The 115,343-nt window shown below is 44.6% G+C and carries 95 protein-coding genes, 2 pseudogenes, 2 riboswitches and 1 other annotated feature (1 of these 100 cut by a window edge); of the genes and pseudogenes, 31 read left to right on the plus strand and 66 right to left on the minus strand.

The annotated features are described in order from the left end of the window. The first annotated feature begins 240 nt into the window (after positions 1–240). Both mqnE and MHH89_RS17270 read left to right on the plus strand, forming a co-directional pair. Positions 241–1,347 (plus strand): aminofutalosine synthase MqnE, encoded by a 1,107-nt coding sequence (mqnE, locus tag MHH89_RS17265; protein ID WP_036685236.1) that lies wholly within the window; start codon positions 241–243, stop codon positions 1,345–1,347. 51 nt (positions 1,348–1,398) lie between these two features. Beyond that, positions 1,399–2,460, plus strand: a complete 1,062-nt coding sequence (locus MHH89_RS17270) for an NAD(P)/FAD-dependent oxidoreductase (RefSeq protein ID WP_076306975.1) — start codon at positions 1,399–1,401, stop codon at positions 2,458–2,460. A gap of 413 nt (positions 2,461–2,873) precedes the next feature. Here the strand turns inward: MHH89_RS17270 and MHH89_RS17275 are convergent, their stop codons facing one another. Continuing rightward, positions 2,874–3,128 (minus strand): YuzB family protein, encoded by a 255-nt coding sequence (locus tag MHH89_RS17275; RefSeq protein ID WP_036685247.1) that lies wholly within the window; start codon positions 3,126–3,128, stop codon positions 2,874–2,876. Between the two features lie 81 nt (positions 3,129–3,209). On the opposite strand from MHH89_RS17275, the gene MHH89_RS17280 reads away from it, so the two are divergent. Beyond that, on the plus strand, positions 3,210–3,458 hold the full coding sequence (locus tag MHH89_RS17280; protein ID WP_036685249.1) for a NifU family protein: 249 nt from the start codon (positions 3,210–3,212) through the stop codon (positions 3,456–3,458). Between the two features lie 158 nt (positions 3,459–3,616). Here MHH89_RS17280 and MHH89_RS17285 read toward each other — a convergent pair whose 3' ends face one another. The 13 genes from MHH89_RS17285 to MHH89_RS17345 form a co-directional block, all read right to left on the minus strand. After that, positions 3,617–4,483, minus strand: a complete 867-nt coding sequence (locus tag MHH89_RS17285; protein ID WP_036685252.1) for a MetQ/NlpA family ABC transporter substrate-binding protein — start codon at positions 4,481–4,483, stop codon at positions 3,617–3,619. A 57-nt stretch (positions 4,484–4,540) separates the two neighbouring features. Then, positions 4,541–5,170 carry a methionine ABC transporter permease gene (locus MHH89_RS17290; RefSeq protein ID WP_370510542.1) on the minus strand — a complete coding sequence of 210 codons (630 nt, stop codon included), beginning with the start codon at positions 5,168–5,170 and terminating at the stop codon, positions 4,541–4,543. Positions 5,171–5,199: 29 nt separating this feature from the next. After that, positions 5,200–6,216 (minus strand): methionine ABC transporter ATP-binding protein, encoded by a 1,017-nt coding sequence (locus MHH89_RS17295; RefSeq protein ID WP_341087691.1) that lies wholly within the window; start codon positions 6,214–6,216, stop codon positions 5,200–5,202. A gap of 102 nt (positions 6,217–6,318) precedes the next feature. After that, positions 6,319–6,454: riboswitch (SAM riboswitch) on the minus strand. Positions 6,455–6,556: 102 nt separating this feature from the next. Continuing rightward, complete coding sequence (locus MHH89_RS17300) at positions 6,557–7,291, minus strand: Cthe_2314 family HEPN domain-containing protein (RefSeq protein WP_076178960.1); 735 nt, start codon at positions 7,289–7,291, stop codon at positions 6,557–6,559. 155 nt (positions 7,292–7,446) lie between these two features. After that, on the minus strand, positions 7,447–8,439 hold the full coding sequence (locus MHH89_RS17305; protein WP_370511228.1) for a COX15/CtaA family protein: 993 nt from the start codon (positions 8,437–8,439) through the stop codon (positions 7,447–7,449). Between the two features lie 93 nt (positions 8,440–8,532). After that, positions 8,533–8,877, minus strand: a complete 345-nt coding sequence (locus MHH89_RS17310; RefSeq protein WP_036685265.1) for a thioredoxin family protein — start codon at positions 8,875–8,877, stop codon at positions 8,533–8,535. 78 nt (positions 8,878–8,955) lie between these two features. Then, positions 8,956–10,581 carry a putative polysaccharide biosynthesis protein gene (locus tag MHH89_RS17315; protein ID WP_076277561.1) on the minus strand — a complete coding sequence of 542 codons (1,626 nt, stop codon included), beginning with the start codon at positions 10,579–10,581 and terminating at the stop codon, positions 8,956–8,958. A gap of 26 nt (positions 10,582–10,607) precedes the next feature. After that, positions 10,608–11,093, minus strand: coding sequence for a DUF456 domain-containing protein (locus tag MHH89_RS17320; RefSeq protein ID WP_038573189.1), 486 nt, complete (start codon positions 11,091–11,093; stop codon positions 10,608–10,610). Positions 11,094–11,151: 58 nt separating this feature from the next. Continuing rightward, positions 11,152–11,919, minus strand: a complete 768-nt coding sequence (locus MHH89_RS17325; RefSeq protein ID WP_036685270.1) for a Cof-type HAD-IIB family hydrolase — start codon at positions 11,917–11,919, stop codon at positions 11,152–11,154. Between the two features lie 75 nt (positions 11,920–11,994). Then, entirely contained in the window at positions 11,995–14,100 is a 2,106-nt protein-coding gene (locus MHH89_RS17330; RefSeq protein ID WP_076279678.1) for a peptidoglycan D,D-transpeptidase FtsI family protein, read from the minus strand. A gap of 31 nt (positions 14,101–14,131) precedes the next feature. Next, positions 14,132–16,207, minus strand: a complete 2,076-nt coding sequence (locus MHH89_RS17335; protein WP_341087694.1) for a peptidoglycan D,D-transpeptidase FtsI family protein — start codon at positions 16,205–16,207, stop codon at positions 14,132–14,134. A 171-nt stretch (positions 16,208–16,378) separates the two neighbouring features. Continuing rightward, the gene (locus MHH89_RS17340; protein ID WP_341087695.1) at positions 16,379–17,524 is read right to left on the minus strand and encodes a transglutaminase domain-containing protein; all 1,146 of its coding nucleotides are present in this window, start codon (positions 17,522–17,524) and stop codon (positions 16,379–16,381) included. A 62-nt stretch (positions 17,525–17,586) separates the two neighbouring features. Further along, entirely contained in the window at positions 17,587–18,024 is a 438-nt protein-coding gene (locus MHH89_RS17345) for a hypothetical protein (RefSeq protein WP_340034642.1), read from the minus strand. Between the two features lie 270 nt (positions 18,025–18,294). Here MHH89_RS17345 and MHH89_RS17350 point away from each other — a divergent pair, with 270 nt between their 5' ends. After that, positions 18,295–19,482, plus strand: coding sequence for an MFS transporter (locus MHH89_RS17350; protein WP_076127992.1), 1,188 nt, complete (start codon positions 18,295–18,297; stop codon positions 19,480–19,482). A 133-nt stretch (positions 19,483–19,615) separates the two neighbouring features. After that, positions 19,616–19,963 carry a DNA primase gene (locus MHH89_RS17355; protein WP_036685586.1) on the plus strand — a complete coding sequence of 116 codons (348 nt, stop codon included), beginning with the start codon at positions 19,616–19,618 and terminating at the stop codon, positions 19,961–19,963. A 95-nt stretch (positions 19,964–20,058) separates the two neighbouring features. Here the strand turns inward: MHH89_RS17355 and MHH89_RS17360 are convergent, their stop codons facing one another. Beyond that, positions 20,059–20,676 (minus strand): SCO family protein, encoded by a 618-nt coding sequence (locus MHH89_RS17360; RefSeq protein WP_036685589.1) that lies wholly within the window; start codon positions 20,674–20,676, stop codon positions 20,059–20,061. Between the two features lie 23 nt (positions 20,677–20,699). Next, positions 20,700–21,632 carry a heme o synthase gene (gene cyoE / locus MHH89_RS17365; RefSeq protein WP_036685285.1) on the minus strand — a complete coding sequence of 311 codons (933 nt, stop codon included), beginning with the start codon at positions 21,630–21,632 and terminating at the stop codon, positions 20,700–20,702. A 232-nt stretch (positions 21,633–21,864) separates the two neighbouring features. Between cyoE and MHH89_RS17370 the strand changes: the two genes are divergently transcribed. Both MHH89_RS17370 and MHH89_RS17375 read left to right on the plus strand, forming a co-directional pair. Beyond that, positions 21,865–22,866: a metal-dependent hydrolase gene (locus MHH89_RS17370; protein ID WP_076218717.1), complete on the plus strand. Its 1,002-nt coding sequence runs from the start codon at positions 21,865–21,867 to the stop codon at positions 22,864–22,866. Between the two features lie 105 nt (positions 22,867–22,971). Next, the gene (locus tag MHH89_RS17375) at positions 22,972–23,160 is read left to right on the plus strand and encodes a hypothetical protein (protein WP_036685291.1); all 189 of its coding nucleotides are present in this window, start codon (positions 22,972–22,974) and stop codon (positions 23,158–23,160) included. 2 nt (positions 23,161–23,162) lie between these two features. Here MHH89_RS17375 and trpS read toward each other — a convergent pair whose 3' ends face one another. Then, positions 23,163–24,149, minus strand: a complete 987-nt coding sequence (trpS, locus tag MHH89_RS17380) for a tryptophan--tRNA ligase (protein WP_036685592.1) — start codon at positions 24,147–24,149, stop codon at positions 23,163–23,165. A gap of 63 nt (positions 24,150–24,212) precedes the next feature. Further along, positions 24,213–24,452, minus strand: a binding site (T-box leader). 134 nt (positions 24,453–24,586) lie between these two features. On the opposite strand from trpS, the gene MHH89_RS17385 reads away from it, so the two are divergent. Beyond that, positions 24,587–25,561: an aldose 1-epimerase gene (locus tag MHH89_RS17385; protein ID WP_036685293.1), complete on the plus strand. Its 975-nt coding sequence runs from the start codon at positions 24,587–24,589 to the stop codon at positions 25,559–25,561. Between the two features lie 200 nt (positions 25,562–25,761). Beyond that, on the plus strand, positions 25,762–25,992 hold the full coding sequence (locus tag MHH89_RS17390) for an alpha/beta-type small acid-soluble spore protein (protein ID WP_036685295.1): 231 nt from the start codon (positions 25,762–25,764) through the stop codon (positions 25,990–25,992). A gap of 153 nt (positions 25,993–26,145) precedes the next feature. Here the strand turns inward: MHH89_RS17390 and MHH89_RS17395 are convergent, their stop codons facing one another. Then, positions 26,146–26,556, minus strand: a complete 411-nt coding sequence (locus tag MHH89_RS17395; RefSeq protein WP_076281939.1) for an O-methyltransferase — start codon at positions 26,554–26,556, stop codon at positions 26,146–26,148. Between the two features lie 612 nt (positions 26,557–27,168). Beyond that, positions 27,169–28,968: a M3 family oligoendopeptidase gene (locus MHH89_RS17400; RefSeq protein ID WP_076281941.1), complete on the minus strand. Its 1,800-nt coding sequence runs from the start codon at positions 28,966–28,968 to the stop codon at positions 27,169–27,171. Positions 28,969–29,086: 118 nt separating this feature from the next. Here MHH89_RS17400 and MHH89_RS17405 point away from each other — a divergent pair, with 118 nt between their 5' ends. Further along, on the plus strand, positions 29,087–29,278 hold the full coding sequence (locus MHH89_RS17405) for a YycC family protein (RefSeq protein ID WP_036685305.1): 192 nt from the start codon (positions 29,087–29,089) through the stop codon (positions 29,276–29,278). Beyond that, entirely contained in the window at positions 29,275–29,505 is a 231-nt protein-coding gene (locus MHH89_RS17410; protein ID WP_036685307.1) for a hypothetical protein, read from the plus strand. The genes MHH89_RS17405 and MHH89_RS17410 overlap by 4 nt, the downstream gene beginning before the upstream one ends. 78 nt (positions 29,506–29,583) lie before the next feature. Here the strand turns inward: MHH89_RS17410 and MHH89_RS17415 are convergent, their stop codons facing one another. Together MHH89_RS17415 and MHH89_RS17420 are read right to left on the minus strand one after the other, a co-directional pair. Beyond that, positions 29,584–30,300: a DUF2225 domain-containing protein gene (locus tag MHH89_RS17415; RefSeq protein ID WP_036685310.1), complete on the minus strand. Its 717-nt coding sequence runs from the start codon at positions 30,298–30,300 to the stop codon at positions 29,584–29,586. A gap of 36 nt (positions 30,301–30,336) precedes the next feature. Continuing rightward, complete coding sequence (locus MHH89_RS17420) at positions 30,337–30,720, minus strand: globin domain-containing protein (RefSeq protein ID WP_076134176.1); 384 nt, start codon at positions 30,718–30,720, stop codon at positions 30,337–30,339. 412 nt (positions 30,721–31,132) lie between these two features. On the opposite strand from MHH89_RS17420, the gene ylbJ reads away from it, so the two are divergent. The 4 genes from ylbJ to MHH89_RS17440 all read left to right on the plus strand — a co-directional run bounded on the left by ylbJ (position 31,133) and on the right by MHH89_RS17440 (position 36,125). Further along, a complete protein-coding gene (gene ylbJ / locus MHH89_RS17425) occupies positions 31,133–32,395 on the plus strand; it encodes a sporulation integral membrane protein YlbJ (RefSeq protein ID WP_076281942.1) in 1,263 nt (420 codons plus the stop codon). Between the two features lie 74 nt (positions 32,396–32,469). Next, a complete protein-coding gene (locus MHH89_RS17430) occupies positions 32,470–33,273 on the plus strand; it encodes an NAD kinase (RefSeq protein ID WP_076184770.1) in 804 nt (267 codons plus the stop codon). Between the two features lie 146 nt (positions 33,274–33,419). Further along, positions 33,420–34,604 carry a copper amine oxidase N-terminal domain-containing protein gene (locus tag MHH89_RS17435; RefSeq protein ID WP_076279682.1) on the plus strand — a complete coding sequence of 395 codons (1,185 nt, stop codon included), beginning with the start codon at positions 33,420–33,422 and terminating at the stop codon, positions 34,602–34,604. 81 nt (positions 34,605–34,685) lie between these two features. Then, positions 34,686–36,125 carry a S41 family peptidase gene (locus MHH89_RS17440; protein WP_341087696.1) on the plus strand — a complete coding sequence of 480 codons (1,440 nt, stop codon included), beginning with the start codon at positions 34,686–34,688 and terminating at the stop codon, positions 36,123–36,125. Between the two features lie 330 nt (positions 36,126–36,455). Here MHH89_RS17440 and MHH89_RS17445 read toward each other — a convergent pair whose 3' ends face one another. The 3 genes from MHH89_RS17445 to lipA form a co-directional block, all read right to left on the minus strand. After that, entirely contained in the window at positions 36,456–36,650 is a 195-nt protein-coding gene (locus tag MHH89_RS17445; protein ID WP_341087697.1) for a hypothetical protein, read from the minus strand. A 112-nt stretch (positions 36,651–36,762) separates the two neighbouring features. Then, positions 36,763–37,464, minus strand: coding sequence for a YutD family protein (locus MHH89_RS17450; RefSeq protein ID WP_076220522.1), 702 nt, complete (start codon positions 37,462–37,464; stop codon positions 36,763–36,765). Between the two features lie 236 nt (positions 37,465–37,700). Continuing rightward, positions 37,701–38,606: a lipoyl synthase gene (lipA, locus tag MHH89_RS17455; protein WP_036685320.1), complete on the minus strand. Its 906-nt coding sequence runs from the start codon at positions 38,604–38,606 to the stop codon at positions 37,701–37,703. A gap of 254 nt (positions 38,607–38,860) precedes the next feature. Between lipA and MHH89_RS17460 the strand changes: the two genes are divergently transcribed. Next, positions 38,861–39,961, plus strand: a complete 1,101-nt coding sequence (locus MHH89_RS17460) for a M23 family metallopeptidase (RefSeq protein WP_076220521.1) — start codon at positions 38,861–38,863, stop codon at positions 39,959–39,961. 38 nt (positions 39,962–39,999) lie between these two features. Here MHH89_RS17460 and MHH89_RS17465 read toward each other — a convergent pair whose 3' ends face one another. Continuing rightward, a complete protein-coding gene (locus MHH89_RS17465) occupies positions 40,000–41,700 on the minus strand; it encodes a glycoside hydrolase family 13 protein (protein WP_076128007.1) in 1,701 nt (566 codons plus the stop codon). A gap of 122 nt (positions 41,701–41,822) precedes the next feature. Between MHH89_RS17465 and MHH89_RS17470 the strand changes: the two genes are divergently transcribed. Continuing rightward, positions 41,823–42,851: a LacI family DNA-binding transcriptional regulator gene (locus tag MHH89_RS17470; protein WP_341087698.1), complete on the plus strand. Its 1,029-nt coding sequence runs from the start codon at positions 41,823–41,825 to the stop codon at positions 42,849–42,851. 484 nt (positions 42,852–43,335) lie between these two features. Here MHH89_RS17470 and MHH89_RS17475 read toward each other — a convergent pair whose 3' ends face one another. From MHH89_RS17475 to MHH89_RS17490, 4 genes are all read right to left on the minus strand, one after another. After that, the gene (locus MHH89_RS17475; RefSeq protein WP_341087699.1) at positions 43,336–46,365 is read right to left on the minus strand and encodes a carbohydrate binding domain-containing protein; all 3,030 of its coding nucleotides are present in this window, start codon (positions 46,363–46,365) and stop codon (positions 43,336–43,338) included. 243 nt (positions 46,366–46,608) lie between these two features. Beyond that, entirely contained in the window at positions 46,609–47,277 is a 669-nt protein-coding gene (locus MHH89_RS17480) for an alpha/beta hydrolase (protein WP_036685332.1), read from the minus strand. 155 nt (positions 47,278–47,432) lie between these two features. Further along, positions 47,433–48,014, minus strand: a complete 582-nt coding sequence (locus tag MHH89_RS17485; protein ID WP_036685335.1) for a hypothetical protein — start codon at positions 48,012–48,014, stop codon at positions 47,433–47,435. 18 nt (positions 48,015–48,032) lie between these two features. Further along, positions 48,033–48,569 (minus strand): hypothetical protein, encoded by a 537-nt coding sequence (locus tag MHH89_RS17490; protein WP_076128012.1) that lies wholly within the window; start codon positions 48,567–48,569, stop codon positions 48,033–48,035. Between the two features lie 368 nt (positions 48,570–48,937). On the opposite strand from MHH89_RS17490, the gene MHH89_RS17495 reads away from it, so the two are divergent. The 5 genes from MHH89_RS17495 (at position 48,938) to MHH89_RS17515 (ending at position 56,829) form a co-directional block, all read left to right on the plus strand. Continuing rightward, complete coding sequence (locus tag MHH89_RS17495) at positions 48,938–49,276, plus strand: DUF6385 domain-containing protein (protein WP_076128014.1); 339 nt, start codon at positions 48,938–48,940, stop codon at positions 49,274–49,276. A 28-nt stretch (positions 49,277–49,304) separates the two neighbouring features. Continuing rightward, the gene (locus MHH89_RS17500) at positions 49,305–51,287 is read left to right on the plus strand and encodes a beta strand repeat-containing protein (RefSeq protein WP_341087700.1); all 1,983 of its coding nucleotides are present in this window, start codon (positions 49,305–49,307) and stop codon (positions 51,285–51,287) included. A 113-nt stretch (positions 51,288–51,400) separates the two neighbouring features. After that, positions 51,401–53,446: a glycosyltransferase gene (locus MHH89_RS17505; protein ID WP_341087702.1), complete on the plus strand. Its 2,046-nt coding sequence runs from the start codon at positions 51,401–51,403 to the stop codon at positions 53,444–53,446. Beyond that, a complete protein-coding gene (locus MHH89_RS17510; protein WP_341087706.1) occupies positions 53,443–54,864 on the plus strand; it encodes a tetratricopeptide repeat-containing glycosyltransferase family 2 protein in 1,422 nt (473 codons plus the stop codon). The genes MHH89_RS17505 and MHH89_RS17510 overlap by 4 nt, the downstream gene beginning before the upstream one ends. A 15-nt stretch (positions 54,865–54,879) precedes the next feature. Further along, positions 54,880–56,829 carry a tetratricopeptide repeat-containing glycosyltransferase family 2 protein gene (locus MHH89_RS17515; protein WP_341087709.1) on the plus strand — a complete coding sequence of 650 codons (1,950 nt, stop codon included), beginning with the start codon at positions 54,880–54,882 and terminating at the stop codon, positions 56,827–56,829. Between the two features lie 25 nt (positions 56,830–56,854). Here MHH89_RS17515 and MHH89_RS17520 read toward each other — a convergent pair whose 3' ends face one another. From MHH89_RS17520 to MHH89_RS17555, 8 genes are all read right to left on the minus strand, one after another. Next, on the minus strand, positions 56,855–57,592 hold the full coding sequence (locus MHH89_RS17520; RefSeq protein ID WP_076128019.1) for a glycosyltransferase: 738 nt from the start codon (positions 57,590–57,592) through the stop codon (positions 56,855–56,857). Beyond that, positions 57,585–58,790 (minus strand): hypothetical protein, encoded by a 1,206-nt coding sequence (locus MHH89_RS17525; protein WP_341087711.1) that lies wholly within the window; start codon positions 58,788–58,790, stop codon positions 57,585–57,587. The genes MHH89_RS17520 and MHH89_RS17525 overlap by 8 nt, the downstream gene beginning before the upstream one ends. Then, the gene (locus MHH89_RS17530; protein ID WP_076281950.1) at positions 58,787–60,271 is read right to left on the minus strand and encodes a hypothetical protein; all 1,485 of its coding nucleotides are present in this window, start codon (positions 60,269–60,271) and stop codon (positions 58,787–58,789) included. The genes MHH89_RS17525 and MHH89_RS17530 overlap by 4 nt, the downstream gene beginning before the upstream one ends. A gap of 69 nt (positions 60,272–60,340) precedes the next feature. Then, on the minus strand, positions 60,341–61,420 hold the full coding sequence (yunB, locus tag MHH89_RS17535) for a sporulation protein YunB (RefSeq protein WP_076099391.1): 1,080 nt from the start codon (positions 61,418–61,420) through the stop codon (positions 60,341–60,343). Between the two features lie 154 nt (positions 61,421–61,574). After that, positions 61,575–62,186, minus strand: coding sequence for a TVP38/TMEM64 family protein (locus tag MHH89_RS17540; RefSeq protein ID WP_076099392.1), 612 nt, complete (start codon positions 62,184–62,186; stop codon positions 61,575–61,577). A 287-nt stretch (positions 62,187–62,473) separates the two neighbouring features. Continuing rightward, on the minus strand, positions 62,474–63,343 hold the full coding sequence (locus MHH89_RS17545) for a glycine betaine ABC transporter substrate-binding protein (protein WP_038573223.1): 870 nt from the start codon (positions 63,341–63,343) through the stop codon (positions 62,474–62,476). A 13-nt stretch (positions 63,344–63,356) separates the two neighbouring features. Further along, on the minus strand, positions 63,357–64,190 hold the full coding sequence (locus MHH89_RS17550; RefSeq protein ID WP_076099393.1) for an ABC transporter permease: 834 nt from the start codon (positions 64,188–64,190) through the stop codon (positions 63,357–63,359). Further along, positions 64,190–65,383 (minus strand): quaternary amine ABC transporter ATP-binding protein, encoded by a 1,194-nt coding sequence (locus MHH89_RS17555; protein WP_036685362.1) that lies wholly within the window; start codon positions 65,381–65,383, stop codon positions 64,190–64,192. The genes MHH89_RS17550 and MHH89_RS17555 overlap by 1 nt, the downstream gene beginning before the upstream one ends. Positions 65,384–65,639: 256 nt before the next feature. Here MHH89_RS17555 and MHH89_RS17560 point away from each other — a divergent pair, with 256 nt between their 5' ends. After that, positions 65,640–66,197 (plus strand): GbsR/MarR family transcriptional regulator, encoded by a 558-nt coding sequence (locus tag MHH89_RS17560; RefSeq protein ID WP_036685364.1) that lies wholly within the window; start codon positions 65,640–65,642, stop codon positions 66,195–66,197. Between the two features lie 72 nt (positions 66,198–66,269). On the opposite strand, the gene MHH89_RS17565 is transcribed toward MHH89_RS17560, so the two are convergent. Together MHH89_RS17565 and MHH89_RS17570 are read right to left on the minus strand one after the other, a co-directional pair. Further along, positions 66,270–70,019, minus strand: a complete 3,750-nt coding sequence (locus tag MHH89_RS17565; protein ID WP_341087714.1) for a carbohydrate binding domain-containing protein — start codon at positions 70,017–70,019, stop codon at positions 66,270–66,272. Beyond that, a complete protein-coding gene (locus MHH89_RS17570) occupies positions 70,010–71,296 on the minus strand; it encodes an S-layer homology domain-containing protein (protein WP_341087716.1) in 1,287 nt (428 codons plus the stop codon). The genes MHH89_RS17565 and MHH89_RS17570 overlap by 10 nt, the downstream gene beginning before the upstream one ends. Before the next feature lie 379 nt (positions 71,297–71,675). Here MHH89_RS17570 and MHH89_RS17575 point away from each other — a divergent pair. Beyond that, a pseudogene (locus tag MHH89_RS17575) lies at positions 71,676–72,694 on the plus strand (LacI family DNA-binding transcriptional regulator). A 120-nt stretch (positions 72,695–72,814) separates the two neighbouring features. Here MHH89_RS17575 and MHH89_RS17580 read toward each other — a convergent pair. The 4 genes from MHH89_RS17580 to MHH89_RS17595 all read right to left on the minus strand — a co-directional run bounded on the left by MHH89_RS17580 (position 72,815) and on the right by MHH89_RS17595 (position 77,817). After that, positions 72,815–73,825, minus strand: a complete 1,011-nt coding sequence (locus tag MHH89_RS17580; protein WP_076128027.1) for a ketoacyl-ACP synthase III — start codon at positions 73,823–73,825, stop codon at positions 72,815–72,817. A gap of 129 nt (positions 73,826–73,954) precedes the next feature. After that, positions 73,955–74,410, minus strand: a complete 456-nt coding sequence (locus MHH89_RS17585) for a hypothetical protein (RefSeq protein ID WP_341087718.1) — start codon at positions 74,408–74,410, stop codon at positions 73,955–73,957. 4 nt (positions 74,411–74,414) lie between these two features. Then, positions 74,415–74,672 carry a hypothetical protein gene (locus tag MHH89_RS17590; RefSeq protein ID WP_341087720.1) on the minus strand — a complete coding sequence of 86 codons (258 nt, stop codon included), beginning with the start codon at positions 74,670–74,672 and terminating at the stop codon, positions 74,415–74,417. A gap of 1,744 nt (positions 74,673–76,416) precedes the next feature. Continuing rightward, a complete protein-coding gene (locus MHH89_RS17595) occupies positions 76,417–77,817 on the minus strand; it encodes an MATE family efflux transporter (RefSeq protein WP_445254999.1) in 1,401 nt (466 codons plus the stop codon). 159 nt (positions 77,818–77,976) lie between these two features. Here MHH89_RS17595 and MHH89_RS17600 point away from each other — a divergent pair, with 159 nt between their 5' ends. Continuing rightward, positions 77,977–78,858 (plus strand): AraC family transcriptional regulator, encoded by an 882-nt coding sequence (locus tag MHH89_RS17600; protein ID WP_076194140.1) that lies wholly within the window; start codon positions 77,977–77,979, stop codon positions 78,856–78,858. Positions 78,859–78,935: 77 nt separating this feature from the next. On the opposite strand, the gene MHH89_RS17605 is transcribed toward MHH89_RS17600, so the two are convergent. From MHH89_RS17605 to MHH89_RS17615, 3 genes are all read right to left on the minus strand, one after another. Beyond that, positions 78,936–80,546, minus strand: coding sequence for an extracellular solute-binding protein (locus MHH89_RS17605; protein WP_341088817.1), 1,611 nt, complete (start codon positions 80,544–80,546; stop codon positions 78,936–78,938). Positions 80,547–80,614: 68 nt separating this feature from the next. After that, positions 80,615–81,508: a carbohydrate ABC transporter permease gene (locus MHH89_RS17610; protein ID WP_036685379.1), complete on the minus strand. Its 894-nt coding sequence runs from the start codon at positions 81,506–81,508 to the stop codon at positions 80,615–80,617. An 11-nt stretch (positions 81,509–81,519) separates the two neighbouring features. Beyond that, positions 81,520–82,395: an ABC transporter permease gene (locus tag MHH89_RS17615; protein ID WP_094903677.1), complete on the minus strand. Its 876-nt coding sequence runs from the start codon at positions 82,393–82,395 to the stop codon at positions 81,520–81,522. A gap of 504 nt (positions 82,396–82,899) precedes the next feature. Between MHH89_RS17615 and MHH89_RS17620 the strand changes: the two genes are divergently transcribed. After that, on the plus strand, positions 82,900–85,134 hold the full coding sequence (locus tag MHH89_RS17620; protein WP_341087723.1) for an AraC family transcriptional regulator: 2,235 nt from the start codon (positions 82,900–82,902) through the stop codon (positions 85,132–85,134). Between the two features lie 86 nt (positions 85,135–85,220). Here the strand turns inward: MHH89_RS17620 and gtfA are convergent, their stop codons facing one another. Next, the gene (gtfA, locus tag MHH89_RS17625; RefSeq protein WP_340033647.1) at positions 85,221–86,663 is read right to left on the minus strand and encodes a sucrose phosphorylase; all 1,443 of its coding nucleotides are present in this window, start codon (positions 86,661–86,663) and stop codon (positions 85,221–85,223) included. 372 nt (positions 86,664–87,035) lie between these two features. On the opposite strand from gtfA, the gene MHH89_RS17630 reads away from it, so the two are divergent. Then, positions 87,036–88,028 (plus strand): LacI family DNA-binding transcriptional regulator, encoded by a 993-nt coding sequence (locus MHH89_RS17630; protein WP_076128039.1) that lies wholly within the window; start codon positions 87,036–87,038, stop codon positions 88,026–88,028. A gap of 200 nt (positions 88,029–88,228) precedes the next feature. Beyond that, positions 88,229–90,034, plus strand: a complete 1,806-nt coding sequence (locus MHH89_RS17635; RefSeq protein WP_341087725.1) for an exosporium glycoprotein BclB-related protein — start codon at positions 88,229–88,231, stop codon at positions 90,032–90,034. A gap of 453 nt (positions 90,035–90,487) precedes the next feature. Here MHH89_RS17635 and MHH89_RS17640 read toward each other — a convergent pair whose 3' ends face one another. The 5 genes from MHH89_RS17640 to MHH89_RS17660 all read right to left on the minus strand — a co-directional run bounded on the left by MHH89_RS17640 (position 90,488) and on the right by MHH89_RS17660 (position 95,195). Then, positions 90,488–91,600, minus strand: coding sequence for a cysteine desulfurase family protein (locus MHH89_RS17640; protein ID WP_341087728.1), 1,113 nt, complete (start codon positions 91,598–91,600; stop codon positions 90,488–90,490). Positions 91,601–91,635: 35 nt separating this feature from the next. Continuing rightward, positions 91,636–92,673 (minus strand): tRNA 2-selenouridine(34) synthase MnmH, encoded by a 1,038-nt coding sequence (gene mnmH, locus MHH89_RS17645; protein ID WP_076304958.1) that lies wholly within the window; start codon positions 92,671–92,673, stop codon positions 91,636–91,638. 58 nt (positions 92,674–92,731) lie between these two features. Further along, positions 92,732–93,793 carry a selenide, water dikinase SelD gene (selD, locus tag MHH89_RS17650; protein ID WP_341088818.1) on the minus strand — a complete coding sequence of 354 codons (1,062 nt, stop codon included), beginning with the start codon at positions 93,791–93,793 and terminating at the stop codon, positions 92,732–92,734. 146 nt (positions 93,794–93,939) lie between these two features. Then, positions 93,940–94,095 carry a hypothetical protein gene (locus MHH89_RS17655; protein WP_179086843.1) on the minus strand — a complete coding sequence of 52 codons (156 nt, stop codon included), beginning with the start codon at positions 94,093–94,095 and terminating at the stop codon, positions 93,940–93,942. Between the two features lie 290 nt (positions 94,096–94,385). Next, positions 94,386–95,195 (minus strand): alpha/beta fold hydrolase, encoded by an 810-nt coding sequence (locus MHH89_RS17660; RefSeq protein WP_076130474.1) that lies wholly within the window; start codon positions 95,193–95,195, stop codon positions 94,386–94,388. A 105-nt stretch (positions 95,196–95,300) separates the two neighbouring features. Then, positions 95,301–95,487: riboswitch (cyclic di-AMP (ydaO/yuaA leader) on the minus strand. Between the two features lie 246 nt (positions 95,488–95,733). Between MHH89_RS17660 and MHH89_RS17665 the strand changes: the two are divergent. Next, positions 95,734–95,844, plus strand: a pseudogene (locus tag MHH89_RS17665) (glyoxalase); the annotation flags it as partial. 77 nt (positions 95,845–95,921) lie between these two features. On the opposite strand, the gene MHH89_RS17670 reads toward MHH89_RS17665, so the two are convergent. The 11 genes from MHH89_RS17670 to MHH89_RS17720 form a co-directional block, all read right to left on the minus strand. Beyond that, positions 95,922–96,095, minus strand: coding sequence for a hypothetical protein (locus MHH89_RS17670; RefSeq protein WP_169744809.1), 174 nt, complete (start codon positions 96,093–96,095; stop codon positions 95,922–95,924). Positions 96,096–96,179: 84 nt separating this feature from the next. Beyond that, a complete protein-coding gene (locus MHH89_RS17675) occupies positions 96,180–96,974 on the minus strand; it encodes a Nif3-like dinuclear metal center hexameric protein (protein WP_445739131.1) in 795 nt (264 codons plus the stop codon). 24 nt (positions 96,975–96,998) lie between these two features. Then, on the minus strand, positions 96,999–99,053 hold the full coding sequence (locus tag MHH89_RS17680; RefSeq protein WP_341087729.1) for an alpha-glucuronidase family glycosyl hydrolase: 2,055 nt from the start codon (positions 99,051–99,053) through the stop codon (positions 96,999–97,001). 82 nt (positions 99,054–99,135) lie between these two features. Further along, the gene (locus MHH89_RS17685; RefSeq protein WP_340394602.1) at positions 99,136–100,155 is read right to left on the minus strand and encodes an endo-1,4-beta-xylanase; all 1,020 of its coding nucleotides are present in this window, start codon (positions 100,153–100,155) and stop codon (positions 99,136–99,138) included. A 44-nt stretch (positions 100,156–100,199) separates the two neighbouring features. Next, positions 100,200–101,732: a glycoside hydrolase family 43 protein gene (locus MHH89_RS17690; RefSeq protein ID WP_341087731.1), complete on the minus strand. Its 1,533-nt coding sequence runs from the start codon at positions 101,730–101,732 to the stop codon at positions 100,200–100,202. A gap of 47 nt (positions 101,733–101,779) precedes the next feature. Then, positions 101,780–102,682 carry a carbohydrate ABC transporter permease gene (locus MHH89_RS17695; protein ID WP_139329891.1) on the minus strand — a complete coding sequence of 301 codons (903 nt, stop codon included), beginning with the start codon at positions 102,680–102,682 and terminating at the stop codon, positions 101,780–101,782. 59 nt (positions 102,683–102,741) lie between these two features. After that, a complete protein-coding gene (locus MHH89_RS17700) occupies positions 102,742–103,710 on the minus strand; it encodes an ABC transporter permease (protein WP_076130468.1) in 969 nt (322 codons plus the stop codon). An 87-nt stretch (positions 103,711–103,797) separates the two neighbouring features. Beyond that, positions 103,798–105,504 (minus strand): sugar ABC transporter substrate-binding protein, encoded by a 1,707-nt coding sequence (locus MHH89_RS17705; RefSeq protein ID WP_340033654.1) that lies wholly within the window; start codon positions 105,502–105,504, stop codon positions 103,798–103,800. Between the two features lie 115 nt (positions 105,505–105,619). Next, positions 105,620–107,155, minus strand: a complete 1,536-nt coding sequence (locus MHH89_RS17710) for a response regulator transcription factor (RefSeq protein WP_340033655.1) — start codon at positions 107,153–107,155, stop codon at positions 105,620–105,622. 17 nt (positions 107,156–107,172) lie between these two features. After that, positions 107,173–108,975 carry a sensor histidine kinase gene (locus MHH89_RS17715; protein WP_076130481.1) on the minus strand — a complete coding sequence of 601 codons (1,803 nt, stop codon included), beginning with the start codon at positions 108,973–108,975 and terminating at the stop codon, positions 107,173–107,175. Between the two features lie 19 nt (positions 108,976–108,994). Then, complete coding sequence (locus MHH89_RS17720) at positions 108,995–110,533, minus strand: response regulator (RefSeq protein WP_341087734.1); 1,539 nt, start codon at positions 110,531–110,533, stop codon at positions 108,995–108,997. A 261-nt stretch (positions 110,534–110,794) separates the two neighbouring features. On the opposite strand from MHH89_RS17720, the gene MHH89_RS17725 reads away from it, so the two are divergent. Further along, a complete protein-coding gene (locus MHH89_RS17725) occupies positions 110,795–111,997 on the plus strand; it encodes an MFS transporter (protein WP_312148441.1) in 1,203 nt (400 codons plus the stop codon). Further along, the gene (locus MHH89_RS17730) at positions 111,990–112,655 is read left to right on the plus strand and encodes a TetR/AcrR family transcriptional regulator (protein ID WP_076194117.1); all 666 of its coding nucleotides are present in this window, start codon (positions 111,990–111,992) and stop codon (positions 112,653–112,655) included. Before MHH89_RS17725 ends, MHH89_RS17730 begins: the two co-directional genes overlap by 8 nt. 37 nt (positions 112,656–112,692) lie before the next feature. Here MHH89_RS17730 and MHH89_RS17735 read toward each other — a convergent pair whose 3' ends face one another. The 3 genes from MHH89_RS17735 to MHH89_RS17745 all read right to left on the minus strand — a co-directional run. Continuing rightward, a complete protein-coding gene (locus tag MHH89_RS17735; RefSeq protein ID WP_076280132.1) occupies positions 112,693–113,763 on the minus strand; it encodes a bifunctional transcriptional activator/DNA repair enzyme AdaA in 1,071 nt (356 codons plus the stop codon). 7 nt (positions 113,764–113,770) lie between these two features. After that, entirely contained in the window at positions 113,771–114,559 is a 789-nt protein-coding gene (locus MHH89_RS17740) for an isocitrate lyase/PEP mutase family protein (protein ID WP_340033657.1), read from the minus strand. 162 nt (positions 114,560–114,721) lie between these two features. Continuing rightward, positions 114,722–115,343, minus strand: the 3' portion of a protein-coding gene (locus MHH89_RS17745; protein WP_076130480.1) for an EamA family transporter. Its footprint extends 305 nt past the window's final position; the window shows 622 of its 927 coding nt (coding positions 306–927); its start codon lies off the right edge, out of view; the stop codon is at positions 114,722–114,724.

Raw genomic sequence — 115,343 nt, forward strand, 5'->3', positions numbered from 1 at the left:
TCAAGTCACAACTGCCTTAGGCATGACCCTTCACAGCAAAAAACACCATCAATATCAAGCTGTTGATACCCTTAGGAGAGTAGGTTTATAATAGGGAAGGCACTCTAAGTAAAAATTCGGAAATTTGTCACGGAGGCAAGCTCGCCTCTTTCTTTTTTAGAATGAACAGCTACCACTTGGGTACGTCTGGAATTTATCTTCGAGCAATCTGCTCGTAAACTTTCAGGAGGAAATCATAATATGTCTACTCTTTTTACCCCCCACACGGATGCCCGAATGGCGAACATTATTGATAAGGTTCGCAGCGGCGAAAGATTGAATTTGGAAGATGGCGTTTATTTATATCAAAGCAACGATTTACTTACCATTGGCCAGCTAGCGAATGAAGTCAATATCGCCAAGAATCACAACCGGGTATATTTTATCGAAAACATGAGTCTATATTTCACCAATGTTTGCGAATCGCACTGTGCATTCTGCAATTTCCGCAAAGATGATGGAGAAGAGGGAGCCTATACCCTTTCCGGTCAGGAAATGGTGCAATATGTCGAACAGCATATCCACCCAGGCGTACGCGAATTCCATATTGTTGGTGGCCATAACGACAAGGTTCCCTTCCAATATTATGTGGATTCTTTAAAAGCTTTGAACGAACGTTTCCCTGAGGTTACCTTAAAAGCCTACACTGCCGCTGAAATTGATTTTTTCACCCGTATTAGCGGTTTGAGTATTCGTGAGGTACTGGAACAATTGCGTGCTGCTGGACTTAAAACACTCACCGGTGGTGGCGCAGAGATATTATCCGACCAATATCGTAAAAAAATGCGTGTAGACAAAGCTAATGTGGAAGAATATCTGGAAGTCCATCGGACAGCACATCAGCTTGGGATGAAGACCCATACCACTATGCTGTACGGCTCCATTGAATCTCATGAAGACCGTATCCGCCATATGATGCAAATCCGTGATTTGCAGGACGAAACCAATGGCTTTATGGTATTCATTCCATTGTCCATGCAGCCTAAGAATAAAAACGCTGGCATCATGCGCCGCAACTCTGCTTATGAGGATCTGAAGACCATTGCGATCAGCAGATTGATGTTGGACAATTTCGATCACATCAAAGCGTACTTCATTAACATTGGCCCCCAGCTTACTCAAGTTGCGCTGAACTTCGGTGCATCAGATGTGCATGGCACAATTCTAAAAGAACGTATCAGCCACGCGGCTGGCGCCTTAACACCGGAAGGTCTGACTCGCGACGAATTGATCTGGCTAGTGAAAGGTGCTGGACGAATTCCTGTCGAACGTGACACTTTCTATAATGAAGTTAAGGTATACGAATAAGAAGACTACCTGAGATTTGTTATCCCATATTGGAAAGGAAGTTCGGTCAGCATGAGAACAATACTCGTTCTTGGCGGTGGCTACGGCGGCCTAGCCTTAATTCAAGAATTACTCAATAATCATCTTCCTCATGATGTTGAAATTATCTTAATTGACCGAATGCCTTATCAAGGAATCAAAACGGAATATTATGCGCTCGCCGCAGGTACCGTAACTGATTATCACCTGCGCATTCATTTTCCGGTTCACCCCCGGCTTACTGTCCGGTACGGTGAAGTGAGTTCCATTGATTTGGAGAGCAAAATAGTCAGTATGGAGTCCGGTGAGATTGTATCTTATGATCTCCTAGCCATTGCTCTTGGCTGTACCGACAATTACCACAACATCCCTGGTGCTGATCAATATACCTGCAGCATCCAGACCTTTGCTGGTACTCGGGAAACCTACCGCCGTTTAAATGATGTGAAGCCTTACGGAACGATAAACATCGTAGGTGGAGGATTAAGCGGTGTTGAATTAGCTGCAGAGCTTCGGGAGAGCCGTCCAGACCTTAACATTGCTATTCTGGATCGCGGTGAACGTGTTTTGTCTGCCTTTCCGGCAAAGCTGTCACAGTACGTAGAGGAATGGTTTCATCACCATCAGGTGCAAACGCTGGGACGAATCTCTGTATCTCATGTAGAGAAGGATTCGATTTTTAACGGTACCGAGGAAATCCTTTCAGATGTGACAGTATGGACCGCAGGGATTCAACCTGTAAAAGTAGTTCAAGATTTGAATGTGTCGAAGGACCGCGGTGGACGGATTATGCTGGATGAGTATTATCGTATACCGGATTATCCGGAGGTATATGTGATTGGTGACTGTGCCAGTCTGCCATTCGCACCAAGCGCACAAGCCGCTGGAGCACAGGGTGAGCAGGTAGCTCAGGTTATTCAATCCACTTGGCGCGGTGAGACTCCTAAGCTTCATCCTATTCGCCTGAAGGGTACTTTAGGGTCACTAGGCAAAAAAGCAGGATTCGGACTTATGGGACAACGCTCCGTCAAAGGACGGGTTCCCCGCATCCTCAAGAGCGGAGTGCTCTGGATGTCGAAACGCACTTTAGGATAAGCCTATGATTGGTTCATAAGTATTAAAGGAAGCTACTCTCAGATAAACACGAGAGTAGCTTCCTTACGTTATTGGTGCGTATACCCTTCGGACTCAGATGACCTTATTCGCAAATTTTCAGCCTTTGAAGGAGAGTTTCGGACTCCAGTGAAGTTATTGCTTATAATGAGGTTCATTTATGCTGTTTTTCAGGTGAATAGTGACTATGGGGTCCGATAGCAATCCAAATGTAGGAAAACACTCAATATAAGGTCGCCTGAGTCCGGTGGCACCTTCACGGTAGCCCCTGCACTCTCCAATATGTTGCCTAATCGATCATCAAATTGGTGGATTTTGTTCAAGTAAGGTTCCAAAAAGAGGGAGCACTCCATAATTTAGATTATCGAGTGCTCCCTCTTTTTTTCTCGAGAAATTTAGTCAAGATCTATATTAAACCAAGCCTCAAGCTCTTTGATCTTGGCCTCAATTTTCTCTTCTAGCTCTGCAACAGTGTCTGCTGCAATAATGTCACCTTCAACCATGGCGAAAGGCATTAAATAACACTCTCCACAATTGTTCAGACATCCGTATTCAATAACATCATAATCTGGATTTTCCTCCAGCTTATGCATTAGCTTGTCTGTTCCGTGACCCATGTTGCTGGAACAAAATTCAATAATTGGTCTCATGATGATCTCCCTATTCCGCCTAACCATTTTATTTTTTAACTTTTTGTACTATAATGAACTTACGAAAGGAGTGATTGAGAAATGAGTGAGAATGCACAAAGCACCGAAATGTATGATGAAGTACTAGAAGTGCTGGATAAGCTTCGTCCGTTCCTGCAGCGCGATGGCGGTGACGTAGAACTGGTCGATGTGGAAGACGGCATCGTTAAGTTGAAACTTATGGGTGCCTGCGGCAGCTGCCCAAGCTCCACGATCACCTTGAAAGCCGGGATTGAACGCGCCCTCCTTGAAGAAGTAGAAGGCGTTGAAGAAGTAGTTCAAGTATTCTAAATCCCGTTCAATAACCCTCCCGATTCTCCTGTAAAGGAGATCGGGATTTTCTTATTATAGAGGATTTAACATTCTCTCACAACCTTAGAACATAAAACCCGCAAGCCAACTTGGCTGCGGGTTCTTGTTATGACTATAGATGAATTTAACTTCATTCCTTAAAACGCTGGAATGATCGCACCTTCGTACTTTTCTTCAATGAAAGCTTTAGCTTCTGGAGAATTCAGGGCAGCAACCAGCTTTTTGATGGCTTCGGAATCTTTATTGTCTTGACGGGTTACCAAAATGTTAGCATAAGGGGAATCTACACCCTCGATGAACAATGCATCTTTAGTTGGCACAAGACCAGCGTCTAGTGCAAAGTTCGTGTTGATCAAAGCAAGGTCTACCTCATCCAGTTGACGTGGGAGCATAGCAGCTTCCAACTCAATGATGTCGAGATTTTTCTTGTTTTCAGTGATATCTGCTTTTGTTGCAGCAATGTTTGTATCATCTTTCAAGGTAATCAGACCATTTTTTGCAAGTAGGATTAGTGCACGGCCACCGTTAGTAGCATCGTTCGGGATGGCAACTTTTGCACCATCAGCCAACTCATCGATCGATTTGATTTTTTTGGAATAAGCTCCAAAAGGTTCAACGTGAACGGATGCAACAGAGACCAGGTCGGTTTTATTATTTTTGTTTTGGTCATCCAGATACGGTTGGTGTTGGAAAAAGTTAGCGTCTAACTCCTTCTCATCAAGCTGTACGTTAGGTTGAATATAGTCAGTGAATTCTTTGATTTCAAGTGTAATTCCATCTTTTTCAAGCAATGGAGCAATAGCCTTCAAAATTTCAGCATGAGGAACAGGTGAGGCACCAATCACCAATTTCACTGGATCTTTAGTAGGTTCACTTGTTGCTTCAGCGTTTGGTGCTGTTGTAGCAGCCGAGCTCCCAGCATTATTAGATGCATTGTTGTTACCGCAAGCCGCAAGCACCGCAACCAGTGTCAGGCTAAAAAATGTAAGTAGTACTTTTTTCATTGTAAATCCCCCTCTAATCTATATTTTGTATTGAATAAGGATATATATGGATGTACCTTATTTCCGTGTGTAATGTTTTACGAGTCGGTCACCGGCCATTTGTAGCAATTGCACCAGTACGACAATAAATATTATAGAAACAATCATAATCTCCGTCTCATAGCGGTGGTAGCCGTAACGAATCGCCAAGTCACCTAATCCGCCGCCCCCAACCATACCAGCCATTGCTGTATAGGAGACCAGTGTAACCAGTGTGATCGTAACTCCAGCGAGCAGACCTGGACGAGCTTCTGGCAAAAGAACACGCATAACGATTTGGTTCGTCGATGCTCCCATACCTTGTGCGGCTTCGATGACTCCGCGGTCTACCTCTCTTAACGACGTCTCTACCAAGCGGGCAAAAAACGGAGCTGCACCAATCACCAGAGGTGGAATCGTACCGAGTACACCAATGGAGGTTCCAACAACGGCTTTGCTGAAAGGAATTAGAGCCACCATCAAAATGATAAAGGGTACGGAACGTAGAATATTTACAAGTAATGATAAGACCGAGTAAGTTACTCTGATTACTATACTATTCGATTTCCCCCATAAATACAATAGAATTCCGAGTGGCAAACCAAGAATAATTGTGAACAATCCGGAAAAAAATATCATTTTTATAGTAGCAACCGTAGCATCCATCATTTCTTGCCAATTTAGATCTGCAAAATTCATTACGAAATCACCTCCACATCAAGGCCTTGCGCAATTAGCCTGGAGATCGTTACAGCAATCGCCTCAGCTGGCCCTTCGAACCGCACAATCATCTGTCCATAAGGCACATCTTTAATCGTTGAAATGGTACCATGTAAGATTGCAAAGCTTACACCCGTATCACGCACGACATCGGATAGTGCCGAGCCGTAAGTTTTTTCTCCGAAAAAAGTAATTTTGACAGCTTGAGAGTTATCCCCGGCAGCAGCATCAAGCGCCACTCGAAGAGGTCCTTCATTCTGTGTCTCACTGCGGATGAAATCGCGTGTAACCTCATGCTGCGGCTTGAGAAATACCTCTGTAACTTTGCCTTGCTCAACAATCCCACCACCATGAATGACCGCGACACGGTCGCAGATGCTCTGGATTACATGCATTTCATGTGTGATCAGCACAATGGTCAAATGGAATCTTTTATTAATATCGAGCAGCAGCTTAAGAATGGAGTCCGTTGTCTGGGGATCAAGCGCAGAAGTGGCCTCGTCACACAGCAGTACATCAGGGTCACTGGCTAGTGCCCGGGCGATGCCGACCCGCTGCTTTTGTCCTCCAGATAACTGAGAAGGATACTTACCTTTATGTTCTTCGAGCCCAACTAAAGCGAGCAAGTCTTTCACTTTTGTATCAATAGCTGTTCTAGATGTACCTGCAAGGCGCAGTGGAAAGGCAATATTATCGTATACGGTCGCCGAAGACAGCAAATTGAAATGTTGAAAAATCATCCCAATCTTGCGCCGCTGTTCCTGCAGCTGACCTTGGTTAAGACTGGTTAGCTCAACACCGTCTACCCAGACCTCTCCTTCTGTCGGACGTTCCAACAGATTAATGCAACGGATCAATGTACTTTTCCCGGCTCCAGAGTGGCCGATGACTCCGAATATTTCACCTTTCTCGATGTACAGATTCAATCCAGAAAGTGCTGTTGCCGCATTACTCCCTTTTCCATAAACCTTTGTTATCCCTTTTAGATTAATCAACTCTCGTCGCCCCCCCTTTATACTTCACTTATTCTATACAAAAAAACCTCCAACGATCGATGCAGATCGCAAGAGGCTCTGTGGGTTTATTAAGACAATGCCTTCTCATCTGCCAACGACCGCAACCTGCGCCATTGTAGGAATTAGCACCATGACATTTGTACAACGCTTCCCGCGCTGGATACAAATCGGTTGCCGGGCTTCATCGGGCCTATCCCTCCGCCGCTCTCGATAAGATAAAGTTATGAAATTATATTTTTTCTGAAATCGTACATACTTTAATGCAAGCATAAGTATAGTGAGTTTATCTATTTTTGTCAAAAGGAAATATATTGAACGTTTACGATTTTATGCTCTTTGCCTTGCTTATTTCCTTACGCAGCTGTTCATTGCTGTAGCTGAATGCCGCGATTAATGTCTTACAGTTCATTTCGAGCGATTGTTTTAAATCCTCAAGATGGCTATCCAGATCCTCGAGCTGAATTTTGTCATGCAGACCTTGGTGCCGCTGCCACAAATCATCCTGCATTTCGGAATTCATATAATGAATTTCAGCATTTCTGCGCTTGCGTAAATTCTCCAATGGATCGCGGTAGGAGTTCTTAATCTCTTCCAGTTGATCCGCTAATGCAGGATGCACATTCAATAATTGAAGCTGACGCAGCACTGTAAAGTAAGAAAAGTGCGTTTTTAATTTGGATGTTTTGAGATCATAAAAATGATTCAGTACCGTCCCAAGCTTGTCCAGAAGAGAGAAAACCCGGATAAAGCCATCTTTATAAAAATAAACATAACGTGCATAATCGCCCTGTTCCACCGGTGTCATATCATCCATATAACCCGCAATCACTAATTTCCGGTAAAAAGCGGCCGCGAACCAACTTTGCTCCAGTTCATCCAGAGAGGAAATCAGCCCACGTGTCCAAATCTCCAGCTTGCGGTATTCATGGTCATTATCCTCATGGGCACTCATTTCCTTGCGCAGCAATGCTGCAAAAGTGGCCATATTCTCCATCGCATCAGCCAACACACCGCTGTTCTTTCGAGGCGGCTCTCCAAGTAATACCCGCAGCATATCCCAGTCCTCCTAAAGTTTTGTTCAGCGTCTGCTTCCATGGACTGCTTCGTACAAAACTCGCGACGTAAGCATCGGCCAATCAGCTCCACGATATACCGATTTCCACTTTATTATTCCGCGGGTGAAGCACCTCTATCCACGGAGGGAATGTTCTACCAAGGCGGTGGAATCATTGGGTTCGTTACATTTTTTCCAGATACGACACTACTCGAGCGATTTAGCTGCCAGACTCTTACACTCATATAACATAAGACACCAAACAAACTGGCAATCAGCAAAATATGAGCCAAAGCGGCAAATATGTACAATCTTTCATTATCTAAGGTGTAAACCACAGCCGCCCCACTAAATACCTGCATCAAGCATAACAGCACTGCAGCTATACCTAGCGCTCTAAGCTCTGGATAATCCTTATGTTTCCAAAATGCTAAATGCCCGAGCAGCGCAGTAAGCATGAATAAGATTAAAGCCGCAATCCGATGCGTAAAAACAACACCTACTCCTCCGGAAAGCTCCGGAACCCATTCTCCATTACAAAGCGGCCAACCCGAACACCCGCCTTGTGAATCCGTATGACTTACAAAGGCTCCAATATACACGACAATATAAGAATAGATGGCAGTAAAACAGGTTAAATTGCGAAAAGCCTTACTTACGGGCTTCTTTTGAGCCTCCAGCTTATGATCATATTCACGTGCTTCATGCCATCTCTTGGTTCCAAGAGCCAACATCATAGCGCTCGAAAAGGCGATCAAAGAAAAACCCATATGCAACGCCATTACAGCAGCGGATTGGGATTTAATTACTGCAAGCGCTCCCATACCACCTTGAACGATGACGAATACTAAGGTCATAAATGCATATCCCAGCAAATCGCGCCGAGTACGGGCATAACGCCAAAAAGCAAACATCGAGGCAAGTGAGAATAACCCTGCCAAACCGCTAAACAAGCGATGGGTGTATTCAATCATCGAGCCTATAGTATAAGCCGGAATTAATTTTCCATGACAGAGCGGCCATTCATTTCCGCATTCCAAGCCCGATCCAGTCTTCGTCACTACCGCTCCTCCGAGTACAGCGAGGAACATGATAAGGCAAGTAAGATAACTAAGCCATTTCAACTGATTTGTCGTCAAAAATATCACCCGCAGTTTTTAGTAATGGAGAAGCAGCCAGACTTATATTTCAAAAAACCACCGCTTTTGCACAAACAGGCGAAAGCGGTGGTTCCTTAGGAATTACTTTTGAAGGCTTTGATGCACTTGGACCGCTTTATCAAGGAAATTCTCAATCTCTTCACGGGATTTGCGCAATTTATTAACGAATCTAACCAATTCCCGTCCATCCGAATATGCGACGAAGCTTGGAATACCCATAATATTTTGTTCTTGGCTAACATCGCCCACGGCATCAACATCTACCTCAACCAGTGTAAGGCGGTCTGCATAAGCCTGCTCTACCTCTGGGATAAAAGGATCGATAAATTTACAATCCGAGCACCAGTCAGCCTTGAAGATGGCCACTGTTAATCGAGGTGATTGAATGGCTACCTGAAATTCAGCAGGAGAACTAATTTTGTCCATGATTTACTCAGTCCCTTCTTCAATATCTGTCTATTTTCTACTCTTTAAGTGAAGCAAAATGCAGTGTAGAAGTCAAACCTATTCTCTCATACGAACACGTGCAGGCTGTAACTTCATCAGCGGATTCAATAATTTTTGCAACGCCCGCGGATAACTGGAGATTTCCTGTTTAGTCAGCACACCCAGCACAATAAGCAGTACTAGATAAATAACAACAACGGCTGCTCCTACAACAAGACAAGTGATCAGAAACGCCAAACGTGCAGGCATCAGATCCGTTAACAGAATCCCAGCTTCATTCAAGCCATAACCAATCCCGCCGGACACAAGTACCGCAATCGCGAAACCGCCCCAACGTTTGCCCATAATTTCAAATGGCACAATCGATTTCAGCATCCGTAAGTTAAGCAAAGTAATGACCACGAAACAAAGTGCTGTTGCACCGATAATTCCGTAGATGCCAAATACCTTACTAAGTAATAAGCTTGCCACTAATTTTACAATAATACCCGCTAACACATAATACATGGAAATTCGCGATTTGCCCATACCTAACAAAATAGAGTTCGTTGTCATCATCGTAATCTGAAAGATCGTTCCTAAAGTAAGCATGGCTACGATACCACTGCCATCTAAACTACTGAATAAGAGACCATTAACTGAATATGCAGCAACTACGAGTGATAGAACAATCGGTGCTCCTGTTAAAATAGAGATACGAAGCGCTAACGTCACTTGCCCTTTTAGATGTTTTTCATCCCGACGGGCATATGCAGCTGAAATAATTGGTATTAGTGAAGTGCTCAGTGCTATAGAAAGAACCGGCGGAATCCCGGCGACACTCTGTGCCCGACTCCCGAAAATACCCAAAGCACGTGTGGCATCAGCTACACCAACTTGTCCACTCAGTAACGGTACAATTAAAGATGTATCAATAAAGTTCACTACTGGAACCGTAACTGAAGATAGAACGATAGGAATGGATAATTTAAATATATCCTTATAAATTCCAAATAGAGGAAGCTTCGCTTCATTCGTTTCGTATAACGCAGTTTGCCCCTCACTACGCCGTAATTTCATAGCGTAATAGAGCATTACACCAAAAGCACCAACACTACCAAATACACTACCGAATGATGCTCCAGCAGCCATCCAAGTGTTGTCGTACCCTTTTTGTAACAATACAAATGCCAGAAGAACAGCTGTAGATACCCTCGCGATCTGCTCCACAATTTGAGAGATGCCACCAGCCATCATATTATTCCGCCCTTGAAAGTAACCACGCATCATTGCAATAGAAGGGAAGAGTAGGAGTGCCGGAGCTATGGCCCGGATCGCCAAAGTACTTTCAGGAACTTTTGCATATTCTGCATAATAAGGAGCACCTATGTATAACAATGCGCTCATAATTACGCCAACTACAACACCAAAGATTAATGCCGCCCGATACACCTGCTGAGCTTCATTTGGTCTATTCAGTGCATAACGCTCAGATACCATTTTACTTAATGTACTTGGAATCCCTGCTGTAGCCAGCGGTAATAACATTAAATAAACTGTGTTTGCCTGTGTAAATGAAGCATTACCAACATCATTAAATAAATGCTCCAGCGGCACCCGCTGGACAAGCCCGAGTACCCTTGCCACCAAAGCTGCAGCAGCAAGGATAAGCGTGCCTTTAACAAAAGACTCTTTCTTGGACAAACTCTTTCCCCTTCTTCACTGTTAAATTAAAACCGGGCGACCCATATAAAAAAGAGGACGACCATAATTACCTGCAACACGATTTTGACCAAGGTGCTGCTAAATAAGCCGAGTATGGAGCCAACACTTACCTTAGCAGCTTTAGACGGGGAAGATCCCACGATCAGTTCTCCAATAAAAGCCCCTAGAAATGGTCCAATAATAAGACCAAAAGCTGGAATAACGAAAGGTCCCAAGATCAGCCCGATCGTGCTCCCGATAATCGATGAACGTGAACCGCCAAATTTTTTGACACCCCACGCTCCTACAACATAATCAGCAACAAAAAGAACTACAACGATCAGTGTTTGAATAATCCAGAACCAAACCCCAAAGGGCTCAAAAGAAAAGAACCAGCCGTATACAAAAAAGGCAAGATAGATCGCTAACGCACCCGGCAGTATGGGATACACAGCCCCTGCCAATCCTACAGCAAACAAAACAATGATAAGAATCCAACCCAGGATCGTCAATTCCTTAACCTCCTACTAGCATAATGCTCCATGGATTCACTTCGCAGTACTGCTTTTATTATTTGCTGCCTACAGAGGCTGCAGCTTCGGTAAAGATATACTTTTGGATGACCTCGGCAATCCCGTCTTGATTATTGGTCGCCACCACAACATCAGCCTCTTGTTTAACCGTCTTTTGCGCGTTGCCCATGGCAACCCCAAGCCCAGCCTGCTGGATCGCCGCCAGATCGTTAAGGCTGTCGCCCACAGCTACAACTTGCGACATTTCTATTCCCAGCAGCTTGCAGACTTCCTTTATTCCTGCTGCCTTATTCACGCCTAGAGGATTAATCTCCAGATTGTGCGGAGAAGAGTTCGTAATCTCCAGTCCACCCATATCCTGAAGACGAAGCAACAGCTTATGACGAAGCTCATCATCTTCAGTGTGATAACCGAATTTAAGCCATTCTCTACCCGTTACATCCCCATCCCAGTTATCCTGTTTAAGAACTTCGTCCAGAGAATAAGCCCAGAACCAGATGTCATCTGCTTTTGCAAGATCATACATTTCTTGTACCAGCTTGGGATCCATTAGCGATCTCCGGTATATTTCATGTGGCGCTCTCCACACCTCACTGCCGTTCACAGTGATCATCGGTGTCTCTAAACCTAGCTGCTCTGCATAGGGTAATGCACTTACAAATGCCCGGCCTGTCGACAGACAGACATGAACGCCTGCGTTGACCGCCTTTTGAATCCATTCCACCGTTGTGGGTGTAATTATCTGTTCATCATTCAGTAGGGTTCCATCCATATCCAATGCAAGCAGGCGGTATTTGGCAATCATTTGCCACCCCTCCATTCTTGTATGCTCTCTATTGAGAAGCTGTTTATTTTTTAAATCTTAGCCATAGGGTCAGAGTTACTCGGTACCTGTAGTCTCTCCCTCCTTCGCATTATCATTAGTATTATTGCCAGACTGGAGACTTTTCTTTGGAACTCCATCAAGGCCATATTCCCAATCATAGGCATCAAATATTTTACGTGCGACTGGTGCCGCACTTTGTGAACCAAAACCACCTTCAGGGATTACAACCGCCACAGCCAACTTAGGATTATTACGTGGAGCATATGCAATAAATACCCCATTATCGCGAATTTCACCCTTAGCTACTTGCTGAGAGGTTCCCGTCTTACGGGCAAAGTCATAAGGGAAATCAGAAAAAGCACTAACTTCACTTCGCATCCCCTGCTTAATTTCATTCCAGTAGGACTTATCGAAGTTTGTTACTTCATCGAGCACCTCACGTTTAAACTCTTTGACTATATTTCCATCTGCATCAGTAATCTTGCTAACCAATTGAGGTTTAATCCGCTGTCCTTCATTAGCAAGTGTTGTAACATACTGCGCAAGCTGCATTACTGTATAACTTCCTTGTTGTCCGAAAGAGGCATAGACCAGTGCGGACTGCGCACTACCAGCAGCTTCTATATTGGTATAGTTTCTTTGACCCAAGAATTCATTTGGCAGGTCAATTCCCGTAGATACACCAAGGCCGAACTCTTTCATATAGACATCCCAGATGTCTATCCCCTTGCTTTTATATTTGTCATACAATCTTTTACCGACCATATCGACCATAAATGCATTCGAGGATTTCTCAATGGCTCTAGCAGGATCCAAAGAACCATATACGTGGTTAGAAGAGTTTCTTACCTTCGTTTCATGCCCAGACTTACCAAAAGTCGCAAAACCTTTATCCTGATAATACGATGAAGTTGAAAACAACCCTTCATTCAGGCCCACGAGTACACTCAAAGGTTTAATCGTTGAACCTAGAAGCAATACAGATCTTAGTCCATTCCCTGAGGTTCCTGAAGAAATAGGAGTTATCGTGCCGTTCTGATAGTTATCCATAATACTGTTCCAGACATCTGCAGATAAAGAACCCGTTGTCCAAACATTCGTATCATAGTCAGGCATACTCGCCATAGCAACAATATTGCCAGTATCTACTTCCATCGCTACTGCATATCCCGTTAAAGCATTCGGATGCGTTCTGCCTTGTACGGTATTAGAGTGCAACCATTTGAGCTGATCTGTTATCGCCTGTTCTGTCTTCATCTGAACGTTCTTATTAATCGTTGTCCAGATGTCATTTCCTTTGACAGGCGGAACGACACGCTCAATTTTCTCCGCCATATTCTGTGGATTGACGGAAATTTCCTGATAGCCGTTTTGCCCGCGAAGCTCACGCTGATATTTCAGCTCCAGCCCATCGAATCCAACAAATTCATCATCCTTATACGTTAGCCCTGGCTCCGGATTGTTTTTCATAGCACTTAGAATGTTTTTATAAATATTAAGACTGTTCGCCGATTTGAAGGGTTTGATATAACCAATCGTCTGTACAGCAACCGTATCTTTATCGTAATGACGAATGCTCTCCTCGACAATCTCAAGCCCCGGATATTCTCCTTTATGTTCCATGAAATAAGCAACTTCTTCAGTAGTCAGATCAGCCTTAATTCGCCGTGCCATAAAGCCAAGTGATTTACGAAAATATAAATCCAACACATCAATTACATCTTTCTCCGTCATCTTCTCTGCATTTGGATCCCCATATTTATTGAAATCAGCTACCAGCTTGGCTGCCAATGCATCAGACTTGGCCTTAGCCTCTGGGGTCAGCGTTGTTTTACCGGTGACTTTATCTGTTTCCTTAGCCGTATACTCTTTATTGAGTGTGATATACAGCGATTGAACAGGTGTGGAATAAGCTAGCTTCTCACCACCTGCAGCGTATATAACCCCTCTCATGGAAGCTAACGGTACATTTTTAGTATCTCTACTCGTCTCTACCTCAGTTAAAGTTGGACCTTCCACAAACTGCAGAACAGCTAGTCGGATGATGATTACGCAAAATATAACGAACGTGCTAAAGAAAAACACGTTGAGTCGCAGGCCAATGGAACTTTTGCTGCTGGTCTCGTCAGGAGGTGAGGCCTGCTTACGGAAAAAACTCACAGTTTTTCTCTCCTTTTTCTCTAATTTAAGCTTATTGTTCTTGAACGGGATCTGCCACAGGTGGAATATTCTTCTTCGGAACCCCATCCAGCCCATATTCCCAATCATAAGCATCAAAAATCTTACGGGCAACCGGAGCTGCACTATTGGAGCCAAAGCCGCCTTCCGGAATCACAACCGCTACAGCCAGCTTCGGATTCTCACGTGGAGCAAAGGCAATAAAGACCCCGTTATCACGGTTTATATTTTTTCTATCCGTTTTTTCAGAGGTTCCTGTCTTACGGGCAAAATCATAAGGAAAATCGTCAAAAGCACTAACTTTACTGCTCATTCCCTGTTTGATTTCTCTCCAGAACGATTTATCAAAGGTTACGCTATTAAGCACTTCTTTTTTAAATTCCTTAACCACCTTACCTTGCGCATCAGTAATCTTACTTACAAGCTGCGGTTTAATTCGCACACCTTCATTTGCAAGTGTAGTAGCATACTGGGCAAGCTGTAATGTAGTATAACTGCCTTGCTGGCCAAAAGATGCGTAGATGAGCGCGGCCTGTGAGCTCCCTGCAGCCTTGAAATCTGTATAGTTAATCTGACCTGGTGATTCACCGGGAAGACCACTTTGTGTTGACACACCCAGTCCGAACTTTTTCATATATTCGTCCCAGACCTCTACACCTTTATCCCCCAGGTATTTCTTGTATAGTTGCTTTCCGACCATATCTACCATAAATACGTTAGAGGATTGCTTGATAGCATCAGCCGGATACAGTTTTCCATAGACGTGACCTGATGAATTTCTAACCGATGATTTATCATCCTTACCGAAATAGGTAATCCCCACATCGGGATAGGTGCTCGAGGTGTTAAAAAATCCTTCATTTAAACCAATTAATACACTTAACGGTTTAATGGTCGATCCCAAGAATACAAGTGAGCTAAAATCATGACCCGATCTCCCGGAAGAATTCGAGGTAATTGTACCATTCAGATGATTATTCATAATTTTATTCCAGACAGATGTAGGCAGTGAGTCCTTTGTCCATACATTCGAATCGTAATCAGGCATACTCGCCATAGCGACAATATTCCCAGTCTCTACTTCCATTGCTACTGCATAACCTGTTAAAGCATCAGGATGAGTTTCGCCTTGAACAGCATTGGTGTGCAGCCATTTAATCTGATCCAATATGGCCTGTTCAGTCTTCATCTGAACATTCTTATTAATGGTCATCCAAATGTTATTGCCTTTTACAGGGGGAACGGTCTGTTCTACCTTCTCCGCCATATTTTGAGGAGTGACCGAAATGACCTGATAACCATTTTCTCCGCGCAGTTCGCGTTGATACTGCATTTCCAGACCGTCAAATCCTACATATTCTTCCGTTTTATACATAAGTCCCGGTGAAGAATTGTCTTTCATTGCACTACGAATATTTTTGTACATCGCTATGTCTTCGGTTGATTTAAAAGGTTTACCAAAACCCACCGTCTGCACAGCTACCGTATCTTTATCGTAGTGGCGTACACTTTCTTCCACAATGGTAATGCCTGGATATTCATCCTTATGTTCCATGAAATAAGCTATTTCTTCTGAAGTTAGCCCTGCTTTTATACGACGCGGTACATAACCCAGATACTTTTTAAAGTCCAGATCAAGTAAATCCAGCACGTCCTGCTGCGTTAACTTAGGGGCATCTGCACTTCCATATTTCTCAAACTCCGCTACTAATCTTGCTGCAAGGTCATTAGACTTATTTTTCGCTTTTTCCGTTAGTGAGGTTTCACCCGTTACTTTATCGGTAGTTTTAGCTGTATATTCCTTATTTAGGGTAAGATAGAGCGACTCAACAGGTGTAGAATAGGCTATCTGCTCACCCCCCGCAGCAAAAATAATCCCTCGCATAGCTGCCAGCGGAACAAACTTCGTATCCCGTTTGATCTCTTCTTCTGTCAGCAAAGCTCCCTCAGTAAACTGCAAACCTGCAAGACGCACAATAATGATACAAAAAATAAAAAAAGTGCCAAAGAAAAACAGATTCAATCTCAGACCTACAGAATGTTTCGAAGATTTCCCGTCCGCAGGCGGGAGCTGCTTCCCAAAGCTCACCAGCTTTCTTCCCTTCTATATAAAAATAATGTCTGAATTGCCTTAGCCAGCGACATTGCTCTTATAATGAAGGTGATTTCTAAGAAGCTGATTGTGAGCATTGCACTCGCATTTGTGTTAGAGGTTGGTATGAGTTTATTGTACCACACGGAAGGAGTGCGGCGCCCTCACTCAGAGTGCGTTCTCCCTAATATGCGTATTGTCAAAATCCTTCGGATTAAACCAATCCCCACTGCTCGCCCAAGTGGGATCCAATGGAATCCAAGCTTGCCGGTCACTTATATAAACTTCATTCCAGGCATGTGCGCCATACCCGCCTCGACCATCATAGCCTTGACCCGTTACAACGCGCACCTGCAATCCTTGGGAGCGGGCCATTACAGCGTAAAGACGTGCATAATCAATACATACCCCTATGCGTGTGTCGAAGGTATCCTGCGGGGTCTGTTCATGCCAAATTCTATTTTTTTCATAATTTTCCGCTTTGGTGTAATCATAAGTTACTCGTGTTCCTACCCAATCATACAGTAGTCTGGCTTTCTTCTCGTCTCCTTGCGCTTGTCCAATAATATCTTCAGCCGCACCCACAATATCTTGTGGAATGTCATGATCAATAACTTCATATTTTCTGCGCAGGATATCATTCATCTCAGCTGCAACGGTCTTCGTCAGAATAGGCAGCTTTTTCTGCACTGTCTCCCCAACAAAGGGCTCAAATACAGCGGCAGCGCTTTGACTGTAGATCGGAGAAGATTCAACATAACGGCTAAATTGACTTTCTGGATTTAGGCCAACACAAATGAAGAGAGCAAACACAATAATTAAACCACGAGTCAAACCTATAATTAATCCTATGATAGCTCCGCCCATACGGCTTACTTGCGTAATCTTTCTGTCCTTAAATGTCTTGGTGCGCCGTAGCTGATGGAATGGGAGCAGCATAGACAACAATCCCAGAAGCATGCGAATTAAGATATAAGAGAGCAATAACAACAATAGAAACCGCACCAGCGGCGATTCCGCCAGCACAGACACAGCCGTATAATAAATTTGCTGCCACTGGGTCAGCTGTTTATCAGGCAGACTTATTCCTGCTGCCCAAGTCTGTACATGAGGATTGAGATAAGCCGCAGCAGGAATGGCCAGCACCAAAGAAGCTATTGTATACAGTCCTGTTCCCAGCAGACCGAATAATCTTCCGGTAGCACTTGAGAACCCTCTGCTCCAGCCTTGCAATAGTGAAAAGACTACTACCAGCAGGAGGGCGATGGAGATGATATTTGCATCACTCAGACTAGTCAACCAACCGTTTATCATATCCAATCTCCCCTTTCAGTCGCCCGCTTGCTTGTTTTGATAATGATTTAAACTGAAGCCGTTTATTGATGTTTCCTAGCTTCCTCGATAAATGTTTGTGTGGTATCAGTAATACTCCACTTCCCAAGACTAACTCCGCGGAAAGTAACCTCTACCTTATCTTCGCCAGTAGTACCTTTCACTTCAATATTCGGAGTTATAATCGTAAATGTTCCGTCACCATTTGAAGTGTACTTCGCATCCTGCGCCTCTTTAAGCATAACCTCTTGTGCTTCCTTCTTCACCGTACTTACCGTTCCATCTGCCACCTTATTCACAGCGTTACCAATTTGGTCCATTGTCACACCACTATAGATGAATAGACCTACAACGATAATAATGACAATCGCCCATTTCAACATCGTTTTGACCAAATTAACAACCGCGAACAACAGAATGAGCGCAATAACAATAACTAACCAATTCTCTCTAATAAACTGCGACCACACCTCTGGATCCATCAACCTCACAACACCCCTATCACCTAGTTTCGTCCTAAGGATTATCTCCTCTATAGACATGACGCCAATATTAATTATTATACATGAATGCCCATCATAATTCATGGTTCCACAGCCAGAGAAAGGTATACCTGCTTATAGGAATTAAAAAAGCGGTATAAGCCCTCTCTGTCCCACGTAAAGTACAAGTAGTTGCTTAAATTTGATCTTCTTAAAATCCGCCTTCCTGCATTAATCTTTATTGTAGGTGGCTCTCGGAGGTGTTTCCCTGTGAAAACTGCGCTGTGGCTGTACCTGTTTCTTTTTCTGGCGTTTTTTGATTTACATGCACAGTATCCTATTCTAACGCCCTTTGCCATCTCTCTTGGTGCGGGACCCGCCTTTATTGGCTGGATGATGGGTATGTATTCGTTAACCCATCTTCCTGGCAATTTGCTCGCAGGCGTACTCGTCGATCGTAATGGCAGCCGCCGCTACATCGTCTTTAGCCTTGTTACTGCGGGAGCCATTCTACTGCTGCAGGCTCATGCTCAGCTTCCGTGGCATTTGCTGATGCTACGAGCAGCAAGCGGGTTCGCGCTCGCCTTCCTCTCTCCAGCGTGCATGACCTTGCTGGCTTCATTATCATCTGATGCTACTGAGCAGGGGAAATATATGTCCGGACATGGTATCGTTCATACCTTAGCTTCAGTGGTATCCCCGGCAGCGGGGGCCTTTATCGTAGCTAAAGCTGGCTATTCCGGCACCTTCACCACATTGGGATGGCTGCTTATCGCTACAGGCATCATGGCTTTTTTCAGTGTACCGGCGCCTGCCCGGCGTTTAGTACGCCCTGTAAACTCTGCAGCACCTCCTTTAAAAAAACAGGATCTTCCTTCGGTCCCTATATCCGATGCCAATCCAGTTTCCAAACGTTATTATCTGCTGCCTTTTTTCGTTTCTTGTTCACAAGGGGTTCTGTTCTTTGAACTTCCTCTATCTCAGACCGGAAGTAATAGCATTGTTTCCACAGGAATTCTTTTATCGCTCCTTAGCTTAGGGGCTTTGGTAACACTCAGTTTGTTCTTCCTGAACCGCTTTTCCCCAGGAGGAAGAATAGCCGTGGCCTTGCTAGGTATGGCCCTTTGTTTTTTTGCGCTCGCCTCACTTCACAGCATTCCCGCTTCCGTTATTCTCTTTATGCTGGGTGCAGCCAAAGGAATATTATTTCCTGCAATGGCATCGCTCTTTATTAGTCTAGGTGGACCAGGACGTATGGGACGCACCTTCTCCATGCAGTCGATAGCCATGTCACTAGGCGCATTCGCAGGCCCTGTGGCCGCAGGACAATTAAGAGCCGTTGTTTCGCCTTATTTCATTGCCTTTCTATTGCTGATGGTTGCACTATTACTGCTTCCGCCAAAAAATTCAACCAAGCTGTCTACCTACTCTTCCAAATGGAATGGGCGGGCCGCATGATTTATTGTTTTTACGACATTTCCCGGGGAATGAAGATTTTCCTGTAGAAACAGTTGTTAAAACTGCTCCTCCTTCGGTAAACTATAATGAGTCTGTAAGTTCAGACTTCATTTCCGGAGGTGATTGTCAGCAAATGTCCATTACGATTATTGTCGAAGGCAAAAACGATCGCAGCAGATTACGACGCGTGCTGGTACCGGAAGTCGAAATCCTCTGTACCTTTGGTACATTAAATACGCTCAAACTCGAGTCCCTGCGACAAAAAGTAGGAGATGGAGAAGTATATCTTTATATGGATAACGACAGTTCAGGCAAAAAAATACGCGGGATTCTCCGCGATGCCTTTCCCGATGCTGGTCACATCTATACACGCCGGGGTTATGCCGGAGTGGAAGGCACTCCAGATGAATACAATATTAATCAGCTTGAAAAAGCGGGTCTGGAAGAGTTCATCATTTACCCTGAACCCATTCCTTTTTGATTCGCGATATATTGCCTAAGAAATTAAAAACGCCTTTTTCGTTATCCTTCAATAAATGGGATTCGAAAAAGGCGTTTCTGTTATGCGGTTAGGTTCTATTCACGAGCCAATTCATTCAGCCTATCGGCAAGAAATTCAGGCGTTATGTTATCCGTATCCCCTGCGTCATACAATGCACGGAGACGATTGTCCCGATCAACCAATGCTATGCGATTGGCATGTACGAAATTTTCTTTACTATTCCCTGCAATTAGTACTTTAAAAGAATCAGTTGCCAGCTTACGAATGACTTCCTGATCCCCCCGTAAGAAGTACCAACCCTTATAATCTGCCTGGAAACGGTCCGCAAAGCTTTTAATGGCTTCACGCGTATCATTCTCTGGATCAAAAGAAATGGAGACGAACGCCGTATCTTTTCCAAAGCTGCCATCGTCGACCAGAATTTTCTGCGTCTGAGATAACAGAAACGTAGTTATAGGACATACATCCGGACATTGTGTGAAAAAAAAGTATACCAGCCGCGCTTTACCTTGTGTATCAGCCAGAGTAATCTGGTCTCCATCCACATTTTCAAGTGAAAAGTCCTGCACTTCTCCGATTACCGGCAGTTTTTCTTTTCCTAAATTCAAAGAATTAACTGCCAGATAACCAGCCATTACCAAAGCAAGCAATAGTAGAATCCAGGTCCATTTATAACGCTTAAAGGTCTGCACGGACAATAATACCCTCCCTCTTCTTAACCGTGAATCGTATTCAATACAAGTACGATCAAACTTACCGTTAGGTAGTTAATGGAGAAGAGGAAGTTCTTCTTCGCCCAGACTTCGTCATCTTTTGCTGCAAAGCCCATCAAGGTTATGATTAACCAAGCCAGGGACAGCGCTGTTGAAATCACCAGATAAAAAATGCCTGCATAATCGTAGGCGTACATTAACACTGGAATAGGCAGCAACAGTGCTACATAAGGAATCATTTGAAACTTCGTACGACGTGTTCCTTTGACTACAGGCAGCAGCGGAAATCCAGCGGCTCTATATTCTTCTTTACGTCTAATCCCGAGTGCCCAGAAATGGGGAGGTTGCCACAGAAACAACATCGCAAACATCAGCCAAGCCCCTAGATCAACTGTTCCCGTAACTGCAACGTAGCCAATTACAGGTGGCATAGCTCCAGAGATCGCACCTACTGAAGTGCTCCATGTTGATGTCCGTTTCAACCAAAGGGTGTATACTACAACGTAAACGAACATCCCTACAATCCCGAACAGACCGGCTAAAACTCCGGAAAAAGCAAATAGTACAATCAAGCCCGCAATCCCTAGCCCAATAGCATACAGCAATACGGTTTTGGGTTTCAGTCGTCCTGTAGGAAGCCCCCGATCGCGCGTTCTTTCCATCTTCATGTCCAGGTCACGGTCGAAATAGTTATTAAAAACACAGGCCGAAGCCATAACCAGCATTGTACCGAGCAGAGTCAGAACTAATCTGCCGTATTGAACATCCCAACCTGAAGCCAGCCAATATCCTGCAAAGGCAGCGATGAGGTTAGATCGGATAATACCGGGTTTTGTTACGGTAATGAAATCACGCCAACTTGCACCTTCCGGTGGAGATTTTGCAGACATAGCTGCAGAATCGGAAGAAGCTTGAAATGTTATATGATTATCCACACCAAATGATCCTCCTTCTAAACGAACTTCTAACGTTCTAGCCGAAGCACTAAATAGACTTCGCTGTTAACTTTATCATATCAAACCCGAGGAGACTTTGACAGTCATGGCACAGTATGTTCATGAATTTGACAATTACGTGACAATATTTATTTCCAGCCCGTTAATAACCTAAGCTGTATTTGGGTAATTATTAATAATGTACTTCCGAACAACAAAGGAGAACTGACCAATGGACACCGCTACACATTTAGTTATGGGCATAGGGTTAGCCGGACTTTCATTCGTAGATCCTGTCGTTGCTTCTGACCCTAAACTGGCCGGAGCCGTTATGCTGGCTACGATTTTAGGCTCACAAGCTCCTGATGCCGATACCGCATTAAGACTAAAGGACAATGCAATATATATTCGTAATCACCGGGGAATCACACACTCCTTGCCTTTTCTAATTTTGTGGCCCGCTCTGATTGCCCTAGTCTTAGGGCCTCTGTTTGGATTTACTGATTTGGCAGCTTTAAGCCATGTTGCACTCTGGGGTTTCATAGGCGTAGGCGTGCACGTCTTCTCTGATCTGTTTAACACCTATGGAACCCAGGCCGCCCGTCCATTTACTGAGAAATGGATTGCCTGGAATATCATCCACATTTTCGATCCATTTATTTTTGGCAGCCATATCGCAGCTATTCTACTCTGGATCACTGGGATTGTGCCGCCCAAACCTTTATTTATTACGCTTTATGCCTGTACCATTCTTTATTATATTTGGAGAACGGTTGTTCATGCCCGCCTTACACGAAACATCAAGCTTAAAGATATACACCATAATGCTGGTGAACGTTATATTGTAATCCCTACAATTTCACTTAAACGCTGGAACGTAGTTAAAGTGAAAAAAGACGGCAGCTATGACGTTGGACAGCTACTGAACAACCGCCTGGAATGGTTCAAACATGCGGTCTGCTCGAATCATCCCGCTGTGGAAATATCCAAGTCGCATCCAGATATTCAGTCCTTTCTATATTTCACCTCTTATGCGGTTGCCGAAGTGGAGGAGCTTCCTTCAGGATATATGGTGCGTTGGGGAGACGTTCGTTATTTACACCGCAAACAATACCCTTTTGTGGCTGTATTAGTTATGGATAACCAATATAAACCTTTAAATACTTATGTAGGCTGGCTTAGCAGTGATAAGCTCGACAAACGATTCTCCATCGACCCTGGTTCTTTACGATGAAACTGTAGACTTACTGAGAGATCTATTCTATAATCACAAAAAATCCCGGAGTATTTTATAATACTCCGGGATTCATTTTAGCAGACACGGAAAGGAAGGCTCTTAATGGGTAAAGGACTCTCACTTTGGTTCGCTTGTTCTTCTATTCTTATTCTCACTGCCGCTTCAATCGCGATCAGCTATAGCTTCTGGCTGGCACTTCTGCTTGGTTTTCTTTGCGTAATGAATATTGGCTGGGGATTTATCCTCAAAGCCAGAATTAGACGCAAACAGGAAAGCTTAAGCTCTGACTAAGATTAACGAGCTGGCAGAAAGCCCATCCGCTCTTTTACGCCATTCAACGTCTCAGCTGCAACAATACGTGCGCGTTCAGCACCTTCGGCAAGAATATCAGTGATCGCACCTGAACTGCGAATTTCATGATATCTTTGTTGCAAAGGCTCAAGTGTGGATACAACCACTTCCCCAAGATCCTTCTTAAAGCCACCATACATTTGTCCCTCATAACGATCGGCAATTTGCTGAAGGGACATTCCAGAACATTCCGAGTAAATACTCATCAAGTTACTGATCTCTGGCTTGTTAGCCGGATCAAAGATCACTTCACGTCCAGAATCAGTCGTTGCGCGGCTGATTTTTTTACGGATCACATCCGGCGAATCCAACAGGGCAATATAGCTGCCTGCATTCGGGCTGCTCTTGCTCATTTTTTTAGTGCCATCATCCAGAGACATAATGCGTGCGCCCACTTCAGGGATATACGGTTCAGGAATCGTAAAGAATTCGCCAAAACGGTTATTGAATCGGCCAGCTAAATCACGGGTCAACTCCAAGTGCTGCTTCTGATCTTCACCTACTGGCACAAGATCCGCATTATAAACAAGAATATCTGCTGCCATTAAAGAAGGATATACGAATAGGCCCGCGCCAACCGAATCCTTACCTGATGATTTATCTTTGAACTGTGTCATACGCTCAAGCTCGCCCATTGCCGTCAGCGTAGTCATGATCCAGCCCAATTCCGCATGCTGAGGCACATGAGACTGCATATATACATTCGAACGCACAGGATCAATTCCTGCCGCGATAAAGAGTGCAGCTACAGCTTCAGACTGCTCACGCAGTGCCGCAGGATCTTGAGCAACGGTGATCGCATGCATATCGACAACCATAAAGAAACATTGATGATCGTCTTGCAGCTTCACAAAATTTTTCAGCGCTCCGATATAGTTACCCAAAGTTAGAGAACCGCTCGGTTGTATGCCTGACATTACTTTTTTCAACATAATATAGACCTCCGTTAGATGTAATTTCCGATTTCCGAGAACGCAAAAAAAGCCTCATCCGCAAGGGACGTGAGACCGTGGTGCCACCCTTATTCGCTGCTTAACCTTTGTATAGTCAAAGGGAAACAGCCTTAGTCTTCCGTTAACGGGGAAGATCCGGCCGGTCTACTAGGGCATCTTGCTCCCGTTCAAGCGCGGCGCTCAGGGGTCCATTCATCAGGAGTGTCCTACCGGTTCGCATCAACCACCGGCTTTCTGAAGGTGCATTTCCTGTCTACTTGTCCCCGTCATCACATTCTCATCATAATTTAATGCCTTCATCATAGAACCATAAAGAGAAGTTGTCAAATCACTTAACCACTTCCGCATAAATCTGTTATGATAAGGTTATCCATGTTCTATTCGATTACAGTTACGATAAAGGAGCATATCTCATGAAACAGGTGACCAAAGGGCAGTGGGGCGGTTATGATACTTATATTTTGCACAGCCGCGAACTGGAAGTCACGCTTTTGCCGCGACTAGGAAACAACGTGATTTCATTGTTTGATGTAAAAGAACAACGGGAAATTCTGCGGCGGCCTGATGAAAGCGATCAAGCTTTCTTTATGCAAAAACCTTACCATTTTGGCATCCCGCTCTTAATTCCACCCGGAAGAATTCGTAAAGGAAAATTTCAATTCGAGGGTACAAGTTATCAATTTGACCAGAATACCGCTGGTGACAATCATATCCATGGTCTACACCGGACTCAATCCTGGTGTGTCAGCGATATTGAAGAAGACGAGGACGGTTGTGCAGTCACTACTGAATTCCTTACTGAAGATGATCCGCACTGGATGGAGCAATTTCCCATTCCACTCAAATTCGAAATGACATTCAGGCTTCAGGATTCCCGGCTCAGCCAGACTTTAAAGGTTACAAATCTCGGCGATCATCGTATTCCCTTTGGGATCGGTTATCACACCTGGTTTATGATCGATGGAGAACCTGAACGCTGGAATCTCAAGCTGCCCGTAAACAGCATTTATGAACTAAACGATGAATTGCTCCCTAGCGGCAATCTAATTCCACTTGGTGATCTAGATTCACTAAACTCTGGAATCAACCTCCAGGGAACTAATTTTGATACTGCTCTACGTATTGGTGACAAGCAGCCCGTAGAAGCCTTGCTATTACGCGATGATGGTTATGGTCTTCGTTATACAGCTGACGAGAATCATTTCCGCCACTGGGTCCTGTATACCAAAGGGCCGGCCGATCAATTTCTGTGCATCGAACCTTACACCTGGCTCCCGGATGCTCCTAACGTTTCCGATGACCCTTCCTTCACGGGCTTGCTGAAGGTAGAACCAGGTCAAAGTCTTGAGCTGTCCACTATGCTGGAAATGATCTATCCCGAGAATTAAAGCAGATATACATTATATCGGTCTTCCCTTGCGTTTACGTAAGAGAAGGCCGATTTTTTGTGCGAGCTTAGTTATTTGGGCTTTCTACCCTTACTTTTAATCGACTAATAATTACCATCCTTAAAACCTTTCGATAGCATGCATGAATTAGCCTCTTAGCGCTCATACTATCTTCACAACGGGCGAAGGAGGTGACACACATGGGTCAAGCAGGTCAAGGTCGTAGCAGCCGTTCCAATAACCTTGTAGTTCCTCAAGCAAATGCAGCGTTGCAACAATTGAAATATGAAGCAGCACAAGAGCTTGGAGTAACGATCCCAGCTGACGGTTATTACGGGAACTACACTTCCCGCGAAACTGGTTCTTTGGGAGGTTACATCACTAAACGTCTAGTACAACTGGCAGAACAACAACTGTCCGGTCGTCAGTAACATCGTTATCTTAAGTGTTTTATCCGGCAGAGGTCTTAAAAAGCCTATTGCCGACTAGCTTTCAAACCTCTCACACTTCTTCTAGAAGCTGTGGGGGGTTTTTCTAATTTATAGCCTATAGTCCCAGCTGCAAACAATTTTTATGTAAAACGTTTAACTTAAAAATTGATCAGCACTCTCGGCGTAAGCATTACGGGGAGATCGAATCATCAGATTCGCCATATTATAATTAGACTCCAGCGTAGCATCTACGATTAGCTTGCCCTGTCTTATAGCGAATTCATAGCTGATCTCACCATGAGTCCAACGGCGTTTGTATTTCAGACTCTCCAGTGCCATTAGACGAAAAGAAGACAGCTGGCTCTCCGTTATTCCTTCCTTCACTTCTGTGAATCCACCCCCCCGACCGGCTAAAGGATGATGACGTATGCCGAATTTGCCAATGGTATTATTTCGTATTTGCACAAATACCGTACCGGAAGATAGTCCTGACAATTCCTCTTGCAGTTCCCTAAACACCAAATCCATCTGTCTTGCTAATGATAGCTGTTCTGTCTTAAGCATATCTTTCCTCCTAAAAGTTTTGTGAGCTTAGCTACTTCGAGTTTACTTCGTCTTATAAATCGAACCCTAAATATTTGGGCTAAGGGTCCGTCGCTACTGCGGGGAATGTTTGGACTTCCAGCCGCTGTTGTCTCCAAATTTCTTGAATTCTTACGCGTATAGCGGGTGAAATTCGGAGACAAAGGCAGTCGCTCCCGCTCTTACAGTTCCAAAATTCCCCTCCGCCACTCCTTCCCCTTTTCCCAAGTTTCTGGTTCGATTTATATCGTTTTGTGAGCTTAGCTACTTCGAGTTTACTTCGTACAAATCGGCTTAGTAAGCGCTTACTTAAGCTTTTTGAGCTGAGCTCATTTGTCTTCCATGCAAGCCTTTTATAAGGCTCAAGGCTCATTATAGACCCCTTAAATACGTCAAACAACATTATTCTACAAAATTGGGTTATTATCCCTAGTAATGCGCAAAATTCATGGATCATTCGTATATTAATTTTTATAAACCGGGGGTTTTCGACATTTAAGCATTAAAAAAAGACCCCTTAACCGGGGTCTTTGCGTGTTCACACTGAAATTCCGTTATTTTTTGTGTCCTGAAATTTGTCTTATTTTAGACATTTCACGCTAAATGCTCTGTCATCTCCAAGAACTCGTTAATATCAGCCACGATCAGATCTGTAGCTCCTTGCCAGAAATCCGGTTTTGTCAGATCCACACCCAAATGTTTGAGCACCAAATCCTCCAATGTCATCACGCCGGTATCCTGCAACAAGCTATCGTATTTGTCTGCAAAGGAAGCTCCCTCTTGTAATGCCAGACGATATAAGCCTGTACTGAACATATAACCAACGGTGTACGGGAAATTATAGAAAGGTACATCTGTGATATAGAAATGCAGCTTCGACGCCCAGAAGTGAGGATGGTATTCAGAAAGCACACCACAGAAAGCTTCTTTCTGTGCTTCCACCATCAGAGCGGACAGTTCCTCAGCATTTACAAGACCTTCCTTACGTTTCTCATAAAAGCGAGTCTCGAACAAGAATCGAGCGTGAATGTTCATAAAGAATGCCACACTGTTCTGTATCTTCGTTTCAAGCAGAGCCAGCTTCTCCTCTGCATTGCCCGCAGCTTTAACCTGAGCATCAGATACAATCACTTCTGCAAAGGTTGAAGCGGTCTCTGCAACGTTCATTGCATAATTCTGATTAAATACAGGTTGATCATCAAGCAGGTAGGAATGATAAGCATGTCCCAGCTCATGGGCCAATGTTGAAACATTGGAAGGTGTGCCGCTGTAAGTCATGAATATCCGTGATTCTTTACTCTCAGGGAAGGAAGTACAGAATCCACCAGGGCGTTTGCCATTACGATCCTCAACCTCGATCCAGTTATTATCAAAGGCACGCTCTGCAAACTCAGCCATCTTAGGACTAAATTTACGGAACTGTGTGACGATATCCTTCGCAGCTTGATCATAAGGGATCTTGCCGGAGGATTTGCCTACAGGAGCTTCGACATCGACCCATGAGAGAGAATCCAGCCCCAGCAGCTTGGCTTTACGCTGAAGGTAGGACACAAGTACAGGTTTGCTATTCGTAATCACGTCCCACATCGTATTTAAGGTGTCCTGTGTCATACGATTGATGCTGAGCGGATCTTTCAGAACATCGTCCCAGCCTCTGCCCTTATAGAGCTTCAGGCGGAAGCCTGCTAAGTGATTTAAGGTATCCGCGCAATTATCTGCCGCTTCAGTCCAAGCCTCTTCCCATTTATGGAACATCGTTTGACGCACTTTTGGATCTGGATCATCCAGCTTATTAAAAGCTTGGCCAGCAGATAGCAGCTTTGTTCCTTCTTCATCCTCAAATGGGATCTTGATCGAGCTCACAATCGTATCATAGTGCCCGCTCCATCCATGATATCCGTCAACAGCTAATTCCAACGCTAAGCTTTCCAGCTCAGGGCTCATCTTCTCACGGGCCAAATCACGGCTCTCGCTCAGTACGAACGTTAAAGGAGCAATCTCTGGACGAGCCATCCACTCAGCCCATACCTTGTCCGTAGTCTGACGAAGTACATTGCTAAATTGCGAGCTGATCCCTTCGAATCCGGCGCGCATGCTTGTCACTTTGGCCGCCAGCCTTACCGCACCCTTGTCCATCTGATTCTGAGCGCCTAGACAGTCTGCGAAGGAAGTGACCTCCACAAGTCTTCCTGAACAGCTCTGAAGCAATGCTATAACCTCATCCAATGCTTTTGTAGACGCAACATCCGTTGGTGTCACAGCATCCTTCACAAAGCCTTGCAAGGATAAAATATCTTTTTCAAGCTTGCTCAAGAACCCTTCTAACTCTGCAGACGAAGAACCCCCCGGAAAAATAGTATCAAGTTCCCAAGTCAGTGATAACGGTTGTTTCATGTGTACTCACCATTCCTTTGCTTTCATTTGACTTTCTTTGTAATTGTCTTAACACCATGGTAAAGTGAATAACGATATCTGAACATTTATAGCCGATAAACTTTAGGAGGGCATCCATATGAAGCCACTACAAATTTCACCGGAAACAGCCATTACGTTATCCAAGCAACTAGGCGTTCCTTTGGAACACTTGATGCATATGCCCCAACATATTTTACTACAAAAAATAGCGGAGCTATCCAAAAAAGAAAATCCCCCACAAACTGAGGGCGAAAATGAAGAGACTCCTTCTGGGAAGGACTCACAATGATTCCATTTAGTCATACCTGGCCTTATGACATCATTCTAGGCGATATGTATGTGCAATACTGTCCATTCTGCAACTCAGAGAATGTGCTTCTGCCTATGAAGCCAAAAGAATTACAAATCGTTCGTGACGGCAAGAAAAAACTGCTCGTCTTCCCCTGCTGCAGCGCCAGTCCTACAGTTATAGATAATGACGGCGATTACCTTTTGTTCGATCGAGCTGTCAGATAAGCAAATCCTAACATTTTCTTTCTACAAAGCGCAGAGGAGAATTTAATTCTCTTCTGCGCTTTTTGTTGTTCGCAAACATTATGAACTTGAAGACAAGCCTTCGATATCAACTTCAACATCTAGAGCCTCAGCACGCATTTGCTCCCGTAAAATAACCCACTGCTCACGTGCCGCTCGAATCATCGCCGCATCCATGATCTTCTGATCATTGATCAGACGGGAGAACCACATTACAGCCACTGAGTATTCTCCGATCCGCCGATTAAGTTCGCCGATCAGGTACATGAGCCGGGCATCATTGCCGGCAATGCCATCTATTTCATAGACCTTAACATACTCGTCCAAAGAATAGCGTAAAAAACGCTTCTCCTGCTCAGTCTCCCCTTGATAGCGATAGAGCCAAGCAATATGATGCAGCAGACTTGCGATAATCCGATCTTTATCGTTAATACTCTGAGCACATAAAAGCGCCAGCTTATAGGTCTCGAGCGCAGTTTCCCAGTCTCGTTTCTCTCCAAAGTCACGGCTCTTCCAGCGTTTTCCTACCTGTTCATTAAATGCCTTACGCTGGCGTTCCGTCAGCTTGTCAGCCGAATTTTCTGTGGAGGCAAACCCGCAATTGGGGCAGACCCGTACAACATAATAATCCGGATTCTCATTTTTATAATACGCGCAGAAATCAGCATCACGTCGAATAGCCTTTTTTAGACTAGGACGTACCCGCGAGGTTGAAAATTCATTTTCACAGTTGCAACACTTGACCTTAATAGAATATAGGGGTATTAACTCTGTCAAGTACTCTCATTCCTTTCAGGATCAACCTGTCCCTTATTATTCCTGGGGCATGTTAACAAAATGATGTGCAGGACCTGCAAGGCGGCTAAGCACGAATGAACGCAGTGGTTCTTCGACTCCAGTCTCCACCAGTGCCTCTTTCATACATTGTAGCCACTCCTCAGCACGTTCTGGAGTAATAGGAATATGCATATGCCTTGCTCTCATCATGGGATGTCCATGTAATTCCGAATAAAGTGGACCCCCGCCAAAAAACTGTGTCAGGAATTGATATTGCTTCTCCAGAACTGGAGTAATATCTTCAGGGAACAAGGGTCCCAGCTGCGGATGAAGCTGTACCTTGGCATAGAACACTTCCACCAACCGATGTAGTGCTTCAGCCCCCCCTAGATTGTCATATATACTCTCATTTGGATTCATTGAGGTTACCAGCCTTCTTCCATATTAATGAAACGTTACTTATTTTATTATACCAAAGATAAGCATAACACGGATATCCGTCGAAAGTGCTCTCTAAACTACAGAAAAAAGGCGCTAAACTATAGTTCAGCGCCTGAAGAGTAAGGTTAGTAGGTCCTAAATTCCTCATCACCAGGAGGGACGAGAGAGACCCGGATTACATATACAAAAGCACAAACGAGAACTCCGGCTATAACGCTCATCGCCATCACTCCATCCCATTTAATCGTGTAACAGAGGGTGCATTTATTTATTACATAATATCATAATTCCTGCGAAAAAGCACAGATAATTGTAACCGCTTTCTCCATTTTTTTGTGCTGTTTGTCCCTCTTTTTGCATACATCTAACCATAGACCAGGAGGCGTTAATTATGACTTTTAAAAAGATTGGCGGCCCGCTGCTGGGATTCATATTGGCAGGTTGTATGCTGCTTATGTTACTTCATCCTGAAGCATCTCTTGCCGCAGCCTTACGTGGCCTGGCCATCTGGTGGGACGTGCTCTTCCCTTCACTGTTTCCCTTCTTCGTCATTTCTGAAATCATGCTAGGCTTAGGCATTGTCCATCTCTTCGGCGCTTTACTTGATCCACTGATGCGTCCCCTCTTCGGTATACCAGGCAGCGGTGGTTTTGTCGCGGCCATGGGATATGTATCAGGATATCCCGTTGGAGCCAAATTAACCGCTAAGCTGCGGGAGCAGAAGCTGATCAGCAGAATTGAAGGTGAACGCCTTGTAGCATTTACAACCTCCTCCGATCCTATTTTTCTATTAGGGGCGGTATCCGTTGGGTTCTTTCGCGATGCTTCTTTGGGGCTAATATTGGCACTAGCCCACTACGGAAGTGGCTTAATGGTTGGTCTTCTAATGTCATTTCATGGACGTAAGGAACAAAAGACCCCCACCCAAGACCCAACAAAAAGTAGTTCTGACGTCCCCTCTGCTCCAGCAAAACAAGGATTCGGCAGAATACATGCCGCACTCCTTGCGATGTCCGAAGCCCGGCGCAAGGATGGACGTAGCTTCGGGGAACTGTTAAAAGGAGCGATCCAATCCTCGGTACAGCTTATTATTGTCGTAGGGGGTCTGGTTGTATTCTTCAACGTGCTAATGGAGCTGCTTGCCCGTGCCGGAATCCTGCCCTCACTATTTAGCCTGGCCGGATCTCTCGTCTCCCTTGTTGGAGGGCCTCCCGAATTAGCTCAGGCCTTGATCAGCGGATTATTCGAGGTCACCATAGGTGCCCGTTCTGCTGGTGAAGCCGCTTCTTCCATCCCGCTTCAATTCAAGGTCGCAGCAGCTGCCTTTATTCTCTCTTGGGGCGGATTATCTGTACATGCCCAAGTCGCCAGTATTTTGAACGGTACCGGGCTGCGTTATCTGCCGTTCTTAACTGCGAGACTAATACATGCCGTACTCGCAGCAGGTCTCGTGGTGCTGCTATGGAAGCCTGTGATGGGATCAGGATTGTCTTCTGCCTGGGTCTCTCTGCCAGCCTCCACCGCCTTCACACCTTCAGCCTCTGGTGTCACTGCCAGCCTAGCTCTACTGAGTCTTATACTTGCCGCTGCTCTTCTAGTGTCACTGCTTATTCCTGTCTTTATGGCAATGCTCCGATTGATGCGCCGAAGTTGATTACATATTGTGTTCCGGGGCAAGATTGATTATGATCGGTGTATGACGGAATTATATAAAGGAGCTTGTACATCTTGAGATATTATGTTCTGGACCGCGGTGATGAGCTGTCAATCAAACTTGCCGAGCAATTTCACAAGCTGGCGGCGGAGCGGGATTTGCAACTGGATGCCGAGTCTCCGGAAATCGTCATCTCGATAGGTGGAGACGGCACAATGCTGCACGCTTTTCATACCTTTATCGATCAGATTCCCAACTTAGCCTTTGTAGGTGTGCACACAGGACACCTCGGCTTCTATGCGGACTGGCAAGCAGAAGAGCTGCCCACCTTAATCGATTATATGTGCGGAACCGGTGATACTGAGCCGCAGAAACCGCGCATTGTGAAATATCCATTAATAGAGCTGGAGATTCACAAAAAATCGGGATCTTCGTCTCACATTGCCCTCAACGAATTTACCCTTAAAGGGGTGGATGGAACTATAATGATCCAAATCGACATCAATGATGTCACCTTCGAAATGTTCCGGGGCGATGGACTTTGTATTTCAACTCCCTCTGGCAGCACCGCTTATAACAAAAGCCTTGGGGGCGCTATGGTTCACCCTTCAATAGAAGCGCTGCAGATTGCCGAAATCGCGTCTATTAACAACCGTGTATTCCGGACAATGGGCTCGCCGCTACTACTGCCGAAGCATCATCATTGTGACATTTTTTCATGTAAAGACCAGCGTTTGCTGCTCACCGTAGATCATAACAACATTCCTGTTGATGACCTGATTTCAGTACGCTGTCAAGTTTCAGACAAAAAAGTCAGCTTCGCAAGGTATCGTCCGTTTCCGTTCTGGAACCGTGTCCGTGAAGCTTTCTTAGTCTGAGATCAGGGGATCAAAAAGCTGGAGATTTCAATATCTCCGGCTATTTTTGGTGTGACAAAACTAACACCAATTGATAGACATAGAGAGAAATCAAATGGTATAATGAGGCTATTTTACAAAGAGTTACATAAAAGGAGAGAGTACTGTTGAAAAAATTATTATCCCTCTTGAGCATAAGTCTTCTGGCCCTGATACTGGCGGTCCCGGCTTTTGCTGCTTCAAAACCGATTGATGTTTATATCAACGGCAGTAAGGTTTCCTTTACCGCAGGAACCCCATACTTAGCGAACAATTCTGTACTTGTCCCTTTCCGGGTCATCTTCGAAAAGCTTGGACTGCAGGTGCTTTGGGATGCCAAGACTGGAACAGTAACAGGTAAAAGTTCAAATCTGGCGATCAGCCTAAAAATTGGCAGCAACCGCGCAACCGTTAACGGAACCGTGAAAAAACTGACCACCGCACCAGTCTCCTCAGCTGGCACTACATACATTCCTTTACGTTTTATCGCAGAGGCAACCGGAGGCACAGCCGTCTGGAATTCAACCAGCAGAAGCGTGCAAATTACCACCCCAGTATCCAAAGATAAGGACGAAGCAGCGATTACAGCATTAATCCGTTTGTCTAATAAGTATTTCAATGAAGAAAAAGCGATTAGCTTCTATTCCCTTATGGATTCAGAATCCTCAAATGCGGAGTCAGTAGCGGATCTTAATGCATCCTTTGAGATTTTCGACATAAAAAATACTATTGAGAGTTTGGAAATCATTGATATTTCAGGCAATGACGCTACTGTCTATACACTGGAAAGCTCTCGCCGGACAGGTGGGGCCTATACGCCAGATACAGAGGACGAATACATGTATACACTTGTCCGCAAGAATGGAAGCTGGAAAATATCATCTGTGGAATCCCAAAGCTCCGTGATACTGCTGACTCGTGAACAAGCTCTAAAAACAGCAGCTAACATTCCTCAAAATGATGCGGATGCCATCAAAGGTAATATCACCAAATATTATCAAGCTATGAATGAACAAAATTCGGCCGCTGTTCTTTCCACCATGACTTCATACGGAGAAGAATATGATACTTCCCTTAAGGAAGATCTGGAAGATTTCTTTACTTCATATGACGTCATTTATACTCCAAGCGTTTCGAGTATCTACTATTTTAGCGCCAAAGAAGCAGCTATTTATGTAGAAAGCAAAGAGAAGGATGCCAGTGAAGAGGAAACTTTTGAGCAAGGCACGATCTTCATTTTATCCAAGTCGGATAACGGGGTATGGACTACTGATAACACCTACAGCGTTTACTATAAACTTGTGAAATCCTAACAACCATACGTCACAGAAAGTTAATTCGTGCAGTGTATACTTTCTTATCTTATAAATTATATAAAAAGGGCGTATGATTCCATGAAATCCAATAAAGTAATAAGTGCACTTCTAGGCAGCTGTCTGGCTTTATCCCTAACTTTTGCTCCAGTGGTGTCTGCTGCCGATGCCGCTCAGGCATCTACAGATAACCGTGATCTTATCAATGAAGTCATGAATATTCTGGAGAACTATAACCTCTCCGGTGTAGATAAGGATACCTTGATTCGTGGAGCCATTGACGGCATGGTGAACACCCTGGATGATCCCTATAGCCAATACTTCAATACCGAGGAAGCGGCACAATTTGAACATGATGTTGATCTGAAATACGTTGGTATTGGTGTTAGATTGCAATATACCGCAACAGAACTCTACATCGAAGACATAACACCCGGTTCGCCTGCAGAACAAGCAGGTCTGAAACGCGGCGATACGATAGTCAAAATTAACGGAATCCCCGTTGAAGAGACTGAAGGTGACGAGTTAAGCGGAGCCGCAGGCACCAAGGTCACTCTGCAGGTGCTCCGGAATGGAGTGTCTAAATCATTTCGTGTAACCCGGAATGAAATCAGCTCAACTTCCGTTACCGGAACCATTGTTGGACAGAAGATAGCCTACATCACACTAAGCGGTTTCACACAGAATTCCGATGAAGAATTCGCCGCCATGCTGAAAAAGATGCGCGCAGCAGGTATGAAATCGATGGTGCTTGATTTGCGTGACAACTTAGGCGGCTATATGGATTCGGCATACAACATTACCTCCAATTTTATGGATAAAGGCATTATGATGTATACCTCTGATCAAACCGGAGCACTTACTCCAGTAACGATTACCAGCGGCAGCAAAATAGGCGTACCCGTCGTTATTCTAACGAATGAGTACACTGCCAGCGCTTCTGAGGCGCTTACTGGCGCATTACGTGACAATAAGCTCGCTACCGTCGTAGGCACTCGTTCTTTCGGCAAAGCACGTATTCAGAGCCTGCTTCCAATGTCTAATGGAGACATGCTGAAGCTGACTACGCAGAAATACCTAACTCCAAATAAAGAAGACTTTAATCACATCGGCCTTGCACCGGATATTGAGGTTAAAGGCAAAACTGCACAGCTGATTACCGCTCTTCAGATTGCAGGAATGAAAAGCATTGAGGTTTCCGGTGATCATCATATCTTGAACGTCAACGGGGTTGCCTTTGCTGGTAATGTGGGTCTAATAAAGCAAGGAGATAAGACTTATGCTTCTTCGCTCGTATTAGGTGCACTGATCGAAGGCGACATCACATGGGATGCCAAGAACAAAAAAGTCATCGTAACGAACGGGGCAGGTAAAGCGACCGGCTTTACATTGTCCTCCAAAGAGGCGCTTTCTCAGAACGGCGAGACCTTCATTGAATTAAATGCCTTTAAGAAGAAGTTCCCTGCGCTTGTATGGAGTTACAATGCAACACAGAAACAATTGAAATTATCTGTAAAATAGATCCTTAATCTCACTAATCATTAAGCTGCTGAATCAAGCACCAATGAGTAAAAACAGGAGTTGTCACATAAGCCATGAAATGGCCATTGAGACAACTCCTGTTCTTTGTTTAGTTTGATAATATTTGCACCTACGAAACATCTGTAGCACCTATCGGACATGGATGACCCTAAACGCAATATTAATCCATATTTGTTATGCTATCGGACTCCATAGTCGCTATTGGTATGAAAAACACCATAATTACGCCTCTTTCTAACGAATAGCTTCATTGGAGTCCGAAACCCTGCTCAAAAAGCTGAAAATTCGCAAATAACGGCATCTGGGTCCTTAAGCCTTAGGGGATGATGAAACTGCTGGGTCAAGCAGCCAACGACTAACAGCAAAGAGCAGCAGAGCAACACACAGTAGCAGAGCAACACCGAGCGGCACAGCAACACCGAGCAACACAGCAACACTGAACAGCACAGCAACACCCAGCCCACAGCACAGAGCAGCACTGAGCAACACCGAGCGGCACAGCAACAGCAGAGCAGCGATCTCCAAGTAACGGGAGAAACGCTGCTCTGCTATTTTTTATAAGAAAAAAAGCTGGCTCATTCGTAGAAGGACTCTACTTATGGTTCAGCTTTCATCATTAAGGTTGTGAATTTTCTATGTTTTGGTTGTTCTGGTTATTCTGGTTGTTTTGATTGTTCTGGTTGTTTTGGTTGTTTTGAGCGCTTTGAGGTTTTGGTGTGTTTTGGGGCTTCTGAGACTGACCTTGTGGCGGTCTGCCTTGGAAATCCTTTTTGGATTTCTTGCCCTGTGAATCCTTGCCCCGGTGATTTCGGCTCTGATGTTCTCTCACAGGTCTATCCTTCGCCATATTGTCCTTAGAAGAAGTCATCTCTTTAAATGCCAATGAGTGATTCGAGCCTTGCTTAGAGGATGTTTCTTTAACAGAGAACTCTTTATCTGCAGCCGCTTCATCACTAGCTTCCCCTTCTTGCTCCAAGGCCTCTTCATCACTCGGCTCTGGTATTTCTTTGATTAAAATATCCTTGAACATGCCTTCCTGTGGTACCTCTTTCAATTTATGCAGCACAAAATAAGCGCAGCCAAAATTGCAATATTCATTAATATAATCAACCATACCCGAAATCGCTGTATCCCGATTCACCTTAGGATGGTTGTCCCGGTAAAAACCTTTCAAACGCAACTGACTGTAACCCCAGTCACCGATAATATAGTCGTATCTTTCCAGCACCTCGCTATATCTCCCGCGAAACGCCTCCGGATTCCAACCATCCTTATGATCCAACATAAGTTCATAGCCTTTTCCGCCTATTACGATCAAACCTTTTGTCGCCTGCCTTTCTTTGGGTATCGTGGCGTTGATTATGCCGCCATCTATGTGGAATATTGGGCTTTCGGTCGCTGTTCTAGAACCGCTCCTACAGCACCAATATTCCCCTCCGATGACGCAAATCAACGATTTTTATGGGTAACCTAAGAGCAGAGATATCAGAACGCTGTCGCTTCTTCCTCCTCTTACTAACATTCTCCGTGAATTAAACCACAGAAAAGCAATAATTAGCTAGAAGAAACCGCACGCTCCTCGCGAGCTTGAGCTGCAGACTTCACCTGCTCATGCGCATGATAAGAGCTGCGAACTAGCGGGCCTGATTCCACGTGGCTGAAGCCACGCTTCATTCCCTCTTCCTTCAACAGTGCAAATTCCTCCGGTGGATAATATTTCTCCACATTTAAGTGTTTTGGAGTGGGTTGCAAATATTGTCCTAAAGTCAATATATCACAATTTACGGCTCGCAAATCATCCATTGCTTGTAAAATCTCATTCCACTCTTCACCGACACCAAGCATGATGCTCGATTTGGTTGGAATATTGGGTTTCATTTCCTTGGCTCTGCGCAGCAATTCCAAGGAACGAGGGTACTTCGCTTTAGCCCGTACACGATCTGACATCCGTTCCACGGTCTCAATATTATGATTAAGAATGTCTGGATTACTGTTCATGACAATCTCAAGACTATTCCGGTCTCCTAAAAAGTCTGGAATAAGCACTTCAACACTACATAACGGAAGGCGTTTACGAATCGCCGCTACCGTCTCAGCAAAAATCTGAGCGCCACCATCCGCAAGATCATCGCGGGCCACACTAGTCACCACACAGTGACGAAGATTCATTTTCTCTGCAGCTTCAGCTACACGTTCAGGCTCCTGCAGGTCCAGTTCTGTAGGCATCCCTGTATTCACTGCACAAAAACGGCATGCGCGTGTACAAATATCACCTAAAATCATGAAGGTAGCCGTACGGTTTGCCCAGCATTCATAAATATTCGGACACCTAGCTTCTTCACATACGGTATGTAAAGTTTTGGAACGCATCATGCTTTTGATTTCCTGATAGTTGTCACCGGTAGTTAGCTTAATCTTAATCCAATCCGGTTTAGGTTGCTTTGCTGTTTTATTAGACAAAATGATAAACCCCGCTTCCTCCTGAATGTGATGCTGCAGATGAAAGTTGCTGCCTCATATTATAACATGTGCGATTTACAATTGCCTGTTTTTGTGAAATATGCAGGGTGTATCATCTGGAGTTTCCAGCGAGATTTTTCTGGTACCTTTAGACAAGAACGGATAAAAAGTAGCATTTTGCACCAATCTATAAAAAAGCTTCATCCGAAGTGACTACACTCAATTTAATGCCCGGACAAAAGGAGGCTGTTATCTTGCTGGCCCTATTTAAGAATATTAAAGACCGGAGAACCCTGTTATGCCTGTCCGCGGCCGCTATCCTCTGGGGTGGTTTAAACCTTCCCGTTTCAGCAGCTGTAGCGCGGCCTACAATCCAACCGGTGATGAGCAGCGGGGATCCCGCTAGTGCTAGCAAAGAAGCGCAATGGTCTGGCCGAAGACAGCTTTATGAGCAAATGAGCGCAGCTACTGGTATCCCGTGGTTTAGGTTCGCAGCCATTGATCAATATGAACGCACGCTCGCCAAAAAGGGAGCCTCAGGGCAGCCTGTCTCCACGCGCCTTACAGCCATAAAGATCCCGGCACCGGTATGGGCTGGTCCACTCAATCCGGATCAAGGGGATACTTCCCCGAACTCCATTAGCTTCTTTGATGGTTTTGGCAGTGATGGCTCAGGAGACGGCATTGCTGATCCAGAGAATGATGCGGACGTTCTGTATAGTATGGCTAGACACTTATTGAAGTATGGACAATCCGCTAGTGATTTCAGTATCGGGGTCTGGGAGTATTATCACAATGGCCGCGCCTCGCAGCGCATTACCCAGTTCGCGAAGTTATATGAACATTTTGGACGGCTGGACCTATCCGGCAATGCCTTCCCGCTTCCCTTAAGTAACCTTTATTCTTATCGTAGCACTTGGGGCACTGGAAGAAGCTGGGGTGGAGCACGTATCCATGAAGGAACAGATTTATTTGCACCTCAAGGAGTGCCAGTCCGAAGCACCTGCTTTGGCTTAGTGGAGACAAAAGGCTGGAACCGGTACGGCGGCTGGAGAATCGGGATTCGCGATATTGAGAACCGTTACCATTATTACGCTCATCTATCTGGATATAACAAAACCATTTCTCGCGGAGATATAGTCACCCCCGGTGAAATTATTGGCTGGGTAGGCAGCTCGGGTTACGGCAATCCCGGAACTCAAGGGAAATTTCCTCCGCATCTACATTTTGGCATTTACCGCGATCGCGGAATTACCGAATGGGCTTTTGATCCGTTTCCGTTGCTGAAACAATGGGAGAATCAGGAATATAGAGACTTAAAGAACAAAAGAAGCAAAAAAAGTGCCGTAAATTAGAATAAGGTCCCTTTCCTTAGAGAGGGGCCTTTTCTTTTTTAATACAACATCAAACAGCCGAATGGTTCAATGCTGACCGTAAGCTTATTATTATTTTTAAAAATTACTCCAGACAATAAATCAGTTAATTCGTTCTTATCAGCTCGATATGGGCTAAGCTCTAGTTGGTAAGGGTTTGGAGAATTATTGATAATCAGCCCTATCTTTTCGTGCTCCACACCTCGTATGTAACCAAGCACATTACGAACTTCATCAGTAAACCAAGGACGGAAGGAGCCTTTGCGCAGAACCTCATGACTTTTTCTCAGAGAAATCAACTGTTGATACCACTTATGCAGCACTGCATTCTGAGCTTGTTCTTGCCATATCATAGCTTTTCTACAGTGGGGGTCCGTCGCCCCTTCCATCCCAACCTCATCCCCGTAATAGATCATTGGAATGCCGATATAGGTCATCTGGAAAAAAACAGCCAGCATCATACGTTCAACAGCGGTACCCAAGCGGTCCCAACCACGCCCACCTTCTTTACACGCTGTAAGAAACCGCAGGGTATCATGGCTGCCAAGCAACTGAAACATAGCTGAATTCGCCTGGTCATTATACAACGCCTCCTGATGGAGCAATTGCTCCATAAAGCGAACTGGCCCCGTCGATTGTTCCGCAAAAAATTCTAACACTGCATCACGAAGCACATAATTCATTCCTCCATCGAACTGATCCCCTCTAAGCCATGGCCCAGAAGCATGCATAATCTCACCGATCAGCAGGATTTCAGGATATTCAGATTTGAGTTCTTGCCGAAACCGGGACCAAAAACGCGGATTAACTTCATTGGCCACATCCAGACGCCAGCCGTCAATCCCTGTCTCGCGCACCCAATACTTCGCAACCTCAATCATGTAATTCGCCGTATCCGGATTGTCCATGTTCAGCTTTGGCATATGCGCTTCAGCTTTGGCAAACGTTTCATAATTGGGTACAGGGGTCTGCGTAACCGGAAAGGAATGAATGAAGAACCAATCTTTATACGGAGATTGCTCTCCTTTTGCCAACACATCCTTAAACGCGAAAAAGCGATCTCCCGAATGATTAAACACAGCATCTAAAATCACTTTGATTCCATGTCTGTGCGCCTGGCTGACCAGTGCCTTCAATCCTTCCGTATCCCCAAATACTGGATCAACCTTATAGTAATCGGAGGTATTATATTTATGTTCTGAAGGAGACTCAAATACAGGCGTCATATAAACAACGTTTACTCCTAACTGTTGCAGGTAGGGCATTTTGTCAGAGATGCCTTGTAAGGTTCCTTCGTTATAACTGCTGGGATAGATTTGATAGGTTACTGCATCCATGCTCCATGAAGGTAACTTCAACGCCTCAGAATGATGGAGATATGCATATTGAAAAGAACCCGCACGTTCCCGGTTCTCCGACGCCCCTCTCTCTCCATACCAGACATATTCACCAGCAGGATTAGTTACATGGAATAGATATCTGCATTTTTTAGTAGGGGTCTCAATGACCGCTTCATGTATCTCATAAACACCTGCCGACCCAATCCGCTCCATCTGCAAAGGAACTTCATGCCCCGGAGAATCATAACGGTCTGAGTAGATGACGGTACAGGATAATTGCTGTCCAGCTTGCGTGAACAGTCTGAGCTTCAAGATGCCCGTACCCATAGGATAGGCAAACGGATCTTCACTTGTATGATATAAAAACCATGTATGAGGCATAACTTCTAAACTCCTTTTTATGCTTTTATCGTTAAATCTATAAGACTCTTTGTAATTAGAGAGACTGCTAAATTTGTGTTATTATGGTTACAAATACCGTTCCGGATTATGAGGGGAAGACAATGAAAGTAACCATTTCTGATATTGCCAAAGCAGCCAATGTGGCTAAATCTACCGTATCCAAAGTATTAAACGATTCCCCCAAAATATCACAGGAAACGAAACACAAAGTTCGCGAAATTATGAAGCAGATGAACTATACACCAAGTAGTATCGCTACCGGATTAGCCAGACAAAGCAGCTGTAATATTGGTCTCCTGGTCGATATGTCCAAGGAAAGTGAATTTCTAAACCAGTTTTTCTACAACATCATCGGTGGAATAGAAAGTGTAATTGCGCCTTTAAAATACGAGCTGACTATTTCCAATGTACAGCATAGTAGTCCGGAAGGACATTTTCTAAATAGACTTGTATTCAGCAAACGTGTCGACGGAATCATAGCGAATAACTCCGTACTCACGGAAGAGCTTTGCGAAGAACTGAACCGCTTGGAGTTTCCCTACATCTCCATCGGCGAAATTATGACTCCCGGAAGCTGGGTTGATTTCGATAATGAAGCAGGCGGCAGCATGCTGACCTCACATTTAATAAAGCAGGGGTACTCCAAAATAGCCTTCATAGGCGGGCAGCAGCAGGAAAAGATTTATACCCATCGTCTGAGTGGATATTTGCAAGCATTGCAGCAAGCAGATCTTACCGATCAGCAGCAATGGATTATCAATTGTAAGGCTGATGAACATTTGAGCTATCATGCTGCACTTGAGCTTCTACAGAGCGAAGATCGACCAGACTCCGTAGTATGCATGAACAGCTATGTTGCCTTCGGGGTGCTTCAAGCTGCAAAATCACTGGATATTCATGTTCCCTCACAGCTCGGCATTGCCGCATTTGATGAATATCCTCTGTCCCGTTACACTACGCCTCCTCTAACCTCGCTAAATATCGACACCTTCCAGCTGGGGGTATCTTCAGGCGAGCTGCTGATGCAACGCATTCGTAATAACAACATACCCTCTAGGCATTTGCTTCTCGAGCCAGAACTCATTCCTCGTGAGTCAACTATGAGATCCCAGTTCCCGGCGGGAACGTAGTGAAGAGGCAGGAAGCTTGGTTGCGCTTGTATAGCTGACTGAACTTTATTGCGCTGCATGCTGTTTCGGCTTGATTGTCTGGAGTAACTAACTGAGCTTGATTGAGCTTGTGTAGCTGACTGAACTTTATTGCGCTGCGTGCTGTTTTGGCTTGATTGTCTGGAGTAACTGCTTTAGCTTGATAGAATTTGAGTAGCTAACATGGCTACATCGGATTTAATTGCATTTTGTGCAATAGAAATCCTTATAGGATGGGTAACATTCGATTTAATTGCACTTTGTGCAGTCAAAACTCGTGAAATCGGCAAGAAACAGCCTTTTTCCTGAATTCTACTGCACAAAATACAGTTAAATCTTTCTACCAGCTTCAAACAGAAAGTCTAATTGTACTTTCTGCAATTAAAAAGCTTCATACTGCTTACCAAGGAGCGGCCCCATACGGGAGCCGCTCCTTGGTGTGTTTAAGCTGTAGATATTATGAAGCTTATAGATCCTTCCAGCGCTGAACCGTCAGATTTACGGTTTGTGCACCGCCTGATGGCGTAAGGGTTCGATTGGAAAGATCCGATCCATTCGAATTCACCTCCACATTAGTCCAAGCGCCTCGTGTAACTTTGTATTGAATTGCTGTTCCCGCCGGTAGACTTAGTGTGATGGAGTAAATACCATCACTGCCCTTCGTCAGTTGGTAGTTCGGATCTGCCGCATTCCAGCTATTGAAGGAACCGGAGAGATAAACGGGTCCACTCACAGGAGTAGACGCAGGAACAGTTACTCGGAATGTAACACTATCTGCTTGTGGTTCTCCTGCGGTGATGTTGCCATTCACCATACTCCAGGTGCCCGCAGCAAAATGATAGTTATTGCCTCCATTGTTATCCCATGTGCCACTGCCATTATTAAAGGCTGCGGTCAGCCCAGCTGCCGTGTCCAACTGAATCGTAACCGCCTTATATCCTGTAAAAGCAGAAGCTTGAAGCTGCTCGCCTGGAGACGTCGTCCAGACCGTTGAACCATCGAGCTTATAATGGATATAAGAGCTGCTATAAGCCGCATTCTTATAATAGATCGTTGCCGTGCTGCCGACAGGTGTTGCCGTTGGTGTTGCCGTTGGTGTTGGTGTTGGCGTTACGGTTGGTGTCGGTGTCGGCGTTACCGTCGGAGTTGGTGTCGGCGTTACCGTTGGCGTCGGTGTTGGTGTTGCTGTTGGTGTTACGGTTGGTGTCGGTGTCGGCGTTACCGTTGGTGTCGGCGTTACCGTTGGTGTCGGCGTTACCGTTGGTGTCGGCGTCACGGGTCCACCCGATTGAATATTGCCAGTTGGTGTATAGGTCCAGGTGCCGGCACTAAATAAATAGTTGCTGCCCCCGTTACTGTCCCAAGTGCCGCTGCCATTGTTAAAGCAAGCTTCAAGCTGGCTGGCTGAGCCAATATTAATCGTTATTTTGTTGTAGCCTGCTACATCAGAGACAGGTATCGCCACACCCGGTGATATCGTCCAAGTTCCTCCTGCAGGACGATAATGAATATAAGGCGAGGTATAGCCCTGCTTATAGTAAATAGTGACACTGTTCCCCGCTGGTGTTGTCACTGAAGCAATCGCGCTAAGGAGGGATAGATTGCCTGCTGCATCCATTGCTTTTACCGTATAGTCATACGTAGTACTGGCAGATAATCCGTTATCCGTATATGAAGTAGTTGCGGATGTACCCACTTTTACGCCGTTGCGATAAATTTCATATCCGGTCACACCTACATTGTCGGTGGAAGCGGTCCAGCTTACTAAAGCACTGGATGCATTTTGAACGGTTGCGGTCACGTTAGTGGGTACAGTTGGAGCAACTGTATCTGTAGGAAGCTGTTGTTTGGCATAGATTTTGGCTGCATTTGCACCCACGGTTACAGTGATCTGCTTGCCAGTTGCTCCACCCGATTGTACGGTTACCGTATCCGAAGTGTTCAACTGGTTATAAAGAACCGTCCCGACTGCCAAGCTGCTCTCTGCACGCAGTGGAATGGTAACGGTCTGCGAGCCGCTGGATTTATTACTGAATACGGAGATAACTTCCTGCCCCAGATTAGTTCCAGTGTCAATACGACGTGAAAAAGCATATAAGTTCTGTGCAGACCACATTTCACGTTGAGTGCCTGTACGGAGTGCCGGATTATTTTTCCGAATCTCATTAAGTTTGGCTACGTGCTTGTAGGTGCTGGCATTCTCATTAAAATAATTCTCTATTACATTGCCGTTTGCATCCCGTTTCACCATTGACCAGCGGTTCCAGGTATCGGCGATGCCTCCCGTCATAATCTGCCCATTACCATTGCCTTTGTTCTGTTCCGTACCTTGGAAGACAACGGGTGTTCCACGCACTGTAAAAATAAAACTCAAAGCGTTCTGCAGCTTATCTACGCTTCCTCCAGCTTCTGTGAGAAAACGATTGCGGTCATGATTGTCGATAAAGGTAACCATGTGATTTGCATTTCCGTTATAGTAGGAATCCTGTGCCAAGGTGCTTTTAATATTGGAGTCAAAAGACTGCCCATATGCGAAGCTATTTAGAACGGAGAAGAACATTGGGAAATCAAGCATGCCCCACTCCTTGTTGTTGCCGACCCAGCGCGAGACAAATTCAGCATTACCGTCAAAATTCTCGCCAAAGGTATTAACCCCCAGATAATTTTGCAATTCACCAATATCAGTCGGCTTCATCAGCTTGGCTGCGTCTACACGCGCACCATCTGCCCCTGTATAGTCAAACCAGCCTTTAATCGAATCAAATATGGCCTTTTTAGCAGCAGGGACATCGAAGTCAATGTCATCCAGTCCGCCTAGATCATGATTTTCTAAGTAATCCTGTGCCCATTGATCATATCTTCCGTCTGCCAAAGACCAGTTGATATCTCCGTTATGGTGATACCAAGCCGGGTTATTGAAAGGAGCTGCTGGCTGCAGACTAGGGATATCATAGTAGGCTTGGGTACCCAGCATATAATCCCCGATATGGTTTGGCACAACGTCTATAACCACCTTGATGCCAACCGCATGTGCGGAATCCACTAACTCCTTCAGCTTCTCCTTTGTACCGAAGTAGGGATTGGCTGCGTTAGGGTCCTTAACGTTGTACCCGTGATACGCCGTGTTTTTACCACTGCCGTTGTTCTCCCGATTCGTCATTTGCGGCTCCGCCACTGGGGAAATCCAGATCGCGGTGTAGCCCATATTTTTAATATAAGACAGCTTGTCGATCACCCCTTGCCAATCTCCGCCTTTCATATAACGGAAATCTTCTTCAGAGTTCTCGCCATAGCGAATTGCCGCTCCCGTAGCATTGTTGGAAGAGTCCCCGTCATTAAACCGGTCAACCATAATCTGATAAATGGTATCATTCTCGTTAATCGTACCGATGCTGGCTGCATCTGCCTGTTGTGGCGCTAAGACGAATAAATTAATCACAGTAGAAAGAAGAATAGATGTAATCAGAACGGGCACGTACCATAACTTACGTTTCATCGCGCGCATCTCCCTCTCTTATTAAAGCGTATTCATAACACACTAAAACCTACTTCTTGGATTAAAAACGACCTTTCCAGCGATGTTTTTGGCATAGAAACAAACGAATTTTAGGGAAACCGGTTTTCCTACTAAAAATTACCATGACACAAGACGCATTGTCAAGCCTTAAAATTGAAATGCACAACAAAAAAAGAGCTCCTATTTAGGAAGCTCTTGGGGTTGAATATTTACTGTTTGAGTTCAGCGTCCCGCCGTCTGAATAAACTGCAAGACCTCATTCATAATTCGGTCCTTCTCTTCACAATGGCACACCATATGACCACTGTTGTCGACCATCAGCACCTGTTTTTGGGTCGCCTTGATCATATGATGTCGTAGGTAATCGGCGCTTCTAGTCTTCACTAGATGATCTCTTTTTCCTTGCACGATCAGGGTTGGAGTCTCAATATGCGGATAGACAGAAAAGCTCTCACGAACCAATCGCTGGAACTCTCGAGTTGCTTTTGGAGGCGTTGAACTGAATTTACTAATATAAGTTTTTAGCATGGAAAAGCTCCCAAGGGTCTTAATAATTTCTACAGGATTCAGCGGAAACACAGGGGTAGACAACAAAGTGAGAGATTTAATCCAAGGTTTATAGCGCACGGAAAGATGTGAAGCAATAAGAGCACCGGTTGAAAAACCGATCAGATGAACGCCGTCATTTGTCTTTAACAGCTCTGTTAATTCATCCTCAGCACTTTGCTGCCAATCATGTCGATCCGAATGCAGTAGATCATTCCTGCTGCCCCCGTGCCCCTTCAGGGTAAATGTTCTGGAACGATAATTATGCTGCTCCATAAACTGGGACAAGGGAGAGATTTCATGCTCACCTCCGGTAAAGCCATGAATAAATAAACAACTTTCCATAATTGTCCCTCTTTTCACATTCCATACTGAATTCCAACTTTATTGTATAATGCCAATCCCCTTTATTTTCTATTCATTCCAACCTTCTATGTAAAACCTTAACCAAATGATGTCAAGGTTTACCACCGTTATAGGTTCAAAAAAAAATATAAACTCTATTGCTCCCACCAAAGAAGACCAAGTGCAGAAGTAATCGTTAAGCCTACAGCCGAGCTAGATGAAGTTACGTTAGCACAAATAGCAGTCCCCGGCGGAACGATGATGCTGCCCGTAAAGTTCTGTGAGAAAGCGCCTGGAGCTAATTGATAATTGTAAAGCGTCGTCCCCCCGCTAATTGCCGCTGTTGAAGATTGAACGGTCATCGCACTTGTAGCCGCGCTTCCGAGATTATTATTGGTTGGTGTCAAGGTTGCAGGAGAGGTTAACGTCCCTCCTTTTACAATTGTAAAGCTTCCAGACATAGCCGATAGCAGAGAAGATCCGCCGATACTGCCGCTAATACGAGAGATATATACGGTTTTCCCGCTACCAGCAGCATTACTAATCCGAATAGAAGTAATTGCAGAAATAAGACTAAGTACGACCAAACTAGACGCGGATGTGTTGGTAGAATACAAGACCGCAGCCTTCGAAGCACTTATTTCAGGTGGCGCGCTGATATCCGGAGATTGGAAGGTATTGACCATATCCACAAAAAGAGGTTGATCATTGTCGTTAAACACATATTGATTAGGCATGATTATCCCCTCCCATTTCTAATATTCCCACCAACTAATAGATGTTGTCGCTGCTGAAGTTCCCGATGCAATCGTGATGGACGTGGTTATAGAATTTCCGGGAGGAACAACGATTTGTCCAGTAAAATCAACAATGACGGGCCCCGCTGCCAGTAATAAAGATACTAGAGTGGCCGGACCTCCCGTAGGGGCAGCAGTCGAGGTTCTGGCCGTCATCACACTGGTTAACGCACTTCCAAAATTAAAATTTATCGGTGTAACGGTAGTCCCGGTGACCGTAGCGTTCCGAAGCAGAGATAAAGTAACAGCAGCTGTTGCCGAGCTAGCTGCAACCCGGGATACATACAATGTACGTCCGCTGCCTGCCGGATTACTAATCTGAACAACTAACGGTGCAGCAGTCGTTACCGTAGAAGTAAAAGGGATTCCAAACAATAGCCCCGCCTTAGCCGCTCCTCCCTCCGGAGCTGAATCTATACCAGGTGCAACATACGTGTTGACTTGTTCTGTAAAGAGTGGCTGGCTACTCTGATTAAAGACTGAATCGTTTGGCATGCGCTATCCTCCCCGTACTTGAGCTTATCTTATTTTATGCCGCTCTAAGTAACAGGTTGTTTGGGAATGTGCGTATTTTTGCTTTTCCAGCCCAATCACCTCTTATTTTTCACCATATATTATTATCACCATTCGAATGGCTAAGGATTGTCCCTAACGGTTCGCGGTTTATTGATGCTCAGGGCTCAAACGACGGTTAGGGTCCTTTTATGGACAGGGTTCCAGAAAACCCGTAGGAGGTGAATGAAATCCATAACGGTCTGGAACTAAAAAAGCGCAGCAAAATAAAACACTCAAAAAAACAGGGGAATTGTTCTAGAAATCCGCAATCATTTCCACCTCCAAAGGGTCGAAGAAACCGCCGTAAGGTGACGATCAGTCCTTTATTTTCCGAGCATCAATTTATCGGATTCCCCGTGTCCAGCTCCATTTCACCTCTGCCTTGGCAAAAAAGCGGAACTAAAACGATGATCTCTTACGCAGTTATGAACCAAGGAGACCACCCTGTTAGCGTCCGCTTGGAGATTAGTCCGAACAGTTTTGATTCTTTTATAGATTCAGAAGAGATCGTGGCTGCAAAAGAAATGAAGGTGCTAGTGCCAAGCAGATTTTTAAAGTGGACTCGGATATCCGCCTCCACGCAACAGTCAACGGGTTTAGGCAAAATTGATGTATACGTCCAAGCCCAGTCTATAGGTATGAGTTAACAATTTTATAAGAGAGGGACGAGGAACTTTGCCTAACTACAGCTCTTTTCAAGCTAATCCCGATAATCTACGAACGCTTATTTTTGGCCGGGATGCCTCGCTGATTGATCATCCGCTCACTACAGATCCAGGCGGAAATCTAACGACAATTATCCTAGATGGTACGATTTCCAATATACTCGGAGCTACCATCACTGCGGGTACTTTGTCCTCCGCAGGTACGGTTACCAACATTCTTAACGGGACCATTACTAGCGTACTCGGAGCTACCATCACTGCGGGTACTTTGTCCTCCGCAGGTACGGTTACCAACATTCTTAACGGGACGATCACTAGCGTACTCGGAGCTACCATCACAGCTGGTACTTTGTCTTCCGCAGGTACCATTACTAACATTCTCGAAGGTACCATTACTAACGTGCTCGGGGCTACCATCACTGCGGGTACTTTGTCCTCCGCAGGTACCATTACTAACATTCTCGAAGGTACCATTACTAACGTGCTCGGAGCTACCATCACTGCGGGTACTTTGTCCTCAGCAGGAACAGTTACCAACATTCTTAACGGGACCATCACTAGCGTACTCGGAGCTACCATCACTGCGGGTACTTTGTCCTCAGCAGGAACAGTTACCAACATTCTTAACGGGACGATCACTAGCGTACTCGGAGCTACCATCACTGCGGGTACTTTGTCCTCCGCAGGTACGGTTACCAACATTCTTAACGGGACTATTACTAGCGTACTTGGAGCTACCATCACAGCTGGTACTTTGTCTTCCGCAGGTACCATTACTAACATTCTCGAAGGCACGATTACTAGCGTGCTCGGAGCTACGATTACGGCTGGTACCATTACAAGTGTACTAGGCGCAACTATTACCGCGGGTACTTTGTCCTCAGCAGGTACGGTCACCAATATCCTTAACGGGACCATTACTAGTGTGCTAGGAGCTACGATCACTGCGGGTACCCTATCCTCAGCAGGCACCATTACTAACATTCTCGAAGGCACGATTACTAACGTACTTGGAGCTACTATCACAGCCGGTACTCTGTCCTCAGCAGGTACGGTCACCAATATCCTTAACGGGACTATTACTAGCGTACTTGGAGCTACCATCACAGCTGGTACTTTGTCTTCCGCAGGTACCATTACTAACATTCTCGAAGGCACGATTACTAGCGTGCTCGGAGCTACGATTACGGCTGGTACCATTACAAGTGTACTAGGCGCAACTATTACCGCGGGTACTTTGTCCTCAGCAGGTACGGTCACCAATATCCTTAACGGGACCATTACTAGTGTGCTAGGAGCTACGATCACTGCGGGTACCCTATCCTCAGCAGGCACCATTACTAACATTCTCGAAGGCACGATTACTAACGTACTTGGAGCTACTATCACAGCCGGTACTCTGTCCTCAGCAGGTACGGTCACCAACCTCTTAAACGGGACCATTACCAGCGTACTTGGAGCTACGATCACTGCGGGTACTCTGTCTTCGGCTGGTACAGTAACCAATCTCTTAAACGGGACCATTACCAGCGTGCTCGGAGCCACGATCACTGCGGGTACTCTGTCCTCCGCAGGTACGGTCACCAATCTCTTAAACGGGACCATTACCAGCGTGCTCGGAGCCACCATTACGGCTGGTACGCTCAGTAGTGTGACCTCTATTTCACAACGCAGCTTTATCGAACAGACAACGACGGGTATAGCAACTGCTAATGCCTATACTCCACTGCCAGCAGTGACTACGAGCGTATTGGGGACCTATTCCTTTTTCATCAATAACACTGGAGCTAACCCGGTCAACACACGAGTAGAAATCAGTGCTGACGGAACGAACTATTTCGTCGATACCACAGGAGATAATCCTTTAGCAGCAGGTTCTATCGATGTCATAGTTCCAGCCAGATTCCTGAAATATACACGCTTATCCTATCAATCAACGAATGCAGGGGCCGCCTCAACAATCAATGTAAGTTTCAACGCACAGGGAACGTAATGCAGATGCCCATCATATGTTGTAACGAAAGAGTGCATGGATATCCATGTGCTTTTTCTTTTGATAGCAAAAGCTGATTTCTACTTCTACATATGTAACAAGGAGGAAACAACGTGAACAATATTACGCTTGGCGTCCACCTCATCGTTAACAATGAAGCTGATCTTCTGCCCCACTGTCTCACAAGCGTAGCAGGTGTTGACGAGATTGTGATCATAGATACAGGCTCTACTGACGAATCCATAGCTATTTCCCAAGCGCACGGGGCTAGAGTATTCCAACGGGAATGGACAGAAAACTTTGCTGCAGCACGTAACGAAGGTCTCGATCAGGCGGATACCGATTGGATTCTAGTCCTTGATGCCGATGAACGCCTGCAAACTCCACTTCCGGAACTCCGCAGCCTCCTGCAAAACACGCAAGCTCAGGCTTTTACAGTACACATTGATAATTGGCTTGGCGTTCGGCCTGAGGATAAGGTAAAGCACAGTGCGGTTCGTATATTCCGAAATGGACAGGGTTATCGATATAGCGGAAGAATTCATGAAGGAATTGACGCTGCAATTCTTAAATCACATAACATCTCGGCGATTGTGCATAGTGATATTGAGATTGAACACTTCGGATATTTGCCGGAAATCATGGCACGAAAAAATAAAATCAAACGCAATGAGCATCTGCTGCGACTCGCTTTAGCCGAACAACCGGAAGATCCTTTTCACTCGTATAATTTAGCAGTCACCTGCTGTCAGGACGGTCGTCTTCAGGAAGCAGAGACATTACTTCGCCAGACCCTTCACCATGTGCCACTTGAAGCTTCTTACCGTCCTACGATGATTAGAGATCTCTGTAAAATTTATCTGACTCAAGGAAAAACCAATATCATAGATCCCTTGCTGTTGCCTGAATTGGAGCGTTATGAGGATTACCCTGACCTGCATTTTTTATTAGGCCAATCTTTGGAGAGTCAAGGCTTGTTAGAACGTGCTTTTCAAGCTTATCAGCGTGCAGCATCCATTTCTGGAGATCAGGTTAGTCAAAAATATGTATCTGAGCAAGGGATGAACACCTTCCGCCCACTTTATCGACTAGGCTTAATCTCAGAGCGGCTTGAGCTTCAGGAGGACGCTGCGAGATTCTACCACCGTGCGCTTCAACACCACTCTTTATATAGGCCTGCCTTGCAGGGAATAGCTTCTGCTTTTCAACGCTTAGCTGTACCCGACGAGGAGATTGCCAGCTTGCTGATACAACTCGTCCCCCCAACTAATGCTGCCCAACGAGCTGCAATCATTGACAGCTTATTTGCGATAAATGCTAATGAGACCATCACTAACTTATCCCGAGACACTTTTCCCTTGGAATTAGATACGGCAAATTGGATGATCTCTTCACTCCTGATCACCGGCAAGCTAGAGGACGCCTATGCAACCATAAGACAAATGACCTCCTTAGCTACGCAAGATAACCATGATTTAGAATATCTGAAAAAGTGGGCTACCCTCTGGGCTATTTGCTCTTGGGCGCTTTTTGGAGAATTCCACAATGACCTGCTAACCTATGCACCAGACGAACTCCGTTTCGGACTGCAATACATTCAGAAGTGCCACCAGCAACAAAAGGTAGATCCCGCTGAAGCAGAGGTAGATTCATTAACATTACATTCCTCATTCATTTCAGATTTGATCGAACAATCAGTAAAACTACACCAGCCCGCGTTAAGCGAAGCTTTGATAAAGCTGTTCCCTACCTTTCGGTCTGAATTAGCCGCAGCATTATATAAAGAAGGGAATAGGAATGCAGCCGGTGAGCATTTTATCAGGTTAGTTAGCGATCAAGCGGCTGATGCGAAGGTTCTTTTTTATATAGGTGAGATGGTCTTTGACAAGGGGCATTACACGGAAGCCAGTGAATGGTTTCAACAAGCGCTGGAGCAGATGCCTGAGCATGAGGCTGCCCGAGTGGGTTTAGCACTCTGTTACCTTCAGCAAGCGAAGCTTAGCATGGAGGAGGCACTGAACAGCTTGGATGCAGCTAACGTTCATGGTCCACTGCAAACGGATATTGGTGCCATCCATAAATCCATCTTTTTACTAAATCGTACACCGTGGCACACACAATGGAGCTTCCGCCAGAGTGAGGGGAGGACAGCCAAATGAGCATGCCAAGCCAAAAACCTCTGATTTCTCTATGCATGATCGTTAAGAACGAAGCAGATAACCTAAACCAATGTTTAAAAAGTGTACGTGGTGTCGCCGATGAGATTATTGTAGTCGATACTGGCTCTACTGACTCCACGCTACAAATTGCTCTAAGCTTTGGAGCTAAAGTTGTTCACCATCCTTGGAATGGCGATTTTGCCGCTGCCCGCAACGCGGGTCTTCAGCAAGCCCACGGACAATGGATTCTCATTCTGGATGGAGACGAGGAACTGGATGCGAAAAGTAAGGGGGAGCTGTTGCTGTGTGCGGAGCATTTGGAGTATGAAGCTTTTTTTCTGCGCATTCATAATCATAAAGGTTTAACCGCAGCTTCCCAGACCATTACTGTTAATCCGATTATCCGGCTATTCCGTAACCGCCCGCAGTACCGTTTCAGCGGCATCATCCACGAACAGATTGCAGAAACGATCGTAAGAGCTACACCCAAAGCAGCTATGCATTTAAGCAACGTAGTCATCCATCATTACGGTTATGCAGACGGCGTAGTAGCAAAGAAAGATAAGATCAAACGAAATGTAGAGCTGCTCAAGGAACAGCTAAAGTTAAATCCCAATGACCCCTTTCACCATTTCAATATGGCTGTTGAATATATGCGGCTTAGTGAATATCAACCGGCTCTAGAGCATATCAAAAGATCACTTAACGAAGCTCCACCCGACACAAGTTACGTTCATCTGCTGCACAAATATCAAATCCGCTGCCTGGCAGAATTAAAAGATTTCAACGCGGCGCTGGAAGCTTGCGACTCAGGGATAACCTTACATCCGGATTATCCTGACTTGGCTCATATCAAAGGTGTGCTGCTGTTTCAAATGGGGGCCCTAGCTGAGGCCAAAACAGCATTGCTGCAAGCCTTAGTCATTGGAGAAGCTCCTTCCGGTTACCATACCGAGTCCGGATTCGGATCTTATTTGACATTTTATTTGCTGGGACAGTTATGCGAAGAAATAGGCGATGAGACCGAAGCCTGTGCCTGTTATACCAAAGCTGCTCAGCTTCATCCCGAGCCAACGCCCATCATAACCCGACTGATCCGAGCCTTAAAATGTGCTGAGCCCGAAAATGAAATTTTGGGCTGGCTTCACGCTCATCTACCCGAATACACAGCTGCTAAAAGCGGACTTCTCTTAGATTTATTGCGGATTGAGGGATGTGAAGACGCAGCAAAACAGCTGATGAAGACCACAGGGCAGTCCTCATCTAATGACTCGTTATTCAACCCAGCCTATCACCCAGGGCGTTCGGAGCTTTTGTTGGCGGATCGTCTGCTTGCCTCCCTCACTTCTTCAACCCCCTATTCTCCAGCGGCTAAAAGAGTGCGACTCGCACTTCCACTGCCCAGAGTTTCAGATTAGGAAGGACGTATTCCTATGACCACACCGGATATCACACTTTGCATGATTATTAAGAACGAGGCAAACCATCTGGAGAAATGCTTATCCTCTGTGTGCGGGCTAGTGTCTGAGATTATCATTGCGGATACAGGCTCAGAGGATAACAGTAAAGAAATCGCTCAGAGGTTCGGTGCAAAGATTATCGACATTCCTTGGGAAAATGATTTTTCCAAAGCGCGGAATATAAGCCTAGAGTATGCAACTTCCGCTTGGGTTCTGGTACTGGATGCTGATGAGGCTGTGGATCATTGGAGTGAGGAGCTGCTCCAGCCCTTGCTTGGTGCCGAGTATATTCATGGGTATTGGCTGCCCATTATCCACTATGTCGGTGAAATACCTGAAGCGGATTTTGTTACAGATCATGTCTGTCGATTATTCAAAAATGATAAAAGAATTATTTTTCGTGGAAGTATTCATGAGGAGATTGCCAGCAGCATTTGGGAGCTTCCAGCTGGGGAGATCGCTTATGCAGATTTGCGTATTTTCCACTACGGATATTTAGAAGATGAACTGATGCGTAAAAATAAATATAACCGCAATTTAGCACTTATCAACAGGGGTCTGCGGCTTCAACCGAACCATCTTTTTCTTCGTTACGCGTTAGGGGCAGAGTATTATCAGCATGGACAATATAAAGAAGCGGCAGAGATCCTCCTTCCGCTGCTCACCGATGCTCCAGCCCCTTCCGGTTATGTCTCAGATATTTACCTTAAGACGGCGTACGCCTTACAACTATGTGGCCGAAAGCAGGAATCCGAGGAAGTTTTTCGTACGGGGAGCGGTCTTTTTCCTGATTTCACGGATTTATTAGAAAGCTATGCCCTCCTGTTACTGGAACAAGGGAAGCTCAGCTCAGCCAAGCACTTCTTGGAGAACGCACTTCAGAGCGGGAATACAGCACATAAATACCCTTCTTCCTCAGGCAGTGGAACGTATCGGACAGAACTACTAGCCGGAAGAGTCTGTGAGAAGTTATACCAATATCCGGATGCGTGGAGACATTACGAGGCTGCTATACAACATAAGCCTGATTATAGCGAAGCGTGGAAAGAACTCGTCCCACTAAGCCTTCTATCTGGAGAGAAGGCACAACTACGAGCATTGACCCACAACTATCTTCACTCTTTATCTCCTGATACTTTGAGTTATCTTCTGCCCGCAGCGCTCAATGCCCGCGATCCGGAATGGCAAGCTGAGCTTTCTACAGCCAGCCAGTTACCCTCATCTGTTCAGGCTGCATTGCAGGCGATTCTGGAAATAAACAATCAACCGGAACATTTTCAGACACTCGCACCGCTTGAACAGCTGCTTCATGATCCTTCCCATCTTTCCAACCGATCCTTTGTACTTGGCTACCTGTGGGCTTTCTCTTGCCGTATTGGAGATACTGAGTCTGCCATGCGCTGGCTTGTCTGTCTATTGCCTTACAGACCGGGGATTTTATCGATCCATCATATTTTAGCGGGGAATTATAGACTTAAAGCTGATCTTTCGGATCTCAACTATGCAGCACAATTGCTGCTTCAGACTGGTGCTTGGAATAGTTTATTGACACTTTATCGCCATTCGGAAGGATCTTCCTTACAATGGTCCAGTCTGCCGCAGCCCTTACTCTACGGATTACTCGAAGCCCCTACCTCCATAAAAAAACAATGGTGCTCTATTTATGTCAGCAAGCACCCTCAATATCATACGCCTGCGGACTGTACCGAGTGGCATTTATACGCTGCGATATCCTACTCCTGCGGAGAGATGCCCATCCTTCATGTAGAGGATGAAGCCGCTTTGCGTAGAGTCGGGGGGGCTACCGCAGCCGTGAGCCTCGCTTATTACAAGCTGCAGCTCGCAGCAGAAGTATATCCGCAAGGGATACCATCAGCTCATATCCCATCTGCGCTGCTTCTGAGATCTGCCAGCCGGACTTAGCCGGTTGGCAGATCAGATGCGGATTTCAAAGCTCCTCTTGCCATTCCACCAGATGGGGCTGCTCATCAAGGATAGATTCGTACTGCTCCAGACTACCCCAGCGCCCCTCTGGATCAAGCTCCAGGTAACGCGAGTATTTTCGCCGAAGCTCCTCAGGGGATATCGCCCAACCATAATGTTTCACACGCAGCTCGGTAAGAAACCCCGGCAATACCGAATAAGAGAGCGGAAGTCTTGGCACATGATGATCCATTTTCGGAAAAAAATAATGAAAGTTCGGCAAATACCGGACTAGTGTACGGGTATGCTTCGTGTGGATATTCCAATGCTCATCTTCACGGTAATGTGTGGTGCCACCCCAAAAATCAAATAATCGGAAGGATACCCAGTCATACACATCCTGATTGATGAGTCGCCTCATCTCCCGTTTAGCAGACTCTTCATAGAATTCATCGGCATCCACAGACAGCAGCCAATCCGGATTCGTAGATACCGCCAGCTCCCACAATGTTTGCCGTAGCTCCCATTCACGGTTAAACAAAGAGCTTTGCAGGGTTACGAGCTTCTTAACTTTGGCAAAAGAGAGACATAACTGAGCCGTATGATCTGTACTTCCATCATCCACGATCACAATATCATCCACGAACTCACTTAATTCCTCCAGCACCTGCTCTAAATACCTTCCGGCTTCGTTCCTAACCTGCATAATAGCGGTCAGACGGTTGCCTGATGTTTTGCGGAGTGGCCCTCTATGACTACTCATCCTCCACTCTCCTTCTCAATCGTCTTACAGCCTCTTCGAGATCTGCCATCTCTGACAAAAGTGGCCATGCCTGATTGTCTTGCCCTCCTGCATTTAAAAAGCTGCGAATGGCCTCGTGCCGCCTGCCATACAGCAAGTGTATGGTGCCTTCCATGGCTTCATCCACATTTTCTTCCTGCTCATGTTGCAGCACTATTGCCTTTTCCCATTGAAAAGTCCGAACATAATTTTGCACCAGCAACGCTTTTGCCTCGGGAGAAGTTAGCGGACTTAAAATTCTTACCGCCGCTGCCTCATCCTCATTCCGGTGGAACAACTCCGCACGAACCAGTTCATCCTGCCCGGAATGGAGCCAGCCCTCCATCCTTTCTACTGCTTGCTTCTCCTCTGCGGTAAATGCTGTAATCGCAAATTGGCGGACCGCCGTTTCCAGATTCCCTGTCTTGGCTTCTATTGCAGAAAAAAACCGGAAGTGTGAAATAAGGCAATCCAAATATTCATACAGAACCATTAACTCAAAGGATTGCGCCAGATATCGATTCGCTGTGGAGTCCCCAAGCAAATACAAATAAGATGCTGCCAAATAATGTACAACAGGCTGGCTGGGCAGCTTGGCGCACATCGAAGTATAATAATCCGCCCTAAGCTGGAGTTGAATCCTAAACCAGTCCTTAGCAAGGAGGGGCTCCTCCTGCCATAAGCTCCCAATCGCCTTACTCCATAACACTTCATAATCTGTCAGAAAATAAATCCGCTCGCGCTGACATACAACTCCATAGGATTCCTGCTGATCCCCGTCGAGATAAATAATATTCTCCCTGCACAAGCTCTGCTCCAAATAGATCCGTTCTGATCGGGTTCCTACTAGATCGGCCTTTGCTCCAAGCAAGCCGCTGTATTTATCCCATAAGACCTTATTTTCTTCTTCCGGACAGCGCTCTAACAAAGCCACTATATATCCCGCTTGCAAAGAAAGAACCTCGGGCAGCCAATAGGGAGAAGAGACCAGAAGTGTGTACTCCCTCGCCTTGAGAGTATGAATATCCGCGATCATTACTGGCTTGATCTGGCTGTTAGTCTGCTGCTCAAGAGTCATTCTTCCGGCAAAACAGACCTCTTCCCGCTCGGGCAGAAGATCCAACAGTCTTTTATATTCGTATTCCTCCCAGGAGCCTCTGCTCAGAATTAAATATTTCATGATTGCGCCTCCTTGCCCCTGCTCCTATCTGCCTTTTTCCCCTGCGGTTCGGACAAATCCCCCACATAACCTATAGTTAGTGAAGCTTCAGGGTGAAGCTGCAATTGGTGCGAAGTAGACGCCTTACAGGTAATCACTCCAGGCACATTCCCGCCTTTATGAGCAACTCGCTCTAATGGAAAAACAATTCCCGAAGGGTCCCCCCTAAGCAACCGCCCCACCTCTTCGTCCATATCCGTAGATAAACTAACGATCAGATCTGCGGAACCTTGGGTGATCGCCTTCACTACCCGTTCAACGTAATATTTCTCATATCTGATAGAGTCTGATAAATACACAGTTATCTCACTCTCAAATAATGCAGATGCATTCCTCAAAGCCCGCAGCCAAGCCTCTTGACCACGAACTGTAATCACTACATCCTGTTCATTTACTGGCAAGCCGGGAGCTGTGTTCATCCAGCTGTCCTTGATCCAGATCCAGCGAATATTCTTGTAGCTCTGCTGCTCCTGTGTAGCTGCCCATTCCTGCGGAAGAGGGTCCCCATTCCCATCCTCTTCACAATAAACAATCGCCGTCACTAATGGCGTTGTCAAGGATGCCTTACCGAGTGGAATAACAGGTTGTGTTGATTGTAAGAATCCATTCTTCGGTACAAGATGTTCTTCGGCTTCTAAGACATCTTCCAGCGCCCATTTTGTACTGTACGCCTGCCAGCCATCCGCAAGTGTTGGTCCGTTCAGCCTTCTCTGGCCCCTATCAAGTGAATGTATAGCATGAACATACACAGCATCACTTAGCGCCAGCTTGGCTCCAGACTGCCGGGCTCGAAGACACCAATCGGCAATCATAAGAGGCCGCGCTTGAAGCGAGGTGTCCAACCCTCCAATACGCTGAAGCAGCTCTTTAGAGAACAGGAGGCAAGAACCCGTTAGTACATCCATCTCTCGCCATTCTCCTTGATGCCGGCCAAGACTGTAGCTTACATGAGCAGCAAACTCATCATAGGTGCCGAAGTGAAGACGTTTCTTCCCTTCCCCTCTTTCGGTTGAAGAGCGAGGGGCCACCACCTTAACTGCAGCGTCATCAAAAGGAACCCACAATAGCTCACTTAGCCAGCCAGGCGATACCATGATCGAATCTTCAAGCAAAACCGCGAAACTGGTTTCGATCTGTGCCAAAGCCTGGTTAGGCATGTACTCCTCCTTTTCATAAGGAAGAAAGAGAATCGACTGCTCCGGTGAGAACTGTCCCGCTAAAGTTTCCATAGGAAAATCAGGAGTCATCGCCACAGCAATAATGCGCACAGACTCTCCAGAATGGAGCAGCAGCAAGGGTAAGCAAGCTGCGGCACATTCCAGGCGGCTTAGCTCAACTACAAGGGTAAGCCCATCTTTACTCGGCAGTGGAAGTAGTCCCGTGCGCTCCAAGAACCCATACCTTCCCGCCAAGCGTTCCACATTCAGAGATTCTTGCGACATTAGGATTCACGCTCCATTTATTAAAGCTGTTCTACCTATAGTCTATGAGCACTGAAGCATGATATCCCCTTAATTTCCTCCGCCCGCGCCTTTGTCTTCTTCCGTATGCTCTGCACCCGTACTCGCGGGATCGGTTGCCGCTGGAGACGAGCTGTTATCTTTCTGACTGTTACTGGAGGTATCCTTGCCCTGATCCACTACTCCACTCTTATCCCCGCCTACAGCTGGAGCAGGAATGGCAATTCCCGGAGCACTGCTGCCGTTAGCCCCCACAGGTTGACCTTGATTATCGTAATAATACATAGGTACATCTCCAACAACCATCAGATAAGACACAGGAATTTCTGTATCCACTACCTGCGGCTCCATATCAAAAGGAATGACGACTGCAACCTCTGTCACAATATGAATGTATACCTCGACCAGAATCATATTGATCCCAGCGTTTTGCTGGCGGGTGCTGAGTTCAACCTTAACCGCACCTTGTGGTTCAATCTTGATCGGAATATCGGGTCCATAAGAAGCAATAAGGGGACTGCCCAGCGCTTGCCCCAGCGGAATATATTCTGTTCGATTATGCAATTCCTGCAGCGTAGACTGAATGACCTGTGCCGCTTGCGAAGTAATACGCATATGCTCCGCGTAGTTGAGCATGAACCCTGATATTTTCCCGTTCTTATCCGTCTTCCAATCAATTAACTCTTCCGCATTCCCTCCATTCGCAACCTGAGAGGTAATCGCCTTGTTAATCGATTCCGTAGCGATTTGCTTCACACGTATTTGTGCTAAATGCAGGATGGGCGGCTTCATATGCAGCTCCACATAGCGCAAGGATTGCAGCACCAGCACAAGTATTACTAAGGAGGCTATCAGCCAAAATTTGCGTCGGCTTCTTGGCTTATGTGTTCTTCCGCCTGCAACCGTTACCTTACTCTCTGGCCGGCTGGATAACCTAAAGCGGCCTTTGCTACGTTTGGCTTCAAAGCGCGTACGCTGCGGCCTAACCGCTGCCCGGCTGGGTTTTGACTTGAATGCAGAGCTTCTCGCTGAGAATCTCCGATTCGTGTCCCCATTTATTTTTGGCAGCCGAAAATGGCCTAGATCAGGTATTCTCAGCCTTCGGTTCCCCCATTTTTTCAATCTGCCCATTGCAATAGTCCCTCCCGCCTTACGCAGAGGTCAAGCCACCTCCACTTAATTTAAGGTATTCGCTAAGAGGACAAAAAAGAAGAACGTTCCCTCCGGCAAACTGCGCCTGAAGTAACGTTCTTCATCCTTTAGATCATGAACTGGGAATATGATATTAGTGCATTCTGCTCCGCTTATCCTCCTGCAAATGGTCCCAATGACGCCGAATAAAGATGCCAATGAGAATAGCTATAAACACCGCATACCAAGTAAGATAACCATTCCATTCTTCACGCGGAACAATTAAGGTGGATCCGATCGTACCGAATAACCATATATAAGACAAATTACCAAGTACGGTTCCCCATATAAAAGATGAGGCTTTAATCGGTGAAACAGCAGACATGAAATTGATTACATTATTCGGAATAATCGGGATCGTACGCAATAGCACCAGTGTCCAAATCCCATATCGATCCAAGTAACGTTGCCATTTATCATAGCGCTTCAGTTTGCTTCTCCATTTTCGGTCAAACCAGTTATACAGATATCGCCGAATGAGAAAATACATCAGTATTCCGCCCAGATTGCAGGCCAGCCAACTGATCAGCATACCTCCAATTACGTTAAAAACAGAGACATGCAGCACGATCAAAATTACGAATGGAAAAAATCCTAATATACTCTGCAAAAGTGCGAGCGGGATGGTCACGAATAAAATAGATGGCCCGCTAAGGCCCAGCGTTTGCAGCAGCCAATCAATCCAGGTATTTATGGTCTCTGTCATGAAGCAGTCTCCTCTCTTGACTCCTTGCAGCAGCTGCCTCCTGATTTACTTTGACAAAGCATAAGTCTAAGTGTGTAAACTAGGTATCCATTCTTATTGAAATATAAGCAGGGTACACTAAGAGCTTGTAATACTTTGCTTATATTCCCAAGAAAAACACCCCTTACGGGGTGTTTTATTGAATGAGCTTGCTTATGAAGTGTAATGTGTAAAGAACAGTAGTTAGCGTACAAGTTACATTTTTGTTTCCATTTATTCTTCACATCATAACACAGTTTTTAATCTACTTACAATTCTATACCTGCAACCCAAGCATTCACTTTATCCGGATTGCTCTCCACCCAAGTTTTAGCGGCTTCTTCTGGTGACTTCCCACCCTGAACCTCGATCATTACTTTGGCCATATCTTCTGCTGTCCATTCGAATTGATCCAGGAATTTGTAGACATTCGGCATGTCATCTTTCAGACCTTGGCGAACCATCGTGTGGATCTGTTCATCCGCACCGTAAACCCCTTTTGGATCTTCCAGATATTTCAGATCCATATTGGCGAACATCCAGTGTGGTGTCCAGCCTGTAACAACGATTGGCTCGTTGTTGTCATAAGCCTTTTGCAGTTCCTGAGCCATCGCTGCGGATGAGCTTTCAAGAAGTGTGTAATCGCTAAGATCATATTCAGCGATAGCTTTTTCTGTGGTTGTCATAATGCCGGCACCTGGCTCAATGCCGATAATGCGATTGTTCAGCTTTGCTGCCATATCACTGTTCTTCAAGTCTTCAATAGAGTTAATATCCATATAGGCCGGAACAGCCAAGCCAACCTTAGTCCCGTTTAGATTTGCACCCAAATCTTCAATTTTTGCACCGTACTTCTCTAAATAAGCCGCATGGGTGCTTGGCAGCCAAGCTGCAACCATTCCATCCGCACTACCGTCTGCAACCCCAGCCCACATTGGACCAGCATCTACCTGCAGCATTTCAACGGTAGCTCCAAGCTTAGTTTCAAGTACTTCCTTTACTACATAAGTACTCGCAATTTCCGAATCCCATGCTACATATGCTAATTTTACCTTCTCTTTACTTGATGAGGAACATCCAGCAATAACAGCAATCATCATAATAACTAACAGGAATACCCCTATATTTTTCTTCTTCATTTATTTAAAACTCCTATCTTTGTTTTGGTTTTAGTGCGTTCTGTGTCAAACGGTCCAGCAGAATGGCGATAATAACGATCGCAATCCCTGCTTCGAATCCGTCTCCTGTCTTAGCCTGTGATACCGCACGGTATACATAGGCACCCACGCCCTGTGCACCAATCATCGATGAGATAACAACCATTGACAGTGACAACATAATGGTCTGGTTCACACCTGCCATAATTGTTGGTAAAGCGATTGGAAGCTGCAATTTAACCAATTTCTGAGTAGGTGTCGATCCGAAAGCATCTGCTGCCTCCACCAGTTCCTCCGAAACCTGACGAATTCCGAGATTGGTCAAGCGAATCGTTGGCGGAATCGCAAAAATAATCGAAGCAATAACCCCTGGAACTACGCCCAGTGAGAAAAAGGATACCGCTGGCAATAAATATACAAAAGCCGGCATCGTCTGCATAAAGTCCAAAATAGGCGTAACTATATTTCTAACGGTATTTCTCTGCGCACATAAAATACCAATCGGTACACCAATTACTACAGCCAATATCGAGGCGGTTAGAACAAGGGCCAAGGACTGCATAGAAGGTCCCCATAATCCAAGATTATCGATCAGAAGCAGCCCAATGACTGCAAATAGTGCCATGCGCCATTTACCGATCCAATAAGACAAAGCTGCAATAAGCACGATAAGTACTAGTGCTGGCAGGAAGGTAAGTGCATTTTCAATGCCAGCCACCATACCACCGATAATCGAATGGATGAAGTCAAACAGGGGCCCACAATAAGTCGTCAGCCAATTTTCCAACCACTCGAGTGCCTTTCCCAAAGGCAGTTTAGGAATGTCCATTATAATCCTCCTTCCGGTACCGCGTTGCCGGCGAGTGCGGAAAGAACGGCTCCTTTAATCACAATACCCTTCAATTTATCCGCTTCATCTACGACGGCTACAGGCAAATGTGTCTCAGATATTAATTCAAAGAAATCATTGAGTAGCGTTTCCGGTTGTACACGTGGGATTTCTCTCCGCGTTACTTCCAGAATAGATTTATTATCATTCAGTGCCTTAAGGGCATCCTCAGCTGTAATAACACCCAGAAGCTTATTTTCCTTGTCCACTACATACAGACTGAATATACCACTGTCACGCATTAATTGAAGCGCTACCCGAGGCCCGCGTTCAGGTCTGACTGTTTCCGGCTGACGCATTACATGAGCTGCAGTCAACACCTTGGACAAGTCCACATCCTCCACGAATCGCTCTACATATTTATTGGCAGGTTGGATGAGGATTTCTTCCGGTGTACCAATTTGCACAATGACTCCGTCCTTCATCAGTGCGATCCGATCTCCAATCCGCAAAGCTTCGTCTAGATCATGAGTGATAAACACGATGGTCTTCTTCACTCTGGCCTGTAATTCCAGCAGCTCTTGCTGCATGTCTTTACGAATAAGCGGATCCAGTGCACTAAATGCCTCATCCATAAGCAGGATATCCGGGTCGTTAGCAAGGCCCCGTGCCAGTCCAACACGCTGCTGCATCCCTCCACTGAGTTGATCAGGACGATGATTCTCCCAACCTTTCAGACCTACCAGATGCAAGGCTTCCGTTGCCAGTTCAGTTCTTTTCTTTTTATCTACGCCCTGAACTTCAAGCCCGTATGCTGCATTCTCCAGTACGCTTCGATGTGGAAATAATGCGAACTTCTGAAACACCATGCCGATGTTCTTCCGTCTGAATTGGCGCAGCTGCTCCGGATTCATTTTCACAACATCTTTCCCTTTAAAAAGAACTTGCCCCCCTGTAGGCTCAATCAAGCGGTTCAACAAACGAACCAGCGTCGACTTACCGCTGCCGGACAAACCCATAATGACGAATATTTCTCCTTCTTCAATGCTGAATTCGGCTTTGTTGACTCCGACTGTCAACTTCAATTCCTGAGCAATTTTTTCCTTCGACATCCCTTGCTCTAATAAAGGAATCGCGCGTCCCGCATCATGACCGAATACTTTGGTTAGTTGTTTCACCTCTATAATAGCCATGCCGTCCTCCTTCTCCCGAAATGTTATCCGGGTTTAGTTCACTTATAGTAGTTTACCGGACTATTGAAAATTCATGCAAACACCATATACGGATAAAAATTAGTGTACAGTTTTAACTTTACGAACTTTATGTATGGAATACTCTGTTTTACGCCAAATTCCTTTATTCATGAATTCTTTACTTATGGAGGGGGATTTGATTACAATACATTGTATAAGGTTGCAGTCTATCGACCTATTCCTCAGGAGGGACATCATGAACGATTTAGAAGGGCTTACGCCCGAACAAATAGAGAAGATTAGTAAAGCCCGTGAACGTGTGATCGATTCTATCGGCAAAAACATGGATCTGTATGGCATTACCTTGTCTATTGGACATTTATACGGTTATATGTACTTCAATCAAGGTCCAGTGACACTGGATGAGCTCAGCAAAACAATGGGAATGAGTAAAACGTCCATGAGTACGGGAGTCCGTACCCTTCTAGATCTGAAAATGATCGACAAAGTATGGGGGAGAGGGACGCGCAAAGACTTGTTCACCACTGTGCCTGACTGGCATCAGAACTTCAGTGATTACTTCTCTATTAAATGGAGAAAAGCCGTCGAAGGTAATATGATCTCACTAGCGAAATCACTTGCAGAAATTAACGATATGAAAAAAGAGTATAGTGACGATAGTAAACTTATGCAGCTCTTAAATACAGATGAAGAAAAAATAACTGAATCCATTAACTACTACCGCTGGTTGCTGAAACTAATAGAATCTTTTGAGAGTGGCAAAATTTTTGAATTTATCCCTAAAGAAACTTAAATCAAACCCACAAAAAACACACAAAAAAACGACAGTGCTCCTGTAAAAGGAAAACACTGCCGTTTTTTTCGTTTACCCTTCGATCAAGCTTACATCATCCAAATAAATTGTACTGCCCGCGCTAATTTCACTATTCGTCTCCGTACTATTCCCATCTATAAGCCCTAGCAAAAACACCAGATGAACACCAGCGTCTGTTGCCCCATTCATTGTAAAAGTGTAGCTGTATTCGTCCATATTCTGGGTCAAGGCTACAAGCTCAGCTTCCATATATTTGGTGTAGTCCCCGCCTTTATGCTCCACAGCTACCTGAATATTGCGGTTTACTGTAGAACGAGCTTTAAACTTCAAGGTGTACGTTTTTCCCTGAACGAGCTTGAGATTTTCGTAATCCACCTGTGCGCTATAAGGGGCTTGCCCGGTACCTGTTAAGTTGATAGCAAATTCCCCCTCTTGAACAGAAGCAGATCCGATTCCGTCAAAATACTGGCTCCAGCCCGTTGCATCTACATCGAAGGTTCCATTATCCAGCGTACCGCTTGGCGGTATTACTGGTGGACCCCCTTGTACCTCCCTGACCACAATATCGTCAAAAGAAATCGTATGCGGCGTACTATTAGCCGCAAGATCAGCGCCCAGCGTTTTGCCGATCAGATAATTAAGCTTCAGCGGGTTGCTGTTCGACACCGTAAATTGTGCTGTATAAGTAGCCCAATCCGCATGAATATCAAACTTAGCTTGCGCGGAAGCAGCTGAAGTATTGGAGTATTCTAACACAATTTGGCGCGGAACCGTTGATTTCGCTTTGAAGCTCACCTCATACGTTTTTCCGCCCTCCAGTGGAATACCCTCTTGGAAAAATTGTGTATGCCACACCTCCCATCCGGCCGACGTAATCAGAATTTCAGCTACGCCATCCTTCACATTAAACGCGGAGACGCCACCTTCTCCGGACCATGTAGTCCAGCCCGTCTTATCGCTGCCAAACGAACCATTGATAACTAGATTGTTATCATTAGCTAGAATAGTCTGCGCGACAGTTGCAGTAACATAATGTTCAGCCTCAACAGTAATGGTATAACTTCCTTCTGCCGGAAATACTGCTGCTTCAATTGTGATTTTCCCCGGTTCAATAGTGTACTGCTCTGCATTAAGTGTTGTACCGTTAACCTTTACCGCCATGATTTGATTCCGCCAATTTTCATTATCGATAAAAGTAAGCTCAATCGGCTGCGAAACTCTGTTATTGCTGCTGTCGCTTAGCAGCTCCTGCGGTTTGGCCGGTGCATTTTTGATCTCAAATTTCACATTGTCAATGATAATATCATGGTTTTGAGGAATACTAATCCCCTCAACCTTCCCAAGCAGGAATTTAAGAGACAATGTATCCTTGCTGCCTTGCCGGAATTCGAATCTGTAATGATTCGTCTCCGGCGTTACCTCCACAATATTGCTGAATGAGGCCTGATACGTACCATTTTCTACGTTCACCCCGATTTTGCGGATTACGGTTGAACTGGCATCAAATTCAACCACATAATCCATTCCAGCAGCAGCTTTCAAGTTGTTCTGAAACAACATTACAGAATACGCCTGACTGCCGGTATTCGTAATGCTAAATTTTGCTGCTCCATCTGCAACCGTAGCGCTGCTCTGACCACCCTGCTCTGTCAACAGGCGATCCCAGGCGCTAAACCCAAAGTTAAATTCACCATTCAGGAGCGGGTAATATATTAGCGATGGATCAAAATAGAAGCTAGTACGTATCATCTGGAAGTTATCCAGAACGACTGTATCCACAGCTCCGTTTAACAGTAATACGAATTGTCCTTCATGATCGGTTGCACCTCTAAGATTAATAAAGGTGGCTTTAATTTTTTGCTCACCTTCGCTTAAGCTAACCGGTTGTTCTGCCTGTACACTGCCGTCTTTTCCTAGTAGTTGGACCGTTCCTGTGCGTGCAGAGGAGACTGAAGCATTGAAGGTAACCTCGTAGTCCTGCCCTTGAATGAGCTGAATTCCCTTCTGAAGTAACCGAACCTCACCATTTTCACTGCCGCCAATCTGTAGCTTTAACTGGCCATTGTCATTAACGCTTGATTCTACCGTTGCACCACCAGCTGCTTCCGTATGCCAATAACTCATCCGATTGGGTTCCCCAATATCGAAAGTACCATTGTACAGATGATTACCGTTGGCCAGCGGTTCCTTCACACTATCATGAGGGAATTGAATATTCTCAATCTCTTCTAATCTGACATTACCAAACCATACCGGTGAAGTATTGGTACCCACGTTGAACTCGACGCGTGCAGCAATATCTGAGTTTTCCTTCATTTGAAACATCGTCTCGTAATGCGTCATCGCTGAAGTTAGATCTACCTTAAGCGATGGAGAATACGCTGCAAATCCACGAGATTCTCCACCTGTTAACCGGACGCTCATACTGCGGGACATATCGGTTTTGGCATCGAAGCTGAGTTTATAGAACCTGCCTTTAGCTATAGATACGATAGCTTGGGGTTGAATCGAATAAAAATTGCCGCCGCCACTGCTGATATCTACCTTCACATAATTGCGCTCCCCAATAGGAACGGTAGAAACCGTAGCTTCAGCCCCTGCTTCTTTATAAAGTGCCCAATGTGCGGTATTCGGGATTCCCATACCGTCATCCCCCGGCGCCTGCTCCGAATAATTGTTGTTATAGACCATGTTGCCGTCTGCCAATGCAAGCTTGGAGCCTTCCGGATAGGCTTCCTTCTCCAGTGTAACTGGAATAGGCTCGCGGTACTCACGACCTGTCAGCTCGTAGACTCTAACGTAATCAATCTCCATCGATTTTGGAAATACGGTTTCGCTAGTCGGATCACCATCAAAGTTACCGCCTACGGCCAGATTCATCAGCAAATGGAACTTCTGATTAAACGGCGCTGGATACACATTATTGGCAGGCTGCCCATTGCTGATGCTGTACCAGTCATTTTTGGTCGAATATAATTCACCATCCACATACCAGCGAATTTCGCCCGGCTCCCACTCAATAGAGTACGTATGGAACTGCTCAATCGTAGCGTTGTCCGGAAATACATACTCTTTGCCGGAGTATACATTGTTCGGCGCCATACCGCCGTAATGAATCGTCCCCGCTACCGTGTCTGGACGACTGCCCCAGCCTTCCATAATATCAAGCTCACCGGAAGCAGCCCAAGTCCCGTACACATCGTTCTCCGGCAGCATCCAGATCGCCGGCCAGTACCCTTTTCCAGTAGGTGCTTTGGCCCGAATTTCAAATTTCCCATATTTCTTACTAAACAACCCTTTAGTCTTAATCCGTGTAGAAGTATATTGTTTGCCAGCTTTTTCTTCTTTGTGGGCCGTAATGATCAGGTTACCGTCCTGTTCCTTTACATTCTTCTCATCGTTGGTATACCACTGCTTCTCATTGTTTCCCCAACCTGGATTGTTGTATTGCGAACCATCTCCAAGGTCATAGGTCCACTTTGTAGCATCAATCTCTCCATCATCAAACTCATCCCCCCACACCAGTGTCCACGGATCAGTGGTCGGTGTTTCGGTTGGTGTTGGTGTTGGTGTGGCTGTTGGTGTCGGTGTGGCTGTTGGTGTCGGTGTTTCGGTTGGTGTTGGTGTTGGTGTGGCTGTTGGTGTCGGTGTGGCTGTTGGTGTTGGTGTTTCGGTTGGTGTTGGTGTTTCGATTGGCGTAGCAGTTGCCGTAGGTGTCGCCGTTGCTTCAGGTGTGGAGTTTGGTGTCGATATTGGACCTACATTCCCCGAACTGCTTGGCGCTGAGCTTGCTATTGGCAATGTTGTTTTGCCAGTGTTTCCTTTTTTAATGCTACACCGCCAATCGTTACTCCATCGGCTTTGTTATCTATTGTGGTTACGCTTCCGCTGCCTTGAATTGCTGTACCTCCAGCGCTCGCAGATAGGATTAGTGCCGCCACTTGTGAATTGTTCTCCAATGTTAATTGGGTCGGACTTCCCAGAGTAAGGCTGCCGACAGTTCCAAGGATTCTTAACAAAGAACCGCTGACTGCTGAGTCTGCCGAACGAACCGCTCCAAATTTTCCGCGAAGCGAAATATTGTGAGGAACGACATCCATCTCAACATCCCCAAACCCTGCCCCGGTAAGATCGCTGGTTTCTTCCAAGATTGCCCCAGATAGCAGCCGCACTGTACCCACAGCTGTTGACCCGCTGGCATAAATCCGAACCTTACCATTAGGCTTGGCTACTTGAAGCAGTCCAAGAGAAGTATGGTGTAAGCCGATACTTTGCTCGCCGCCTCCCCGTACAAAAGTAGTCCCAGTTACCTTTACACCTTCAAGCTTTGCATTCCCGTCAGCTATCCCCTCGGTTAGATAAAGATTACCTTGGATGACCGTGTCTTTAAGAATCACATCAGCCCGATTAATGACTACATTGCCCTTTACTGTTCCTAGTGAAGTCTCTCCTGATTTCAGGAGGAGTCCCGAAACCATTCGATCAGCCAACTGAGCTAACTCTGCACGGGTGATCCCACCATCTGGCTTAAACAAACCTCCAGGATATCCTTTTACATAACCTGCACTCGATAGAACAGCTATTGCTTTTGCGGTTTCATCGCTGACTCCGTTCAGATCGGTGAATGCTGCTGTACTGCTTTTGTCTGCATTGAAACGAAACACTTTCTCCAATGCTAACGCCGCCTCAGCGCGCGAAAGTGCTTTTGAAGGATAAATATTGTTCTTCTGATCACTGCTTAAATATCCAGCTGCAATCCCTTTGGCTATATCATTTTTATACCAGTCTGTAGCCTGGACATCAGCGGGAACCTTATCCGATTGCTCCTGATAATTAAATATACGATTCATAATAGCTGCGAATTCTGCCTTCGTGACTTCCTTACCCGGACGAAACGACCCGTCGTCATATCCGCTTATGATCCCATTTGCGCTCCAACGCTGTAATGGGCCTGCGGCCCAATGACTTGGAGATACATCGGTAAACGCTTTCAATCCATTGATTGGTTCATTTTCCACTTTCGTTGCCGCTGAATCAGGTGAGTTTTCCTTTAACGCCTCTGCCGCTGAAGCATTCATGCTCCCAATAGAGTGATAGCAGCCCGGTGACAAGGAGCATAGCAGCAAGCGCTGCTGTGAAATTCCTTTTCATCCTAAACATCACTCCTCGAATTTCGTAATATTCGTAATTCAAGCGAAAAATCGAAATCGGTTTCGACAATGCTATTGTTGCTTAGTTTTCTATTTTTGTAAAGATGTAATTTTGAATTTTTTTACATAGATTATTTTGGAATAAATCTGCATAGTGAAATATATATTTGACTTGTTTCGGCAATAATAATAGACTGAAAATAATTGAATTTTCATTCACCCTATTCATAATAACTTGCAAATAACCGCTCTAGAACAGTCTTTTTCTCAAATTTCAACTATTTAGCGGAGGGTGGCTTTATTAACTATGAATATCAAAATGATTGCCGAAATGGTAAGCGTGTCTGTCTCGACTGTTTCGAAAATTATGAACAATTACAACGATGTTTCCGAAAAAACCAAGCAAAGAGTTTTGGAGATCATCGAACAAACCGGATATTCACCTTCCAACTCCGCCAAGACACTCGCAACTAAGAAGTCGAATCTGATCGGGGTTATTTTTGCTGGCGAGCTTAATGTCGAATTTACCCATCCCTTTTTCGTAGAAGTGCAAATTCCTTTAAAAAGCAGATGGGCGTTCTGGGCTACGATCTCATTTTCTTTTCCAACGAGAAATTCATCAGCAGCGGCGATTATTTCGCTCGATCTGTTCATTTTAATGTGGATGGATGTGTCATTATTTCCGGGCAAAAGATGGAGCCTACCATCCGCGATCTGGATATGAGCAGTATTCCTTGTATCGGGGTCGACCTTGAGCTAAAGGGCAAAAAATCTGGCTTTGTGATGTCAGATAACTTTCAGGTTTCTTCCAAGGTCGTGGAGCATTTTTATCTACTTGGCTATAGAGAGCTTGGATTTATCGGAAGTGCAGCGGATTCAGATATTTCTAACTTGCGGGAATCTGGATATGTCAAAGCTATTGAAAGCTTCGGCCTCACTTTGAACCGTCAATGGTTTGTTCATGGCGACGATTTCTTTGAGCCCAGCGGTTATACGGCTATGCAGCAATTAATTCAAGCCGGAAATTTACCAAAAGCCATTTTTGCGGCTTCTGACTTGCTGGCTCTGGGAGCCATCCGGGCTTTGAAAGAACACGGCCTCAGCGTTCCTGAAGATATTGCAATTATCGGTTGTGACGACATTGAAGCCTGTAAATATACCAGTCCAAAACTGTCGACCATCCGCCAGAACAAAGAACGGCTTGGCATCCTCGCTGCTCATATGCTCTATGACTTGATTAACAATCAGTCTGGCGGTGGATCGTTTGTAGTGGAGCCTGTGCTTATTGTACGTGAATCCTGTGGCAGTCAATTAAATACTCAGTAATCAAAAAAAAGACAACAGCCAAGGTAAGCGGGTTTCCGCAAACGGCGTTGTCTTTTTTTGATTAACCGAAACGTTTCGTTATAAACATTCATTGGACATCAACTCGCCAAATTCCACCTCTTAATATGGAGTAGGTATCCCTACCTGATGATCCAAATTCAACTCAATCAATTGCCCCGCCTGGGTCAATCCGGCACCAAAACCATACATCAGGATCTTTTGTCCATTTTGTACTTTACCCTCGCGGATGCCCAAATCGAGTGCTAAAGGAATCGTGGCAGCAGAAGTATTGCCGAAATTCACAAGACTGTGCAGCACCTGCTCCAGCGGATAATTTAATCGCTCACAAATTGGCTCAATCATGCGCATATTAGCGCTGTGTGGAATAAACCAGTCTACTTCCTCCAGAGTTACCTCCGCTTTTTCAAGCAGCTGTTGCACACCTAAAGGAACCGTTCTGACCGCCCAGCGAAACACTTCACGTCCGTTCTGTACCAGCATTTGTGTATCTACCAGCTCAATATTGTTTACAGTATGGGCAAGCCCCGTACGGTACACATGATGTGCCCCACCGCCATCACTTGCCAGCTGGAAGCCCAAAAATCCCGTCGACTGCTCATCACTTTCCACAAGTACAGCTCCCGCTCCGTCCCCAAAAAGAATACATGTACTGCGGTCAGTATAATCCGTAATCTTGGAGATCGTATCCGCACCAATAACCAGTACCTTGCGATGCATTCCTGAAGCCACATAACTGTGAGCAGTATGCAGTGCATAGACAAAACCCGCGCATGCTGCGCTCAAATCCATAGCACCCGCAGTCTGTGGAATGTTAAAACGATTTTGAATCAAAGAAGCTACTGAGGGAAAGGAAAAGTCAGGTGTGCTCGTAGCTACCAGGACCATATCGACATCCTGAACGCTTTTTCCATAACGAGTCATAAGATCCTGCACAGCTGCTGCACATAAATCACTTGTATACTCATCCTGCCGACTAATTCGACGCTCACGGATTCCGGTCCGTTGCACAATCCATTCATTATTTGTATCTACGATCTGTTCCAGATCGGCATTAGTCAGTCTTTTAGCTGGGACATAGGTTCCGATAGCGGTAATTTTTGCACCTGTCATTCCAATCACCTCTTCAATTAGTATCTGATATTAGTACTTGGTACTAATTATAACTCTGTGCCTGCTAAAAAGTAAAGAAAGGGTAAAGCATCCTAGCTTCCCGGCACTTCCGAAACCTTACGAACCCACTTAGAACCGTTTTCTATTACGCTGCTTTCTTTTTCTGATAAACAATATAATCGCAGTTACAATAACCACCACTAAAATGATAAGCACAATCACGATATTCCATACATTAGGCACATAAACCTGCATTTGAATTGGCTCTGTATCCGCTAGTGTAACATTCCAAGTAAGGGTTCTGCCGTCCTCCACATTTGCATTATTGTCTCCATATAAATCCACAGGTAACGTTAATTTAAAGTCAAAAGCCATGTTTTGCAAAAACGCCCGAATAATCGGCTTCGATAAGCTGAGCGATCCCATATTATCCATTATGGTGTCTATGTAACTATTTAATTTAGGCTTCGCCTCAACATCATATTTGGTATAAAACCAATAATCTTTGGTATCTAATTTCAGGTCCACAATATCCAAGTCACCAGAGAGTGCTTTCATTTCCTCAAAAGAGGCATAAGATTTCATGAATTCATAGACTGTAGATTTTCCATCTTGGCTTTTTCTCTAGCTCAATCCCCTGATCTTTAAGTTTGTTTACCAGAGCATCTTCCATTTTTCCGCTAATCAACGCTTCTGCCCGCGAATTCACTTTCATATTCACTGCAAAATCTACGCTTCCATTCTTATTCACTGTGACATGCGCTGTTCCTTTAGAACAGCCTGATAATAGTACAAGCATTAAGAGCAGCCCTAGTAACGAAAACCCTCTCCATTTTGACAACAACATTTCCCTCAAACCCTTCACTGACATGTATTTATATAACGGCTACCCATTCTATAAAGGCTACCTCATTTATATCATAGAATCAAACTCTATATGAATGAATAATCAAATTTGAGGACCGTCAAACTTAAACTTTATACGCGCATAAAAAAGAGGCCCTCACAGAAGTAATTACTCATGAGGTAACCTCTTTCAAAAAAGCATCAGCAAATTTGATGTTACTTGGAGTGCTCGTTGTCGCTTGGGTGCACGGTGTTACTTGAAGTGCTCGACGTTACTCTGGATGCTTAATGTTACTCGAAGTGCTAGTTGTCGCTTGGGTGCACGGTGTTACTTGGGCTTTCAAAGTCGCTTTCGGACTCCAGAGCCGTTATTTCCGCACAAACGTCTCTTTTCATAAGCTATCGGACTCCAGAGTCACTATTGCCGCAAAATCACCCCATTATGAGCCATTTCACGAGGAATAGCGCCCCTCCAGTCCGAAACTAACCGGAAAAGGCTCTAAATTAGCAAATAGCGGCAGTTGAGTCCGAAAGCACAACGCCAGACCTCCCGCAACCGCCCTACTGCCCCTAAACTAATCAATTTTTAAGCCACAGAGTTGATCTATGTTACTTGAAGTGCTCGATGTTACTCGGGATGCTTAATGTTACTTGGAGTGCTCGACGTTACTCGGGATGATCAAAGTTACTTGAACTGCTCGACGTTACTCGGGATGATCAAAGTTACTTGAAGTGCTCGACGTTACTCGGGATGCTTAATGTTACTCGAAGTGCTCGTTGTCGCTTGGGTGCACGATGTTACTTGGACTTTCAAAGTTGCTTTCGGACCTCAGAGCCGTTATTTCCGCACAAACGCCTCTTTTCATGAGCTATCGGACACCAGAGTCACTATTGGTGAAAAACGACCCCATTATGAGCCATTTCACGAGGAATAGCGCCCCTCCAGTCCGAAACTAACCGGAAAAGGCTCTAAATTAGCAAATAGCGGCAGTTGAGTCCGAAAGCACAACGCCAGACCTCCCGCAACCGCCCTACTGCCCCTAAACTAATCAATTTTTAAGCCACAGAGTTGCTCTATGTTACTTGAAGTGCTCGATGTTACTCGGGATGATCAAAGTTACTTGGAGTGCTCCACGTTACTCGGGATGCTTAATGTTACTTGGAGTGCTCGACGTTACTCGGGATGATCAAAGTTACTTGAAGTGCTCCACGTTACTCGGGATGATCAAAGTTACTTGAAGTGCTCGACGCTACTCGGGATGATCAAAGTTACTTGAAGTGCTCGACGCTACTCGGGATGCTTAATGTTACTTGAAGTGCTCGTTGTCGCTTGGGTGCACGGTGTTACTTGGACTTTCAAAGTCGCTTTCGGACTCCAGAGCCGTTATTTCCGCACAAACGTCTCTTTTCATAAGCTATCGGACTCCAGTGTCACTATTGCCGCAAAATTACCCCTACATGAGCCATTTCACGAGGAATAGCGCCCCTCCAGTCCGAAACTAACCGGAAAAGGCTCTAAATTAGCAAATAGCGGCATCTGAGTCCGAAAGCACAACGTCATCCCTACCGCAACCGCCCTACCGCCTCCCGCAACCGCCTTACTACCGCCTCCCGCAACCGCCCTACTATCGCACTACTGCAGCACTACTACCACCCTACTGCCGAAACAAAAACACTACTCCACAAACAACGTCCTACTCTAAAACCACTCCATTGCCCATCAAGCTGGGCTTATAGAGTCCCGCTTATGTGGTTAACGAGGCGCTTCTTTTCCCCGCTCCATGTAGTGAAGCATTCTCTTCACTCAAGCCGGTGTCCGCTTGTCGGAGAACCTTTCGCCCCCTCCAGCGCGCCAAAACAAGCAAACCTCTCACCAATTCGTCGGCTATCATACAACAATAGATTCCTATGAGTCCCCAGCCGAAGCTGATTCCTAACCAATAGGAGCAGCCCACGCCAATGAGGGACATAGACACGATGGAAGTATACATCGTATAACGCGTATCCCCGATGGCATTCAGCGCGTTGCCGAGGGCCATATTCAGCATTTTGGAGGGCTGGAGCAATAGATTTAGAGCTAACAAAGAAACCCCGATCGCAATAATTTTCGGATCAGATGTGAAATAAGCGAGCAGTTGTTTTCCGAACAGGAATAGTAACAGCATGTTAGCTGACACAATGCTCAAACCAATGAAGAGTGTACGATATGCACTGCGGTAAGCTTCTTTCAGTTTGCCTGCTCCGAATAAATGAGCAATCTGTATCTGCCCCGCCAGCGCAAAAGCATAACCAAGCGTGAAGCAAAAGGACTCCAGGGTGTTAAGATACGTGCGTGCTGCTAACGCTTCGGCTCCAAGTGCAGCCAGAAAGGAATACACAATAAGCTGGGAGAATACCCAACAGGAAGAATTGATCCCGAGCGGCCAGGCAATCTTCAGAATTTGCTTGAACAGCTTGCCATTGAATATCCGGAAATCTCTAAGTCTAACCTTGATCTCGAAAGAACGCCGGAATAAGGAGTAGAGAATAATCACTCCGACCAGTCTACTGACAATACTGGAGATCGCGATGCCCGCAAGGCCTAGCTGTGGCAGACCGAATACACCAAATATAAAAATATAGTTCAGAATTATATGGATGACATTGATTATAATCCCTGTGTACATCGGCCCTTTGGTATTCCCTGTGTTCCGGATAGCGGTACCGAGGGAAGCGATCATCCCTACCATAAAAAGTCCACCGCCGACGTAGGAGATATAGACATTGGAAAGTGACAATAGCTCAGGTGCTATATTTAGAACCCCACCAATAGGGCCCGCATAGAAAAACAATACAATACTCACGACAATCCCCAACACGAGGCTAACCGTTACCCCCATAATAGCAATCGTGCGCGCTTCACCAAAACGTTTGGAGCCCATTCTCTGTGCGATCAGAATCCCCGCTCCACCCGCAAATGTTGTAAAAAGTGTGGTCAATGCACCGAACAATTGATTGGAAATGCCGACTACGGCGACTGCATCATCAGAGATACGGCTGACCATTAATGTATCTACCGTACCCAGCAGAGTCTGTAGAAATACCTCTATAAATATAGGCCAAGCCAATACCCAGAGCCCAAAACCCTGTCTTTCTTTTTTCACTATACAAACCCTCCTCGTAAACCATACCTACAGACTTAGCCTAAAAAATAACATCTTTATTCATTAGGTCAGACTAAATTATAGATGATATACTTTGGATGATGGTACAGATTTCAAACCAATTATTACATTATTCCAACCTCACTAAAAGGAGCTTCTGACATGAACATCTTGAACTTCACCGTTCCTCCGTTGCTGTACTACATTGTAAGCGGATTCCATACTTTCTCCCCCGGCCATTATCATATGAGCCGCCATAATACCCGGGTGTTCGATTTGCTTGTAGTTAAACAAGGCTGTTTATATATGAGTGAAGGCGGTCTCCCTTTTCAAGTAAAAGCGGGTCAGGCGCTCTTGCTTCGTCCAGACAGCCATCATTTCAGTACGGACAGCTGCAAGGAATCCACCTCTTATTATTGGCTGCATTTTCAAACGGTGGGCGACTGGAATATAACCGAGGATACGGCCGCTGCGCTTGAGAAAGACAACGTCAAAATAGAGAACCCCCTGCAATCTGACGAATTTGATATCCGGCCGTTTAGCTTACGCTTGCCTCAATATACAACTCTGCTGCAGCCGTCCAAGATGGAAGAGCTGCTCTCGCAGCTGAATCAGCTTGTGCCTAATTCCCATTTAAGCGATACTCCATTTCAGCAGCAGCTGTTGTTTCAGGAGGTTATTCAGCAGTTATCCGCCTCCCTCAGCCATGAGCGCCCCTCGCCCTCCAAAATATGTGCAGAGCAAGCGGCCTCCTATTTACGCAGCCATTTTCGTGAGCATATCACTGCGCAGCAGCTCGGGGAAAGTCTAAGCTTTCACCCTGTATATATCGCTCGTTGCATGAAGAAGGAATACGGCTGTGCGCCGATGGAATATCTGCTGCATTATCGGATTCAGCAAAGTAAACTTTTGCTGATGCAGACTAGCTACACGATTGCCCGTATAGCCGAGGAAGTTGGCTTCAATCAGGCGCCTTACTTCAGCTCCAGCTTTATTCGAATAGAAGGAACCACTCCACGGGAATTCCGTCAACGTTTCTCGTAAATCTGAGTACGTTAAAGAACACAAAAAAAGGGATGCTCCCTGCCATTAGGCTTAAGGAACATCCCTTGCTACTTTTATTATTTCAAACCTTTCTCCTGCACATAAGCATCCCATTGCTTGATATATTCGGTCTGGATTTTCTCAAGACCGGCTTGCTTAGCCTTTTCCATAAAGGTGGCTAAACCCGCATCAACATCCTCTACTAATCCAGCTTGCAATGGATACAGGTATTGCTTTTCCACCTGCTCTAGTGCTGCTTTTTCCGCCTGATAAGAGGTATAATCCTCAGCAAAACCGGTGAAAATATCCGGCTTCTGAATTTTGTCGAGCTCAGCGAAAATTTCCTTCACGCCATCATAGGATTTATCAAATAGCATGAACTCCGGATTCCGCCAGGCCCAGCCATTCATTCCCTCGCGTGTAAAACCGTTCGTTGAAGCATCTCCAATAAGTTCATAGTAGCCGTTCGCATCAATTTTATAGTTCTTTCCTTCCACACCGTATTGTGTCAGCTGATTATAACGTTTATCCATGACCATTTTTTCATAGAAGGCCAGTGCACGTTCAGGGTTCTTGCTGCTCTTCGGAATGGCGAAACCATTATGAATAGGATGAACTGGTGTTGCATAACCAATGGTATTGCCATAAGGATAGTAACCTAGATCCCAATCCGGATGTGCTGCTTTCACCTTCATCAACGTATCGTTGAAGCGAGTCGGATTATCTCCGAAGATGCTTGCTGCCTTGCCCGCGATAATCGGAGCCTGGATGGTATCCTTCAAGTTCAGGACGTTTTTGGAAATCAATCCGTTTTCCTGCCAGCGTCTCATCGTCAGCAGCTCTTCTTTATGTTCCTCCGAGCCCCAATACAGATAAGCTTTTGAAGGATCATCGTACTTAATACCAATACCATAAGGCAGCGGACTGCCGACCTGTGCGGTAAGTGTTGAATATACATCATGAATGTTACCTCTTACATCACTGTTAAAAGAAGCAGGTGACATCTGCGGTTCATTTTTCTTGATTCCTTCCATGTATTCTTCATAGCTAGCCAGATCTGTCGGCTGAGGCAGATTGTATTTCTTGCGCAGATCCTCACGCCATACGAAGCCGTTCGTTACATACTCCTTATAAGTCGCTGGAACGGTGTAAATCTTGCCATCAATCTTCACAGCATCCCACATTTCCTGTGGTACGAATTGCTGGAGTTCTGGGGCAGCTTTAGGCAGCAGATCATCAATAGCTAAAAAAGCTCCCTTTTTCGCATAAGCCTGATATTGTGTCCAGTCCGCAGTGAAGATCAGATCGATTGATTGACCCGACGACAGCAGCAGCTTATATTTCTGATCCCAATCTGTCCAGGTTGTATAGTTGAATTTAACGGTTGCATTCAGATCCTCTTCGGCCATTTTGTTAATTTCCGCTTCAATGCTTGAGAGGTCCTTCGGCGCATCGCCTAGCATATAGAATTGCAGCTCGACCTTTTTGGAAGTGTCCAGTCCGGTCTTCTCCTCCGTCCCTGCGTTCGTACTTTGTGCTGTGTTTCCTCCGCTATTACTCTCTTTTACCGCCGCATTGTCTCCGTTTGCAGAATTAGAATTCCCCCCGCAGCCTGCCAGCAGCGTCAAGCCCAGTACTGACGTAAGCAGAATAGACATGCGTTTGCCCCGTTGTTTATTCATCTGAATCCTCCCTTTTCACTATGCTTCTATGTTAGCCGACTGTACCTTAACCCGGTAGTGGGCAGGTTGCGGTTCTAACCTTTTACAGCGCCGATGGTTAGGCCTTTGACAAAATAACGCTGAACGAACGGGTACAGAAAAAGAATAGGTCCCGTCACGACAATTGCCATCGCCATTTTGGTAGACTCAGCAGGGACCTCCGTAGCCAGTGACACCCCGGTTCCCGCCCCCATCTGTGCGATAAACTGTGCTGAATTAATAACATTGTACAGATAGAATTGCAGCTGATATTTATGCGTATCATTGATGAACAGTGAAGAGGTGAACCAGTCATTCCAGTAATACAAAGCCAGAAACAAACCGACTGTAGCGATGCCCGGCATGGAAAGCTTGAGTACAATCTGCCAGTAAATCCGGAAATCACCGGCCCCGTCTATTTTGCCAGAATCGAACAATTCCTCAGGAACTGCTGATTTGATGAAGTTTTTCATTAAAATGATCAAAAATGGCGTCATCAGACCTGGAAGCACCAGTACCGCATAGGAATCCAGCAGACCGAGGTATTTCGTAATCATGATGTACCACGGGACAAGTCCTCCCCCAAACAAAGTCGTAAAGTATATATAGAAGGAAAAGCTATTTCGATATTTAAAATCTTTACGCGCCAGTACATAACCCGCCATAGTCATGAAAAAAAGTCCCATTACCGTTCCAATCGCAGTTGTGCTGACTGTGACCGCATATGCCCGCAGCACCTCATCCGGGAAGATGAATACCGTCTTGTAGCCCTCCAGTGAGAACTGTGCCGGAATCAGATGATAGCCATCGCGAATAATGGACTCATTGCTGGTCAAAGATGCAGAGATAATTAGCAAAAAGGGCAGCAGGCAAGCGATCGATAAGCCAATAATGACCACATAGGCAATCCAATGAAGCATTCGCGTATATTTATCCTTTTGAATTTTCATTTCTTATCCTCCTAGAACAGGGCGTAGTCATCGTTTATTTTGCGGATAATGTAGTTGACCGTCATAATGAGGACGAAGCCGAACAAGGATTGATAGACCCCGGCAGCCGTTGCCATGCCCACATCAAAGGTTACTTTAAGCGAACGGTATACATAGGTATCAAGGATATCCGTCGTATTGTAGAGCAGCCCGTTATTGCCTATTAATTGATAGAAAAGATCGAATTGGCCCTTCATAATACTCCCGAGCGCAAAGAGCAGCAGCACCACAAAGGTTGATTTCAGCATCGGCACCGTTATATACCAAATCCGTTGGAAAATATTAGCGCCATCAATTTTGGCCGCTTCATAATATTCGTCACTAATCCCCGTAATCGCCGCCAGATAAATCACCATACTGTAACCAAGATTTTTCCATAGATAAAAGATAATGATCAGAAAGATCCATGCCCAAGGTTTACTGTAAACGTCGACCGGATCAAGGCCAAATTGGGTAAGCATTGTATTTAAGAAACCGCTGTCATAATTAAACAAGTTGTAGACAATTACGCTGAGAATTACAAAGGATACAAAGTAAGGCAGAAACATTACCGATTGGCTAATCTTTTTAAACCATTTTCCATTGAGCTCACTCAGCAGGATCGCACAGACAATTGCCAGCACATTTCCCAGTACAATAAAAGCAATATTGTATCCTATCGTGTTCATCGTGAGCTTCACCAGCGTACCGGATCTCCAGAGGAACTCGAAATTCTGTAATCCCACAAACTTGGAGTTGAACATGCTGCTGTTGAAGTCGAATTGAGTGAACGCATAATAGATGCCTACCATTGGAAAATAGGAATTCACCAGAAAAAAGATCAAGGTGGGCAGCAGCATCAGAAACATTACCCGATTGTGCACCAGCTCATACAACAATCCTTTCTTCTTTCTTGTCGTTCGTAAGCGTGCTCTACCATCAGCCTGGATGCCAAGTTCGACGTTTGAAATTCCTTTGGATGAGGTTTGGCTCAAGATCTCTCACTCCCCCTTAATATAGAAACTGCATAATTCCACTATAGGGGGATTCTTCTGAACACAGAAGTGAAGCTTACAAGCCTTACTGCACAAACTGGCGAAACAGGAGCTGAACAATCAGGATGTTTATGTAAAAGTCTTCGGAGACCCCCAGAGCTTCTCAAGCTTCGCTAACTCCTTATAATCCTTGTAGAAAAGACTGTTTTGTACACGAATATTTAATTTGTTCACTCCCTTCAGATTGGAAAAATGCAGGATTCTAAGGTTGCTCCACTGTTCTGTTCACTCTTGGGGACTTATAATAAAGGAACTTCATAATATGAATTCATCCAGAGTCTTGTCCGAGTAAGTCATATGATGATCAGGGGGGACGGTATGAAGAATAATGATCTACGGAGAAAAAGACTACTGTATGGCAAGCTGCTCACCACCATAACCCTGTGCATATCGTTAACCCTTCTTATCTCTACTTTTGTTTACTATACGTACTACATCGGCGTCGAGAAGACGCAAACCTTTCGCTCCGATCTAAGGGATCTGACCCAGACTGGCAAAAAAGTGGTCAACATGGCTGAAGTCGCGCAAACGCTTTCATTTCAACTGTATCGAACCAGCACGATTTCTCATCTGTTGTTCTACAACAAGCCCTCTATTTATGAGGTAACCGCGGCGATGTCCGATCTCGGAAACTACTTAAATTCCATGCCTTATATTGAATCCATCTATGTATATAATCCGAATAATGACACGGTTTATATTTCGGCAGCACAGGGCCAGAATGGCGTATTCACCACCCGCGAACTGGTGGACACTGAAATTATTCAGATGCTGAATCATTATCAGGATTACAAAACATTTACGCCGATTCCGCGAACCTATTCCATAGATGAACCTGAGAAAAAAAACATCTCAGTCTATACTTACCTTTGCTATGATGCGATCAATTGGGACCGCTCTATTAACTCTGCGGTTATTGTTAACATATCCGCGGCTTGGATCAATAAAGAACTGGCTAACGGCAATACACCCGGTAGTGGCAGTACCTACATTTTGGATGACCAAGGCCGTTTTCTGTCGGGGAATAAGCTGACATTGGAGAAGCTCTCCGGGGATGAAAACAGTTGGCTGGAGCATCAAGTAAAAGCACGTTCTGCCGGCTATTTTACTGCCCCTTTTAGAGGGAATAAATCACTGGTGTCCTATACTTCGCCCGATTCGCTTGGCTGGCAATATGTGCGCATTACTCCTTATGAGGTAATTACTGAACAGACCAATCATATCCGCAATACTACGCTTCTGATTTCTTTAATTATTTTATTGTTCGGTCTTGTTATTTCTAGGGTACTGTCCAAACGGCTTTATCTGCCGATTGATTCGATCGTAAGCCGAATGAACACCCTTGAGGCAGATAAACGCAACAGTATGTTCACGATCAGGCAGAACTCATTACGCAATCTGGTGCTTGGCATTAAATCTCCTCATAACAGCCGGCAAAATGATGTTCAACAGCTGGGTATTTCTTTTAATTTAAACGAGGGCTACCGGCTAGTATTACTACGCATTGATGAGTACGAAGCTCTGCGAAAGGAACGAGGCTCTTATCTCCTTCCGTACAAGTTTGCCATCATGAATATTGCCTCAGAGATCTGTGGACAGACTTATCAGGTGGAAACTGTAGATATGAATGACGATAGTGTGGTCATGTTGCTTAGCAGCATGACCTCCACTGAGCATCTGGATACCGAGCTGATTGAAGTGCTGCTGCGGCAGATCCGTGTGGCCTGTTGTGATTATTTAAAAATCGGACTGTCGTTAGTGTACAGCCCTATCAGTGATAATCCAGATGTACTAAACCGGCTGTACAGTCAGGCCAGAGAAGCTTCCAAACATAGACTGTTTTATGGTCATGGCAGCCTGATCAATGCTGAGCGCATTAGCGAGCTTCAGAACAATCTTTACTCCTACCCGGCTGACAGCGAAAAAAAGCTGGTCGATGCGCTCACAAGTGGCAGAACAGACGAAGCCCGCAGTCACTTCTCCGAAATGGTACGTGAAATGGAGCAATATCCCTATCATGTGCTGGAACTTACTGTTTCAAGGGTGACGCTAACGATTAAACGAATTGTCGATAACATCAAGAAGCTTAGTCCTACCCCCACCGAAGGGATGATGGTGATGCCTTCGCTTGAACATTATGAAACAATAGAAGAATTTGAGGCAGCTTTTTACCAGCTTTTTGATCATATTCAGGAATTCCAAGCGGATAAGCGCAGCTCCAAGCAAAGCGATCTAATCCGGCAAATTAACCAAACCATTCAGCAATCTTACATGGACCCTTGCTTAAGTCTGAACCAAATTGCCGATGAACTTAATATGTCTCCAATCTATGTCAGCAGACTTTATAAGCAGCAGACCCTAACCACTATTGTGGATGTCATCATGGAGGTACGGATGAAGGAAGTATGCCGCCTGCTTGTAGAGAGTGATTTATCGGTATCGGATATTGCTGAAGTAACTGGCTTCACCAGCAGTTCTTATCTCCACCGGATGTTCAAACGCAACTTCAGCCTTACACCAATAGAATTCAGACGGACCAAAAACAGTTCATAACATGAATCACCTATCCCCCAAAAAGAAAGGTGCTCCAGCAGCCATTACATTGGCCTTTGGAACACCTTTCGATATCAAAGGAAATATTAAAATACCTTCGCAATATTTGCTTCATTCTCACCTGCAAGAATGGTGTATTCTTTGGTCAACAGATTAGCTTCAAGCTTCGCCACACTGTTTTCATTTTTCCAAGTGATGTTCAGCTCATTCTCACTACCTTGTTCAATCTTGATCTCACCATTAAAAGCTGGACAGCTATTTCTGAATTTCAACAATGCGAACAGCTTTTGAACAACAGGACGTTGTACCTCAGCAGCAATTTCATCTTTAGCATAATAATGGCGGTTAATATTGCGTCCTTCTTTTGTGCTTTCGAGCAGCTCAATATCATTCTCGCCAGCGAATAGACCTACATAATAAATCTGTGGAATACCAGGGGCGAAGCACTGAATAGCTCTGGCCAAAAGATATGCCTGATCATCATTGCCAAGTGCAGAATAATAAGTGCAGTTAATTTGATAAATATCCAGATTATTATAAGCGGCGGAGCTATATTTTTTCTTAACATTTGCTCCTTGACTATATAGGCTTTCTCTGGTCATCTCAGCTTCTTCGTCGGTCATCAGATCCTTAACATCCACCACGCCAATGCCGTCATGTGTATCCAGGGTAGTGAATTGTTTTCTCGGACAGATTTCCAGCCAATGCGCAAGCCGATTTACTTTTCCACTGTATAGAGCATGTAATACCAACATTGGCAGGGCGAAATCATAGACATAATAATCCTTGTCTGCAATCTTCAATTGAATGCTGTAATGCTCATGGATTTCCGGAAGAACAGTTACGCCATAAGGCTCCACTACTTCTTTAGACAAATTCAACATTTCCCAAATATCCGGTTCTACGAAAAAGCAGTTGGTACCCATCTTTTTGTTGGCATAGGCAAAAGCGTCCAGTCGGATAATCGATGCTCCTTTATCAGCAAGGAAGGTCAGATTGTCTTTTACAAATTTCTTCGTAGTTTCCGTAGTCACGTCCAGATCGATCTGCTGCTCATCAAACGTACACCAAACCTTTTCCTTCGTCCCATCTTTAAAGGTAACCTCTACGTATGGCGCCCGCGGTTTACGTTTATAAATTAAATCCACATCAACCTCAGTTGGTTCACCGTTAGGCCAGAAATCCTTGTAACGAATAAATAAATCCTTGTACTGCGATGCATCCTTCTTCTCAAGGAAATCTTGAAAGTATGGAGACTGCTGTGAAATGTGATTGATCATGAAATCATACATCATGTAGAACTTCTCGCTCATCTCTTCGATTTCCGCCCAGTCGCCAAAAGCCGAATCAACCTTCGTATAATCCATCGGAGCAAATCCCCGGTCGCCCGAAGAGGGGTAAAACGGCAATAAATGAACCCCACCCACGACTCCTTGCAAGTGTGTATCCAGTACTTCGTTTAGTTCTTTTAAATTGTTTCCCATGCTATCTGCGTAAGTGATAAGCATAGCTTCATTTTTAATCTGCATATTGGCGTTCTCCTTCTATTTCAATTTATACACTCTTGCTTCATAAGGTCTGAGAAATCATCAAACTAATGCAACTTATGAAAGCGTTCTCCTAACGATCTTGTTCCTCCCTAGATGAAGGTTTATTCAAAACCAATTTTATAGATGCGCAAATAATATGTCAAACGTTTTCATATAATTAAATCAATAAAATATGGGTATAATTATTGATTTTTAATATTATATCTAAATATTTGTGGTAACGTATAACATACCTATTATAACTATCAAAAACTATCTATGCTTTTACAATTGTTAGTCTCGATTAGTGTCAACAATCCAAGAAAGTTGTAGAATATAGATTAGAGCATTTTATGAAACGGGGATGAGGGTATGGCAAGTATTAAAGATGTTGCCAAGGAGGCGGGCGTTGCTGTAGCTACCGTGTCCAGAGTAATGAACAACCGGGGATATATCAGCAAAGAGACGCGTAAAAAAGTTGAAAAAGCGATGGACGCCTTAGATTATCATCCTAATCAAATCGCCAGAGCCTTACAGAAGAATCAATCCTTTTTTATTGGGATTATTGTTCCAGATTCAAACCACCCTTTCTTTTCCGATCTCATCAAGTATGTTGAAATGAGTGCTAATGAAAAAAACTATAAATTGCTAATATGTAATTCTCTTGACGATCCTGAGAAGGAAGCCAACTATATTAGCATGCTTCGCCAGAATCAAGTAGATGGCATTATCATGTGCAGCCACACTATGAATATTGAAAGCTATAAAAAAGTCCCTTTCCCTATTGTCTCTTTTGACCGTTTTATTTCTTCCAATATCCCTTGTGTGGGATCGGATAATTACCGCGGTGGTGAGCTAGCTACCGAACATTTGATACAGCTGGGCTGTAAACGGCTGCTACATATCTCCGGCCCGCTAGATCTGGATATTCTAGCGAATCGCCGTCGGGATGCTTTTGTCATCACAAGTATGAAACATGGTGTAACTTACGATATTATCGAAGGCGCGCACAACAAGCTTACCTTTGATTATTTTTGGTCCTTTGTCACCGAAAATATCTCTCCGGCCCAACTTCGAGAATATGATGGAGTATTCTGCAGTAATGATATTGTGGCTTATGCTTTATACATTTATGCTGAACAGCAAGGCATTCGAGTGCCCGAGCAACTGAAAATCATCGGTTATGATTACCACAGCTTTACCCGCATGCTTCAGAGTCCTAAATTGACTACCATTATGCAACCTAGTGATCGGATCGGGGTCATGCTGACCAATACTCTCCTGCAAATGATCGAAAGTGCTGACGGAGAGCTAATCAACAACACTACTGTAGACGTAACTCTTATTAAGGGAGAGACTACTTAACGTATCTATTAAAAAGGTAGACTACCGTAATTAGCGGTGGCCTGCCTTTTTTGTATTACTTCATTAATAACGACTTTCAGGAATAACGGCTTTTAGGGCAATTTTTGTAACCACTTCCGCTTCTCAGAATATGCTGATTGGGCAGGTTCCCATTTTTTAAAGGAATGAACAGGAGAAGTTCAAGGAGGAGATATAGAAATATGCCTGATTACAGACCATTTAAAGGCGATGCTATCCTAAACAAGCATGGAAGGATCAGCAGTCCTATTAGAAAGAGGGAGTGTAACGCACTATTAAAAATAGTCACTGATCTCTCTGCAGTGGTGCCCCCCGTACTTACGAATCCCACAACACTTCATATTGCCAATCTCCAAAGAGTGTTAAGAGAACTATTGGAATTCTTGCATACCTCTAAGTTATGCAGCCCTTTTAGAACTGAGCTACTTTCTGTAGTAGAGATAACCATTGTATCGACCGAAGTCAGTCCCTTCTCTGTCGTAAGCGTGGGCACTAATCTTCAACTGTTGTTAGCTGAGTTATTATCTTTTATTCTCGCCACGAAGATTGACTCTAATTGTAAAGATCAGTTGATTATTCAGATCAGACATATTCAAGCTTCTATTACACAAGCAATTGGATTACCTATTAAAGGTGTGACTGGACCTCAAGGGCCACAGGGACCCCAGGGTCTGCAAGGAGCGCAAGGGGTTCCGGGTGCAAAGGGAACCACAGGGGCAGGGCTGCAAGGAATTGTTGCTTTTAATCCTGCACTAAGCCCTACTTATCCAGCAGGTCAAGTAGTAACCTTTAATGGCAGTACCTATATTGCTATTGTTGCTGGACCAACGGGAACACCTGGAAGTTCACCAGACTATTTATTAATTGCTGGTGGCTCCACAGGCCCCCAAGGACCGCAAGGACCACAAGGCCCTCAAGGAACGCCTGGACTTCAAGGACCTCAGGGTCCGCAAGGGGTAGGGCTGCAAGGAATTGTAATCTTTAATCCTGCACAAAGTCCTACTTATCCAGCAGGTCAAGTAGTAACCTTCAATGGCAGCACCTATATTGCTACTGTTTCTGGACCTACTGGAATACCTGGCAGTTCACCAGATTACTTGTTAATCGCTGGTGGTGCGATGGGACCTCAAGGACCACAGGGTGTGCAAGGGATTCAAGGACCAACAGGTGCGCAAGGACCAGCGGGTCCAGGCGTAGGAGCAACTGGAGCGACGGGCTCGACGGGTGCTGCCGGCTTGGCGGGCCCTGCTGGTACAACGGGCGCGACGGGCGACCCGGGCGCGGTCGGCGTTGCCGGAGCTACGGGGGCAACGGGTGATCCGGGGGCGGTCGGCGTTGCCGGAGCTACCGGTGTAACGGGTGCCACGGGTGATCCGGGGGCGGTCGGCGTTGCCGGAGCTACGGGTGCCACCGGTGATCCCGGCGCGGTCGGAGCTACTGGCATTACCGGAGTCACTGGTGCAACCGGTAACGGTGCAATTATTCCGCTGGCATCCGGAGGACCTATTATTATGACCACGGTTTTAGGTGGTTTGGTTGGAACAACAAGCCTTGTAGGCTTTGGAAGTTCAGCCACAGGTATTTCGCTTGTTGGCGGTAATATTGATTTGACAGGTACTCTCCTTGGACCGCTTATCAATTTTGCATTCTCAACTCCCCGAGCAGGAGTAATAACTTCCATTGCCGCTTACTTCAGTAATACCATAGCTTTATCGCTGCTTGGTACTACGATAAATGTAACAGCGCAATTGTACCAATCTGCCACACCAAATAACACATTTACTCCTATTCCAGGCGCAACAGTCCCACTTCCACCTATCACCGGTACTATTAATCTTGGAACTTTTGTCAGCGGAATTACGAATGGTATCAATTTTACTGTAACACCACAGACACGTTTGCTTATGGTATTCTCAGCCACCGCTACAGGTCTTACCCTTGTAAATACAGTCACTGGTTATGCAAGTGCTGGCTTTACGATTGTATAATCACTAAAAAAAGTTAGAAAAAGCATCTGCGATTCCTTTTGAAGGAGGTGGCAGATGCTTTTTTTGTAATATGCGGATTCAACTCTTGATCTTTCGGACTCAGATGCCGCTATTCGTTAATTTATCACTGTTTAGAGAGATTATCGGACCTGAGAGGCGCTATTGGGCAGAAATGGTGCTCAGTAGTGTCTATTTTGTACTAATAACGCCTATGGAGTCCTATAGCAACTCAAAAATAGGAAAATATTGCAAATAAGAGCGCCTGAGTCCGATAGCTACTCCGTTCACTGGGAACCATAGTCCATTCACTGAGAATCATAATCCGTTCACTGAGAATCATAGTCCATTCACTGGGAGCCATAATCCGTTCACTGAGAATCATAGTCCGTTCACTAGAATTCACACTTTGCCACTGTTTGCAAAAACGAACCTCACAACTAATACGATTTCAGCTTATAACAAATACACCTTCAGCTTATCGATGACCTCATCGATTTCCGCTGTAGTCGTATATCGTCCCACACTAAAACGAACCGCTCCCCGTCCAATATTCTCCGACACATGCATAGCCTTTAAAACAGGCGAAATCAACGTTTCACCGGAATGGCACGCTGAGCCAGTTGAAGCCGCCACAGCTTCCAGGGAATCGATAATTTCATGACCCACTGCTCCAAGAAAACTAACGTTAAGGGTGTTAGGCAAGCGCTTGTGTTTATGACCATTCAAATGAATTTTTTCGCCAAAAAACTCCTGCAGTCTTCCATAGAAATACTCCGTAACTTGCTTAACTCTTTTTCTAGAATCAGAGTCAGCAGCAAGCTCACAGGCTTTTCCTAAGCCAATAATGTAGGGTGTATTTTCTGTCCCCGCTCTTCGCCCCTGTTCATGGCCCGCACCGTGTATCAAAGGCTCAATGTGAATGCCGTCCCGAATGTACAGTGCTCCAATGCCTTTGGGCGCATATAATTTATGGCCTGCAAGCGTTAGAAAATCCACCCCTAAATCCGCTACATCGAGGTCTACTTTTCCCGCAGACTGTGAAGCATCTGTATGAATAAGAACACCCCGTTCGTGGCAGACCTCAGCTATTTCCTTGATCGGCTGGATCGTACCCGTTTCGTTATTAGAGTGCATGATGGAGACCAGAATGGTTTGGTCCGTGAGCTGCTTTTTCACATCGTCAACCTGCACCATTCCATACGAGTCAACAGGTACATAAGTCAGGTTGTATCCCATCTGCTCCAGGTACTTACAAGGTTTAATTACCGCCGGATGCTCAATAGCAGACAGGATAATGTGATTACCTTTATGGCGATACGTTTGGGCTACTCCTTTAATGACAGTATTATTAGACTCACTACCCCCACTGGTAAAAAGCACCTCACCCGGCGCACAATTCAGGAAATCAGCCACCTGTGTTCTTGCCTGCTCTATTCCGAGTTTAGCTTCCCGCCCCAAAGAATGACTGCTTGAAGGATTCCCAAAATGACCGTAAAGATAAGGGATCATAACCTCTGCTACTTCCTTATCTACTGGTGTTGTAGCGTTGTAATCTAAATAGATCATATTAAGTAAAGCCCCCTTTAACCATAACGCGAAACTTATACTTCTTGATGTTTTAAAAAAGAACGCACAGCAGTCTCAGCTTCATCCAGATTATTCACTTTAAAAGTAACTCTCTCAATGCCTTCATACTGAGTGGACGTATAATCGTATCTAGGGTCGTAGTAATACTCTAGCAGCAGCGCCACAGCTTCGCCGAACAAATCTGCCTGCAAGCATCGCTCGATTTCTGCCGCAATAGGGATATGAATTCGGGATTTAATACTCCGAAATGCAGAAATACATTGCTCCTTGTATTCTTCTGGCCGATAATCCTCAAGGATTTGCTCCACTCTGGCATGCAAAGGCATCTCAATCCAGATCTGCGTTCCGCTCTCTTTTTGCTCGGCCATAAATGGGGGCATTACTACCTTACCAATCTTTTTGCTCTCCGCTTCAAATAGTACATAAGGAGAATCCCCGATCTTAATTAACTCCTCTAAAAGAAGACTATCGAACGTTTTTTGATTGTTCGCACGAAGGCCAATCTCACCAAAAATAGAACCACGATGACCTGCCATCCCTTCCAAATCCAGAACGGGGTAGCCTTGCGCTTTCAGGCGGTGTAACAGATTGGTTTTACCTGTGCCTGTATTTCCGTGAATCACATAAGACTTCGCCTTACATTCATAGGACTCCAATTCGTCGAGCACCCATTTACGATAAGCCTTATAGCCGCCTATCAGCCGGTAAGCATGAATATCCATTAAAGAGAGTACGGTCGCAGTTGTACGGCTGCGCATACCTCCCCTCCAGCAGAATACAGCTTTGTCTCCTTGAATCGCTGCAAATTCTTTGACAAAAGAAGGCAGTTTTGCCGCAGCAATCTCCAAACCACGTTCTTTCGCGGCCTGCACACTTGTCTGTTTATACAACGTCCCTACTTCAGCCCGTTCCTGATCATCAAAAAAGGGAATATTCAAACTATCCGGCAGCGTTGCATCTTTATATTCAGAAGGAGATCTAACATCAATAATGGTGATCTGCTTCTTGTTTTTTAACACTCTAAGTTCTTCCAGTGTAATGTCCTGAAACAATATGCTCTCTCCTCTGGTGGCTAACCTTCATAATTTGCTCTAAGCTGATATACAACAGTTATTCCACAGCAGCTATAACCGTAATCTGACCCGGATGCTCTTCCGTTACCTCTCCGATCAATGCCGCTTCTACCCCTGCATCTACTAACTCTTTTAGCAAATCTTCACTTTGTTGAGGGGCCACAGAGATCAGCAGTCCGCCAGAAGTCACAGCGTCACATAGAATATAGCGGCTTAGTTGGTCCATCTCTTCCGGATAAAGAATGCTGCCTTCCAGATGGGCAAAGTTATTCTTAGTGCCTCCTGGAACAAATCCCTGCTCCGCAAGCTCTCTTACTCTTGGCAGCATCGGTACATCGCCTTGACGAATGATCAGGCCCGTGCCGCTCCCTTTAGCCATTTCCGAGGCATGTCCCAGTAGCCCAAATCCGGTAACATCTGTACAAGCATGTACATCATAAGGCTCCATGATTTCAGCCGCTTTTTTATTCAAAGTAGACATTACTGTCGTAAGGCGTGTGGTTTCTTCAGGAGATAGCTGATCCTTTTTAATGGAAGTTGTTAAGATCCCCACACCGATAGGCTTCGTTAGAATCAGCTTGTCTCCCACCTTGGCGCCCGCATTCGTTCTTACTTTGTCAGGATGCACAAGGCCCGTAACGGCCAATCCGAATTTGGGCTCTTTATCGTCGATGGAATGTCCGCCCACAAGAGTAGCTCCTGCTTCCTGTACTTTATCCGCTGCACCGCGCAAAATGTCACCGAGAATGCTTTTATCTAAAACAGAAATAGGAAAGGCCACAATATTAAGCACCGTAAGCGGCTTTCCACCCATCGCATAAATATCGCTTAATGCATTGGCTGCTGCAATTTGACCAAATGAATAGGGATCATCCACGATCGGCGTGAAAAAATCAACAGTTTGCACTAACGCTAATTCATCACTTAAACGATACACCCCTGCATCATCACTAGTATCAAGACCTACAAGTAGATCCGGGTTAGGAACAGTTGGTGGCAGACTACGAATAACCTGCATGAGATCGGCGGGACCGATTTTGCAGCCGCAGCCCCCTTTTGAAGATAATGAAGTCAGTTTTATAGTTTCAGCTTGAGACATCATGACTCAGCTCCTTTAGTATGAATTATCTTAATCTTACACGAGTAGATCGCATTGTACAAAATGCAAGAGTAGCAGATGCGTTGCTTACTACGCCTCCTTCTATAACTATTTAGAGTCTATTGTTCTTTCCCACGTCTGGTGAGCTATATTTGGTGCTGTGGTAGGGTAGGGACATTAAGTGGCGTTCTAGGTACAATATGCTTGTAAATGTTCAACATCCATCGGTTAGTAAAATAACCAAAGGCTGGCTCATTCGTAGATTTCACTACGGATAAGCCAGCCTTTAATTGGATGTCCATTATATTAGGGAAATCCTCCCTAATGTTCATCGATAATCGCTTTAAAATGAGGTTTTTAGGAAATTCCTCCCTAAAAATTCATGCAAATACCCATTTATGGCTAAAAACATCCTATTATTAGGGAGGATTTCCCTAATCTACGTTCTAGGAGCCATAATCTCCTTCATTTTAGGGAGAATTCCCCTAAAGTTCTTCCCAGAAAGACGACCCATAGCCAGCTCATTCCGCCCTGGCTATGGGACGCCTATTTTCTCACTTAAACGCTTCGCTTGTGAAGGTCTCCCTATAGATCAGCTAATCTGCTGACTGCCCTGCTGCTTCTCTAAGAAACGCTGAAGAATCGCATTGAATTGCTCCGGCTGGCACAGATTACTTGGATCTAATGCGTTCGGAATAATCGCCAACTGCGCCTGCGGCAGCTGAGACACCATTTCCTTCATACAATTCACTCCAAATTCATTAAAGTCCCCCACAATACATAATGCAGGACGTTTAAAAGCCTTTAAACATCTGGTGTAATCAACATGGCTCGTAGCCAGCCTTTGCCGATATAACTCCCGGGGGCGTTTGTCCAGCAGTCCTCTTCTAATCTCATTGTAGGCCAGACTCCAGCGCTCTCGGTACATCATCCGAATCGAAGGCAACACCAGCTCGCTTGGGAGATAATACATTAGTAAACTGCAATATGCTGCCATAGTTTGTATTTTCCCTACTATTGTTGATCCGTGAGTCCTACAAAAGCTATCCGCGACCACAATTGCTTTTACACGCTCAGGATATTGTTTGGCAATATGCTGAACGACTAAGCCACCATAGGCGATTCCTACAAAAACTGCTTCACGGATACCTAGGTCATTCAACAGCATAATCAGATCCAGACATTGCGTCTCAATAATCTCATGTGGGGCCTCCAGCAGTTTACCAGACTTGCCATTCCCCCGTAAATCGCACAAAATCACTTTATATTTATCGGAAAAATACTCCAGCTGTGGTTTGAACATACTGTGTGTTAATCCATGTCCATGGATAAACACAACCGGAGTGCCAGTTCCATTGATTTCATAATAGAGCGAAGTTCCGTTCAGTTTAGCGATAGGCAAAGGTAACACCTCTTTCATAATAAATTCTACGACTATATCTGCTTAAAAACGCAGCAAAAAACCACAGAGGGATTCTCTGTGGCTATTCATCACTAAACACGCCATTCATCCTCTCTCCATACGCTTACGAGGTTAGCTGTCGGATTCGGGCAGTGAGAGTTGCCCTACCTGCAGGGATGCATATTATGCACCCGGAACAGGATTCACCCCATAACCAGTGCCGACTCTCACATCGGCTGCCAGTTGTTGGTTCCCCCGCTTTCCAGAAACGGAAATTAAGCGGATTGCTTATGTAATTGTAAATTTAAGATAATTCTCAGTTCTGAGATGAATCATACTCTTGTAAGGTTTTCTTGTAAAGGAGGGCTCTGGTCAAAATAATGTTGAAAGCAATGCTTTTCATTTCATATTAAGCATACTCTTCATTTTCTCTTTCTTTTGCTCTTGTTTACTCGTTTTCTTTAGAAAAACAGCTCTGAAGCAAGCGAAAAAGGGGGTGATTCACCAGTACTTTCCTATTTAATAAGAAACGACAATCTTCAATACCACTATTGGGCCAGTTTCTGTACCTTGGGGTGTTCGTCGTTTCTATGTCCCCGATCCGTTTGGCAAGCTTGTTAATATTATTTCACATGAACAGCACGAATGATTTCATAAAAAAGAAAAAAGCTAAGCAGAATCAGAGATCTCCCCCTGTCCACTTAGCTTCCTTTTACAATACTATGGCTACAAAAGATCGGCGTTTTTCAATGCATGCTCCCAGCTTGGAAAAAAGAACAGCGCACTTCTCATAAGCTCTGGGTCGCTTTGCTTTACTTGTTTTTTACTGATTGAGCTTCCGTCGCTTTGCAGCTTTTTGATCCGACTTAATACTTCATCAGCCTCCAAAGGAATTTCCATTGAAACACTCCTTTCTCAGTGACCTGTTTCCCTTCATTTTCTCCATAATATGTTTATTTATTCCGTACTCTTAATTTCCCCAGATTAAACCATCTGATAGATGGGTTGTTCAGCAATGAACCGGGTAGGAAGCATGGGATATTTGTCTGCTAAGATTTCAGCTAAATATTTCATCCCCGGCGCTTCACTCTCCGCATGACCTAACATGATGAGCGCTTTAGATCTGCCTTGGTGCCCTGCATCCCGCACATATTCCGGAGTCTCCCACTCTGGTCCTTCTCCAGCAATAATTAAATCAAGATTGTGATCATTAAAAAGTGGAATAGCCATCGTCCCGCCCCCTCTGTAACCTACTAATATCCCTATGCGTTTGCAGGACAGAGACAGGTCACCAGCAGCGCGTACATAAGAGATCCCTAGCTTACTTTTAATATACTGAGCAGCTTCCAGTACAGTCATGGCAGGAATAGTGAGAATCGTAGCAGCCGCTTGCTGCTCTTCCACATAGTCTGACCAATCCAGCTCTCGCAGCAAACCCATCATAATCCCATCCGGCTCTTGCCGATGCCAATAATCATGATAACGAAAAATAGCTATTGGGGATCGTTCGATCAGACTTTTTTTCGCATGATAAACCGGATCACCTTCTAACCACTCGCTCGCCGCATGATGGCTATAAAATACACCTTCATGCGTGATCAGCAAATTGGTTCCTAACGCTATTGCTTGCTCCACAATATTTTGTGTGGCAGAAAAGGCCGTAATAATCCCTGTGACTTCAGTTTCCGGTTCCCCTGGGTTCAGAATATCCACAGTCCCTTCTACCTGTTCCACAGTTCCCATTAAATCTTCCAAAATCGCTCTAATCGTGAGGCCCACTATCATCATCCCTCGAATCGAAATCTAATAAATCTTTCTGCCTTTAAGATCCTCAATTCCACTCTTGCGGTAAAAATACGTATTGATCCGATCTCTCCATTCCTGCGCATGCTCTGCTTGCTCTTCAAGACGTTGCTTCACTTGCACATACAATCCACTATCCATGCTGCCTTCAAGTGATTCCCATGTTGCTAGAAGCTGTGCAGCCTGCTCTGCCCCTTCGAAATGAGTATCGTAGATATGTTGTATAACCGTTTGCCCCGATTGCAGAACATGCGTGTATGGAACATGATGGAAGAACAGCAGCAGCTCTTCTGGACAAGACGCTAGATTCTCATAATTTGATGCATTAAGACCCATATACTGTCCGCTATACCCCGTTCCCAATTTGACTGAACGATCCACACCAATGCCCTTATGATCCGCATAATGGTACGTTCCCCACTTGGCGTATTCATATCCATCCACATTCGGCCCATAATGATGATCCGGATTAACCATCCAGCCCACACCTAATGGAGCTGTGTAAGATTCGTAAATCCTCCATGAGTCCATTAACATCCCGCGAATAGCAACCACTAGACCTTTATCAGTGCCAAAGGTAAGGCGAATCCATTCCTCAGCGATTTCCTTTGCCGTCAGCTCCGGATTCCAAATTAATCTCCCATATCCATACAGATTAGCTTGAGCTAACCCATGCCCCGTCCAGTTCATGTCATCCCCAACATTAGTTACAGCAGCCACACCATTATACTTATTTCCCCACACCGATCCGTCCACAATATGTTTCACAAGCGTAGTTTGCCCTTTGGCATAAGTATTGAAATCAAGGACTTCTTTCCACTGTGGAACAAGATAACAGAGATGCCGCTGCTGCCCCGTATATTCTTGAGCAATCTGAAACTCCATCAGATGATTGGTATGTTCCAGTGCGCCAAACAGCGGAGATACCGGTTCTCTGACTTGAAAATCCATCGGTCCATTCTTGATTTGCAGCACTACATTATCATTAAATCGGCCATCCAATGGTTTGAAATGATCATACGCTGCTCTGGCCCGATCGGTCTTACGGTCACGCCAATCCTGCTTGCAGTTATATACGAAACAACGCCAAATCACGATTCCGCCAAACGGCTCCAGTGCTTCTCCAAGCATATTAGCGCCATCGGCATGGTCACGCCCGTAAGTGAATGGCCCAGGTCGATTTTCTGAATCTGCTTTGACCACAAACCCGCCAAAATCAGGGATCACTCGATAAACCTCACCCGCCTTATCTTTCCACCATTGCCGCACCGCTGGGTCCAGTGGATCAGCTGTCTCCAATGCTCCGATCTGTATCGGACTGGCAAAGTTAGCACTGAGGAATAGCTTAATTCCGTATACGCGGAATATTCCTGCAATTAACGCGATATCAGGCAAATATTGCTCCGTTATAAATAGAGATTCAAGCTCATGAACATTCACATTGTTAATCGAAATCGCGTTGATCCCCACAGAGGACATCAATCTGGCATAATCACGCAGCCGCTTTGTATCGTTAAGAAATTGATTGGACTCGTAAAAAAAGGACCGTCCAGCATAGCCACGTTCAATACTGCCATCAAAATTATCCCAGTGATTAATCATTCGCAGGCCGTTCCCCGGATTCATAGACAAATTCAGAGCGTCTATCTCGCTTTCTGTTCCTATCAGCCGTAACAGATGGAATACGCCATATAATATTCCAACAGGCGTTGAAGCACCGACAGCGATACATTGCTCAGTAGCATTTGTACGTATAAGGAAACCTTCAGGACCCAGTGAATCGGTTCGTTCTCCTGCGAATACTCTACTAATTAATGGATTCCCCCCTTGGAAGGTTCCTATAACGATACACGGTCCTTCAGGTTTCGCTGTGAGCAGTGGCGCTTTGCCCAGCATAGAGGTCATCCCCTGTATGAATTCCGCGGCTGCCGCCTGAATCGTCTCGTTGTCCTCCGTTACTACCAACTCAACACACCAATCTATATATTGATTGTATAGAGATCCTGATTTCAGCTGACCATAATTGAGCCAAGCCTCATAAGCGGTATTTGTCATGTTTATTCCTCCCGTATAAATAACCCGCCCTGGATTGAAAAGGACGGGTTCATGATTCGCAAGCTTGAGCAGGTTACCCGCTCTATGATTTGGTGACAGCGTTAAGCAATTGGTGATACGCTGGCTTAGGATTATGCTGCTCATCGAATAGAAATGGCCAATTTTTCCGTCCCCGAACAGGGAAGCCGTCCAGCCATGTATAGTCATCCGCTGCTCCCCAGAAAGTGACTGAGCTAATCACGTCGCGGTATTCTTTCAACAGAGCAAACATCGCTTCATAGCGCTCTGCCTGTAGCTCGAGCAGTTCGGCAGGTGCAACCTTTAAATCCATTCGTTTGTCATCGAAACGGAACATGGACACATCCAGCTCTGTCAATTGGAGCTGAAGCCCTAAAGATGCATACTTCTCAATAGCAGCACGTATTTCATCTAAGTCCGGATCGTATAGATTCCAGTGGGCTTGCAATCCGACGCCATGGATCGGCACTCCTTGTTCCAGCAGCGACTTCACCATTTTATAGATTTTGTCACGCTTAAGAGGATTAGACTCGTTATAGTCGTTGTAGAATAATAAAGCCTTAGGATCGGCTTCATGAGCGAATTCAAACGCTTTGCCGATAAACTCCGGTCCGACAATGTCCAGCCACTTTGACTGGCGAAGAAGTTCTTCTCCTTCATCTGCAATAACTTCATTTACAACATCCCAAGCATAGATATCTTCCTTGTAACGCCCAACCACGGTCTGAATATGTGATTTGAGCCGTGCAAGCAATGTCTCTTTGCTTACACACCCGCCCTTCTTATCCTCAAACAACCAGTCCGTAGTCTGGTTATGCCAGACTAAAGTATGCCCACGCATAGCCATATGATGTTTTCGGGCGAACGCAACCAACTGATCTGCTAGTTTAAAGTTATAACTGTCTTCAAGCGGATGCAGACTTTCAAACTTCATCTCATTCTCAGCGGTAATGCTATTGAAATGATAGGCGAGCAAGTGCTCCTGTGATTGTATCGTCATCGGGTTAACGGCTGCGCCAATTTTGAAATCCTCAGCAAATATTGTTTTTAGTGCAAGTTCTGTGTAATCACTAGCTTGTCTCAACAAGTTCCCTCCTGACAAAAGCATTTATATCAGTATTCGAATAATTAAGACTGATAATCGAACCAATCGAAGTAGGCAGGCACCTCAGCCACCTTGCCATGACCTGTTGCATATAATCCAATAAGAACACCCGTAAATCCATTTCCTTTTACGGCTTGAGGAGATAATGGGTACGCTGCTGCTGTTGATAGCTTATTCCACTCCTGCCCATCTAAAGAGTAAAGGAGGCTGTATTCGGAAAGCTCAGCCTTAACTTTCAAATAAATTCGCTCGGCAGTAGTCGAAACCTCTGCCGCTGTATGGGTTACTCCATCCATAGTCACATGAGCTGTAATCACTTTTTGCCCGTTTTTTTGAACAAGTCCAATTTCATAATGAGCGTTCTCATCTAATCTGGCGCAAAGTCCAGCTTCCACATCAGCAATAGATGAAGGCATTTCTAGCAGCGTGCTCCATTCTGCCGAAGTATGCTGCTGTCTTCTGCCTACAAAAGCCACTTGGCCTACTTCACTGAGACCTGAAGATTGTCCTCGAAGAGATAACCATCCCTGTCTTTCGTTTAAGGACCAGCTTCCCTCAGCCGGATTCCGCAGAAAGGCTAATCCCAGCGGCAATACTTGATCATCAAAATCATATCTTCCACTAGTCTCAGGTTTTGGCGATTGACCAGGTACACGTGAAACCTTCATTTCCAGTCCAACTGTGTCTTCATTATTATCGATCATCGGCCATCCGTCTTCAGTCCAGCTTACCGGAGCAAGGAAAGTCTCTCTTCCAAGCACAGTGAATTTTGTATCTACTAGTCTTACCCCAAGGAATACGGCCCACCAATCCCCGTTACGATCCTCAATCAAATCGGCATGCCCTAAATACTGAATGGGATTGTCAGTACCGCTGTGCGTCAATATCGGATGCGGCAATCGTTCAAACGGTCCATAAGGAGAGGAGCTGCGGCCAATGATCTCCCGATGTTCCTTAGCCGTTCCTCCTGAAGCCGTCATGATATAGTACATTCCATTTATTTTGTACAAATGAGGGCCTTCCGTCCAAGGTCCGCCATCCCCAGTCCAGATGACAACTGGTTCTGTTAATGCTGCTCCCGTAGCGATATCTATCTCATATTGGATGACATGGGAGTCATAATCTGCCCCCTGCTGGGTGGTTACATATACTTTTCCATCCTCATCAAACATTAGAGAAGGATCAATTCCTCCATAAGGAATACTAATCGGATCTGACCACGGACCCGTAGGGTCCGTAGCCGTAACATAGAAATTCCCTTTCCCGTGTACTTCGGTCGTTATCATGTAAAACGTTCCTTCATGATACCGGATCGTTGGGGCAAATATTCCTCCAGAGCTCTTGCTTTTACGAGTATCCAGCTGACTTACACGATTGAGCACATGACCTATTTGTGTCCAGTGAATCAAATCCTGACTATGAAAAATAGGTACGCCAGGGAAATACTCAAAGGAGCTGCAAACTAAATAGTAGTCATCCTCTGCCCGAGTGATACTTGGATCAGGATAGAAGCCTGGAAGTATCGGATTCGTGTATGTGATTGAAGATGGGGTCATAATTTAACAGACAACCTTCCTATTACTTAATAGTGATTGCAAGCTCCTTATTCCTTCACGCTTCCTACATTTAGACCGACCACAAAATATTTCTGCATGAATGGATAAACTAGCAAAATTGGAACCGAAGCAACGATCGTAACGGCTGCCCGTATGGAGATTGGTGTAACCATGGCATGTACCGACTCCTGAGTCATCCCTGTCCCGTTATTTACACTAGGGTTACTGTTCGAATTCATAGTAGAGGATAGCAGCTTCATTAATTCATATTGCAATGTACTCAAGTTCTGGCGGGAAGAGGTGTAGATAAACGCATCAAACCATTGGTTCCACGCACCTACTGCAACAAAAAGGGCGATGGTAGCAAGAACAGGTTTACACAAAGGGAAAACTACTTTCATGAATATCTTGAATTCCCCGGCACCGTCGATTCTTGCAGATTCCATAAGACTTTCATGTAAGGTACCAATATAAGTACGGATAACGATCATATTAAATGCACTTACCATGGACGGGATTACATATACCCAGAACGAATTGAGCAAATGAAGATCCTTCATAAGGAAATAGTTTGGAATCAGACCCGCACTAAAATACATGGTAAGGACGAATATAAAGGTAATATGTTTGCGGAAAACATATTCTTTCCGGCTTAACGTATACGCAAGCATCGTGGTTAAGAATAGATTCAGGATCGTAGATATCACTGTTCGTGCTACCGAAATCCAAAAAGCATTATAAATTGTACCTGAGGCAAAAACCGCTTTGTAGTTCTGTATGGTCCACTCTCTAGGCCATAAATAAATGCCGCCGCGGATGGTATCATTCCCCGCATTAAAGGAGACTGCTATAGTATTCAGGAATGGATACAAGGTAACAATAACTAGACAAACCATAAATATAGTATTGAAGGTGCTGAACACTACGGGTTCGAACCTCAGATTTTTCATCCGGTTTCCAGCATTACTTTTTGGAGATTTTTGAGGAATCAATTGAGTTTTTTCCATGATTATAACAGCCTCTCTTCCCCTAGCCGCTTCGCAGTCCAGTTAGCTAATAGCAGCAACGTTACACTTACGACTGTTTTGAAAATACCACCCGCGGTAGCTAAGGAATAATTCCCTTGCGCTATACCATATTTCAATACAAATATATCAATCGTTTCCGACCAATCTACGACAAGCCCGTTTCCTAACAAGTACTGAACCTCAAATCCAGCTTCCAGTACATGTCCTACGGACATTATTAACAGGATTACAATGGTTGCTTTCATGCCCGGCAAAGTTACATGACGCATTTTCTTATACCGGTTCGCTCCATCAATCTCAGCAGCTTCATATAAAGCCGGATCAATAGAGGCGATAGCCGCCAAGTAGATGATAGTACTCCATCCGACTTCTTTCCAGACGTGTGAAGCACCTACAATACCCCAGAAATACTTCCCTTCACTCAACCAAAGGATCGGTGAATCAATGAGATGCAATTTCATGAGCACGATGTTGATAATCCCGTCATTAACCGAAAGAGAAGTAGCTACAATGCCTGTTACAATAATCCAAGAGAGGAAGTGAGGCAAGTAGGATATGGTCTGAACGGTTCTTTTCCAAAATACATTTTTGATCTCATTAAGCAGCAATGCCAGTATTATCGCAGTCACAAATCCTAGAACTAGATTAATTAGGCCCATGGCCAACGTATTGCGCAGTACTCTCAAAAAGCTATCGTCCGTAAAAAGAAACTTGAAGTGTTTTAAACCCACCCATGTTTGTTCACTAAATGCTCTAGCTGGTTTATAATCTTGGAAAGCCATCGTCCATCCCCAGATGGGAACATAAGCAAATAGTATAATATAAAGCATTAATGGAACCGACATCCAAATCAGCTGTTTCTGATTCTTAATCAAGGTCATAGTAATCGGTTGCTTCTTTTTTCTTTTAGGATGCCGGTTAACTTTTTTCCCCGTTAATATCTCATCCATATATGTTTTCTCCCCACATCATCCATATATTTCAGAAAGTGGTTGGCCTAATAAGCCACCACTTTCTGATTTTTAAGCAAGCTCTAACTATTTAACACTCCAAGTATCAAATCTCCATTTAAGCTGTTCATTGATTTTGTCTTCATAGGCTTTGACATTCGCTTTACCAATTTCTCCAACAAAGTCATTCCAAACCTTATCGAATTCTGATGGACTGGCCAAGATTGCTTTTGGCAGGTACTTGGTTCGTAATTCATTCAGCTTCGTTTCGGCAATTTTGGCATCTGAGCCTTCAACAAGATCTATGGACCAAGCTGGATAAGCTACTGGGTTCGGCTCAGGCTCGCTGAAGAAATCCACATAACTGTTGTAGCCATAAGCATCAAGGATTTCCTTGTCATACGGCTTGAGTGCAGCCCGGTATTCTTCTGGTTGAGCCGCAGCATCTGTTGAGTTTCCATCCTCAAAGAATCCTTGCAATTTCGGAGCTGTAGCATACCAAGCATCTGCTTTGTTGCTGAGCTTCCATGTAGCATCAACTGCGTTCTTCCGTTGTTCTTCATTTCTTATAAAGCGGCCATTTTCCACTTGATAATCTTCACCTTCGATACCCCAAGTGAAGATTTTTTGCCAATCTTCTTGAATCAATGTATCCATTAGTTTAATAATTTTTTCAGGATTTTTGGCATTGATACTGATCCCGAAGCCATTATTCAAGTTCAGCGCTGGGCGATCCAGATAATAATCTTTAGTGCTGGTATCAAACACAAGTGGAAGTCCTACATAAGTTCTTTCATCTTTACCTTGTGTCCGGAGTGAATCTTCTGCTGAACCAAAGTTCCAGTGCTGATCAAACATTCCCAGAACGGCTCCACTGGACAGTTTTGCCAAATATTGATCGTAGTTTTGCACAAATGTTTCTTGGTCGATAACGCCCAATTGGTTCATTTCATTAAGCTTTTGATAGTATTGCTTAGCATAGTCTTTATCTGCGAAGATTTCTGCAACGTTATCATTAACAACCACTCCGCCATCATTCGGGTGCCCGATCAGATGCTGAGGAGCGTTAAACAATCCCCAGTTTCTCCAGTCGTTGTTAAGAATTTCGAATCCGATGGTTGGCGTTCCATCGATGGTTGGATTTTTTTCTTTATATTTGACAATGAGGTCAAAATACTCGTCCAAGGTCTTCACCTTTGGATAACCAGCATCTTTCAGGATGTCCTTCTGAATCCAGAAAGCAGGACCTGCATAATAGGTTGTATTCACTTTACCGTTATACGCACCATAATTCGGAAGCGTATAAATATGTCCATCATTCGGGTCTTTCATCATGTTCCAGTAATCTGCGTAATGCGCTTTCAAGTTTGGAGCATATTGTTCAATCAAATCTTCAAGCGGGATAAAAGCTTCCGCTCCTGTCAGCTTGGTATTGGCAGTCATCAAATCCGGATAATCCTGACCGGCAATCATTACGCCTAGCTTCTGGTTAAGATCCCCAGCTAAGAATTCGAAATTGAAGGATGCGCCTGTTTTTTCTTTAATCATTTTGTAGATTTTATTATCTGGTGTTGGTTGCTGGCCTGCTTCTCCAAGAAAGATACTAATTTCAAAAGGTTCAATCTTATCAGAATCTGTTCCTGCAGCAGTTGAAGTGGCTGTTTCTGCTGGTTTGTCTTCTCCCTTAGCCGTCGTATTGTTGCTGTTATTTCCTCCACACCCTGCTAAGGTAAAGCTTAGGGATAACACAGCAATCAGACTAAGTTTCCATTTGGATATTAACTTGCCCCCCATAAAGCACCTCCATATATTTGTTGGTGTAACAATGTTGTAAGCCCTTACAACTTAAATTATAGAGGTGATAATCTTCTGAAAATACGCCAGAATTAAAGATGTACCCCCAAAAAGTTTAGGTATTAGTGTTTTTAAATTCGTTAGGGCTCATATGCAGCTTTTTTTCAAATTGCTTGAGGAACTGGCTATAATTGCCATAACCCACTTTCTCAGCGATTTCACTATTTTTTAACTTATTTTGTTGAAGTAAATGTACTGCCTCTTTTATTCGGAGGTTATGCAGCTGTTCATTGAAATTAATACCGTTCTTCTTGATCAATAATTGGCCCAGATATACCGGGTGCAGGAAAAACACCTCTGATAGTCTCTTAATGGTAAGACATTCGCGAAAATGCTCTTCAATATAATTGTTAATCTCCTGAACAATCCCCTGTGATCTTAGGTTTTGTTCCTTAAGAAGGATATCGATACTGGCCTCGCCGCAGAATAGCAAATTACGCATTAAGTCCGTCAAGGTGATCATTGAGTCTAACATCGCGGGGATTCTAATTTGATTAGATAAGGAGGACTCATGAACTTCACTGGCTTCCGAGGTAAACTCAATAATCTTATACATCATATGAATAACAATTTTCTTCACAACCTCTGGAGCGATGCGCTGTTCCCGGAAACTGCGGGCTGCCGAGTTCACAGCTTGGCTAAAGCCTGCGGAGTCCAGGGTGTTAATCGGTCTTATCAAGTCATCCATCAGTTGAATTTGATCATAATGATAACTAAAGGGACTATCCTTAATCTCCTGATAAGTCAGGATCTCTACATTTTCAGAATAATAAAAATAATACATTAATGCTTCTTTCGCCATTCGGAAACTGTTCCCGATCTGAAGCAAGGAGCCTACACCAGCACCTGTTGCAATATATAAAGCTTGTTTGGGGTGTTCATTCAGCAAAGGAGTTGCAATCTGATCGATCACAGCTCCCTCAGTGGACAATGAATTGTATCCATATACGATTCCAAAACAATGACTCTCCAGATCCATCAGAAACATAGAATCTTTATCGGTTAGGAGGACTGAGGCTTGCTCTCTGATCTCCGTATATAAAACCGGCTCTGTCTGTATCAAACAAATATTCCAATGGCTTTTACCTTTCGATAGTCGGTTAAGTACCTCCTGATTCGACTGCTCAGCTTTCTCATGCAGCATTCCTTTCAGGAGAGAAACAGCCTCCTCCGCGGAGGCTATTTGATTTAAACTGCGCTTCTGAGCTTCCTGCTCCAGCTCCTGATATATCTCCAGCAATTCTTCTGCCGCCTCTTCGGGAAACACTGGCTTCATCAGATAATGATTAATTCCATAGTGTATAGCTGTCTTGGCATATTCAAACTCACTATAACCACTTAGTATGGCAAATTTGATCTCCTTAATCTCAGCTTGTTGCCAAGCTGCGACCATCTCCAGCCCATTCATTAGCGGCATATTAACATCCGTAATTACAAGATCTGGCTCTAGCTGTTTCATTAGCTCCAGCCCCTCTTTGCCATTGCTGGAGGTTCCACATACCTCAAAGCCAAGCTCCTGCCAATTAATCCACAGTTGCATCGCTTCAAGCGCACTAGGCTCATCATCGATCAATAATACTTTGTATTTCATAGGAGGTCCCTCACTTTCTAGCTATTCTTCCGTTCCAGGAGTTTTAGTGGAATGTCAAAAGTGACAATGGTCCCTTCATCCGGAACGCTGCTGATATCAAAACGGACCTGATCTTCATAGTACAATTCTAATCGGCGGTACACATTGCGGATTCCGATGTTCGTTCCTGATGACGCTTCATTTTGAACATTACCTAATAATTCTTGCAGCTTCTCTGGCTCTATCCCTTTACCGTTATCAGAGACGGTAACTTTTAATCGTCCCTCCTCCACTAACGTCTTCACTTTTATCACACCTAGTCCCTCTATGGCCTGTAGACCATGTTTGCAGGAATTCTCAACGAGCGGCTGCATGCTTAGCTTGGGAATCTTATATTGAAGCGACTGCTCATCGATCTCAAATTGATAGTCGAATTTATCCCTGAACCGGAATTTTTCAATTTTCAAATACATCTCAATGAAGGTCATTTCTTCTTCCAAGGTAACGAGATCCTCTTTCCAGCTCAGCAGCCGTCTAAGTAATTTCGATAAACTCTTAATGATATCCGTAACATCTGAGTAATTATTTTTAGTACAGACCACCAAAATGGCATTTAACGTATTAAACAGAAAATGCGGATTCATCTGGCTTTGCAGGAAATTCAGCTCAGCCCTTACTCTTTCCATCTCCAGATTATTTTTTTGAATCTCCAGTTTATATACATCATTGATCAAGGAATTAATGGTAGTGGTCATCCTGTTAAAATTACGGATCAGGCCCCCGATCTCATCCTGGCCTTCATCAATCCGAATCAGCTCAAATTTCTCATTGGATACTTTCTGCATATGTCTGGATAACCGTTTCACCCGATAATTATAGGATCTTAACATCACATATAAAAAAGCGGTTGTGATTAGCGTGACAATAGACGCCAGAATCCCTGCATAAATCCGAATCTCCATTATCGCTTGGGTAATACGCTCACCTTGTGTAATTCCTATTATCCGCCAGCCTTTTATATAACTAGCTCCGCCGACGGGTACAATATGCACATCCTCCTTGCGCTCATCATCCTGCAGCTTGAACACGGGATAAGGTTCCGTGGTGCCTCTTTGATACCCGCTTTGTGCAGACATAATAATCTCGTCCTGCTCGTTAACCAGATAAAGACTCAAGTAATCTTTTTCTCTGATAATCACGTCATATATTTTACTGAGATCCAAATCAATTCTAAGCAGCTTTTCAAATTTATTGTATGAGCTGTAAGCGTCCATTCGCTCAATAACACTCAAATAAGGCGCTGTAGAAATCACACTAGAGATATCACTCATATGATAAGCGGCAAGAAACAGATGTTTATTCGCAGCCTTCGACTGCTTATACCATTCACTGTTCATTACCTTTTCATTGATGACCTGATAGTTGCTGCCAGAAACAATGGAATCATTGTTCGTGAATACAGTAATCCGTTCAATCTGATTGTTCACCGGCATATAGCTGTTCATGCGGCCTCTTAGCTGTTCATCAAAAGTGTCATAGAATTCAATAGAGTTTCCATACGTCCGCTCAAGTAATTCATACAGGTTCTTATCAGCAGAAAGCGTATAGCTGACAGCTACCCCACCTTCAATGAAATCATGAATATCCTTTCGGGCTCTTTCTAAGGATATCTCCAGATTCTGCTGCTCTCTGGATTTGATCAGATCGGAAATCCGATCCAAAAAAACAAGGTTAATAATAATGATAGGGAGAAGAACACCTATGATATAAATAAGGGAAAATTTATAATTCAAGGGAATATCATTCACTACTTTTCTAAATCTGAATTTTTTTCTCTCCATATGAAACACCTTGCTTCCCCTAGAGCTGTTGGTTCTTATTCTCATTTTTATACACGGATGGTACTACCCCTACAAGCAGCTTAAATTTATCTATAAAATAATCAGTGTTAGAGAATCCCACCTGCACCGCTATATCCGATATCTTTAGCTGTGTTCGTTTCAGCAGACTTTTTGCCTCTTCAATCCGTTTGGCATTTAGGTATTCACTAAAACCCTGACCCGTTTGCTTTCTGAACAGTTGTCCCAAATAGGTAGAATTAATATGAAATTGTTGTGCCAAATCCTGAAGCTTTAATTTATTCCGAAATTCCCGATCCACATACTGAATAACCTTGTAAATCGTATTTTGTTCATTCTGCTGCTCTAGTTCAGACAGATAGACGGCAGCCCGTTCACACAGACTTTGTACATAACGGCTTAATATAAAATAATCACTAAGCTCACCTAGATTTCCGTATTCTTGCTGAAGCTTAATCATAATCGTATCCGGGTCTCCATTCATTTGAGCTATAATTCTACAGATCGTAAGCTCTAAATGGGCCACTTTTGCTTTTACAACTTCAAGGGTCAACAGATTCTCAACGAAAGCAGTGAACGCTTCTTTTACACAAGGCTGGATCTGTTCCGTATCATTCGTTTGGACCTTATGCAGCAGCTGTCTGAAATGGTCCTCATGAGGTTCTTCCTTTTTCAGGTTCCTAAGCTCACTATAATAAAAGACCCCTCTTTTCTGCTGATGCGTTTTTCGTTTCCATACCTCAAGTGCCTGCCTATAAATCTCTCGAATCGAGCTCACCCCGACCATTCTGCTGCTAAGTGCTAGAAAGACCAGCTCCTGTGATTGTTCAGTAAGATCTGAATGCATCTGGTTGACGATAGTCTCCAGGCTCTCATTGCCGATAGAAACAGACTGAAGAATGATCCCCGCTCTTCCCGATCCGTCTTGAAAGAAGCAGAAGTGTTCCTCGGAAAAATAATCACTTATCTGCGGTTGGAATGGATTCATAGAGGAGGCCGGTTCGATAAGAATACACATTAACTCTGCATCCGCTTGAAGCTTCAAGGTGTTTCGGGTTAGAAGCTCTAAATTTTCGTTATACTCCCCTTGGATCAGGCGGTTGATGATATTATTTACGATAAAAAATTGCTTTTTATCAAACTCCTCATTGGAAGCGATTTCATTTTGGATTATTGGAGTGATCCTGCTTAATAAAGCCTCTATTTCTTCATCATCAATGGGTTTTAATAAATATTCATTTACCCGCTGGCGCAATGCCGTACGTGCATACTTGAAGTCATCATATCCAGACAGAATCACAAATTTAGGAGGTTTCTCCATGACCTCATTCAACTTTGTAATAAGCTCAAGTCCGTTAATTACAGGCATATTAATATCCGTAAGAACCAGTTCCGGTTTATTCTCCTGGATAAGCCTCATCGCATCCGTGCCGTTTTGAGCTTCACCACAAACTTCATAACCGAATTTTTCCCAGTCGATCATCGTCCTTAGCCCCTCAAGAACCCAGGGTTCATCGTCCACGATCAGAACCTTAAGCATGATGTTCGCTCCAATCTTATTAAGATAAGCCCGCGCTTTACACCAAAATATATAGATCATGCTATCATACTTGGATAATGATGTGAATTCATAAATTTTCCTTCTTTTGTTTAAAACAGTACTTTTTTTACTTGAAAAAACGTACAAAAAACGACGTATCCTAAATTTCAGATACACCTTTACAAGGGCCCATCATTCCATTATCATGGTTTACATCGAGTAAAGAATTACATAGTGTAAACCATATGGGAGGGCTAAGATATGAGCAGCTTATCTAAGTCTGCTAGATTTCCACTTTTCATTCTGATGTTGAATCTATTTATCGCTTTATTAGGGCAAGGTATGGTTATTCCCATTCTACCTGAGTATCTGAAGCTGTTTAATGCGTCAGGAGCTGCTGCCGGATATCTTATTGCAGCTTTTGGAGCAGCACAGTTTATTTTTTCACCTATAGGGGGACAGCTTTCGGATAAATGGGGAAGAAAATCAATGATCATTTCCGGAATGTTTTTAACCGTACTTTCAGATCTGATATTTGCTGTCTCTACGACATTGCCCCTACTCTATGTCGCTAGATTTATTGGGGGTATAGGTATTGGAATCATGGTTCCTTCCAATATGGCCTACGTCGCTGATATCACTACCCATGAAACCCGCGCTAAAGGTATGGGGTACTTGGGGGCTTCCATGAATTTGGGTATGGTGCTTGGTCCAGGGTTAGGCGGCATTATCGCTGGGTTTGGCATACGCATGCCTTATTTTTTTGCGGGTGGACTTGGGCTTATCGCTACGATACTTTGTTTTTATATGCCAGAGACACTCCCAAAGGAAAAACGGAAATCTGTTAACAAACAGGCCCCTCGGGAATCCATTCGTAATCAAATCGTAAATTCATTCCGGACGTCCTATTTCCGCTATCTTTTGCTCATTCTGATCATGACATTTGGTCTGATGAATTATGAAACGGTGTACGCCCTTTTTGTGGAACAAAAATACGGTTTTGATGCAACGAAAATCTCAATCATTATTACGGTTGGTGCTGTTATAGGCATTGTTGTACAGATCTGGCTGCTTGATCATCTGATTAAGAGACTTGGCGAGATAAAGCTTATACGTATATCATTGGTGATGACCGCTATAACCTTATTGTTGATGATATTCAAAATCAATTTAGGTTATTTATTAGTTGTATCCGGTTTATTTTTTGCTTTTAATGCTTTTTTACGACCCACAGTAAGTACATTGATTGCCAACTCAGCTGGTGATCGGCAAGGATATGCTGCCGGATTAAATACAACGTATACCAGCATTGGAAACATACTTGGACCCATTTTAGCGGGATTGATGTTTGACAAACACATGAATATCCCCTATATTTTTGGGGCAATTATCCTGGCATCTGCCTTTTTCATCACCTTACAAAAACCAAAAAAAGAACAAGAAAGGAGTGTAACCCATGACTGAGAACTGGCACCAGAATTTAAAAAACAGAAACCGGGAAGAATTGATTGCTGCGGCGAAGGATCTTTTTATGAAGCAAAGCTTTCTCAAAGTTAATATTAAGGATGTCTGCGACGTGGCTGGTGTAAGCCGGGTTACCTTTTATAAGCATTTCCAGTCCATGAACGAACTGATTTTTGAGGTCCAGATGGAAATCCTGGAGAGCATGACGCAATTTGTTAGAAGCGCACCTTCTTCAATTGAAATGAATGGTAAGCAAATGCTTGCTTCGATGCTTAATGCTTGGATTGATTATGCCCGGCAACACCCAGGTTACATCAAATTCATTCTTCTATTCGATTTGCATTTTGAAGCCTATGATTACAGTAAAGAACTCAAAGAAAATTACAGAAATTTTGTGATGCGGGGTAAAGAACGACATTTCTTAATGGATGCTCTGGAGGCCGGAGTTAAAGATGGATCATTAAAATTTGATACAGAACCCTTATCCACTGCTCATTTCATCTTCACGTCTATGATGGGTTTATTGCAGAAAATGAGCCTGATTTCCAAAGACGATTTCAACAACGAACTTCAGGATATTCAAATTGCTAACCGATTTGTGGACATGTTAGTTCAATATTTAAGTACAGAAAGTGATGAATCTCCTGCCTTGAAGTAAGGGGACACATCACTTTCTCCGTAATAGAGAGAAGTAGTTAAATGAAATTATTCTGCTTTAAGGAGCGGTTAGACTCATGTTTGATTAACCATTCTTTTCTGGCAAGCCCGCCTCCATAGCCCCCCAATTCACCATTGCTATTTATCACTCGATGACATGGAACCAAGATTGAGAGTTGATTGGTGCCATTCGCCCTTGCTACAGCGCGGCAAGCAGAAGGATTGTTGATTTTCTCTGCAAGCTCCTTATAAGAAGCTGTCTGTCCCAGAGGTATTTTCCGGAGTTCATTCCACACCTTTTGCTGAAAGTCTGAGCCCAGATAACGAACCGGCGTTGTAAATTCCGTAAGTTCACCGGTGAAATACAGCTTCAATTCCTCCTCAATTTGGTGAAGGACGGCTACCTTTTCAGGTAATATAGTTGCATTTAAGCGAATGCGTAATCTCTTGATTTCATTTTCAAGTCCCTTGCGATCCACAAATTCCAGCAGTAAAAGACTCTCTTCATCGGAGATGGCCAGCATAGAACCCAATATCGTTTCTATCCAAGTACAGTACAGCACTTTAATCTGCTTGGAATGATTTGGGACAGTCCCCATCGTTCGTGAAAAAGCATCCCTAAACCCATTGCTCGAATCGTACCCGCTTTCCAGTTGTGCGTTAATGATTGAATCCCCATTCCTAATATGTTTGAATGCCAGTCCTAAACGTCTAGAACGTGCATATTCGATAAAGGTCATTCCAAATTGTTTCTTAAATTGGCGGCGTGCCGTGTTTGCACTAATAGACAGCTCATCAAAATCTTTATCTGTCCATTTTCGTTCCGGGTTGCTCTCAATAGCTTCTACAAGCAGCTTTACTTCAGGAGACATTTTTGTTGGATTGGATAGCGGCTGACACCTTTTACAAGGTCTATATGAAGCTAATAAGGCTTCCTTGGCTGTAGCAAAAAACTCACAATTTTCTTTTAATGGCTTTTTAGCGGGACAAGTTGGCCTACACATGATGCCCGTTGTTTTCACTCCTACAAAAAATACGCCCTCATAATTCGAGTTTTTCTCGACCAGCATCTTATAATATTTATCGATATCCTGCTCATTAGTTATCATAGTGTGGTTAGCTCATTTCTAAATAAAGTCCTGAGGCATCAAGCATTTGCCGGGCATTTTCTTGGAGGTTATGTTGTGCCTGAAAGAAACTACGCGGTCCATAGCTAATCCGTTTCACGCCAATATTTTGCAATTCATGATTTGAAAGCATACCGTCCATAACCATAATATTCACAGGCAGTGGCGATTTTTCAACAAATTGTTCAATCAAGCTTGGATCAGCGAGCCCCGGTATAAAAATCCCATCCGCTCCAGCGTCTGCATAAGCATAGGTACGTTCTATAGCTTGATTCACTAGATCCATCGAATGTTCCTTAGCCTTGAAAAAGATATCCGCTCTAGCGTTAATAAACACGCGCTTTTGCAGTTTGGAGGCTACTTGTTGTATGGTTTTGATCCTCCGGCTTTGTTCGCTGGTCTCCCATAGTTCATTGTTAGGATGATTTACGATCTGATCTTCAAAATTGATACCACAGATATCTAATTGAAATAACTGCTCCATGTTATGCGCTAAAATATCCTCATCTATAGCATATCCACCTTCGATGTCTACGGTCAATGGAACTGCTACTCGTTCGGCAATCTTTGATATCATCCAAAGCATAAGCTCAAATGTAAGCTGTTCACCGTCCGAATATCCCCACGCTTCCGCCATGGAATAGCTGCTGGTTGCTAGCGCCTTTGATCCAGCTTGCTCTATTGCTTTAGCCGAGGCTACATCCCAGCAGTTGTACAGGATCAGTGGATTTTTTTGATCATGCAGCGTTTTAAAATAGTCATAGTTTTTAGTGTTCATAAGTGGTCATCTCCATTTAGTTAAGAATAGAACCACTATATAATAGACATCCATTATCGATACCAGAAAAATTAACACCAATCTTTTTTTTCACAAAAAAAACACCGATAGATAATCTAATCCTCTCAGGATCAGATCATACCATCGATGCCAGTTTGCCGATTAAAGTTCTACCTTACGGAGTGATTGCTTCGGTGATGGTTTGGATGACTTTTTCCCTGTCCCCATCGGTAGGATTTGTGGAGCTGCGATCCCGATCAGAACTACGATAATCCCGATCCAGCGAAGTAATGATACCTCTTCTTGCAGAACTAACACGGAGGCTACTACAGCTGCCGGTAACTCCGCTGCCCCTAAAATCGCGCCTAGACCTGAACCTAGCTTCGGAACCCCGATCGAAAAGAACAGAACTGGAATTACGATGCCCAACAAACCTAGAGGTAGGCCGTATTTCCAAAGCCCATCGGTAATCGCACCGTCATATAAAAACGAAGGCGAAAAAACAGTCATAATAATAACCATTGCACTAGTGGTCATATACAAGCTTTTATTAACGGCAGGCACCTGCGTAGCTACTCGTCCACTCACAAAAATATAGAAAGCAAACGACACGGCTGACATTAAGCCAAAAATCACACCAGTGGTCGTAATTCCACCTATACTCGGCTCAAGGATGCCCCCCGCTAATACTGTACCAATTAGAAGGATAACCATCGAAATCACTTTTTCCCGACTAGGAAGTTTTCGATCTACAACTGCCTCCAGAATTACACCGATCCAAGTA

This window comes from Paenibacillus sp. FSL H7-0323 (genome assembly GCF_038002725.1).
GTDB classification, from domain to species: Bacteria; Bacillota; Bacilli; order Paenibacillales; family Paenibacillaceae; genus Paenibacillus_AQ; species Paenibacillus_AQ odorifer.

Coding starts and splice junctions, on each gene's coding strand:
- MHH89_RS17340 (WP_341087695.1), bottom strand. CDS start 17,524: ATGATAAACGGTTGGTTGACTAGTCTGAGTGATGCAAATATCATCTCC.
- MHH89_RS17725 (WP_312148441.1), top strand. CDS start 110,795: ATGAGCAGCTTATCTAAGTCTGCTAGATTTCCACTTTTCATTCTGATG.
- MHH89_RS17580 (WP_076128027.1), bottom strand. CDS start 73,825: ATGACAGGTGCAAAAATTACCGCTATCGGAACCTATGTCCCAGCTAAA.
- MHH89_RS17740 (WP_340033657.1), bottom strand. CDS start 114,559: ATGAACACTAAAAACTATGACTATTTTAAAACGCTGCATGATCAAAAA.
- MHH89_RS17400 (WP_076281941.1), bottom strand. CDS start 28,968: ATGAAACAACCGTTATCACTGACTTGGGAACTTGATACTATTTTTCCG.
- MHH89_RS17270 (WP_076306975.1), top strand. CDS start 1,399: ATGAGAACAATACTCGTTCTTGGCGGTGGCTACGGCGGCCTAGCCTTA.
- MHH89_RS17390 (WP_036685295.1), top strand. CDS start 25,762: ATGGGTCAAGCAGGTCAAGGTCGTAGCAGCCGTTCCAATAACCTTGTA.
- MHH89_RS17355 (WP_036685586.1), top strand. CDS start 19,616: ATGTCCATTACGATTATTGTCGAAGGCAAAAACGATCGCAGCAGATTA.
- MHH89_RS17510 (WP_341087706.1), top strand. CDS start 53,443: ATGAGCATGCCAAGCCAAAAACCTCTGATTTCTCTATGCATGATCGTT.
- MHH89_RS17600 (WP_076194140.1), top strand. CDS start 77,977: ATGAACATCTTGAACTTCACCGTTCCTCCGTTGCTGTACTACATTGTA.
- MHH89_RS17325 (WP_036685270.1), bottom strand. CDS start 11,919: ATGATTGCCAAATACCGCCTGCTTGCATTGGATATGGATGGAACCCTA.
- MHH89_RS17465 (WP_076128007.1), bottom strand. CDS start 41,700: ATGCCTCATACATGGTTTTTATATCATACAAGTGAAGATCCGTTTGCC.
- MHH89_RS17705 (WP_340033654.1), bottom strand. CDS start 105,504: ATGGGGGGCAAGTTAATATCCAAATGGAAACTTAGTCTGATTGCTGTG.
- MHH89_RS17375 (WP_036685291.1), top strand. CDS start 22,972: ATGGGTAAAGGACTCTCACTTTGGTTCGCTTGTTCTTCTATTCTTATT.
- MHH89_RS17615 (WP_094903677.1), bottom strand. CDS start 82,395: ATGTTTCTGATGCTGCTGCCCACCTTGATCTTTTTTCTGGTGAATTCC.
- mqnE (WP_036685236.1), top strand. CDS start 241: ATGTCTACTCTTTTTACCCCCCACACGGATGCCCGAATGGCGAACATT.
- MHH89_RS17485 (WP_036685335.1), bottom strand. CDS start 48,014: ATGCCTAATCAATATGTGTTTAACGACAATGATCAACCTCTTTTTGTG.
- MHH89_RS17395 (WP_076281939.1), bottom strand. CDS start 26,556: ATGCTTAAGACAGAACAGCTATCATTAGCAAGACAGATGGATTTGGTG.
- MHH89_RS17520 (WP_076128019.1), bottom strand. CDS start 57,592: ATGAGTAGTCATAGAGGGCCACTCCGCAAAACATCAGGCAACCGTCTG.
- MHH89_RS17730 (WP_076194117.1), top strand. CDS start 111,990: ATGACTGAGAACTGGCACCAGAATTTAAAAAACAGAAACCGGGAAGAA.
- MHH89_RS17440 (WP_341087696.1), top strand. CDS start 34,686: ATGAAATCCAATAAAGTAATAAGTGCACTTCTAGGCAGCTGTCTGGCT.
- MHH89_RS17280 (WP_036685249.1), top strand. CDS start 3,210: ATGAGTGAGAATGCACAAAGCACCGAAATGTATGATGAAGTACTAGAA.
- MHH89_RS17300 (WP_076178960.1), bottom strand. CDS start 7,291: ATGCTGCGGGTATTACTTGGAGAGCCGCCTCGAAAGAACAGCGGTGTG.
- MHH89_RS17610 (WP_036685379.1), bottom strand. CDS start 81,508: ATGAAAATTCAAAAGGATAAATATACGCGAATGCTTCATTGGATTGCC.
- MHH89_RS17310 (WP_036685265.1), bottom strand. CDS start 8,877: ATGGACAAAATTAGTTCTCCTGCTGAATTTCAGGTAGCCATTCAATCA.
- MHH89_RS17285 (WP_036685252.1), bottom strand. CDS start 4,483: ATGAAAAAAGTACTACTTACATTTTTTAGCCTGACACTGGTTGCGGTG.
- MHH89_RS17550 (WP_076099393.1), bottom strand. CDS start 64,190: ATGGACATTCCTAAACTGCCTTTGGGAAAGGCACTCGAGTGGTTGGAA.
- MHH89_RS17410 (WP_036685307.1), top strand. CDS start 29,275: ATGATTCCATTTAGTCATACCTGGCCTTATGACATCATTCTAGGCGAT.
- MHH89_RS17680 (WP_341087729.1), bottom strand. CDS start 99,053: ATGACAAATACCGCTTATGAGGCTTGGCTCAATTATGGTCAGCTGAAA.
- selD (WP_341088818.1), bottom strand. CDS start 93,793: ATGTCTCAAGCTGAAACTATAAAACTGACTTCATTATCTTCAAAAGGG.
- MHH89_RS17715 (WP_076130481.1), bottom strand. CDS start 108,975: ATGGAGAGAAAAAAATTCAGATTTAGAAAAGTAGTGAATGATATTCCC.
- MHH89_RS17290 (WP_370510542.1), bottom strand. CDS start 5,170: ATGATGGATGCTACGGTTGCTACTATAAAAATGATATTTTTTTCCGGA.
- MHH89_RS17720 (WP_341087734.1), bottom strand. CDS start 110,533: ATGCTTAAGGTTCTGATCGTGGACGATGAACCCTGGGTTCTTGAGGGG.
- MHH89_RS17555 (WP_036685362.1), bottom strand. CDS start 65,383: ATGGCTATTATAGAGGTGAAACAACTAACCAAAGTATTCGGTCATGAT.
- MHH89_RS17630 (WP_076128039.1), top strand. CDS start 87,036: ATGGCAAGTATTAAAGATGTTGCCAAGGAGGCGGGCGTTGCTGTAGCT.
- MHH89_RS17570 (WP_341087716.1), bottom strand. CDS start 71,296: ATGAATGCTTCAGCGGCAGAGGCGTTAAAGGAAAACTCACCTGATTCA.
- MHH89_RS17540 (WP_076099392.1), bottom strand. CDS start 62,186: ATGACAGAGACCATAAATACCTGGATTGATTGGCTGCTGCAAACGCTG.
- MHH89_RS17370 (WP_076218717.1), top strand. CDS start 21,865: ATGGACACCGCTACACATTTAGTTATGGGCATAGGGTTAGCCGGACTT.
- MHH89_RS17620 (WP_341087723.1), top strand. CDS start 82,900: ATGAAGAATAATGATCTACGGAGAAAAAGACTACTGTATGGCAAGCTG.
- MHH89_RS17655 (WP_179086843.1), bottom strand. CDS start 94,095: ATGGACATCCAATTAAAGGCTGGCTTATCCGTAGTGAAATCTACGAAT.
- gtfA (WP_340033647.1), bottom strand. CDS start 86,663: ATGCAGATTAAAAATGAAGCTATGCTTATCACTTACGCAGATAGCATG.
- MHH89_RS17545 (WP_038573223.1), bottom strand. CDS start 63,343: ATGAAGAAGAAAAATATAGGGGTATTCCTGTTAGTTATTATGATGATT.
- MHH89_RS17525 (WP_341087711.1), bottom strand. CDS start 58,790: ATGAAATATTTAATTCTGAGCAGAGGCTCCTGGGAGGAATACGAATAT.
- MHH89_RS17695 (WP_139329891.1), bottom strand. CDS start 102,682: ATGAAAAATCTGAGGTTCGAACCCGTAGTGTTCAGCACCTTCAATACT.
- MHH89_RS17640 (WP_341087728.1), bottom strand. CDS start 91,600: ATGATCTATTTAGATTACAACGCTACAACACCAGTAGATAAGGAAGTA.
- MHH89_RS17700 (WP_076130468.1), bottom strand. CDS start 103,710: ATGGATGAGATATTAACGGGGAAAAAAGTTAACCGGCATCCTAAAAGA.
- MHH89_RS17590 (WP_341087720.1), bottom strand. CDS start 74,672: ATGTTGTTGTCAAAATGGAGAGGGTTTTCGTTACTAGGGCTGCTCTTA.
- MHH89_RS17735 (WP_076280132.1), bottom strand. CDS start 113,763: ATGATAACTAATGAGCAGGATATCGATAAATATTATAAGATGCTGGTC.
- MHH89_RS17345 (WP_340034642.1), bottom strand. CDS start 18,024: ATGGATCCAGAGGTGTGGTCGCAGTTTATTAGAGAGAATTGGTTAGTT.
- MHH89_RS17530 (WP_076281950.1), bottom strand. CDS start 60,271: ATGTCGCAAGAATCTCTGAATGTGGAACGCTTGGCGGGAAGGTATGGG.
- MHH89_RS17420 (WP_076134176.1), bottom strand. CDS start 30,720: ATGAATCCAAATGAGAGTATATATGACAATCTAGGGGGGGCTGAAGCA.
- MHH89_RS17710 (WP_340033655.1), bottom strand. CDS start 107,155: ATGAAATACAAAGTATTATTGATCGATGATGAGCCTAGTGCGCTTGAA.
- MHH89_RS17475 (WP_341087699.1), bottom strand. CDS start 46,365: ATGAAACGTAAGTTATGGTACGTGCCCGTTCTGATTACATCTATTCTT.
- MHH89_RS17275 (WP_036685247.1), bottom strand. CDS start 3,128: ATGAGACCAATTATTGAATTTTGTTCCAGCAACATGGGTCACGGAACA.
- MHH89_RS17515 (WP_341087709.1), top strand. CDS start 54,880: ATGACCACACCGGATATCACACTTTGCATGATTATTAAGAACGAGGCA.
- MHH89_RS17635 (WP_341087725.1), top strand. CDS start 88,229: ATGCCTGATTACAGACCATTTAAAGGCGATGCTATCCTAAACAAGCAT.
- MHH89_RS17490 (WP_076128012.1), bottom strand. CDS start 48,569: ATGCCAAACGATTCAGTCTTTAATCAGAGTAGCCAGCCACTCTTTACA.
- ylbJ (WP_076281942.1), top strand. CDS start 31,133: ATGACTTTTAAAAAGATTGGCGGCCCGCTGCTGGGATTCATATTGGCA.
- MHH89_RS17480 (WP_036685332.1), bottom strand. CDS start 47,277: ATGGAAAGTTGTTTATTTATTCATGGCTTTACCGGAGGTGAGCATGAA.
- MHH89_RS17405 (WP_036685305.1), top strand. CDS start 29,087: ATGAAGCCACTACAAATTTCACCGGAAACAGCCATTACGTTATCCAAG.
- yunB (WP_076099391.1), bottom strand. CDS start 61,420: ATGGGCAGATTGAAAAAATGGGGGAACCGAAGGCTGAGAATACCTGAT.
- MHH89_RS17385 (WP_036685293.1), top strand. CDS start 24,587: ATGAAACAGGTGACCAAAGGGCAGTGGGGCGGTTATGATACTTATATT.
- MHH89_RS17560 (WP_036685364.1), top strand. CDS start 65,640: ATGAACGATTTAGAAGGGCTTACGCCCGAACAAATAGAGAAGATTAGT.
- MHH89_RS17690 (WP_341087731.1), bottom strand. CDS start 101,732: ATGACCCCATCTTCAATCACATACACGAATCCGATACTTCCAGGCTTC.
- MHH89_RS17470 (WP_341087698.1), top strand. CDS start 41,823: ATGAAAGTAACCATTTCTGATATTGCCAAAGCAGCCAATGTGGCTAAA.
- MHH89_RS17585 (WP_341087718.1), bottom strand. CDS start 74,410: ATGAAATCTTATGCCTCTTTTGAGGAAATGAAAGCACTCTCTGGTGAC.
- MHH89_RS17670 (WP_169744809.1), bottom strand. CDS start 96,095: ATGGAAATTCCTTTGGAGGCTGATGAAGTATTAAGTCGGATCAAAAAG.